This is a genomic window from Collinsella sp. AM23-17, assembly GCF_003470945.1.
Taxonomy (GTDB): Bacteria; Actinomycetota; Coriobacteriia; order Coriobacteriales; family Coriobacteriaceae; genus Collinsella; species Collinsella aerofaciens_O.
The window spans coordinates 57,350-172,692 of the sequence record NZ_QRHU01000002.1 but is presented as its reverse complement, the minus strand read 5'-3'; the positions used below and the strand labels follow the sequence as shown (position 1 = coordinate 172,692).

Here is a 115,343-nt window from a genome sequence, read left to right as displayed (position 1 = left end):
GCCCGCACGTTCATCAGCTTTGACGTGATTCGTCGCTGGCTCATCGCGAGCGGCTACGAGGTCACGTTCGCCCAGAACCTCACCGATGTCGATGACAAGATCATCAAGCGCGCCAACGAGCAGGGCCGCACGGCCGCCGAGGTCGCGACGGAGTTCTCCGACAAGTTCATCGGCGTCATGCGTGCCGCCAACGTGCTCGATCCCGATGTGCGCCCCCGCGCCACCAAGGAGATCGGCCCCATGATCGCTATGATCAAGACGCTTATCGAGCAGGGCCACGCTTACGCAGCCGATAACGGCGATGTGTACTTTGCCGTGCGCAGCGATCCCAACTATGGTCAGGTCTCGGGCCGCAACATCGACGACCTTATGGTTGGCGCGCGCATCGAGGAGAACGAGGACAAGAACGACCCGCTCGACTTTGCCCTGTGGAAGGCCGCTAAGCCCGGCGAACCCAGCTGGCCGAGCCCCTGGGGCGAAGGCCGTCCCGGTTGGCACACCGAGTGCGCCGCCATGGTGCATCGCTACCTGGGCACCCCGATCGACATCCACGGCGGCGGCTCCGACCTTGCCTTCCCGCATCACGAGAACGAGTGCGCCCAGGCCACCTGCGCCTGGCACCAGGGCTTCTCCAACACCTGGATGCACACGGGCATGCTGCTGGTAGACGGCGAGAAGATGTCCAAGTCGCTCGGCAACTTCTTTACGCTGGCCGAGGTCCTCGAGCAGCACTCCGCTGCTGCTCTGCGTCTGCTGATGCTGCAGACGAGCTATCGCTCGCCGCTCGACTTTTCTTGGGAGCGCCTGGAGGGTGCCGAGAACTCGCTTACGCGTATCGCCGGTACGGTCGAGAACCTGCGCTGGGCCGCGAACCATGCGGCGGCCGATGCCGATGAGGCAGCATCTGAGGCGTTTGCCGCCAAGGCCGCCGAGACCCGTGCCGCCTTTAAGGAGTGCATGGACGACGACTTTAACACTGCCGGTGCCATGGGTGCTGTCTTTGGCTTTGTGACCGAGTGCAACCAGTACCTGGAGCAGGCGGGCGATGCTGCCGACAAGGCCGCTGCGCTTGCTGCTGCCAATACGCTGGTCGAGCTGCTCGATACGTTTGGCGTCGAGCTCCCCGAGCCCAAGGTCGAGTTGCCGCTGGGCCTGCTGGGCGTTGCCGCCGGCCTGGTCGCCTACACGGGTGACGACGTGGACGAGGCCGCTGCCAAGATTCTCGAGGCCCGTGCCGAGGCCCGTGCCGCCAAGAACTGGGATCTGGCCGACGCCATCCGCGACCAGCTCAAGGACCTGGGCCTGACGATTGAAGATACGGCCGCGGGTACTCGTATTAAGAGTCTCTAGTATTTGTCGACCGTTCGAGGTGCGGCAGATTGCCTTGAAAGAGGAGGGCATAGACCTGGTGGTCATGCCCAACGATTGAAAGGCAAGGTGCCGTGGCTCGGACGGTCGATTCTTGTTCGTTATCTATTTAAGGAGGCCGTTTTATGGCCGACAATCGCAAACGTGCACCGCGTGGAGGCAAGCAGGCTGCTTCTGGCTCGCGTCCGATTCGCCGCAACGACCGCGCTGCCACTCCCAAGGGCCAGCGCGAGCGCTCCCAAGCCCAGGCTGCGCGTTCGCAGCGAGATCGCAACCGCGACAACGTTCAGGTTCCCAAGGGCGAGTTTATCGAAGGTCGTCGTGCTGCCGCCGAGGCACTGCGTACCGGCTTTCCCGTCAAGTGCGCGCTCATCGCCGAGGGCGGGGAGCGCGATGCCGCCTTGTCGCGCCTGGTCGACGACCTCAACGCCGCGGACGTCCGCATTAAGTATGTGCCGCGCACGCAGCTCGATGCGCTGTCGAGCCATGGCGCTCACCAGGGCATTGCGCTCGAGGTGGGCAATTTCCCCTATGCCGATGTCGCCGATATTCTCGATCGCGCGTGTGAAGGACCGGCGCTCGTCGTCGTGCTCGACCATGTGACCGACGATGGCAATTTTGGTGCGATCGTGCGCTCTGCCGAGGTCGTGGGCGCAGCGGGCGTCATCATTGCCAACAAGCGCGCCGCCGGTGTGACCGTGGGCAGCTACAAAACCTCCGCTGGTGCCGTCATACACCTGCCCATCGCGCAGGTTCCCAATATCGCCCGAGCGCTTGACGACCTCAAGGCCGCCGGCTTTTGGGTGGGCGGTGCTTCCGAGCACGCCGAGGGCAGCTGCTGGGATGCTCCCTTCGAGGGCCGCGTTGCGCTCGTCATGGGCTCCGAGGGCGACGGCATCTCGCGCCTGGTGCTCGAGAAATGCGACTTTTTGACCAAGCTTCCCCAGCGCGGCATGACCGAGAGTCTCAACGTGGCCCAGGCGACCACCGCGCTGTGCTTTGAGTGGCTGCGCCGCAATGCCGGCGAGCTCATGGGGGAGGAGTAGCGCATGTCCAAGAAGAACCGCGCCAAGTCCAAGGCCAAGCGCTTTGGCGAGGGCTCGGCCAAGCCGATTGTTTCGGCCGCGACCTATGGCGTGGGCGGCAATGCGTTTGCGCAGGCCATCGCCGACCCGGTCTCGACGGTGCACTCCAATAAGCCCGAGCTGCTGGTGGTCGACGGCTACAACGTGATTCACTGCACGCCGCGCTACGAAAAGCTCGTCTACGACCATTCCGACGATCCATATTCCAGCGACGTCCACGATATGGCTCGTACTGCGCTTATCAACGACGTCGCCGCCTTTGCCCAGGGCCGCTACGAGGCCGTGATCGTGTTCGACGGCGCGGGCAACATCTCCAACGAGCGCCCCAACCTACCGGCCCGCGGCGTGCGCATCGAGTTCTCGCCGACGGGCGTCTCTGCCGATACCGTGGTGCAGAAGCTCTGCATCGAGGCGCGTGAGGAAGGCCGCGCGTGCTCCGTGGTATCGAGTGACGGCACAATACAGGCCGTCGTCATGGGCAAGGGCGTCACGCGCATCTCGAGCCGTATGCTGGTGGACGAGATCAAACAGATCGACAACGACGTTCACGAGGCAGAGGAAGCTCCGCAGATCAAGATGACTCTGGGCAGTCGCCTGAGCCCCGATGCCCTGGCCAAGCTCAAGGCCCTTCGCGGGAGGTAGGGGAGCTGCCGGCGCGGCGCTGTCTCGCTAACTCCATTCAGCGATGTCGATCATTCTACGGAGGCGCCATGTAAGCGCCTCTTTTAGATATGGCAGCCTTGCCGTGAGCGCGTCGTTTCTGGACAGAATCTCGATTGCCTCGTCAACGAAGCCTTCGAGTTTGTCGCCGTCAAACCAGCTCATATCCTCAACAAGCAGCATTTGTTTCGCGGGGCTTGAATGAAACTGCGCGCTGGTAAAACTGTGCTCTCCTGCCTTAAGCTCCTCTAGAGAAACGTTGCACCAGAGCGATGAGCCCGAATCGAAGATGGGGGCAGGTCTGCAGGCTAGCGTGTTGACGTTTCGCACAAGGCCAAAGTTACGCCAATGACGGTCATAGTTGGCAATGATGTCATCGCATACAATCATGCGGTCAAGGGCGTCTTTTATATCTGTCGCTCCAAGCTCCTCGCAGTTTGCTACATACCGTTCGTAACCGGTTAGTCGCTCGTCTGCATTTGCATGCTGGTTTACATAGAACGCAGGGACATATTCTTCTTCGTCAGTTAAGAAGACATTGCATGTGCTCAAGGCAGAAGTACCCGCGCCTTCGAGCGAATAGGGTACGTAATCGCAAGTGTTTAGGATGCGACGGTGAAGTGCAGTCGCCACCATCTCGTTATAGGGTTCCTGGTTTAGATGCGCACCTGCCTTGTGGAGGATTCGACGGTCACCCTCGCATGTCCAGTACTTTTGAAGATTGCCGTCCGAGGTGTTGTCGGGCTTTGCGGCAGCCGCTTTTCCCTCTGGGGCGAAGGGCGCAATGCTGAGAGAGACGTCGTCAAAAGCATTATTGAAGAAATTGATATCTTCCCACGCGAGACCGGAGCCTTGGGGCCTAATCCAATACTGGTCGGATAAGGAGAGGCCAAGATTTCGCTGTACGAGTTCATCGGGAACATCGACTGCGGCTTCTGCAAGCAGGGAGGCTAGCCCAATGCGTGCGAGCGGGATACCGCGGCCGCGCCACCAGATGCGGAAGGAGTCGAGCGATATGGGGCTATTAGGGCCAAATACTCCAATAGGGGCGTGGGCACGATCGACGTCGGCGCCGATGTGGGTAAAGTCTTTTCGCGATGTGCTGTAGACCAGCTGGGCGACTTCGTGCGTGCGGTTCATGAGGGTGAATGCGATCTCGCTTTTACCGTGGCCGCGGCGGGGACGTCCCCCCGTTTTGGTCACGGAGCGGAGTCGCGTGTCTACGCTGTCTTTGTCGATAAGCCACACGCCAGAAGCTTTCCGGGCCTCAAGTGCTCCGTTTTTTATGAGCTCCTGCACCCTGCGCGGAGTGATGCCGAGCAGTTCGGCAGCTTCCTTGGTAGTAAGCATCGCGAAACCCTTCGTTAGAACGAACAGTTTTATCTATTCCATTGTAATTAAAACTATTCGTTTTGACGAATAGTTTTAAGATGTGGTCGGTCGAAGGGTCTGTTGCGCCTCGTCCGTAATTCCTTTATCCTTAACAGGCTTCGCGCGAAAGCGCCAAGTGTGCCAGTGTGGCGCAACGGTAGCGCAACTGATTTGTAATCAGTGGGTTGCAGGTTCGATTCCTGTCACTGGCTCCATGAGAGTTTCGGGCTCTGTTCCTTGTGGGACAGGGCCCGTTTCTATTTATGTTGACATGTCAGCGGGTTTGACTCCCACCAGGCTTCAGGTTTGTCTCGATCCGTAACACGAGTGGGCTGAAGACCCTCCTTATTGTTACAGATCGAGATGAAAACGGTGAAGCCCATGGTCTGCTTGATCGAGCGAGGATTTTCCACGCTCGATCGTGCCGTGGAAGCCCGATTGCAACCTATGTAATAGTGCAAGAGGGTCGTTATCGAAGTTCGTTCCAGCCAGCGTACTCTACTATGACAAAGTGTTCCCTCGGGAAATGTCACCGCTACATGCAAATTCACCGTCCGTCATATCTAAACTCAGCAAAACCGCAGGTCAAAGGTATATAGATACGCCCGGCACCGTGTATCTAGAGGTTTTCGTTGACAGCCCCCAAGGTTGCATCGTATTATCTTTTTCGTTCGCGGGGGCGGCGGTCCAAAAGACCAAAGGACCTGCGGATACTTGAACGATTGGGAGTTTGCCCGAGTGGTTAATGGGGACGGGCTGTAAACCCGTTGGCTCTGCCTACATAGGTTCGAATCCTATAGCTCCCACCCGTCAAGTGCCTGTATAGCTCAGTCGGTAGAGCACTTCGTTGGTAACGAAGAGGTCACCAGTTCAAGTCTGGTTGCAGGCTCCATCCGGCGGTGTAGCTCAGTTGGTTAGAGCACACGGTTCATACCCGTGGCGTCACTGGTTCGAATCCAGTCACCGCTACCATAGGTAACACGGTGGCTTCTCAATAGTATGTTGAGAGGCCACTATGGTATAAAGGCAAAGTCCCGTCCGGGGACGACCTGTTAAGAGGAGGGCTTTATGGCCAAAGAGAAGTTTGAGCGCACTAAGCCGCATGTTAACATCGGCACCATTGGTCACGTCGACCACGGCAAGACCACGCTGACCGCCGCCATCACCAAGGTTCTCTCCGAGACCGAGGGCTGCAAGGCTGACTTCACTGCGTTCGAGAACATCGACAAGGCTCCCGAGGAGCGCGAGCGCGGCATTACGATCTCCGTCTCCCACGTCGAGTACGAGACCGCTTCCCGTCACTACGCTCACGTTGACTGCCCGGGCCACGCTGACTACGTCAAGAACATGATCTCCGGCGCTGCTCAGATGGACGGCGCTATCCTGGTCATCGCTGCTACCGACGGCCCCATGGCTCAGACTCGCGAGCACATCCTGCTCGCCCGTCAGGTCGGCGTTCCCTACATCGTCGTCTTCCTGAACAAGTGCGACATGGTCGACGATGACGAGCTTATCGACCTCGTCGAGATGGAGACCCGTGAGCTCCTCTCCGAGTACGATTTCCCCGGCGACGACATCCCCGTCATCCGTGGTTCCGCTCTGGGCGCTCTCGAGGGCGACGCCAAGTGGATGGACGCTATCCGCGAGCTCATGAACGCCGTCGACGAGTACATCCCGACGCCTGCTCGTAACAACGACCTCCCGTTCCTGATGGCCGTTGAGGACGTTATGACCATCTCCGGCCGTGGTACCGTTGCTACCGGCCGTGTCGAGCGCGGTGAGCTCAAGCTCAACGAGCCCGTCGAGATCGTCGGCATCAAGGATACCCAGAACACCGTCGTTACCGGTATCGAGATGTTCCGTAAGTCCATGGACTTCTGCGAGGCTGGCGACAACGTCGGTCTGCTGCTCCGCGGCATCAAGCGCGAGGACATCGAGCGCGGCCAGGTTCTCTGCAAGCCCGGTTCGGTTACCCCGCACACCAAGTTCACCGGTGAGATCTACGTTCTGACCAAGGAGGAGGGCGGCCGTCATACCCCGTTCTTCGATGGTTATCGTCCTCAGTTCTACTTCCGTACCACCGACGTTACCGGTACGGTCAAGCTCCCCGAGGGCACCGAGATGGCTATGCCTGGTGACCACATCACCATCGAGGGCGACCTCATCCACCCGATCGCCATGGAGGAGGGCCTGCGCTTCGCTATCCGCGAGGGTGGCCACACCGTCGGTTCGGGCATCGTCTCCACGATCATTGAGTAAATTAGCTCTTTGATATAGCTGACTTAGAGAACCCGGCACTTATTTGGGTGCCGGGTTCTTTTCTGCAATGGATATTGAGCCGTTGCTGGTGTCGAGAGGATCGATAATGGTCCTGGATGCACCGTCGATTAGATCTCGATGGCTTCATTGATGTGTTCCAAATATGAATGGATCCACCGAGAACCAATTGACTCGAGGTTTTCATTGACAGCACTTACGTGGAGCTGATAAAGTAACAACTCGTGCCCGTACGGGGCGGAAATGAAAGGTTCAGGATACATGCGTACTCTAGTTACTCTTGCGTGCACTGAGTGCAAGCGCCGCAACTATACGACCACCAAGAACAAGTCGACCATGCCTGATCGTATGGAGATCAAGAAGTATTGCCCCTGGTGCCGTCACCACACGCTGCACAAAGAGACTCGCTAGTCTCTAGTCATATACGCCAGTAGTTCAATTGGTAGAGCATCGGTCTCCAAAACCGAGTGTTGAGGGTTCGAGTCCTTCCTGGCGTGCCAGTCATTATTCCGTAAGCTCCCACTTGGGGGCTTACGGTTTACTCATGTATAAGCGCATTGCGCGGAGGTAACCCAAATGGCCAACAAGAAGAACAAGAAGAAGGCACAGCAGCAGGCGCCTGCCAACAACGCTGCCGCCAACTCCAAGGTTGAGGCCAAGAAGGCCGTTGCCAAGAAGAGCGAGAAGGCTGTGAAGTCCAAGAAGAACGAGAAGCCTGGTTTCTTCGCCCGCACCAAGAAGTATTTCGCTTCGGTGAAGTCCGAGATGAAGCGTGTCACGTGGCCCGATAAGAAGGAGCTCGTGAACTACTCGGTCGTCGTTTGCGCTTCTCTGATCGTCGTCGGCGTCGTCATCGCTCTGCTCGATGCTGGCTTTGGCGAGGCTCTTGCTCTGTTCTCTGGATTGAGGGGCTAAACCATGTCTAAGCGTTGGTACGTCGTTCACACTTACTCTGGATACGAGAACCGCGTTAAGTCCGATCTCGAGCATCGCATCGAGACTATGGGCATGCAGGACCGTATCTTTGATATCGAGATTCCTATGGAGCGCGTCACCGAGATTAAAGAGGGTGGCAAGCGTGAGACCAAGGATTCCAAGATCTTCCCGGGTTATGTCCTGGTCCGCATGGAGATGGATGACGATGCTTGGACGTGCGTTCGTAACACGCCTGGCGTCACCGGTTTCCTGGGCGGCAACGGCAAGCCCGCTCCGCTTTCCCGCGACGAGTACAACAAGATGACTCGTCGTCCCGGTAAGGGCGATTCGCCCAAGCGCACCTCGGTTGATATTCAGGTCGGCACGTCCGTCCGCGTCACCGATGGCCCGCTTACCGACTTTGATGGCAAGGTCTCCGAGGTTAACACCGAGGCTGGCAAGCTCAAGGTCACGCTGATGATCTTTGGCCGCGAGACGCCGGTCGAGCTCGACTTTAACCAGGTCGCTGTCATCGCTTAAGTTTTCGTCCGTTCGCGCGAGCGTGCTTCTTCTGTGACTGCTCATCTCAGGAGTGCTTCTAACACGTGCGTGCTTACGATATAGCAAGTACTTCACACTCGTGATTCGAAAGGAATGACCATGGCTGAGAAGAAGGTTGCCAACGTCATTAAGCTCCAGATTCCTGCTGGTGCAGCTAACCCCGCTCCTCCCGTCGGCCCCGCCCTGGGCGCTGCTGGCGTGAACATCATGCAGTTCTGCCAGGCCTTTAACGCCGAGACGCAGGACAAGAAGGGCGACATCATCCCCGTTGAGATCTCTGTCTACGAGGACAAGTCCTTCTCCTTCATCACCAAGACCCCGCCGGCGGCTCACCTCATCAAGAAGGAGCTGAACCTCAAGTCTGGTTCCGCTAAGCCCCAGGCCGACAAGGTTGGTCAGCTCTCTCAGGAGCAGCTCACCAAGATCGCCGAGATCAAGATGCCGGACCTCAATGCCAACGACATTGACGCCGCCAAGAAGATCATCGCCGGTACCGCCCGTTCCATGGGCGTCACCATCGCTGAGTAGCGATTTCTTTAGGTAATGACGGGTGCTCCGACCGGGGCGCCCGTTATATGTGTGCAATAGGGCACACGATACGATGTGGGAGGGCTCACGCCCGTTTAACCACAGGAGGTAATGCACATGGCTAAGCATGGTAAGAGCTATAACGCCGCTGCCGAGAAGATCGACCGCGCCACGCTCTACACCCCCCTTCAGGCTGCCAAGCTCATCAAGGAGCTCGACACCGCCAAGTTCGACGAGACCGTCGAGGCCCACTTCCGTCTGGGCATCGATACTCGTAAGGCTGACCAGAACATCCGTGGTTCCATCTCCCTGCCCCACGGCACCGGCAAGACCGTTCGTGTTGCCGTCTTCGCCGAGGGCGAGAAGGCCCGCGAGGCTGAGGCTGCCGGCGCCGACATCATCGGTTCCGACGAGCTTGTCGCCCAGATTCAGAAGGGCGAGATCAACTTCGACGCCGCTATCGCTACGCCGAACATGATGGCCAAGGTTGGCCGCATCGGTAAGATCCTTGGTCCCCGTGGCCTCATGCCGAACCCCAAGCTCGGCACCGTGACCATGGACGTCGCCAAGATGGTCTCCGAGCTCAAGGCTGGCCGCGTTGAGTACCGCGCCGACCGCTACGGCATCTGCCACGTGCCCCTGGGCAAGAAGTCCTTCTCTGAGCAGCAGCTCGTCGAGAACTACGCTGCCCTGTACACCGAGATCCTGCGCGTCAAGCCCTCTTCTGCTAAGGGCAAGTACGTCAAGTCCATCTCCGTGTCTTCCACCATGGGCCCTGGCGTTAAGGTCGATCCCGCTATCCAGCGCGACTTCCTGGCTGAGTAACTAACAGTTACTGCCTGAGCAAAGCAAGCATTGCTAAAGAGACCCGGTTCTGCCTCGTGCAGGACCGGGTCTCTTGCTTTTGAGTCAACGAAACCACCACGAAGGGGACAGGCACTTGTGGTGGTTTTACTTGTGTTGTACTTTAGCGCGATGTAGTACTACCCGAGGCCGAAGGGAGCCCAACATGTTTAAGAACACGCAACAGCTCCTAGGCCTAGCGCTACTAGATTGGATAGCGCGCTAGGGTTGTAATCTCGCTATAACGATTTGTTGTACCCGGGTGCGCTATCGTCTGCCGCTTTCAGGCGTGATGAGCGACACGGGTATTTTTCTATCTCTAGGCCTTCTCTCTCTCCTGAAAGCCATCTGTCATAAAACGGTCAATCAGGAGGAACATATAAGCCGCAAAATCACAATCTTTGACGCCACCCTGTGCGACGGTGAGCAGTCGCCGGGCGCCAGCATGAATACCGAGGAAAAGCTCTTCATCGCCCGCCAGCTGGTGCGCATGAACGTGGACGTTATCGAGGCGGGCTTTCCCATCTCGAGTCCTGGTGACTTTCGCTCCGTACAGGAGATTGGCAAGATTGCGGGCGACCGATGCACGGTATGCGGCCTGACGCGCGCTGTCGACAGGGATATCGAAGTGGCTGCAGAGGCGCTCAAAACGGCCCAGAGGCCCCGTATCCATACAGGGCTGGGTGTGAGCACCAGTCACCTGCGCGACAAGCTCCATATGACTGAGGAAAGGGCAATTGAGTGAGCGATCCATGCCGTCAAACATGCTCGCAAGTTCGTTGACGATGTTGAGTTTTATGCCGAGGATGCCGGCCGCTCCGATCAGGAGTTTCTGGTGCGCATTATCGAGGCGGCCGTAAAGGCCGGTGCCACGGTCGTGAACATCCCCGATACGATGGGCTACAACATGCCGTGGGACTTTGGCGCCCGCATCCGTGACCTGCGCGGGCGCTGCGGGTGCGCAGGTCAGCGTGCGGTCGACGTGATGGAGTATCGCGAGTACGAGATTGAGCGCATTGCGCGCCAGGCATTTGAGGCGGCGCGCAAACGTCGCGGCAAGGTGACGAGCGTTGATAAGCGCAACGTGCTGGAGACGAGCCGCATGTGGCGCGAGATCGTGCATCGCGTGCAAGACGAGGAGTACTCCGACGTGGAGCTTGAGGACCTGCTCGTCGACAACGCCGCCATGCAGCTCATCAGTCGACCGGCAGACTTTGACGTCGTGGTGACGGAGAACATGTTCGGCGACATCCTGTCCGATGAGGCGGCTCAGATTACCGGATCGCTCGGTATGCTTGCCTCTGCCTCGCTGGATGATGGCGTATCGCTGTTTGGGCCGAGTGCTGGCAGCGCTCCTGACATCGCGGGGCTCGGCGTGGCCAATCCGCTGGCTCAAATCTTGTCGGTGGCGATGCTGCTGACCTACGCGCTCGACATGGGCGAGCAAGCCGCGTGGATCGAGAGCGCCGTGGCGCGCGTGCTCGACGAGGGCTGGCGCACCCGTGACATCGCCGATGTCAACACCCCGGCAGATAAGATCCTCGGCACCACGACGATGGGCGACAAGGTCGTCGCCGCGCTGTAGGCGATGCCGATTCAAGCTGTCAAATATCTCAATCTGTAACATCTAAGGGGCAAAATCGTTCCTACCTGTTACAGATTGAGATTTTCGGCTGAGCATCCGTGGTCTGTCTCGATCTGTAACAGCTAACCGATTATTTGGGCCCTACCTGTTACAGATTGAGACAAACCGTTGGGACAGGTCGGACGAGTCAGCAAAACCACCACAAAGGTGCCGGTCCCCTTCGTGGTGGTTTTTAGCGCAACGAGGTGTTCCCAGCCGACCATACGGGCGGCCTTGCGCTCACGCTGCTCGATGACAGCGCATCTTTAGACGCGAAGTGCGGAACCGGGTGCATATACGAGCCGCGTAGCGTTACGAATTCATGGGAATGACCGTATCGCCAATTTGTACGCTTGCAATCTTGTCTGTGTCACAAACTTGCGAGAACGGCCAGGTCTTGTGGACATCAGTGGTGCCGTTATCCAGTTTATTTGCGAAATAGCCGCTGTGGCTGGTTGCGTCCTCAACATGACCGTCTTTGAACGTCACGATGAGGGGTATGTTGCCAACGGCATCCATAGACTCCTCCATGTTTTGAGACATCTTGCCGCTGTTGTTGTCGTGTTCGATGGAACGATCTATGTTGTAGCGGACTGAAACGCCAACGCAGGATACGGTGGCCTCTTGAATCGTCGCCTTGGTGCCGTTAAAGTTGACCGATTTGGGCGCGGGAATCGTAACGGATGTATCTTCGTAATTCAGCTGGAACTTAAGATCCCATGGGCCCGTAAGTATTTTCTTATACTCGGGAAGCTCTTTGCCAGCACGTGGCACAACGAGAGAGTTGATATGCGTGCGGACGGTCCTGCCCATAAGGCCGGGTGATTCAACGCTGAACTGTGCAAAGTATTGAATGCTGGAGTCATTGGGGTTCTTGTCAATGAGCCATGATTGGCCTTGGCCGCCATGCTCGCCATCAACGTATACGTTTCCATCGACACTTCCGGCGATAGTTCCGTTCTCGCCCGGCTCGGAAAGCTTTTTCAGGGCAGCGGGATCGTCGAACGTAAGCGTATAGGCGATGGTAACCATATCCTTGTCGCCCATGATGGCGTCGGCGGTCACGGTGACTCCGTTGTTGGAGCAGCTAGCACCGACGGGCCGGCCAATACGGTCGATGATCTCGGTTTGAGAAGCAGGTCCGTCAAAGATGTCGGAAAGCATGTCAGAAGGAAGCGGCAGGACGCCTGTTGCCATAGCCGTGCCAGCGCCTCCAATGACGATAGCGAGGACTGCCGTTACAGCGGCAATGCGAGCGACTGTTCTTACGGGATGGCGGGCGATGCGCGGCTTGCGTCGCGTGCCATTAAAGTTGCTTTGAGCGGTCGCCGCATCGCTCGATGCGACGGACTGAGCAATCGAGTTTGCCATGTGCTGCTTCGCATTATCGGTAAACGAAATGTGCTCCAGGGCGTGGCGATAGTCATTCGAATTCGTAGTCATTGTGGTCTCCTTTCAAGGAAAGCCGAAGTGACGCACGTCCGCGGCTAAGGTGCTGGGCGGTTGCAGCTGGCGTCGCGTGAACGGCGTCTGCGATTTCCCTGATGCTCATGCCTGCGTAGTAGTGCAAAAAGATGGCGATGCGCTGTGCTTGAGGCAGGGCCGTGACAGCGGAAAGAATGGCGCAGTCGCGTTGCGCGAATTCTTGCTCGGTATGTGTTACGGGTGCGTAGAAATCGGGGAGCGAATCGAGGTCGACAACCGGGTGATTCGCGTGCGTACGGCCGATATCGCGACATGCGTTCAGTGCGACTCGGATCACCCAAGCACGTTCGTGTTCGAGCGAGTCGAACGGTTGAGTGCGTTGGAGAATCTTGATCAGCGTGTCCTGGCAGATGTCTTGAGCGTCGTCAGCGGATCCAAGGGCCGAATAGCACAATCGAAGGATGAGGTCGGAATACGTGTCGACCAAGCGCTTTGCTTCCCGCTCGATCTGATCGGCATCGCATCGGAGCGTGCTATTGCGGTTACGGCGTGCAGGCATAGTGTCACCTCCAATTGGTCGTGGTGGATATAGGGAAGGCGTCTCGCGAGGTCCCTCTACATACAACACGGTCGAGACTGCATAAGTTGACAAAAAAAGACGGCACGTGAGCGCCGTCCTTACAAAACAATGAGTGTTCTCGTTAATTACACAAGCACCGTGATGGACAGGTCGGACGAGTCAGCAAAACCACCATAAAGGTGCCTATCCCCTTCGTGGTGGTTGTTGGCAGTTACCAGGGGGTTCTGGCGGTTGAAGACTCGATTGCTTCGTGGCGTTTGAGCTCGCGGCGCATGGTTTGCGAGTTGAGCCAAGCGGCCTTCCAACCGCGCGTGGGGTAGCGCGCCTCGTCAATTTCGATCTTGGTATAGCCGCAGGCGTTGACAATCTTCGTTCCGCATGGGTGTTGGCGCTCGCGTTGAAAGTTGGGGCCGTAGCTTTGGTGCACATGCCCGTGAATCATATAGTCGGGACCCCAAGACTCAAGAGCCGCATTAAAGCACTCGAATCCTCGATGCGGCAGGTCGTCCAGGTCGCCCATGCCTGCGACGGGTGCATGGGTAAGTAGAATATCGCATCCGTCTACCAGTGCGATTTTTCGCGATAGCTTGCGCATGCGTTTTGCCATCTCGCGCTCGGTATACATGTTCGCGCCGTCGCGGTAGCGCATGGAACCGCCCAGACCCGCAATGCGAATACCTCGGTACACATATACGCTGTCCTCAACACAAATGCACCCGCCCGGTGCATGGCGCGCGTAGCGGTCGTCGTGGTTGCCACGAACGTACACAAGCGGTTTGTTGATGACAGTGACCAAAAACTCAAGATAGTCCGGATCCAGGTCGCCTGCGGATAGAATCAGGTCAACGTCCTCAAAGCGCTCCTTGCGAAAACATTCCCACAGGCAGCGCTCCTCTACATCGGCAATGGCTAGGATATTCATAGGGCACGGACCTCCGGCTCGTTATCGAGCTGCGGAATCGAGCCTATAACGTTGTCAGCCAGCCAGTTCATCTCGACAATTTGCGTACTCGGCAGGGGAGGGAAGCCCTCAATCTGAACCACGCCGTCCTGGCTGTGGAGCTCGCCGCCAAATGGATTGATGGAGCCTTCGACGATGCCATTGCGGAGGAGCTGAACAAGCTTGCGCGTCTGATAGGGCAGGCCCGGAGCGTAGCGAATGTCGATGACGCCCGAGCTCATGCCATACCAGTAGTTGACGGCGCGAACCTGGCTGTCGTCACTGGTCTCATCCCAGGTGCCATGCAGCAGGCTTCGCACGATAAGCTCGTAGTATCGGCCCCAGTTCCAGACCGGCATGGCGATGCCGACGACCTTGCCATCGACCAGGCGGTGGAGTCCGTAGGCCGTAGGGTCTACGAGCGACTTTGACATGTCAGCGCCGGTCATGACGCTCACGCCTTCGCGGCACATGGCCTCGGCAAGGCCTCCGGCGGGCACATCGCCCCAGGTCAGGATAATTTGCGCGCGGGGGTCGAGCAGCGAGGCGCCAATCGCAAAGGCGTTGATCTCGCTAAGCGCGCCCGAGGCGAAGACCGACGCGTGGTAGCCGATACGGTGGTTGTCCGCCATACTGGCGGCAAGGGCGCCCAGGAGGAACTTGGCCTCGTACATCTTGCCAAAGTACGAACGGACGCTTTGGTGGGGAAGGCCGATAGAGCAGTTAAGGAACCGCACCTGTGGATACTCAACGGCAGCTCTGAGCGCGTATTCCATCAGGCGGTGCGAGGTCGAGAAGATGACGTTAGCTCCATGTTTGACAGCCGTTTCCACGGCGGCGTAGAACACGTCCGGATTGTGACAGTCCTCGAACGCCTCGGTGCGCACGATACCGCCAAAATGCTCATCGAGATACTGACGCCCTTGGTCGTGCAGGCTGTCCCAGCTCGACGTCGCACAGGGGAACTCATGGATAAAGGCGATGCGCAGAGGGTTGGCCGCCGAGTAGACGGTCTTGCCCATAAAGAAGTTGAGCACGCCGGAGGTGGACTTGGCGGGCGCCTCTTCCTCATCGACACTCGGTGCCTCGACAAGATCGACCTTCTCCTCATCACTTTTGCCGGCAATGACCAACTCGCGCCAAATCTTGCACAGGCGGTTTACGACGATATCCGTCGGCGTGTCCAGCAAGCGGTCTTGGTTGTACACGTTGAGGTAAACGAGCATAGCGTCGGCGGGCGTAATGTCCAGATGGTCGCCGCCGGCGCGCAGGTAGGCGCGCTTAAAGAGCAGGAAGGTGTGGCGCAGGTAGTCGACCTTTTTCTGCGGCCATTTTTCGATAAGGTTCTGACCGAGCATCTTGGCGAGCGTCTCGTAGCTTCCCTCACGCGAGAACTCGATCTCGTATAGGGGGCAGACGCGCCAAAACGCGCAGAACTCGCCATAGAGGCGGCTTTCGACGGAATCCCATTTTCCGGGATAGAGGCGGGTGACCTTGGCCGAAACCGTCGGGGCGTCCAGGAATTTGAGGACACTGACGCGCTTGTTGCCCTCTTGGACGTAGAACCGATGCATGAACTCGGTGACGATGATGGGGTCGCGGTAGCCCTCGGAGATTTGGATATCGTAGAGGTTGGACCATTTGCGGGCGAATTCGGTATTCCAGGGGAGCAGCGGCATAAAGTTACACGAAAAGGCGGACTGGCGACCTTTGGTAACCGTGCCGACGACCATTTCGAGCGGAATGTCCCGCAGGCCGATGTTCTCGCGCTGCCCGCAGGGAAGCTGGGCGACCAAGCTGTCGAGGTCCGTAAGATATGGATGCTCGCTTTGGCTGATGGCGCGACGGCGTCCCTGTTCGCCGCGCTTGCGCGCTTGACGATAGGCCTCTTCCATGGTGTCTACTCCCTTAGTCGTTTAAACAACGATATGAACCATGGTACCACGATGCGAAACCACCACAAAGGTGCCTGTCCCCTTTGCGGTGGTTTTAGGCGATGATGGGGGCGATGGCGCGGATGCAGGCGTCGGCTGCCGTAAAGGTGGTGCTGTCGTCACTGACGATAAAGATGATCTTACCCTTAATGCCAAAGTCGCCGATCTCGCTAAAGAGCACGTAGGGTTCCTTGTCAAAGCCCGAGATGGGTGAAACGGCGACCTTGGTGGCACAGGCGAGCTCGTCTGCCAGCGCATCGAGCGAGTCCCACTTTGACGTGTCCTTCACCGCGACGGGAACGACAACGCGTCCAAAGGGCATGAGGTGCACGAGTGTGTTCTTGGAGATGTTGGAGTTGGGGACGATGATGGTCTGTCCGCAGGCGTCCTCGATGGTCGTGTGGCGCCAAGTGATGTCCTGGACCACGCCCGACACGCCGCCGACCTCGATATTGTCGCCGGGCTTGATGATGCCCATAAAGGTCACTTGCATGCCGCCGATAAGGTTTGATAGCGTGTCCTGAAAGCCGAGCGAGATGGCGATGCCGCCGACGCCAAGAGCGGCGACGAGCGCGTTTGCGTTAATGCCAAAGCAGTTGTCGAGGATAAAGCTGCCGCCGATCATCCAAATGACGGCACGCGCGATGTTGATGAAGATGCTCGATGCGGGAAGCGGGTTGTCGTCTCGGTTGAGTAGGTGGCGCAGGGTCTTGGATGCCACCTTGGCGGCGATGGCGGTGACTATTACCAAGATGACGGCCCAGATGATGTTGTGGACCCAGCGCTGCTCAAAGAAATGAAGAATCGGTTCAAACAATTCCATGTAGGGAAAACCTCCTAATGATCATTCAACCATGATACCCACCAAAAAGCCCGTCCGATCACATCGGACGGGCCGATAACTTGAGATGGGGTGGCCGCGGTGGCGTAAGCTGGGCCGCCGGCGAGCACGCCGGCAAGGAGTGCGGCGGTCAAGCAAGACGGGGAAGGAGTCTTCTCATGGCAGTTTCCTTAGTTCTTAACCAGTGGTTCCTGCTGACGCTGGATTATCGACATGATATGCGAAAACCGTCGCAAAGGTATCTGTTCCTTTGCGGCGGTTTTGACGTTTGCGCAGATAAAACCTGCCAAAATAAACCTGTCCCTTATTGGCAGGTTTTAGCTCAGCAGCATGCGGTCGTTGGCGAGCTCGCCGCCCGAGACCTCCTCGAACTTCTGCAGCAGGTCGGCGACGGTGAGCGACTTCTTCTCGTCGCCCGCCACGTCGTAGATAACGTGGCCCTCGTGCATCATGATCAGGCGATTGCCCAGACGGATGGCGTCATTCATGTTGTGCGTGACCATGAGCGTGGTCAGGTGGTTCTCGTCGACAATCTCCTCGGTCAGATTGAGCACCTTAGAGGCGGTCTTGGGGTCGAGTGCCGCGGTGTGCTCGTCGAGCAGCAGCAAGCGCGGCTTGGTGAGCGTGGCCATGAGCAGCGTGAGTGCCTGGCGCTGGCCACCCGAAAGCAGGCCGACCTTGGCGTTGAGGCGCGTGTCCAGGCCAAGGTCCAGACGCTTGAGCAGCTCAACGTACTCGTCCTTTTCGGCCTTGGTGACGCCCCACGAAAGACCTCGACGCTGGCCGCGGCGCTTGGCGAGGGCTAGATTCTCGGCGATCTGCATGTCGGCTGCAGTGCCGCGCATGGGGTCCTGGAACACACGGCCCAGGTACTTGGCGCGCTGCGACTCGCTCAGACGCGAGATGTCGGTGCCGTCGAGCTCAATAACACCCGAATCGAGCGGATACACGCCGGCGATCATATTGAGCAGCGTGGACTTGCCGGCGCCGTTGCCGCCAATCACGGTTACAAAGTCGCCATCGTTGAGGGTGAGGTCGACGCCGGTGAGCGCGCGCTTCTCGGTGACGGTGCCCTTGTTAAAGGTCTTCTTGACGTGCGAGAGCTTAAGCATCTGCCTCATCTCCCTTCGTGTAGGAGCTGCGGAGCTTATAGCGCTCCCAAACCACGGGCACGCACAGGGCCACGGCGACGATCACGGCAGAGAGTAGCTTCATGTCGTTGGCGTCCATGCCCAGCTGCAGCACGATGGCGCGGATAAGGAAGTACGCCACGGAGCCAAAGACGGCGGAGGCAAGACGGACGCTAAACTGCGTGAGACCGCCGGGCAGCAGGCGACCGAGCACCTCGCCGATGACGATGGCGGCAAGACCGATAACGATGGCGCCGGTGCCCATGCCAATGTCGGCATACTTCTGGCTCTGGCAGATGAGCGCACCCGAAAGGCCAATGAGGGCGTTGGAGAGCACGAGGGCGATCATTTTGGTGGTGTTGGTGTTAACGCCCAGGGCGCGGATCATGTACTCGTTGTTGCCGGTGGCACGCAGCGCCGAGCCGATCTCGGTGCCAAAGAACCAGTACAGGATGGCGACGATGGCCACGGCCAGCACAATGCCTAGGATAATGGCAACAGTGGACTGCGGCAGGCCCGTCATGTTGCTGACGGATGAGAAGATAGTGCCCTTGGCAAGGATGGGCGTGTTGGACTTGCCCATGATGCGCAGGTTGATGGACCACAGACTGATCTGCGTAAGGATTCCGGCGAGGATTGCGGGAATCTCAAAGACGGTGGTCAAGATGCCCGTGACGGCGCCCGCGATGGCGCCGGCGCACATGCCGGCCAGCACGGCGAGCAAGGGGTCGACGTTATTGTTGACGATGAGCACGGCGCAGACACAGCCGCCGAGGGCAAAGCTGCCGTCGCAGGTCATATCGGGGATGTCGAGCAGGCGGAACGTGATAAACACGCCAAGCACCATGATGCCCCAGAGGACGCCCTGCGAAACGGCGCCCTGCAATGCAATGAGCATGCTTCATACCTCCTAGGATAGGGTGGACACGTGATTTTCCATAATAGCGGTACCAATGCATAAAAGAGCGGCGGACAGACGTTTTGTTTTACCTGAAACAAGCAGGGCGAACGCCGGCCTTTAGCGTTCGCCCCAATGACTCAGATATTGAATAACGCAGCCGTGGCGCGCGTGCGGGCCCTAGACGCGTTATTCGTCCAGAGCGGAAAGGTCGATACCCAGAGCCTCGGCCATCTCGTCGTTCTTGACGACGACCAGGTCCTTGCTCGAGAGGTGCTTGATCGGCATATCCTCGGGCTTGGCCTCGCCCTTCAGGATCTTAACGGCCATCTCGCCCGCGGCGTAGCCCAGGTCCTTATAGTTGATGGAGAGGGTGAACAGGCCGCCGGCCATGCACATGCCTTCCTCGCCGGTCACGAAGGGGAGCTTGTTCTCCTTGCAAATCTGGCCGACCTGCGAAGCGCCCGCGGCGATGGTGTTGTCGGTGGGGGAGTAGAGTGCGTCGACCTTGCCCACGGCAGACTCGACGACGGACTGGATCTCGTTGGAGCTCGAGACGGTGAAGTCGGTGTGCTCCAGGCCCAGCTTGTCGAGCTCCTTCTTGGCGGCCTTGATCTGGACGTCGGAGTTGGACTCGGCGGTGCAGAAGAGCAGGCCGACCTTCTTTACGTCGGGCAAGACCTTCTGCATCATCTCGAGCTGCTCGGCGACCGGGGTAAGGTCGGAGGCGCCGGTGACGTTGGTGCCGGGCTTATCGTTGTCCTGAACCAGGCCGGAGGCGGCGTAGTCGGTGATGGCGCAGCCCACGATGGGGATATCGGCCGTGGCGCCGGCAGCTGCCTGTGCGGCGGGCGTGGCGATGGCATAGATCAGGTCGACGTTGTCGCCCACGAACTTGTCGGCGATGGACTTACACGTGGACTGGTCGTTCTGGGCGTTCTTCTGGTCGATCTTGACCTTAAGGCCGCTCTCCTTGATGGCCTTGACAAAGCCGTCGTTGGCGGCATCGAGTGCGGAGTGCTCGGTGAGTTGCAGAACGCCGATGGTGTAGTCGGAACCGGCGGCAGCAGAGCCGGAACCAGAGTTGCCGCCGCATCCGGCGAGCGGGGCGAGCGCGAGCAGACCGGCGGAGACCAGAAGGCTCCTGCGGCTGATGGTGATGTCCTTCATATCATTACCCCCAGTATAAAAATGGCTGGAAACACTGCACTGGGACAAAGTGCAAGTGGAACTATAGTAGCGCTGATGTCCATTTTTACAACAGCCTGGCGGGTTTTTTAATACAGAATCGGATGGGCGGTACGGGTAGTCGAATGGGCGGCGGAGGGTCTTATGCGGCGGAGGAGGCATCGTCCTCGTCCAGGGCGGCGAAGAGCTTCTTGCCGTCGAGGAGACGTGTGGTGACGTTTCTCATTCGGCCGATCTCTACGGTACGCAACGTGTCATCGGCGCCTCGCGCGTCATAGACCGTTCCCAGCAAATACGAGATGCCGTCTCGTTGCTTGATGGCAAAGGGCCGGAGTGTCATCCGTGCCACTTCGACCTCTCCGCGTGCCGTGACACTCGAAATATCAAAACTCACCGTGGTTCCGTGGTCGATGGCCTGCTCGATGAGCTCGCAGGCATCGATGCGCTTGACGGGCGTGCGTGTGGCCTTGGTGGATTTGCCGCCTGCGCTTGGAGCAGGCTCGGGTGCATCGAGGTAGCCGCGAACGTCGGCACTCGCCATGGCGACCAGGTGCTGCGCCATGCTTTTTCGAATGGCGATGGGCGTAGAGCGGTTGCGCATGACCATGCCGTGGAGTCGGATGATCTCTTCGTCGGTGAGCGGACGGGTCAAGAGCCGATACCCCACGCCGCGCTTGTACTCAATTTCGTATCCAGCATGGCGAAGTGCGGAGATGGCGGTGTAGATGCTGCGCCGCGCCGCCGAGATGGGCATGCGGGCGGGGTCGTCGGGATGGGCGAGGCGCCGGATCAACTCATCGGAAAGCATGGCCTTGTCCTCACCGGTGTGTTCGCTCAATAGTTGCAGGATGCGAACGGCGCGATAGGCTGCCATCGAGGCGGCGCCCCTCGTCGTGGTCTCGTAAGTTTCAACAGCGGTTTCGGTCATGGCGCCCACGTCCTTTCCGTTTTGGGTGGCGACGGTATGGAGCCTAGGACGCGGGGCTTTCCCAGGGGTGCAGGACGCCCTGGGCGGTCGGTAGCCGTCGGCAAGCGGCGGGTCGAGTTTTCAACAGCCCTGCCCAACTGACCAAAAACTTGCCAAAAGCTTGACGGATGCTGTTGAAAAAAGCGCCCCTCGGCTTGCCGAGAGGCGCTGGCGTGATGCGCTGGAACGCGTTTGGTGGCGCTGTGGCGATTAGAAGTCGGCGTTGCCCACGGTGCGCGGGTGCGGCAGGACGTCGCGGATGTTGCCCACGCCGGTCAGATACATGACCAAGCGCTCGAAGCCCAAGCCGTAGCCGGCGTGCTTGCAGGAACCGTAGCGGCGCAGGTCAAGGTAGTACTTGTACTGCTCGGGATTCATGCCCAGGTCCTTGATGCGGGCCTCGAGCAGATCCAGGCGCTCCTCGCGCTGGGAGCCGCCGATAATCTCGCCGATACCGGGAACCAGGCAGTCGGCGGCGGCGACGGTCTTGCCGTCCTCGTTCATGCGCATGTAGAACGCCTTGATCTCGGCCGGGTAGTCGGTTACGAAGGTCGGTCGCTTAAAGTGCTCCTCGGTCAGGAAACGCTCGTGCTCGGTCTGCAGGTCGATGCCCCAGCTGACGGGGTAATCAAACTGGTGGCCAGCAGCGACTGCCTGCTCCAGGATTTCGACAGCCTCGGTGTAGGTAACGCGGGCAAAGTCGGAGTTTGCCACATGGTCCAGGCGCTCGATCAGGCCCTTGTCCACAAACTTGTTGAGCATATTGAGCTCGTCGGGGCAGGTGGCCATAACGTCCTTAAGGACGTACTTGAGCATGGCCTCGGCGTTATCCATGTAGTCGTTCAGGTCGGCAAAGGCCATCTCGGGCTCGATCATCCAAAACTCGGCGGCGTGGCGCGTGGTGTTGGAGTTTTCGGCGCGGAAGGTGGGGCCAAAGGTGTACACGTCGCCAAAGGCCATGGCAAAGTTCTCGGCGTTGAGCTGGCCGGATACGGTAAGGCTCGCGTGCTTTCCAAAGAAGTCCTGGCTCCAGTCAACCTCGCCGGACTCGGTGAGGGGCGGATTTTTGGGGTCGAGCGTGGTCACGCGGAACATCTCGCCGGCGCCCTCGCAGTCACTCGTGGTGATGATGGGGGTGTTGACGTAGACAAAGCCCTGTTCCTGGAAGAAGCGGTGGATGGCGGCAGCCGCGACAGAGCGGATGCGGAACACGGCACGGAACAGGTTGGTGCGCGGGCGCAGGTGCTGATGGGTGCGCAGGAACTCGACGGTTGCGCGCTTCTTCTGCAGCGGGTAATCCGGGGCACTGACGCCCTCGACCTCGATGGAGGTGGCAGAAAGCTCGAAAGGCTGGGGCGCATCGGGGGTCAGCTTGACGGTGCCGGTGCAAATGAGTGCGGCCGAGACGTTTTGATGGGCGATCTCGTCGTAGTTGTCGAGTGCCTCGCGGTTCATGACGACCTGCAAGTCGCGGAAGCAGCTGCCGTCGTTGAGCGTGACAAAGCCAAAGTTCTTCATGTCGCGGATGGACTTGACCCAGCCGGCAACGGTGACGGTCTGGCCACCGAGCGTCTCGGCGTGCGTATAGAGCTGCGCGATTTTGGTGCGGTTCACGTATCCTCCCAGAGCGGTTGTACGGATTATTTCCAAACAGTTAACCATTCTAACCCGCGAGCGGGAGCGTAGCAAAACGGCGGTGCCGATGTATGGGCGCGACGTGGGCACCGCGCAAGCGCCGATTTTGCGGTGCCTAGTGCCCGCAGATGGCTTGGCGTATGAGGGCGGCGTAGGTGTCGATTCCCGCCTGGGTGAGGTGCGTGCCGTCGTCGACGAGGTATTCGCTGTGGCCCTCCGAGGCACCGTTCCAGTCGATGACGCCGGCGTTGTCGTTTTGGGCGCATACGTCGCGGATCGTCTGGTTATTGCGGTCCTGTAGCTCGAGCGGTACGCGCACGGTCACAAAGTAGATGGGCTTGCCGCCCACGGCATTAATCACGTCCTGTACCTGCTGGGGGTCGCGGATGAGGCCGTTGGTGCCAAGCGCACAGATGACCACACTCGGGTCGTAGTTGGCGCTGTCCTGCGCGTAGACACCCTGGAAGGTGTAGAACTGGCGGCTCACCACGCCGTCGATGTAGGCGTTGGGAAGCGCCGCCTGAATACCGGACTGTGCGCCCGCAGTGACCGAGTCGCCGATCATGAGCACGCGGGCATCGCAGGTCCCGGTCGCCTCGTCGTAGGTAAAGCTCTTCCAGTCGAGGTTCTTGGGGATCTTTTCGGCGATAGGCCCTTCTTTGGGTTTTTGCTGAGCGGCGTCGTTGGGCTGAGCGTCTTGGTTGGATGCGGACTCGGTGCTCTTGCCGCCGGCGCCGTTGTCCTTGGGCGAGGTTGCGTTTTGGGCAAGCTCGGGGCGGAGCTGCTCGGCGCGGGCGGTGGCGATGCCCGTCCAGTCGAGTGGTGCGAAGGCGAGTGCGAGGACGCATGCGGCGCCAAGCGCAGAAAGTGCCATGGCGGGCGAAGGGACGCGTGTCTTTGCCGTACTGTCCTGCTGGGCGGGCTTGCGGGAGCAAGGACGTTCGACGAGACGATAGAAGACCTCGGCAACCGCAAGGATCACCACAAGTTGTAGCGCCTGCTCCCACCAGGCGATGCGGGTGGTGCGGGTTGCGGGGTTCATAAGGATGAGCAGGGGGTAGTGCACCAGATAGACCGAGAACGAGCGCTGGCCCAGCCAGACGAGCGGCTTGACCGACAACAGACGACGCACGATACATTTCGTGTTTTGCACGCAGATAATAAGGAGTCCGGTGAGCAGGGCGAGTAGCAAAAAGCCACCGCGGTAGAGCAGGGGGTTCTCTCCGGTCAGCGTGAACGCGCCGACTATGATGGCAGCGAGCCACGCGAGGGAGACCACGTTAACTTTTGAGATACCCTTGCCGGCGCTAGGGGTAGGGATGTTGCCGCTCAGTATCTCACGCAGACGCGGAGCGGCGATGGCGGCCAGGGCTCCGCACAAAAGTTCGGCGGCGCGGGCGTCGGTTCCGTAGTAGACACGCGATGTGTCGGCGGCGGGGTCGAACATGAGGGCCATCGCCGCCGCCGATGCTAGCGTGAACGTGACCGTGACACCGATGGCGGTGTTGCGCGAGCGGGTCTTGCTGCAGAGCGCCATAAGGATGACCGGCCACACCAGATAGAACTGCATCTGGACGCCGCAGAACCACAGGTGCGTGAGCGGCGAGGGGAGTCCCGCGGCGGCAAAATACGAGACGTTGCGAAAGATATAGAACCAATTGCTCAAGAACAATGCTGACGGCAGAGCGTCCTGCTGCGCCTTGGGCAGCAGACTCGGGGCTACGATATAGGTGGCCACGGCGGTAAGCGCGATGGTTACAAGAATCGGTGGCATGAGGCGCGTGACGCGGCGGCAGATATAGCGCGGGTATGAGAACCCGTCGCGTGCCGTTGCTCGCATAATGCTTTTGGTGGCGAGATAGCCACTCAGTGTAAAGAAGAGTGTAACGCCCAAAAAACCGCCGTTCAGGCGGCTGGGGCGAAGGTGATATAGGACGACGCCGGCGATGGCGAGGGCGCGAAGCCCGTCGAGTGCGGCGATGCGTTGGCTGCGTTGGGGCACTGCGTGTGCGGTGCCCGTGGGTGTGTTTTGCATCGTTCTTTCCTCCAATGTCGACCTAGCAGTCTAGCGCTCTGCGCGGACAAGGGAAGGGGGTTCGTGCGGTTGAACAACATGTCACAGGGCGATGCTTCGCTACGCAAAAGCCGCACCTGCGTTGATGCTTAGCTGTCTAGGCAGAAACGTTTCAGAACCTCTACATAGGCAAAAACAACAACACAGATGCGGCAAAGATGCACAGGCGGTTGGCCCGTTATGTGATGACGGCGGTTTGCTACTTGGTCTTGGCTACCAGCAGCGGGTCGCCCAGCTTGACGAGCGGGTTGCCGCCGATAAGCGTACCGGACTCGCCGACATGGTCGATGCTCTTAAGACGATCGAGCTCGGAGACGATGACGGTCACGATGTCCTCGTGACCGGCGGCCTTGATGGCCTCGCGGTCGAAGCTGATGAGCGGCTGGCCCGCCTTGACCTCATCGCCCATCTCGACAAAGCGGGCAAAACCCTTGCCGTTCATTTCCACGGTGCCCAAGCCAACATGGATGAACACGCGAAGGCCGTCCTCGGTGATCATGCCGATGGAGTGGTTGGTGACGGTGGTGGCGCCGATGCGGCCGTTGGCGGGCGCATAGATGGTGCCGGTAATGGGCTCGATGCCGTAGCCCTGACCGAGCATACCCGAGGCGATGGTCTCGTCGGGAACCTCATCCAGGTTGACGAGCACGCCGTTGACAGGGGCGTAGATGACGCCTTCGCGGGTGGCGAAGCTTGCCGCGGGCGGAACGGATGCCTCGCCCGTCGAGGTGAAGGTGGACTTAAGCGAATCGAGCAGACCCATAGTTGCCTCCAACTTAAATAGGCGCATAGCGCGCGCTTGGTTTGCCGGAAACGTTTCATATGTGTTTCACGGCTTGGTCAACGCCCCTATTTTACGCTGCTCAACGATACCTCTGAACTGGGATTATGTGATATATCAGTTGAAGGGAAACTTATTGCTGGAGTGTTTCTGCGTCCTGCGCACAACTGGGGTACGCTTAGATGCGAAAAATGAGTGTGCATAATCTGCGCGGAGGGAGCACCTATGATTATTGAGAACCATGCGCTGTGGGGCGAGGAGCCGACCGAGGATTATCCGGCGACGTTTACGTATTTGGGTGCCGAGCCGCTGCCCGACAAGCCCAATGGCCGCCGCCCCGCGGTGATCATCTGCGGCGGAGGCGGGTTTACGCATATCGCTCCGCACGAGCAGGACCCGGTGGCGTTTGCGTTTTTGGACCGCGGCTACCAGGCCTTTGTGCTCAACTATGTGACGAGCGCCACGGGCGACGTGAGCTTTCCGCACCCGCAGGCGGACCTCGCCAAGATGGTCGCTACCGTGCGCGCCAACGCCGACGAGTGGCATGTCGATCCCAAGCGCGTGTGCATCGTGGGTTTCTCGGCGGGCGGCATGATCTGCGCCTCGTTGGCAACGCAGTGGAAGACCGGACCCTTCGCGGGCCTTGCCGGGGCTCGTCCGGAGGATATTCGTCCCGACGCCGTGGTGCTGGGCTATCCGTTGCTCGACCTTGCCTATGTGCGCGATATGCAGACGCGCGACCCGCGCATCGACCTGCGCGTGCCCAAGACGGGTGGCAAGACGGGGCGCGATTTGCTCAACGACTATCTGTCGATGGTGACGGGCGGCGAGGCGACCGATGGGCACCTGGCCGACATTTGCCCTACCACGCACGTTTCGCGCCAGATGCCCCCGACCTTTGTGTGGGGCGTTTCGGACGACAAGACGGCGCCGGTCGCGCAGGTCTACCCGTTTGCGCAGCGAATGGCCGAGGAGGGTGTTGCATGCGAGATGCACGTCTTTGACCAGGGCGGTCACGGCCTTTCGCTCGGCAACGCCAACACTGCGGTCGACAACGAGGACAAGCAGGTGGCAGTCCGTCCTTGGATCCGCCTAGCCTTCCGCTTCCTGGAGCGTCACGGTTTCTAGTTACGCGGTTTTACCAAACCGCGTAACAGCTCGACGCTGCAAGCCCGCCAGAGCGGCAATCTGCCTTTCAACTTCGGCGGCATGACCAGAAGGTCAATGCCGCCTCGTTTCAAGGCACCTTGCTCGCTCTGGCGGGCTTTCGCTGTCCGCGCCAAAGCATCGGCGTTGTCTTGGCTGCCAGAAGAATGATCCCTCGGGGACGGAGGAAAGCGGATTAGTTTGGGCGGTGCTGTCGCCAAGGTTTAAGACCGACGTCGTCCCTTGTTGCTTTCCTACCAGACGGTGAACTGGGCGTTTTCTGTGTTCCAATGGACATCGCGAACGTAGTCGCGCACGCCCGTCGCATCTCGTGCTTCGAACAACTCAAGAATATGAGCATGTTCGTTGTTGGCTTTATTGAGCAGTTCGCACGCCGTCTCCCGGTCGACAGTCTCGTAATCGCGCTTGATAAAGCAGCGCTCGAGTTGCGAAATCATGTCGCGCAGACGGTCGTTGCCGCAGCGGTTGAAGTACGTGAGGTGAAAGTCCCGCTGAATGTCGTCGTACTTTCGGATAAGACCGCCTTGGATCGCAAGGTCCATGGACCCAACCAAAAACTTCAGCTGCATGATGTCCTCGTCGGTTAGGAGAGGGCAGGCGAGGTATGCCGCCTGCCCGTCGAGAGGCCCCATAATCTCAAAGACTTCAACGGCGTTTTGCTGATCGAACCCTCGGACGCGGAATCCGCGGCGGGGGAGATTGTCCAGATAGCCGTCGCTTGCCAGCTGGATGAGCGCCTCGCGAACCGGCGTGCGCGACACGCCCATGGCATCGCAGATCGCCTGCTCGCTCACGCGGTCGCCGGCCGAAAGCTCGCCGGCGTCTATGCGACTCGAAATATAGTCGTATACATGATCCTTCAAGGGTCTTCGGAGCGTTTCCATGAGCTTATATTCCTCAACTGTATATTTTCAAAAATAAATACGTTTCGCCTCAATAGGCTAATTGAATTATAGAACGACCAGTTAAATCGCGCTACCAAACCAGAAGAAGCAATAATACGCTTACCGACAAATATCTACCGTTCAGGATTGTATACAATATACAAAACAGTAAAGACACCCTAAGATAAAGCCATCGGAAGGAAGGCGGACGCAAGGAAGTCCGCTCAGTACTATGAGATCCAAGGAGGATCATCATGACTAAGTTCAGCCACGTCATCATCCGTCGTCCCGGCAAGTCCCTGAGCAATGGCATCACGAGCGCTCCCGAGCTTGGCCAGCCCATCTACGAGCGCGCTATCGAGGAGCACTACGATTACGAGCATGCACTCGAGCAGTGTGGCGTTGACGTGTCGGTGCTGCCGGCGCTTGAGCAGTATCCCGACAGCTGCTTTGTCGAGGATCCGGCCGTTATCACTCGCTGCGGCGCCATCATTACCAACCCCGGCGCCGACAGTCGTAATGGCGAGAAGGACGAAATCGAGCCGGTCGTCCGTCGCTTCTTTGACGACGAGCATGTCAAGCACATCGTTTCCCCCGGCACGCTCGACGGCGGCGACGTCATGATGGTCGGCGACCACTTCTACGTCGGTCGCTCTGCTCGCACCAACGAAGAGGGTATCCGCCAGTTCTGCGAGATTCTCGAGGGCTGGGGCCTCGAGGGCTCCGAGGTGCCTCTGGAGGAGGTCCTGCACCTCAAGACGGGTGTCAACTACATCGAGGACAACAACATGCTCGTCTCCGGTGAGTTCATCGATAAGCCCGACTTTGCCCAGTACAACAAGATCGTCGTGCCCGAGGACGAGGCTTACGGCGCCAACTGCATCTGGGTCAACGGTACGGTCATCGTTGCCGAGGGCTATCCGACCGTGCTCAAGGCCGTGCAGGATCTGGGCTACAAGACGCTCGTTGTCGACACCTCCGAGTATCGCAAGGTCGACGGAGGCCTCTCCTGCCTGTCACTGCGCTTCTAATGCGGCCGCTTTACTAGCTTAATGATCGCTTGACCGATGGCCCGGCACCCGATTCGGGACGTCCGGGCCATCTTCATACGGTCGCTTGACTGAGGGGGTGCACATATATGGCCTCTAAAACTTGCAACGACGAGATAATCGACCCCAATGGTCTGGATCTCTTTCGTCTGACCATGATGGTCATCACTGCGAGCATTTGCGGCGGTATCTTCTCTCTTGCCGGCGATATGGCGGCGGGCGGAGCCAATACCGGCGCGGTTATCGTCTCGTGGGGAATTTGCTTTATTGGCGTCTTTGCGCTGATGATGGTGTTCAACGGTTTGTCTCAGGCTCGTCCCGACCTGACCGGCGGTATCTATGCATACGCCGCCGCCGGTTTTGGCGATTATGTTGGATTCAACTCCGCTTGGGGCTACTGGATCAGCGCATGCCTTTCCAACGTGAGCTTTGCACTCTTGCTGTTTAGCGCGCTTGGCTATTTCTTCCCTGCATTCGGCACGGGCAACAATCTGCTTTCCATCATCTGTGCCAGCGTGTTTCTGTGGTTCCTTACCGCTCTCGTGCTTCGTGGCGTTAAGGAAGCTGCGGGAATTAACACGATCGTCACCTTGGCGAAGTTGGTGCCGCTGGGACTCTTTGTGCTGAGCATTGTGCTCCTGGGTAAGTTCGACGTCGATATCTTTATGGACAACTTCTGGGGAGAACCGGCTGGCCCCGGCTTTGGCGAGCAGGTTGTCTCGACCATGATTGCCCTTGTCTGGGTCTTCACGGGCATCGAGGGCGCTGTCGTCATCTCGGGCCGTGCAAAGTATGTGCGCGATGTCGGTCGCTCGACGGCGCTTGGATTTGCAGCCGTGTTCACGCTGTATCTGATCATCTCGATGCTGTCGCTCGGCATTATGCCGCGTGAGGAAATGGCACAGCTCGCAACGCCCTCCATGGCGGGAATTCTCGAGTGCGCAATCGGTCCGGTAGGAGCTGCCATCGTAAACCTTGGCGTTATTCTCTCGCTGGTCGGCGCGATGCTGGGCTACGTCATCATTGCATCCGAGACGCCGTTTGAGGCGGCGCGTCAGGGCTCCTTCCCGCTGGCGTTTGCTAAGACGAACAAGCACGATGCCCCGGTGGTAACGGTTCTCGTGAGCTCCGGCATCACGCAACTCTTCTTAATTGTGTCGTATGTGGCGGCGAGCACCTACCAGTTCTTCTATAGCTGCGCGGTCAACACGATTCTGGTTCCGTATGTCTGCTCGGCTGCCTATTACATGGTGATCGGCTGGAAGAACGAGCATTTGGACGGGCCGCACGCGCCGAGTGTCGGCAAAGCACGCTTCTTTGGTACGCTCGGCTTTATCTACACGCTGTTCCTTGTGTGGTCGACGGGGCTCCAGGGCGTCATGATCACGACGATCCTTTTTGCCCCAGCCATTCCCGTCTATATTCTGGGCGAGCGCGGCCGCGGCAAGCAGGTGCTTCCGCATCTGCACGACAAGCTGATCGCAGCAGTGGTCATTGTCGTGGCAGTTATCTCGCTGTATCTGCACTTTGCCGGCATCGCGCCGATCGTCTAAGGCTACGGCGAGCTTCGTTGCTTGGTAGGCCGGCGGGCATCGCGTATCGATGCTGCTTGGCATTCCATAACTGATGTGGGTCTCTATTACGTGCCTTTGTGAGCGCCCACCAAGCCTGCGCAGGTGACGTTTGTTGCCAGCGCGGGCTTTTGCAGTTGCGGTGGAATAGTTCCTGTTTTACTGGTTAAAGCTTCAAACAGGAACTATTCCACCGCAACTTCGTTTTGATTCGCTGGGGGACGGAGGAAGCGACGATCCGGAATCCACCTGCACGGTCGTCGCTCCGCATCCCGTCCGTTGGCGCAAATGGTGTCAAAAGTAATCTGTCCCCCTTGCACGCTTGCTTCCCTTGCAGCAATCTGTTGATTGAACGTCATTGTGTGCTCGCGGTTTCTGGGCAAGCCGTCTCGCAGCAAAGTAGACTAGATGGCCATTTCAAAAAGCCTACTCAGAGGAGGAGCCATGCTCGAGGGTACGTATGTGGTTTCGGCCCAGACGCCGGTGGGGAGTAAACGCGGCGAGGTGACGTTTTCACATGGGGTGAACGGCGCGCTCAGGGCAGTACTAAACGTCAGAGGTCTCAATATCGCTCTCTCGAGTGCCCGCGCTGAGGGCGATTTCTTTGAACTCTCGGGTACTATCTCCCACGTCTTGATGGGCAAGGCGCCCTTTACATGCACGGGGTCAGTCGAGGGTGATCGACTCACTGCTACCGCGCGGTCGGGTTCCGTTTCGATCTCGCTGAGCGGTATGCGCAAAGAGCTTTCGGGGCGCATCGCATAAAGTTTGCGCAGGTAAACATCGGTATTTGACTTTATAAAATAGTTCAGAGCGCTATCATTTGTCGTTACGAGTTGGTTAGCCCCGGTAAACGGTTAACCGCGTCTAACGAAAGGATGAGCGCGTGAAGCTCGATACACTCGAGATTGGAAAGGACGCCGTTGTCGCATCGGTGACATCCGATGATCAGGCGCTCCGACAACATATTTTGGACATGGGACTCACGCCGGGCACCGAAGTCACCATGATGAAGTACGCTCCCATGGGCGACCCGCTCGAGATTCGCCTGCGTGGCTACGAGTTGACGCTGCGCAAGGACGATGCCGCACGCATTGAGCTCGTGGATGTGCACGACACCGATACCGGCCCGCGCGTTAACGCCGCAATCGGCACGACAGATCACCCGGCCCTGGGCGAGGGGACGTATTCGCCTCGTGCTGCCAAGACGGCCGTGCCCGAGGGCGCGCCGCTGCACTTTGCCCTCGCCGGCAACCAAAACTGCGGCAAGACCACGCTGTTCAACCAGCTTACGGGCTCCAACCAGCACGTCGGTAACTTTCCCGGCGTGACGGTCGACCGCAAGGACGGCACTATCCGTAACCACCCCGAGGCGAGCGTTACCGACCTGCCCGGCATTTACTCCCTGTCGCCGTACACGGGCGAGGAGATTGTGAGCCGCCAGTTTATCCTTGACGAGCATCCCGATGCCATCATCGATATCATCGACGCCACCAATATCGAGCGTAACCTGTACCTGACGCTGCAGCTTATGGAGCTCGACCGCCCCATGGTCATCGCGCTCAACATGATGGACGAGGTGACGGCCAACGGCGGCGCCGTGGACGTCAACCTGCTCGAGAGCCTGTTGGGCGTGCCTGTTGTCCCCATTAGCGCTGCCCGCAACGAGGGCATTGGCGAGTTGGTGGATCATGCCTTGCACGTGGCGCGGTTCCGCGAGCGCCCCGGTCGCCTGGACTTCTGCGCGCCCGATGGTCCAGACGGCGGCGCGCTGCATCGCTGCATTCACGGCATCGCCAACCTTATCGAGGACCATGCCGCGACGGCGCATATCCCGGTGCGTTTTGCGGCGACCAAGCTGGTTGAGGGCGACGAGCTGGTAACCGAGGCGCTTCACCTGGATCGCAACGAGCTCGACGCCATCGAGCACATCATTACCCAGATGGAGGGCGAGGCCGGCACCGACCGCCTGTCCGCGCTGGCCGATATGCGCTTTAGCTTTATCGGCGACGTGTGTGGGCGTTGCGTCGTCAAGCCGCACGAGAGCCGCGAGCACGTGCGCTCCGTTAAGATCGACCGCATCCTGACGGGTCGCTACACGGCCATTCCGGCGTTTCTGGTGATCATGGGCCTCGTCTTTTGGCTGACGTTTGGCGTGATCGGCGCGGCGTTGCAGGGACTCATGGAGGACGGCATCGCTGCCATCATCGCCTCGGCCGATGCGGGCCTCAAGGCGTTCGGAACCAACGACGTGGTGCGCTCGCTGGCTGTCGACGGCGTGCTTGCGGGCGTGGGCAGCGTACTGACCTTCCTGCCGATTATCGTCGTGCTCTTCTTGTTCCTCTCCATTCTGGAAGACTCGGGCTACATGGCGCGCGTGGCCTTTGTCATGGATAAGGTGCTGCGTCGCTTTGGCCTGTCGGGCCGCAGCTTCGTGCCCATGCTCGTCGGTTTTGGCTGCACCGTGCCGGCTATCATGTCGACGCGCACGCTGCCGTCCGAGCACGACCGCAAGATGACGGTCATGCTCACGCCGTTTATGAGTTGCTCGGCCAAGCTGCCGGTTTACGGCTTGCTGTGCGGAGCATTTTTCCCGCAGGCGACGGTCCCCGCCATGGTCTCGCTCTATCTGATCGGTATCGTGGTCGGCTGCATCGCGGCTTTGGTGCTCAACCGCACGGCATTTAAGGGCGACCCGGTGCCGTTTATCATGGAGCTCCCCAATTACCGCCTGCCGAGCGTCAAGACGACGGTGATGCTGGCATGGGATAAGGCCAAGGACTTTATTACCAAGGCCTTTACCATTATCTTTGCCGCTACGGTGGTCATCTGGTTCCTGCAGACGTTCGATATCCGCTTTAACGTGGTCGCCGACCAGTCGCAAAGCCTGCTTGCCGGTCTGGGTAGCATCATCGCGCCGGTGTTGGCCCCGCTCGGTTTTGGCGACTGGCGCGCCTCGACGGCACTCGTCACGGGACTTATTGCCAAGGAGAGCGTCATCTCGACGCTCACGGTGCTTTTGGGCGCAACCTCTCCCGCGGCACTGTCAGCCATGTTTTCGCCGTTTACCGCCTACGTGTTCTTGGTCTTTACGCTGCTGTACCCGCCTTGCGTGGCGTCCATCGGCGCCGTCAAGAGCGAGTTGGGCGCGCGCTATGCCGTGGCCGTATTCGCGTTTCAGGTGACGGTCGCCTGGATCGTGGCGTTTGTCGTGCATTCGGCGGGCATATTGCTGGGGTTGGCTTAGGGGCGCGTTGATGCTCCGCGCTTTTGGGCGAGCAACAATTCAATAAATATGAGCCAAAATACCGGTAATTGTCGGCCTGCGGGGACTGTCCTACGCTGCAGGTTGCCGTTCGCTGCCTATTTGCTGCCGTTTACGGATTCGTAAATACTTGCAATCGTCGGTCGATTTAACCGCATTACGCGATGCCGATGCGCATTTTGTGTGCCCCTTTCTACAATCACTTTGTGTCTATTGCCGAACATGTCTTCCGTTTCGCCTGTGTGGGGACGTGGGGTGCAATAGTCGTTTGTAGAGGCTCATTGAGGAGGGAATTGATGAAAGAAAAATTCCAATCGTTCGGAAAGGCAATGCTCGTTCCGATTACGCTCATTGCCATTTCCGGTCTCTTTTTGGGTATCGGTAGCGTTTTTACGACCGAACTGACCCTTGTGTCCCTTGGCGTTAATTGGGACTGGTATGCCGCTTCGCCGCTCTTTACGTTCTTCTCGGTATTTAAGGGTCTCGGCGAGGTAATCATTGGAAACCTCGGTGTTTTGTTTGCCGTCGGCTGCGCCTTCTCCTTGTCTCGCAAAGAGAAGGGCTGGGCTGCCTTTTCTGCCCTTGTCTGCTATCTCACCATGCTCAAGACGGTTGAGATTCTGCTTGGAGCAGCTGGCTTGGCTGCCGACAATACAACGGTGGAAGCTCTTCAGAAGGTCGGCCTTACGTCCATTCAGGCGAGTGAGCAGTCCGCACTCTACACTACCTCGCTCGGCTTTTTTGGCTACAGCTCTGGTGTCTTTGGCGGCATTATCGTGGGCTGCCTGGTCGCCTGGATCACCGGCCGTTTTTACAAGACCAAGCTTCCAACGGCGCTGGCGTTTTTTGCGGGCAGTCGAACGGTTCCCATTGTATCGCTGGTCGCCGGTGGCGTCCTGGGCGGCATCATGTACTTCGTTTGGCCCGTCATCGGTGGATGCTTCTCGGGTATTGCGACGTTCGTGAAAGGCTCCGGTCTGGTCGGTACGTTTGTCTATCGCTGGGTGCTCGAGAGCCTTGTGCCGTTTGGCTTGCATCCGCTGCTCGAGACGCCCATGTATTGGACTGAGCTTGGCGGCTCCATGGTCGTCGACGGAACGCGCGTGGTGGGCAATAGCGCTATTCAGCTTGCACAGCTCGCTTCTCCCAGTAGCGACAAGCTCTTGGTTAGGGCCTTCATGGCTGGCTATGGCATTAACGATTACGCGTTGTTCCCGGGCATCGCCCTTGCTATGTGGTCTTGTGCCAAGCCCCAGAACCGCAAGAAGGTTGCTGGTCTTTTAATCCCCACAGTGATTTCGACTGTTTTCTTTGGCGTTACGGAGCCTATTCTCTTTACGTTCCTGTTTGCCGCCCCCTGGCTCTACTTTGGCGTTTACGCTCCGCTTTCCGGACTGGGTGAAGTTCTCTCGGAGGCAATGGGCGTTTCGGTGTACCAGGGAAATATCAAGGACCTGATCCCATTCTTATTCCGCCCCGAGAAGCTTAATCTGCTTCCGTACCTTATTCTGCTCCCCGCCTTTTTCCTGGCAGCTTTCTTCCTCTTCCGGTTCTTTATTACTAAGTTCGATATCAAGACGCCCGGTCGAGACGATGGTGACGATATTGAGTTGATCAACAGCAGAGCCGAGTTCGAGGCAAAGGCCGCTGAGGCAAAGGGCGAGTCTGATAGCACTCCCGAGAAGGCAGTCCAGGGCCGTGCGACCAAGGACAGCGCGCTTGCTGTTGGCATTGTCGAAGCGCTTGGTGGAGCCGACAACATTGATGATCTTGACAACTGCATCTCACGTCTTCGCGTGATTGTCAAGGATGGTTCTAAGGTTGCAGACGACGAGGTGTTCACCAAGAATCTTGAAGCTATGGGCGTTATCCGCCTGAGCGACAAGGCAATCCAGGTCATTTACGGTCCTCGTGTCGGCGAAGTCGCTTCTGAGGTGCACGAAGTTCTCGGTGACGAGTAAAACGCGCAAGTGGCTTTCAATTGCATAGCGCAATTCCAGGGCTTGGCTTCCTATCGCATGATTTAGGGAGCCAAGCCTTCTTGTTTTAGATTGTCAAGGCAGATACTCAATAGTTCTTCGAATGCGAGAATACAACTTCCGGTAAAGCAGTTAGGCTTAACGTTCTTAAGATCCATTGGGTGATCGTCATGTATCGTAAAGATCGCGTCTGCCGTCTTGGCGAGCTCGCTGTCTTCGTTGCCGGTAAACGCGAGGGTCGTAATGCCCGCGTCGTGGCATGCCCTTGCGGTTTCCAGGATGGCTTCTGTCTGGCCCGATTTGGATATGAGCATCATGCAGCTGAGCGTATTTCGGTTGGATTCGACAAACTGATCGGTTTCTAGGAAGTCCTGTATGACGGCCAAAAAGCCAAGTCCAACGAGCTTGGTCGCCATGTACTGCGCAACGATGCGTGAGAAGCCCTCTCCGTTTACTCCGATCATTCTGTTGCGATGCAGTGCGGCGATGAATACGTCTACATCTCCGGTGTGGCATACGAAGTGGACGCTACTGTCTTTGAGTGATTGATTCATTTCGCGGGAGACATGCTGAAGGTGCTTGAGATCGTACATCATTTCGCGGTAGCCACGGTAGCCGAGCTTTTTCGAAAGCCTGATGACTGTCGTCATGCTGGTAAAGCATGCCATGGCGACGGGTTTTATGCCAATATCATCGAGGGTGTCGATATTGTTGAGCAGGTATTCGAGTACGCTTTGCTCGGTTTCGGATAGCTTTGCGGCTGAGTAGAGCTTGGAAATCTGCTTTTTATCAACCATCGGTGCTCCCTTCCCGCCGGACGTGTGTGGCCGCTTCCGTTGCGTAAATAATAACTCCTTGGGGAATTCCTTTCCCGCCTTGCAGCCGGGGCGGGAAGCGGCCCTCCATGCTGGATACAATATCCATACACAGGCGAACCATGCAATATTGAATGTGCTAATTGGGGGTTTCGATATGAAACTTACGGTCATAGGCGGCGGTGGCGTCCGCTCCATGTTTTTGGCAAAGAGCATAGCCCAGCAGGCGTCATCGCTTGGAATCGATGAACTTGTGTTTATGGACAATGATCCCGAGAAGCTGCGCATCTACGGTGGCCTTGCCGCCCATGTCTCGGGCATGCTTTGCCCCACGCTTAATTTTTCATTGACGGGCGATGCAGTCGAGGCCGTTAAGGACGCCGATTACGTGATCACGACGATTCGCGTCGGTGGGGACCATATGCGCGTTCGCGATGAGCGCATTGCTCTCTCACATGGGGTTCTTGGCCAAGAGACGACTGGCGCAGCCGGCGTGTCTTTTGCCATGCGCTCCGTCCCTGCGCTTGCTTCGTATTGCGAGTTAATCAAGAAGTACGCAAAGCCGGGCGTCAAGGTGTTTAACTTTACTAATCCCGCTGGCGTCGTATCTCAGGCCTTACGCGATATGGGCTACGATTTTACTTATGGCATTTGCGATGCCCCCTCGGGCATGTTGCATCAGTTTGCCGAGTATAAAGGCGTTGATCCCGCATCGGTTCAGGGCGAGTGCTATGGACTCAACCACCTCTCGTTCTTCCGCAATGTGACGGTTGACGGCGAGGACATCATGCCCGACTTGATCCACGACGACGGGGCATATGCTCATACGGATCTTAGGTTCTTCGAGAAGGATCTCGTTCTAAATCGCGGATGCGTGCCAAATGAGTACCTATACTATTTCTACTATCGCGAGCGCGCCGTTGCCAACGTTCTCTCTTCGCCCCAGACGCGCGGCGAACTAATCGAAGAAATTAATCGAGAAATGACGAGCGAGCTTGCATCTATCGATATTGAGAACGACTTCGAAAAGGGCCTCGCGTGCTTTGAGAAGTGGTACGGAATGCGCGAAAACAACTACATGGCGGCCGAGACAGGTATTCACCGCGACAAGCCGTGGACGTTTGACGTGTACGGCAAAGATGCTGGCGGATACGCAGGTGTTGCGCTCCGTTTCATGGATATTGCTCGCTCTGGCAAGACGCAGCAGATGATCCTGTGCACCCCCAACAATGGCGCCATCCCCGGCCTTCTCGATACAGATGTCATCGAGTCAACGTGCGATATCTCCACCGATGGCTGTGTACCGCATCGCGTCGAAGCCGATTCTGTGCCCGCGGGAAACCTCGAATTGATTCGTCGCGTCAAGTACTACGAGCGCACCGTGGCGCGTGGCATCGTTAACCGATCGAAGCGCGACATTGTCGAGAGCCTCGCGATGCACCCGCTCGTTAATTCGTACTCCTTGGCGAAAGACATCGCCGCGCAGTACTTTGAGCTTAACCGCGACTACATCGACGGCTGGACAGACTAGTCTGGACGTTAAAACTAGAAATCATGGATGGGCGGACCGGCGTTTATATTGGCGCTCGTTCGCCCTGCCTAGTAAGAAAACGGGTATAGAGTGAACTTGCGAGAGAACTTCAATGTCTTTCTGGAATCGGGCGATCGGGCGAAGGGATGCCGGAGTGACTGCACGATGGCGTTATATATCCCCTTGTTTGTTATGAGCGCGCTTCAAATTGGTGTATCAAACGTTGCAACTGAGCTCGCCTTTATCAATCCGTCCATTACGCTTATTTGCACTGTGGTCGCGGCCTTTTTAAACCTGCTTCTATCGAATGTGGCTTTTTCATTATTTGCCGTCGACCGGTCCAAAGAGACGGTGCAACCTGCTCGAACCCCTCCGGTTTATCTCTTGGCCTCGACGGTTCCCCTCCAGATTTCTGGGGCGCTGCTAATTTATTTGGTTCACTTGATTTTATCGGCAATTGTAGTCTTTGCCTCGCTTGCGAGCAGCCAGCTCGGGGTGTTGTGCTCGCTTGTGGTGGCAGTAATCGTGACGCTTCTTTCCGCGTCGTTCGTATTCGTGTTAATTGAAGATGCGGACGTGGAGCAGAGGGGACTACGAGGCATTCGGTTTGCACCACGCTACATCATGCGTTCGGTCACGGTGCTTCGTTCCTCCTGCAGGGAAATCGCGCGTCCCGCAACGCTGCTGGTGGCATGGAACCTGGTTGCAAGTTACGCTATCCAGGTTCTTGTTGGATGGGTAGTTTCGAGTGCGGCGCTGCCGTCGGCACTTTCAGTGACGGCGCTTGTACATGAGGGACTTTATTATGGGGCGTTTGCTTATATGCTGCTTTTGCTAGTTCATTGTGCGGTTGCGAGTTGGCTCGAAATTGACGTGCTCATGGGGGTGTCCTTGTGCGTATCCGAGCAGGCGCGATAGCCCGAAGATGAAGCCGCGTTTTCGACATTGAGTTTCTGCGTACCTTGCTTTCTAAGCAGAATTGGCGCGCCATCTGTTAACGATCGTTTTCCAAGAATTCTTTTGTTGCTCATTTTATAGACTTCTCATTGCTATAATCGCCCACCGCTCTAGATGATCGGAGAGGTTTTCCTATATGGCTCAAACAAAGCAAGGTGGTATCGCACTCAGTCAGTGGCTCCCGCTTATCGGGCTCGCCTGCTGCGCGTTCGTGTTCAACACGTCGGAGTTTATGCCCATCGGCCTTCTGACTGATATCGCCGCATCGTTCTCGCTCACCGAGGCCCAGGCAGGCATCATGATCTCGGTCTATGCTTGGGGCGTCATGCTGCTGTCGCTGCCACTCATGGTGTTTGCCTCGCGCTTTGAGTTCAAGTGGATGCTGCTCGGCGTGCTCGCCGTGTTTTCTCTGGGTCAGTTCCTGTCCGCTGTGGCACCGACATATCCCATCCTGGTCTGTGCGCGCCTGGTGGTCGCTTGCGCACATGCCGTGTTCTGGTCGGTCGCCTCGATTATGGCCTCGCGCCTGGTTGACGCCCGCCACGGGGCGCTCGCCATCAGCATGATCGCCACGGGCTCGTCTATCGCGCAGATTTTCGGCCTGCCCCTCGGTCGTGCCATCGGCCTGGCCGTGGGCTGGCGCATGACGTTTGCCGTGGTCGGGGTCTTCTCTGCCGCCGCGGTGGTGTACCAGGCAGCGGTGTTCCCGGCCATGCCGGCGGGTGAGCGCTTTACCGTTAAGCAGCTGCCCGAGCTGCTCAAGAACCCGTTCCTGATCGCGCTCTACGCGGTCACGGTCTTTATGGCGACCGGCTATTACGCAAGCTACAGCTATATCGAGCCCTTCCTGGCGCAGGTCGCGCACGTCGATGCGGGTGCCATCACCATGACGCTGACGGCGTTTGGCTGTTCTGGTCTGCTCGGAAGCTGGCTGTTTGGCCGCCTGTTCGATGGGCATCGCTTCCCGTTCTTGGCTATCACGCTCTCCGGCGTGCCGGTGGCTCTGCTGCTTATGGCCCCCGCAGCCTCGGCGCTCGTGTTGGTGCTTGCCGTCTGCGCACTATGGGGCTGCTGCGCCACGGCCTTTAACGTGGCGTTTCAGGCCGAGCTCATCAAGTACACGCCGGCGGACTCGTCGGCCGTCGCCATGTCGATCTTCTCGGGCCTGTTTAACCTTGGTATCGGCACGGGCACCGCGATCGGCGGAGCCGTGGTTTCGGGTCCCGGTATCGCTTGGATTGGCTTCGTGGGCGGGGCGATTACCGTCGTGGGCGTCATCCTCGCCATCACCGTACTGTTCCCGGCCATACGCCGTGCCAAACCCGTTGCCTAATCACGTCCTCTCATCAGTTGCGGTGGAATAGTTCCTGTTTAAGGCCTCTGAAGGCCCAAGCAGGAACTATTCCACCGCAACTTATTTTGGGGGAGAGGATACAAGCTGGGCATACAATGGATGTCGTTGTGTTGGGCTTACCGGGAGGTTGCTATGTGGGCATACGAGACGACGTTCTACCAGATCTATCCGCTGGGTTTTTGTGGAGCTCCGCGCGAGAACGTCGCGCCCGTTGCCGAGGACGAGCTCTCCCAAGCTGCCGGTACCGCGTCCAATCCCGATGCCCCCATCATGAAAATCGCCCAATGGGCCGATTACCTGCAGGAGCTCGGTATCGGTGCCGTGCTGATCAACCCTCCGCTTGAGTCCGATAGCCATGGCTACGACACGCGCAGCCTGCGCCATATCGACCGTCGCCTGGGTGGGGACGCCGACTTTGCCGCCGTATGCGACACGCTGCACGCCCATGGCATCCGCGTGGTGCTTGATGCCGTCTTCAACCACGTCGGTCGCGGCTTTTGGGCCTTCCGCGATGTGCAGGAGCGCAAGTGGGACTCGCCCTACAAGGACTGGTTCCATATTAGCTTTGACGGCGATTCCTGCTATGGCGACGGCTTTTGGTACGAGGGCTGGGAAGGCCATTTTGAGCTTGTGAAGCTCAACCTGCAAAATCCCGCTATGGTCGATTACCTGCTCGAGTCTGTGCGCCGTTGGGCCGACGTCTTTGGCGTCGACGGCCTGCGCCTGGACGTTGCCTATATGCTCGACCGCGACTTTATGCGCCGCCTGCACGCCTTTGCCCGTGAGCTCAAGCCCGACTTTGTGCTGATCGGCGAGACGCTCCACGGCGACTACAACCAGATCGTCAACGACGAGATGCTCGACTCCTGCACCAACTACGAGTGCTACAAGGGCCTGTACTCCAGCTTTAACTCGGTCAATATGTTCGAGATCGCCCATTCGCTGCACCGCCAGTTTGGCGGCGATCCGTGGTGCATCTACCGCGGCAAACATCTGCTGTCGTTTGTCGACAACCACGATGTACCGCGCCTGGCGAGCATCCTCACCGACAAGTCCTGTCTACGTCCTGCCTACGGCATGCTCTTTGGCATGCCAGGCATCCCGTGCGTCTACTATGGCAGCGAGTGGGGAATTGCTGGCGAAAAGGGCGGCCCCGATGGCGACTGGGCGCTGCGCCCTGCGCTCGATGAGCCTGCGCCCAACGAGCTGACGGCGTTCATCACGCGGCTTGCGCACCTTCGCTCGGCCGACGACGCGGCTGCCCGTGCTCTCAACTACGGTGCCTATCGCAACGTGGTGATCCAGAACAAGCAGCTGCTGTTCGAGCGCGCCTGTGACGGCGCGACGGTGCTCGTGGCGGTGAACGCCGTGGACGAGCCTTACACCTTTGGCGCCGGCGAGCTCAACGGCTCCTTTGTCGATTTGCTTGCCGACGATGCACCCACGGTCGAGCTGACGGGTACCCTTGAGCTTGCACCCTACGAGGTGCGTTATCTGTTGAGGGCCTAGGCCATGGCTGCTGCCGACGAGGGCTATCAACATATTGAGCATGGGTTTGAACCCGTGTTTGACGAGCGCTCGCGCGTTTTGGTGCTGGGGTCGTTTCCCTCGGTGCTCTCGCGTACCAATGCCTTTTATTACGGCAACCCTCAGAATCGCTTTTGGCGTGTGATGGCCACGTGCCTCGGTATGCCTGTGCCGCCCAACGAGGGCGATCCTTTGGCAAGCGGTGAGCCCGCGACGCTCGATGCCTCCATTGCCGCCAAGCGATCCATGCTGTTGAACGGTGGCGTGGCCCTGTGGGATGTGATTGAGAGCTGCGACATTAAGGGCTCGAGCGACGCGAGCATTCGCAACGTTGTGCCGGCACATATCGAGTGCATTACCGATGCCGCGCCGATCGAGGCCGTTGTCTGTAACGGCGGCACGGCAGGGCGACTCTACAAACGCTACTTGCAAGATCGGACGGGGCTGCCCGCCATCGTCCTGCCCTCGACAAGTCCTGCCAACGCGGCGTGGCGTTTGGAGCGGCTTGTCGAGCGTTGGAGTGAAGCCGTTGACTGGGCAGCTCATTAATTTAGATTATTGATTGAGTGTGGGCGCCGAGGTGTTTCAGAACGCCTCGCCAGACCGGCGCGGGCACGGCTGGCTCGGCGCAAACCATGCCGTCGGCGTCGACGTTGGCGGCATTGCCGCCGCCAAGTCGCTGTGCATGCTCGACGGAGCAGCCCATGCGCACAGCGCCCACAAGCTTATCCATCGCTTCCGAAAATGATCGGCGTAAGAGGCCCATGCGTGGGGAATGGCGAAGCGCTGCGATGCCGCTGCCGGCGCAGATGGCAACGCCGCCACACCACAATTGGTCATGGCGCTCGCATGCCTTGTGCAAGCGAACGGCGGTCCCACGCGCCTGCTCAGCGCCCTGTTGTGCGGCTCTAATCACGGCGTAGACACGCGTTCCCGTACTGCCAAAGCGCTCAAGCGCCTGCTCGATGGCTGTCAACGTCTCATCGTCAGCCATATCTTCAATGGCCAGCACGATGCCATCGGCAACGCTGCCGGCGTCATTTGCCTTCAAGTCGACTGGGAGGGGGAGTGTAGTGCCGGAAAGCTGTGCATAGGCGGCGATGGCATCCTGCAGGTCCCAAAGCAAAAACTCAAGATCGGCGCTATTGGGAATGCTGATATACGCAATGGTTTGCAGCGTTTTTGGTACATCGCCGCGCGCGGTCGTCTCCATGCCATCTCCTTTCCGGCTCGTTTCCGTTTAGGTTACACCGTCTGGAGGCGCTGGGCGCGCTATCCTAGTGCAACCCTTACGAAAGGAACGCCATGCGTCTGCCCATGAATACCTCGCTTGCCACGCTCAAGCCCTCCGGCATCCGTCGGATTAACGCACTCGCCGCTCAGCACCCGGGATGCATCGCGCTTGCGCTTGGCGAGCCCGATTTTCCCACGCCCGATGTGATTAGTGCCGAGGTGACCGCCGCACTGGACCGCGGTGACACGCACTATCCGCCCAACAACGGTCGCCCCGCCCTGCGCGAGGCACTGTCCGAATATATGGGTGACGCGGGTCTGGCGTTTTCCGCCGACGAGGTCATCCTGACCGACGGCGCGACCGAGGCCCTGTCGGCAACATTCATGGCTATGCTCAACCCCGGCGACGAGGTCATTATTCCCACGCCGGCCTTTGGCCTGTACGAGAGCATCGTTGTGGCCAATCACGCCAAAGCGGTCTTTTTGGATACGGAGCCTGCGCAATTTCAGATTGACGAGGATGCGCTTCGCGCCTGTGTGACCCCGGCGACCAAGGCCATCGTTATCTGCTCGCCCAACAATCCCACGGGCTGCATTCTCAACGCGGCATCGCTCGACGCCGTGGCGCGCGTAGCGGAGCAGTCGGGCATCTACGTGGTCTGCGACGACGTGTACAACCGTTTGGTCTATGTGGATGGTTACGAGCGTTTTGCCCAGCGACACCCGGAGCTGCGCGAGCAGACGGTGATCATCGAGAGCTTCTCCAAGCCCTGGGCCATGACCGGCTGGCGCCTGGGCTGGCTCGCAGCAGCGGCACCCGTCATCGCCGAGATCGCAAAAGCTCACCAATACCTAGTATCGAGCGCCGTCTCCTTCGAGATGGACGCCGCAGCTCGAGCCCTGACCGTCGACCCAACCCCCATGCTCAAAGTCTACCGAGCCCGCCGCGAACGCGTACTCGCAGCCTTAGACGCCATGGATCTCGACGTAGTGGAACCAGCCGGCGCCTTCTACGCCTTCCCCAGCATTAAACAGTACGGCCTAACCAGCGAAGACTTCTGCATTAAAGCCATCAAAGAGGCCAACGTTGCCCTAGTTCCCGGAAACTGCTTCGGAACCGAAGGCCACGTCCGCCTCAGCTACTGCGTAAGCGACGAAAACCTAGACAAAGGCCTAAAACGCCTGTCCACCTTCCTTTCAACTTTGTAGCCCAACGGGACCCAACCCATCAGCCCACCGACATAAGGGTTATGCGTGGGGCGCGCCGGCCAACGGACACGAGGATTCGCAGCAAAGGTAACGTAGCTCCGGTCGGGAGGGGCAGGGCGAGTTTTCCGTAGATTCCGCACGAGCCGAAGGCCACTTAATGTGGCCTTCGTGCGAGCTCAGGACTTGACCGAGCGGAAAACTCGCCCTGCCCCTCCCGACCGGAGCGTATGCAGGGTTTGTGTGCGAATCCTCGCGCCCGTTGACCGACACCGGGGTCCCCGCCATAATACTTTCGGTTCACGCACGAATCCGCTGCCAGAGACAGCCGGTGCAAACGGGCATCGCCCGCGAGCTTAATGGGACATCCCGCCAGCCGAGGCGGTCGAGTAGATATGTCTTCTCGCCCCCGTCGCTCATGCAGCGCGGGGGCTTTCTTTTTGGACATGCCCCCGTCACGTCCTTGTGGCGGACCGTGCCCGGAAAGAATTCGAGGAGGTGTAATTCATGCCCCAGCAGTACAAAATCGACAAGGTTGCAGAGATCGAGTCCCGTATCGCCGAGAACGCCGGTCTGTTCGTCGTCAACTACAACGGTCTGACGGTTAAGCAGGCTCAGGAGCTGCGTCATCAGCTTCGCGAGTGCGGCGCCGAGATGAAGGTCTACAAGAACAACCTGGTCAAGATCGCTCTCAAGAACCAGGAGCAGCCCGAGATCGACGAGATCCTCGCCGGCCCCGTCGCTTATGTGTTCTACGAGACCGAGCCGGTCGAGGCCGCTAAGGCCCTTAAGGACTTCTCCGCTAAGTCCAAGGGCGTCCTTGAGATCAAGGGCGGTATCTCCGACGGCAAGGCCGTTTCCGCTGATGATGTTAAGGCTATCGCCGAGCTGCCCACCAAGGATCAGCTTCTCGGCCAGATCGCCGGTCTCATCTCCGGTTTCGCTCGCGACATTGCTGTCTGCGTCAACGGCGTTTCCTCTGGTCTCGCTCGTTCGATCCAGCAGGTCTCCGAGCAGAAGGCAGCCTAGTCGCTGTTTTCACCCGCGGCGGCAACGCCGCACCCCTGGCGCATTCGCGCCGTGTTTTAACTGATCTCCGTGCATCCGCACGGAAACCGAAAGGACTTAGAAATGGCTAAGCTTACCACCGATGAGATCATCGATGCTCTTAAGGAAATGACCCTTCTCGAGGCTTCCGAGCTCGTCAAGGCTATCGAGGACACCTTCGGCGTTTCCGCCGCTGCTCCTGCTGCTGTTGTCGCCGCTCCCGCTGCTGGCGCTGCTGAGGCCGAGGAGAAGACCGAGTTTGACGTCGTGCTCGAGGGCTTCGGCGACAACAAGATCCAGGTCATCAAGGCCGTCCGTGAGCTCACCAACCTTGGCCTGAAGGAGGCCAAGGAGGTCGTCGAGGGCGCTCCCAAGGCTGTTCTCGAGGGTGCCAAGAAGGAGGACGCCGAGGCTGCCAAGGAGAAGCTCGAGGCTGCTGGCGCTGCTGTCACCCTCAAGTAATCAGGCTTTCTCGCCAGATTCCTTTGCAGACGGGGTTCGCATTGCGAGCCCCGTCTTTTTTATTTTTCGGTCCCTCGGCATCGGTTGCTCAAACTGCTATGTTCTGTGATTTGCGTCGTATCGGGTGCCCTGCCGTTGGGCAATAAAATTGCACCATTCGAGCAATAATTTGCGTTGACCTGCTGAAGAATTGTCTCTGCCTTGTAGCGACATATAGTTCCAGCGGTAAGATGCTTGGGTATCGCAATTTGGTCTGCGGCTGTGTGCCGCACGCATGGGGCGCTTTTGCGCCTGCGAAAGGATCTTTGAATAACATGAAGGCAATCATCCCCGCCGCCGGTCTTGGCACGCGTTTTCTGCCTGGCACCAAGTGCACGCCCAAAGAGATGCTGCCGGTGCTCGACAAGCCCGTCATTCAGTACGTCGTCGAGGAGGCGCTCGAGCCCGAGGAGGTCGACGATGCCATCATCGTTACTTCTCCCGGTAAGCCCGAGCTACTGAACTACTTCCAGCCTGATCGCTCGCTCGAGAACCTGCTGCGCGAGCGCGGCAAGAACGCCTATGCCGATGCTGTCGCCCACGCTGGCGGTATGCCGGTCGACTTCCGTTATCAGTACGAGCCCAAGGGCCTCGGCCATGCTATTCGCTCTGCTGCCGACGCCGTGGCAGGGGAGAACTTCCTGGTTCTTCTGGGCGACTACGTTGTGCCTAACCGCGATATCTGCGACAAGATGCTCGCCGTTTCCAAGGAGCACGGTGGCGCTTCGGTTATCGCCGTCGCTGCTTGCTCGCCCGAGGAAGTCAGCCGCTACGGCGTTATCGCCGGCGAGCGCGTCGGTTCGCTCGAGGGCGCCGAGGGCGTTGCCGATGCCGAGCCGGGCGCTGTCTGGCGCATCGGCGGTCTGGTCGAGAAGCCCGCTCCCGAGGCGGCTCCGTCCAACCTGTACATCGTCGGTCGCTACCTGCTGAGCCCGCTGGTCATGGACTTGCTGGCAGATCAGCAGGCCGGCAAGGGCGGCGAGATCCAGCTCACCGACGCCATGGCCCGTTCGCTCGACCGCGAGGCCATGTACGCCGTCGTCATCGACCCGCTGTCGGGCTACGACACCGGCACTCCCTCTGGTTGGATGGCCACTAACGCCCTCATGGCTGCAAACGACCCCCGCTTTGCCGATGCCTTCTGGGACGCCATCGACGAGCGCGGCGGATTGATGCGCAAGTAAGCCTTCGGGCACCGACATTTACGGGCGTGGACCTCGGTTCGCGCCCGTTTTTTATAAGAGCTGCGATTGCTAGCTCTCTGTTCACATAAAATATATGAACAGATGTTCGATACACATACATCTACCTGCGTGTTTTCTGTTGAAAAACTTTGCTACTCCAAAAACTCAATCGCGTCAAGGCTTTTCTTGCCCAACGGTCGGTACCTGATAAACTATTAGGTTGCGATAACTGGCGAAGCTATGCCTCGCCAACCCACCGAGCATTTCCGTGAAGGAGGAAAAACCTGGTGACCTACGCATACACTGCCACTGAGCGCAAGCGCGTCAGCTTCGGGAAAATCCCGGAGGCCATGGAGCTCCCCAACCTTATCTCTGTTCAAAGGGAATCCTTTGAGCGTTTTAAGGACGAGGGTCTTCGTGAGGCGTTCAAGGAATCCAGCCCCATCCAGAGCCAGAACCATGTTCTCGAGGTTACCTTCGGCGAGCATCAGTTCGGCGACCCCGCGCACACCGTCGAGGAGTGCCGCGAGAAGGACATGACGTATCAGGCCCCGCTTCTGACCGATGTTCGTCTCACCAACAAGGAGACCGGCGAGATCAAGGAGCAGCTCGTCTTTATGGGCGACTTCCCCATGATGACCGATCAGGGCACCTTCATCATCAACGGTACCGAGCGTATCGTCGTCTCGCAGCTCGTCCGCTCCCCGGGCGTGTACTACAGCTCCGAGATGGATTCGGGCAAGCAGATCTACAAGGCCCAGATCATCCCGTCCCGCGGTGCCTGGCTTGAGTTTGAGGTCGACAAGCGCGACCAGCTCATGGTCTCCATCGACCGTAAGCGCAAGCAGAGCGCCACGATGTTCCTGCGCGCCCTTGGCATTGCCGTCACCAACGACGACATCATCGAGCTGCTCGGCAACTCCGATGTGATTAAGCGCACCCTGGAGCGCGATACCGCCCTCACCCGCGAGGATGCCCTTATCGAGATCTACCGTCGCCTGCGCCCGGGCGAGCCTCCCACCGTGGACGCTTCCCGCAGCCTGCTCGAGGGCCTGCTCTTTAACCCGCAGCGCTACGATCTGGCCCGCGTCGGTCGTTACAAGGTCAACAAGAAGCTCAACCTCACCACCGAGGAAGAGGTCACGGTGCTCACCGACGAGGATATCGTCGCGACGCTGCGCTACCTGCTGTCCCTCGCTGCCGGCGAGCAGGGCTTCAAGGTCGACGACATCGACCACTTCGGCAACCGCCGCATCCGCACCGTCGGCGAGCTCGTCGCCAACCAGTTCCGTATCGGCATGAGCCGTATGGAGCGCGTCGTCCGTGAGCGCATGAGCTCCCAGGACATCGACGAGATCACCCCGCAGTCGCTCATCAACATCCGCCCGATCGTGGCCTCCATCAAGGAGTTCTTCGGTTCCTCGCAGCTCTCGCAGTTCATGGACCAGGCGAACCCCCTGACCGGTCTGACCCACAAGCGCCGTCTGTCCGCACTCGGCCCTGGCGGTCTTGCCGGCCACAAGTCCGGCTCCAGCCGCCGCACCAACGTGCCGACGGCCGTCCGCGACGTTCACAATTCGCACTACAGCCGCATGTGCCCGATCGAGACCCCCGAAGGCCCCAACATCGGCCTGATCGGCTCGCTCGCCCTCTATGCCCGCGTCAACGAGTATGGCTTCATCGAGGCCCCGTTCCGTCGTGTCGAAAACGGCGTTGCCACCGACCAGATCGACTGGATGACCGCTGACGAGGAAGAGAAGCACGTCATCGCGCCGGCCAACACGCCGCTCGATCCCAAGACCAACGAGTTCATCACGACCGATGCCGAGGGCAAGATCGTCCGTCCGCACACCGTGATCGCCCGTACCCGCGACTTCGACGGCTCCTTCGGCGCTCCCGCCGACGTGCCTGTCGAGGACGTCGACTACATGGACGTCTCGCCGCGCCAGATGCTCTCCGTCGCAGCCACGTTGATCCCGTTCCTTGAGCACGACGACGCCAAGCGTACGCTCATGGGCGCCAACATGCAGCGTCAGGCCGTGCCGCTGGTTCACCCTGCCGCTCCCTATGTCGGTACAGGCATGGAGCGTCGCGCCGCCCTGGACTCCGGCGAGGTCACCCTGGCCAAGAACGCCGGCGAGGTCATCTTTGCCGACGCCGCCAAGATCATTGTCAAGCATGCCGGCGGCATGGACGAGTATCACCTGGCCAAGTACCAGCGTTCCAACCAGTCCACCTGCATCAACCACCGTCCGCTCGTGCGCGTCGGTGACACCGTTGAGCAGGGCGAGCCCCTGGCTGACGGTCCTTCGACCGATCACGGCGAGCTCGCGCTGGGCCAGAACCTTACCGTGGCCTACATGCCGTGGGAAGGCTTTAACTACGAGGACGGTATCGTCGTGTCCGAGCGCCTGGTGGCCGAGGACCTGCTGACAACCATCAACATCACCCGTCACGAGATCGACGCCCGCGACACCAAGCTCGGCCCCGAGGAGATTACCCGCGAGATCCCGAACCTCTCCGAGGACATGCTTGCCAACCTCGACGAGGACGGCATCATCCGCATCGGCGCCGAGGTCGGCCCTGGCGACATCCTGGTCGGCAAGGTCACGCCTAAGGGCGAGAGCGCTCTGACCGCCGAGGAGCGCCTGCTGCGCGCCATCTTCGGTGCCAAGGCTCACGACGTTCGCGACACTTCCCTTAAGATGCCTCACGGCGCTTACGGCCGCGTTATCGACGTCGTCCGCTTTAGCCGCGAGAACGGCGACGACCTGGCCCCCGGCGTCAACGAGCAGGTGCGCGTCTACGTCGCCCAGCGTCGTAAGATTCAGCAGGGCGATAAGATCGCCGGTCGCCACGGCAACAAGGGTGTTATTTGTAACGTTCTGCCGGTCGAGGACATGCCCTACATGGCTGACGGTACCCCGATCGACGTTATCCTCAACCCGTTGGGCGTTCCTTCGCGTATGAACGTCGGCCAGCTGCTCGAGTGCCACCTTGGCTGGGCTGCTGCCTGCGGTTGGGATACCGAGCAGGCCGACTCCGACAAGTACGTCCCCGGTCCGTTCTTCACCGCCACGCCCGTCTTCGACGGCGCCAAGGAGGACGAGATCGCCGAGGTCATCCGTCGTGCCAACAAGAACATGCTCAACAAGGCCACCGCTGCCTTTGGCGATCACATGCGCCCCGAGTTCGTCACCCAGCTTGACGAGCGCGGCAAGACCCGTCTGTTCGACGGCCGCACCGGCGAGGAGTTCCGCGAGCCCATTACCGTGGGTACGTCCTACATCCTCAAGCTCGGCCACATGGTCGACGACAAGATCCACGCCCGTTCGACCGGCCCTTACAGCCTGGTTACCCAGCAGCCTCTGGGCGGCAAGGCCCAGTTCGGCGGCCAGCGCTTCGGCGAGATGGAAGTTTGGGCACTGTACGCATACGGTGCTTCCAACGTCCTGCAGGAGATCCTGACCGTCAAGTCCGACGATACCGTGGGCCGCGTCAAGACCTACGAGTCCATCGTCAAGGGCGAGAACGTCCCGGTTCCGGGTATCCCCGAGTCCTTCAAGGTTCTCGTCAAGGAGATTCGTTCGCTCGCACTGGACATCGAGCCCATGCACGATGCCGACGAGGACGCCTCCGCCCCCGTGACCGCCGAGGAGACCTCTGCTCTCGACGACCTGGCTGCGCTCGCCGGCGTTGACGCCGACGTCGAGGCCCAGGATGCCGAGACCGCCGAGGCACCCGAGGCTGTCGCCGCCACGACCACTGATAAGGAGTAGTTGACTGTGGCAGATTTCGAAGCTACTGATTTTGACTCGGTAAAGATCTCCCTTGCCTCCGCCGACCAGATCCGTTCCTGGTCGCACGGTGAGGTCAAGAAGCCGGAGACCATCAATTACCGTACCCTCAAGCCCGAGAAGGACGGCCTGTTCTGCGAGAAGATCTTCGGTCCCGCCAAGGACTGGGAGTGCTCCTGCGGCAAGTACAAGGGCATCCGCTTTAAGGGCATCGTCTGCGAGCGCTGCGGCGTCGAGGTCACCTCGGCCAAGGTGCGTCGCGACCGCATGGGCCACATCGAGCTCGCCGCTCCCGTGTCCCACATCTGGTACTTCAAGAGCCCCACGAGCTTCCCGATGAGCCGTATGCTCGACATCAAGTCCAAGGACCTCGAGAAGGTTCTGTACTTTGCCAGCTACATCATCACCGAGGTTGACTACGAGGCTCGCGAGGCCGACGCCGACGACCTGCGCGAGGAGCTCGCCGCCGATCTGGAAGAGATCGATGCCGAGTGCGCCCGCCAGATCGAGTCCCTCAAGGAGCAGGGCGACCCCGAGAACTTTGACGAGTTCTCCGACGAGGAGCCGCTGACCCCCGAGGAGATCGCCTCCGGCATCGTCGACATTGAGGAGGAGTGCAAGGACGAGAAGCAGCTCCGCACGGACGCCTTCAACGCCTTCATGAAGCTCACCGAGCGCGACCTCATCTCCGATGAGCCGCTGTTCCGCGAGATGACCCGTTACTACTCCATGTACTTCAAGGGTGGCATGGGTGCCGAGGCCGTCCGCGACCTGCTCGCTGCCATCGACCTCCCCTCCGAGGCCGAGAAGCTCAAGGCCATCATCGCCGACGAGGATTCCCAGAAGCAGAAGCGCGAGAAGGCCGTCAAGCGCCTTGAGGTCGTTGACGCCTTCCTGAAGGGTGGCAACAGCCCCGCGAACATGATCCTGGACGTCATCCCGGTCATTCCGCCCGATCTGCGCCCGATGGTCCAGCTCGACGGCGGCCGCTTCGCCGCGTCCGACCTCAACGACCTGTACCGTCGCGTGATCAACCGTAACAACCGACTCAAGCGCCTGCTCGACCTGGACGCCCCTGCGATCATCGTGAACAACGAGAAGCGCATGCTCCAGGAGTCCGTGGACGCCCTGTTCGACAACGGCCGTCGTGGTCGCCCGGTCTCTGGCCGTGGCGGTCGCCCGCTCAAGTCGCTCGCCGAGGCCCTCAAGGGCAAGCAGGGCCGTTTCCGTCAGAACCTGCTGGGTAAGCGTGTCGACTACTCCGGCCGTTCGGTTATCGTTACCGACCCCAAGCTGCTGCTGCACCAGTGCGGTCTGCCCAAGACCATGGCGCTGGAGCTCTTCAAGCCCTTCGTCATGAAGCGCCTGGTCGAGCTTGGCAAGGTCGAGAACATCAAGGGCGCCAAGCGCGCTATCGACCGCGGTGCCACCTTTGTGTGGGATATCCTCGAAGAGGTCATCGACGGCCGCGTCGTGCTGCTCAACCGCGCACCGACCCTGCACCGTCTGTCCATCCAGGCCTTTGAGCCGGTTCTGGTCGAGGGCAAGGCTATCCACCTGCACCCGCTGGTCTGCTCGCCCTTCAACGCCGACTTCGACGGCGACCAGATGTCTGTCCACGTGCCGCTGTCCAGCCAGGCTCAGGCCGAGGCCCGCGTGCTCATGCTCTCTGCGAACAACCTGCGCTCTCCGGCATCCGGCAAGCCGGTCAACATCCCCTCGCAGGACATGATCATCGGTGTGTACTACCTCACCCAGGTCCGCGACGGTCTGCCGGGCGAGAACCACGTGTTCGCCAGCTTCGACGACGCGCTGCACGCCTATGACTGCCGCTCCGAGGTCGACATGCAGGCCAAGATTCAGGTCCGCGTGTCCGCTGCCGACGCCAATGTCATCAACGAGGACGGCACCCGTATCTTCCGCGTCAAGAACGGCAAGAACGAGTTCGTCGACTACGACGTCACCGGCAACAAGACCGCGCGCTTCGAGACCTCCATCGGCCGCATCATCTTCAACCGCCAGTGCCTGCCCGAAGACTACGAGTTCATGAACTACAAGATGGTCAAGGGCGACGTGGCCAAGCTGGTTGCGGACTGCTGCGATCGCTATCCCGAGGCCAAGGTCGGCCCGATCCTCGACGCCATCAAGTACTCCGGCTTCCACTACGCTACCCGCGCTGGCCTCACCATCTCGGTGTGGGACGCTCTCATCCCTGCCGAGAAGCAGGAGCTGCTCGATCGCGCCCAGGCCAACGTCGACCAGATCAACGAGTACTTCGAGGAGGGCTTCATCAACGAGACGGAGCGCCACATCGAAGTCGTTAATGAGTGGACCGCTTGTACCGATAAGGTTGCAGCGCTCATGCTCGACTTGTTCGACGAGGAGAACCCGCTCTACATGATGGCCGACTCCGGCGCCCGTGGTTCTAAGACCCAGCTGCGTCAGCTCGGCGGCATGCGTGGCCTGATGGCAGACATGTCCGGCGAGACGATCGACCTTCCCATTAAGGCGAACTTCCGCGAGGGCCTGCTGCCGCTCGAGTACTTCATTTCGACCTACGGCGCCCGTAAGGGCCTGGTCGATACCGCATCCCACACCTCGGACTCTGGTTACCTGACCCGTCGTCTGGTCGACGTGGCCCAGGACGTCATCGTCCGCGAGGAGGACTGCGGTACGCACGAGGGCGTCACCTACAACCTCATCATCCCCGGCACCACCGACCTCAACACCGACCTCGTCGGCCGTTGCTTCATTGAGGACGTCGTGGCTCCCGATGGCACCGTGCTCTTTGAGCAGGACGGCTACATCGAGAAGGTCGCTGACATCCAGAAGATGGTCGATGCCGGCCTTAAGAAGGTCAAGCTTCGCGCGCTGCTCACCTGCCGCTCCAAGTACGGCGTGTGCCAGAAGTGCTACGGCTGGGATCTTTCCACCCGTCGTCCGGTCGCCATCGGTACCGCGGTCGGCATTATTGCCGCCCAGTCCATCGGCGAGCCCGGTACGCAGCTTACGATGCGTACCATTCACTCCGGCGGCGTCGCAGGCGTCGACGATATTACGCAGGGTCTGCCTACGGTCAGCCGTATGTTCGATATCGTCGGTAACGTCAACGAGAAGATTCTGGGTCGCGAGGCCGAGCTGGCTCCGTACTCCGGCCACCTCTCGATTAAGCCCGAGAAGTCCGAGTACGTGCTGACGCTCACCGATTCCGAGGATCACACCCGTGTCCTCGACGAGCGTCGCGTCCCCGCATCGGTGCGCTTCATGCCCGAGATCGAGGACGGCTGCGAGGTTCGCGCCGGCGACCAGATCACCAAGGGCTTCGTCAACTTCCGCAACCTGCGCAAGCTGACCGACATCGAGTCGACGATGCACACCTTCGTCGAGAGCGTTAAGGACGTCTACACCAGCCAGGGCGTCGACCTGAACGACAAGCACATCGAGGTGCTCGCGCGTCAGATGCTGCGTCGCGTTCAGATCACCAACCCCGGCGACTCCAAGTACCTGCTTGGTCAGTACGTCGACCGCTACGAGTTCGCCGACGAGGTCGAGCGCGTTGCCCGTCTGGGCGGTCAGGCTCCCGTGGCCGAGCCCGTCATCCTGGGTACGCTCAAGGTCGCGTCCAACATCGACTCCTGGCTGTCGAGCGCTTCGTTCATCCGTACCGCTGGCGTCCTTACCGAGGCTGCCATCGAGGGCAAGGTCGACCACCTGCTCGACCTTAAGTCCAACGTCATCGTCGGTAAGAAGATCCCGGCTGGTACCGGCCTCAAGCCGTACGCCAACGCCAAGCTGACGTATCGCACGGCCGACGGCTACGTGGACATCGACGGCCCGGCTTCGCCCAACGCCAAGTCGCTGCCCGAGTGGGCTCCTGTGGAGCTCAAGGACCTGGACGAGCAGCTCCCGCAGCAGCTCGACTGGGCCGGCTACGACGAGTTCGGTGGTGCTGACGGTTCGTTCACCCGCAACGGCCATACCATCTCCGCCGAGAAGGCTCGCCTGTACCTGTTCGACGACCTGGGCGTGTCGCAGCGTTGGACCAACAAGTTCAGCGAGGTCGGCATCGAGACGGTCGGCGACCTGGTCGGCAAGTCCGAGGAGGATCTGCTGCGCATCGATGGTATCGGTGCTAAGGCGATCGAGGAGCTCCGTGACGGCCTGGAGGCCCACGACCTGCTCTACATCCTCGAGAACAACGACGACGTTGCCGACGAGGAAGACCTCTCGCAGCTGCTGCAGATGGTCTTTAGCCCCGACGGTCCGGACGATATCCTGCTGGGTACCTCCGCTCCGACGCATCACGCCGACGCCGACGAGGAGCTCCTGGGCGCCCCGATCGACGACAAGAAGGCTCCCGCCAACGGCGCGATCAACGAGGACATGGCGTCCCTCGACGAGCTGCTCAACCAGCTCGTGGACACCGACGACGCCGAAGAGGCCAAGGACAACGACGAGGAATAATTTCCTAGTACGTTAACCGCCCTTCCAAAGACCCGCTTCCCAACAGGGGAGCGGGTCTTTTTTGGTGAGGAACGTTGCCCCGACGAGCACGTCGGATTCCCGGAACGGGCGGCCCGCTGTTAAAGTTTGTCGCGAGTTCCGCACGCAAAGGAAAGCACTTAATGTGCTTTCCGTCTTGTGCAGGACTGTAGAGCAGCAAACTTAAACAGCGGGCCGCCCGTTCCGGGAATCCGCCCCCGCGCACAGAAGGGGATTCCTTTTGCCAATAAGGGACAGGTTTATTTTGGTAGGTTTTTCCTGCTTGGATTTGAAACATTTCGTTCGGCCAAAGCGTATCTATGGTGAGGACCTCATCAAGAACCATCAGCGTCACCGGGAGGTGATTATGGAAGAACAAGCTTTTAGACAGGCGGTTGAAGACCACCGTGATGTCGTGTTTCGGATCGCCTTGACGTACCTGCGCGATCGCGCCGATGCCGACGATATTGCCCAAGATGTCTTTCTTAAGTTGCTTAAAAGCGATGGACACTTTGAAAGTTGGGAACATCTTCGCCGCTGGCTTATCCGGGTCACGATCAATGAATGCAAGTCTCTCTTTCGAAAACCGTGGAGGCGCGTGGAGGATATCGAGAATCTGACCGATTCGCTCTTGGCGGCGCAGGACGAGACTAAGGCCGTCCTGTCGGACGTCATGAGGCTTCCGGAACGATTCCGTATCCCCATCGTGCTCTATTACTATCTGGGCTTCTCGACTTCAGAGATTGCCGAGTTATTGCATGTGCCAGCCGCGACCGTTAGAACGCGTTTAGCTCGCGGTAGATCGAAGCTCAAATTCATCCTAGAGGAGGGCGGCCGTGAAATCCAATCAAATCAAGCAGGCCTTCGAGTCCATCCAAGCCGATAGCGATCTTGCCGACCGTGTTATTGATGCTGCTGCGGGTGAGCCGCTTCATCGAAAGGGCCACGCGAAGCCTCTCTATGTTGCCGTAATCGGATGCCTTGCCGGAGTGCTGGCGACCGGAGGGGTCGCCTATGCCGTCGTCAATTCCAGTTATTTTGCCTCTGCCTGGGGAAACCACGGCAACGGAGAGTCCATTACCTGGACTCAAGGTGGCTCGTCGGGGACTAAATATACCTACACTAGAGAGTTTGGTGACGGCATTGCGCCCCAAAGCTTGGAGGGTTCAGTACAGAAGGTCAATCTGTCCGTCGAGGGCAACGGCTATACACTCGACATTCATGATATGGCTATCGATAAAAACGGTTGCGGTGCCGTGACGTTTACGTTGTCCAATCCAAATGGTGTTAACTACTACAAGCCGGCAGCAGAGACTGGCGAACTTGTTCTCTATGGTGAAGAAGAACAAGGCATCGGCACGCCCAGCATGAACTTCGGCGAGGAATGGGCTGACACACGCTGCACCATTGATAAAGACACATCAAGCGACACGGTCATTAACGGCACAATGTACTTTGCCTCATGGAATCGCGATCGAGATTTAGGACATGCTGTCACCTGGAATATCAGCTGGACGGAGGGCGAAGGTGAGGATGCGAAGCATGTCGAGGCATCGACACCCGAGTTTAGCGTCGGAGCGTACGTCGATACAAAGGAGCTCCGCTCCGACGACTCGCCTCTTGAGATTAGCCCGTTTTCCATCCAGACGCACATCGATGATCTGGGCATTGACGCAGTCACGAAAAAGTTGACCGTTACCTACAAGGATGGATCGGAGCAGATTATCGAAGACGATGCTGCAGGCGCGTACAATTCCTATTTTTCGCTGACGCGCAATAGCGGGGAGAACATCTCGGTTCCGACAAAGCTGATCAATGTCAATCAAGTGGTCTCGGTAACCCTTGAGGGCATGAGGTACACATCAACAGGAGAGACCGAAACAGAAGTACCCTTTACCATCGTCTATTCGTAAGACTTGAGGCCGCTTCCCACTAGGGGAAGCGGCCATTTTTGCGTTACATGGACGGCTGGAATGGGCACTTGCGCACAGGCGGGGATTTCTTTTATGGAGGCTTTGCGGAAATATAGCTATTTTGGGATACGCCCGGCGGCGTGGTCTGTTGACGACACAGCTAACGGCACGTATCCTATCGAACTGCGTGTTTCGTAGGGGGATGCTGACCCCTCGATTCAAGCCGTTGCACTTTACAGAAAGCTGGAATCATTCGAGAAGGAGTACGCTTTGCCTACTATTAACCAGCTGGTTCGCCAGGGCCGTCGTTCCGTGCCCAAGAAGTCCAAGAACGCTGCTCTGCAGCACAACTCCCAGAAGCGCGGCGTGTGCACCCGCGTCTTCACCACGAGCCCCAAGAAGCCGAACTCGGCTCTTCGTAAGGTTGCCCGTGTTCGCCTTGTCAACGGCATCGAAGTTACTGCTTACATCCCGGGTGAGGGCCACAACCTGCAGGAGCACTCCATCGTGCTCGTCCGCGGCGGTCGTGTCCGTGACCTCCCTGGTGTCCGTTATCACGTCATCCGTGGCGCCTACGACGCTGCTCCGGTCCAGAACCGTCTGCAGGCCCGTTCCAAGTACGGTGCTAAGCGCCCCAAGGCCAAATAAGCCAGATAACGTTTTGATACTTTCGCCGTGTGCCGCCTAAGCGCCGCACGGTAGACACTTAAGGAGATTTCACATGCCGCGTCGTGCAGCAGCTAATCGTCGTGAGGTTCAGCCTGACGCCGTTTACAACAACCGCCTGGTGACTCAGCTCATCAACAAGGTCCTTCTTGACGGCAAGAAGGCCACCGCTGAGCGCATCGTTTACACCGCTTTCGAGATCGTTGCCGAGAAGTCCGAGGGTGGCGACGCTCTCGCTACCTTCAAGAAGGCTATGGACAACGTCAAGCCCACGCTCGAGGTTAAGCCCAAGCGTGTCGGTGGCGCTACCTATCAGGTCCCGATGGAGGTCAACTCCCGTCGTTCCACCGCTCTGGGTATCCGCTGGATCGTCAACTTCTCCCGCGCTCGCAAGGAGAAGACCATGGCCGAGCGTCTCGCCAACGAGATCCTCGACGCTTCCAACGGCCTGGGCGCTTCCGTCAAGAAGCGTGAGGACGTCTTCAAGATGGCCGAGGCCAACCGCGCGTTCTCTCACTATCGTTGGTAAGTTAAGGTAAGGAACTAACATGGCTAAGCCTAAGTACAAGCTTTCCGATACCCGTAACATCGGCATCATGGCTCACATCGATGCCGGTAAGACCACCACGACCGAGCGTATTCTTTACTACACCGGTAAGACCCACAAGATCGGTGAGGTCCATGAGGGCGCTGCCACCATGGACTGGATGGTTCAGGAGCAGGAGCGCGGCGTAACCATTACCTCCGCTGCTACCACGTGCTTCTGGAACAAGGACGGTAAGGACTACCGCATCCAGATCATCGACACCCCGGGCCACGTTGACTTCACCGCCGAGGTCGAGCGCTGCCTGCGCGTCCTCGATGGCGCTGTCGCCGTCTTCGACGCCGTTGCCGGCGTTCAGCCCCAGTCTGAGACCGTTTGGCGTCAGGCTTCTACCTTCAACGTCCCCCGCATCGCCTTCATCAACAAGTATGACCGCGTGGGCGCTGACTTCTTCAACGCTATCGAGACCATGAAGGATCGTCTCGACGCCAACGCCGTGGCCGCTCAGGTCCCGATGGGCGCCGAGGACAACTTCTGGGGCGTCATCGACCTGGTCACCATGACTGCATGGGACTTCAAGGCCGACGAGAAGGGTATGACCTACCCCGAGCCGATGGACGAGATCCCGGCTGAGTTTGCCGACATCGCTGCCACCAAGCGCGAGGAGCTCCTCGACGCTGCTGCCAGCTTTGACGACGAGCTCATGGAGAAGATCCTCATGGAGGAGGACTTCACCGTCGAGGAGCTCAAGGCTGCTCTGCGCAAGGGCGTTCTGGCCAACGAGCTCAACCTCGTCTTCGTGGGTTCCGCCTACAAGAACAAGGGCGTTCAGGAGCTGCTCGACGCTGTCGTCGACTACCTGCCCAGCCCGCTTGACGTCGAGGCCGTCACCGGTACCGATCCGGACACCGGCGAGGAGATTCAGCGTCATCCTTCCTTCGACGAGCCCTTCTCCGGCCTGGTCTTCAAGATCATGACCGACCCGTTCGTCGGTAAGCTCACCTACGTCCGCGTTTACTCCGGCCGCGCCGAGTCCGGCTCCTACGTTGTCAACGCTTCCAACGGTCAGCGCGAGCGCCTCGGCCGCATCCTCGAGATGAACGCCGCCGAGCGTATCGACCGTGACGACGCTGCCGCCGGCGACATCGTCGCTTGCGTCGGCTTCAAGAACTCCACCACCGGTGACACCCTGTGCGCCGAGGGCAAGGAGATCGTCCTCGAGAAGATCGAGTTCGCTAAGCCCGTTATTGACGTTGCCATCGAGCCCAAGACCAAGGCCGAGCAGGACAAGATGTCCCTGGCTCTGACCAAGCTCGCCGAGGAGGACCCGACCTTCCAGGTGTCCACCAACCACGAGACCGGCCAGACCATTATCGCCGGCATGGGCGAGCTGCACCTCGAGATCATCGTCGACCGTCTGCTCCGCGAGTTCAAGGTTGACGCTAACGTTGGTAAGCCCCAGGTTGCCTACCGCGAGACCGCTGGTCACGACGTCGAGAAGGCTGAGGGCAAGTTCGTCCGTCAGTCCGGTGGTCGCGGTCAGTACGGCCACGCCGTCATCAAGCTCGAGAAGATGGAGGAGGGCTTCGGCTACGAGTTCGTCAACGCTATCGTCGGCGGCGTCGTGCCCAAGGAGTACATCCCGTCCATCGACAAGGGCATCCAGGAGGCCCTGAACACCGGTGTTATCGCCGGCTTCCCGGTCCTCGACGTTAAGGTCACCCTTTTCGACGGTTCTTACCACGAGGTCGACTCCTCCGAGGCCGCCTTCAAGATCGCCGGTTCCATGGCTATCAAGGACGCCCTCAAGAAGTCCGATCCGCAGCTGCTCGAGCCGATCATGGCTGTCGAGGTCGAGACCCCCGAGCAGTACATGGGCGACGTTATGGGCAACCTCTCCGGTCGCCGCGGCAAGATCGAGGGCATGGAGGATCGCAAGAACAGCAAGCTCATCCGTGCCAAGGTGCCGCTGGGCGAGATGTTCGGTTACGCTACCGACCTTCGCTCCCAGACCCAGGGCCGTGCATCCTACACGATGCAGTTCGACTCTTATGAGCCCGCGCCCAAGTCCATCGTGGACGAGGTCATGAGCAAGAACGCCTAAGTTCGAGCTCCCTGTTACGTAATCCGCGAGAACATCTCTCGCACTCTTTGGAGGTTTAAGTTGGCTACCCAGAAGATCCGCATTCGCCTCAAGGGCTATGATCACGAGGTCGTCGATCAGTCCGCGAAGCTCATCGTCGAGACCGCTCAGAAGACCGGCGCTCGCGTTTCCGGTCCCGTCCCCTTGCCCACCGAGCGCAACCTGTACACGGTCATCCGCTCGCCGCACGTGAACAAGGATTCCCGTGAGCAGTTCGAGATGCGCACCCACAAGCGCCTCATCGACATCCTCGACCCCACCTCGGGCACCGTTGATTCGCTCATGCGTCTCGACCTTCCCGCTGGCGTCGACATCGACATCAAGCTCTAAGCGATATCGCTCATAGCTTAAAGGGCCCCGCTGCCGTTACGGTAGCGGGGCCCTTTTGTTTTGAATGGTGGTTTGGACTGTCGGACAATGCTGACGAGTAGGTGGCTGCGGCGCCCTATTCGCTCACGGGGCGCAGCGATGCCTCCTCAAAATGGAAGGATCGCAAGTCGTCTTCCGTTTCGATGCACGCGCGACCAAAGGCATCGACGGTTTTAAAGATGCCGCGTGCCAGCTCGTCTCCAGCGGGTGAGCGGGCGATAACGTGCTTCCCAATCCAATTGAGGTGAGCGATATATTCGTCGTGGACGGGCGCGATCGGACCGGCGTCTTTTTCTTTGGCGTTGAGGCGCTCTGCCCAGGCATCTACAGCGTCTATAACTGCGTGATAGACCTCATCGAGGAGCATGTCGACGGCAGGAACGTTCTCGTTAAGGTCCGAGAGGCCAATTGCCGCCAGGCCGCCATCGGGCACCTCTTGGGGCGCATAGTTCACATTGACGCCAATGCCGCATACGGCGAAAGGTTTGCCTTCGTTATCGCGTGCGGCCTCGACCAGAATGCCGCCGAGTTTGCGTTCACGCGCGACCAGGTCGTTGGGCCATTTGAGGCCAATTTCGTTTGCAAGACCCTGTTTTTCGAGCGCCTCGAGCACCGCTAGGCCGCTGACGGCGGCAAGACCAGAGTACTTCGCAGGATTAACGCATGGACGCAGGACAATCGAAAGCAATAGGTTGCCGGCGGTTGAATCCCACTTGTGGCCGCGCCGGCCGCGTCCTGCCGTCTGAGCCTGGGCGGCAAGTCCCGTGCCGTGCGGCGCTCCCTGTTTTCCTGCTTCGAGCAGGTCATCGTTAGTCGATCCGGTTACGTCGACTATCGTTAATTTGGCATCCATTATGGCTGCCACCTCCTTAATGAATAAGTGAATAACGCAATGGTCTCGAGAGATAGACACAATGTGAAGCCTTTGTCGCATTTGGACAATTTAATGTTAACACGTCAACAACGACAAAATTGCGCTATCCTCTCTTGGTCGATGTAAACACGTCAACAACTCAAAGGAGGTTAGTGATGGGTTTCACGATTCTTGGAACAGGCTCGGCGCTTCCTGAGCGCAGTGTTTCCAATGATGAGCTGTCCGAGTTCCTCGATACCTCGGATGAGTGGATTTTTACCCGCACAGGTATCAAGAGCCGCCACGTCTGCACCACCGAGTCACTTGACGACCTTGCCGTAGCGGCGAGCGAGCGGGCACTCCGGGTGTCCGGAATCGACGCGAGCCAGCTGGATCTGATCGTCTGCTCGACGACGACAGGTGATCACCTTGTTCCCGCTGAGGCGTGTGCCGTTGCTGAGCGACTAGGCGCGACGTGCCCTGCCTTCGATGTCTCGGCGGCTTGTGCCGGCTTCGTATTTGCGCTCGATGTCGCCGAGGGCTATATCGCCCGCGGTCGCGCCGAGCACGTGCTGGTCGTTGCCGCCGAGCAGATGACGCGCGCGCTCGATTGGACCGACCGTGCCACGTGCGTGCTCTTTGGCGATGGGGCAGGCGCCGCAGTGATTGGGGCTGGGGGAGACAACCCCCTTGCCGTTGAGCTTTCGACGGCGCCCGACGTCGAGACGTTGCGCGTTCCCGGTCTGGTCGGTACCTCGCCGTTTAAGGCCTCCGCAGATAGCGAGAGCGTGCTGTCCATGAATGGCCGCCGCGTGTTCAAGTTCGGCGTCAACGCCATCTGCGACACGGTCCATAAGCTTGCGAGCGATGCGGGCATTTCGGTCGAAGACATCGATCATTTTGTATTCCATCAGGCTAACGAACGAATCCTGAGTCAGGCGGTCAAGCGCCTCGGCGTGCCAGACGAGCTCATGGTTCGAACGCTGCGGGAGACCGGCAACATTTCGAGCGCCTGCATTCCCTTTGCGCTTGACCGACTGGCACGCACCGACGCACTGAATGTGGGCGACACCATCGCCTTGGTTGGATTTGGCGCCGGTCTGGATATAGGTGGCTATCTGCTTCGTTGGAAGTAGTCGCACATAGGAAATAAAAACGCCCTAGGGCACAACCAAAGGAGAACTACCATGGCAGATCAGAAGACCTTCGAGCGCGTTTGCGACGTTATCCGCGAGACCGCCGGCCTTGACGATGTCGAGATGAAGCCCGAGTCCACGCTCGAGGAGATTGGCCTCGACAGCCTGGGCACCGTCGAGATTCTCGTCGCCGTCGAGGACGAGTTTGGCATCCAGCTCGATACCGAGGAGAACCCTAAGACGGTCGGCGAGTTCGTCGATACGGTTGAGGCGGCATTGGAGAAGTAGAGATGCTCAAGACTCCTCTCTGCGAGCTGCTCGGCATCGAAAAGCCCGTGTTCCAGGGCGGCATGGCCTGGATTGCCGATGCCTCGCTGGCGTCCGCAGTGTCCGAGGCGGGCGGCCTAGGGATTATCGCGGCGATGAACGCCGATGCCAACTGGCTACGCGACCAGATTCACGAGCTGCGCGCCAAGACGGATAAGCCTTTTGGCGTCAACGTCATGCTCATGAGCCCGTTTGTCGACGAGGTCGCACAAGTGGTGATTGATGAGCGGGTGCCCGTTGTGGTGACCGGCGCCGGCAATCCCACCAAGTACATGAAGGCCTGGGGCGATGCGGGCATCAAGGTTATTCCCGTCGTGGCTTCGGTGGCTCTGGCTCGCCTCGTGGCGCGTCGCGGAGCCACTGCCGTGGTTGCCGAGGGCACCGAATCGGGCGGCCATATTGGCGAGACTTCGACGATGGCACTGGTGCCGCAGGTTGTCGATGCGGTCGATATTCCCGTGGTTGCGGCTGGCGGCATCGCCGATGGCCGCGGTGTGGCGGCCGCCTTTATGCTCGGCGCCGCCGGCGTGCAGGTGGGAACACGCTTTCTGGTCGCAAACGAGTGCACCGTATCGGAGCAGTACAAAGAGCTGGTGCTCAAGGCGGGCGACACGTCGACGCGTGCGACCGGTCGCTCGACGGGGCATCCGGTTCGCGCCCTCAAGAGCCCCTTCACTAACGCGTATGCCAAGAGCGAGGCGGCGGGCGCAAATGCCGAGGAACTCGAGGCCATGGGCACGGGCGCGCTTCGTAAAGCCGCAAAGGACGGTAATTACGAAGAGGGCTCGTATCTGTGCGGACAGATTGCTGGCATGGTCAACGAACGCCAGAGTGCACGCGAAATCGTCGACGATCTGGTCGATGGCGCCGAGCATGTCCTGAAGGGTGCGTCCGCATGGGTAGCGTAGCGTTTCTATTTGCCGGTCAGGGTGCCCAGCATCCCGCGATGGGCGTCGACCTGATCGAGACATCGCCGGCGGCTGCCGAGGTGTTCGCCATTGTCGACGAGGTGCGCCCGGGGACCAGTGAGCAGTGCCGAAGCGCCTCCAAGGAGGAACTCTCGCAGACCGAGAACACGCAGCCGTGCGTGTTCGTTCACGATCTGGCAGCGGCTGCCGCCCTGCGTGAGCGCGGCGTGGTACCTGCCGCCTGTGCGGGTTTTTCGCTTGGCGAGGTCGCCGCGCTCACCTTTGCGGGGGCGTTCGATACGCGAGCGGGCTTTGAGCTCGTGTGCGAGCGCGCGGCGCTGATGGCCGCGGCTGCCGAGCGCCATCCGGGCGGCATGCGCGCCGTCATCAAGCTCGATGCGGCGCAAGTCGAGAACCTGGCAAAACAGGCCGGCGAGGACTGCTGGCCGGTCAACTACAACAGTCCGCAGCAGACGGTTGTTGCCGGAGCGCCCGAGGCGCTGCAGGAGCTCGACGTCCTAGTAAAAGAGGCTGGCGGCCGCGCTATGAAAGTCGCGGTGTCGGGCGCATTCCATAGCCCCTATATGGCCGAGGCGACTGAGGGGCTGGCGACGTATATCCAAGCCGGCCACGCGCCGTCACCGCTGCTGATTCCGGTCATGGCAAACATGACGGCGGCGCCCTATCCGGCGGACCCGCGAGCGGCATCGGATGTCTTGGCCAATCAGGTGAGTCATGCCGTTCGTTGGGTCGACACGCTGCATACTCTGCAGAATCAGGGCATCGACACGTTTATTGAGGTCGGCCCTGGCAAAACGCTGTCGGGCCTGGTCAAGCGTACGCTGAGCGACGTTCGCGTGTATTCGTGCGAAACGGCCGAGCAGGTCGCAGCTATTGCCGACGAGCTCGCATAGTCCACAGGGCTGTAACCCGAAAGGAATGACATGGGCAACTTGAACAACGGCGCGCTCGAGCGCAACGACTCACGTCGCGTGGCACTGGTCACGGGCGGCTCGCGGGGTATCGGCCGCGCCTGCGCTGTCGGTCTGGCGGAGGACGGCTTTGATATCGCCGTCGTCTATGCCGGCAGCGTCGATGCGGCGCGCAAGACGTGCGAAGCCTGTGAGGCGGTTGGCGCCACGGCACGCGCATATCAATGCGACGTGGCCGATCCCGCTGCCGTCAACGCGTGCGTGGAAGCGGTCCTCAACGACTTTGGTTCCATTTGGGCGCTCGTCAACAACGCCGGCATCACCCGCGATGGCCTGCTCATGCGCATGGGCGATGACGCATTCGATCGCGTGCTCGATGTCAATCTCAAGGGAACATTCAATATGACGCGCGCGCTCACCAAGACCTTTATGCGCCAGCGCGGCGGTTGCGTCGTCAACATGAGCTCGGTCGTGGGCCTGATGGGCAATGCCGGGCAAGCCAACTACGCTGCTTCCAAGGCGGGCGTGATAGGGCTTACCAAGGCGGTGGCGCGCGAGCTTGCGCCTCGTGGCGTACGAGCGAACGCGGTCGCCCCCGGGTTTGTCGAGACAGATATGACGGCAAAGCTCTCGGAGAAGGTGCGTACGGCAACCGAGGAACAGATTCCCCTTAAGCGCATGGCACGTCCCGAGGAAGTGGCCGGCGTGGTGCGCTTTTTAGCGAGCGATGCGGCTGCTTACATTACGGGCGAGGTCGTGCGCGTCGACGGCGGAATGGCGATGTAGAAACCAGGGCCGAAGAACGGCTTGGATGAGGAGACCATGATGGAACAGAGAGTTGCAATCACCGGCATCGGTGCCGTATCGCCGCTCGGCAACACCGCGCTTGCCACCTGGGCGGCCATGTGCGCCGGGACCTGTGGCATCGGCCCGATCACGCACTTCGATACCGATGCGTTTACCGTCAAGGTGGCGGCCGAAGTCAAGGGCTTTGACGGCAACGAGTACTTTGGCAAGCGTGACGCCAAGCATCTGGACCCCTGCGTTCAGTTTGCGATGGCGGCTTCGGACGAGGCAATGCACGATGCGGGCTTTGATGTCGAAGGCGCCATCGATCGTGAGCGCCTGGGCGTCTACGTGGGCTCGGGCGTGGGCGGCATGACGACGCTCGTCGACAACGTCCACACGATCGCCGATCGTGGACCTCGCCGCGCATCGCCCTATATGATTGCGATGATGATCCCCAACATGGCTTCGGGCAATATCGCGATCCGCCACAAGGCAAAGGGACCGACCCTGCCAGTCGTGACTGCTTGCGCGACCTCGGCCCATGCGGTGGGCGAGGCGTTCCGCGCCATCAAGCACGGCTATGCCGACGCGATCCTCGCGGGCGGCGCCGAGGCGGCCATTATCCCCGATGCCGTTGCAGGCTTTACGTCCTGCCGCGCATTGACCACCAACCCCGATCCTGCGACGGCTTGCCGCCCGTTCGATGCAGACCGCGACGGCTTTGTGATGGGCGAGGGCGCTTGCGTGCTGGTACTCGAGAGCATGGAACATGCGCAGGCGCGCGGTGCGCACATTTATGCCGAGGTCGTGGGCTACGGCAACACCGATGATGCTTATCACATCACGAGTCCCGATCCCGAGGCCGCCGGCATTGCCCGCGCGATATCGCTGGCGGTGGCCGAGGGCGACGTCAAGCCTTCCGAGGGCCTCTACATCAATGCCCACGGCACCTCGACCAAGCTTAATGATTCGTCCGAGACGGCGGGCATTAAGCGAGCGCTCGGCGAGGACGCGGCGCGCGCCGCACATGTCTCGTCGACCAAGTCGATGACGGGGCACATGATCGGTGCCACGGGGGCCATCGAGGTCATGGCCTGCGCCATGGCACTCGAGCAGGGCGTGGTGCCGCCGACCATTAACTACCACACGCCCGATTCCGCCTGCGATCTTGATTACACGCCCAATCGCGCGGTTCGCGCCGACCTTACCTGGGCGCTTTCGACCAACCTGGGCTTTGGCGGGCACAACGCCGCCATCGCGCTGCGTAGATATACGAGGAGCTAGAGCATGGATTCCAAAAGACTTGCCGAGATAGCCGATGTGATGGAGGACCGCGGCCTCACGCGCGTACGCGTTGAGGAGCCCGATGGCACCGCGGTCGAACTCGAGCGCGCGAGTGTGGCGCAGCCGGTTGCCGTGCCCATGCCTATGCCGAGCGCCATGGCCGCTCAAGTTGCAGCTCCCACAGTCGCGCCTGCCGCACCGGAACCCGCCACGCAGACACCTGCCGCCGCGCCGGAGCCCAAGGGCACCGAGGTGACTGCTCCCATGGTGGGCGTCTTCTATGCTGCCCCTGCGCCGGGCGACGAGCCATTTGTGCGCGTGGGCTCCAAGGTCAAGGCCGGCGAGACCCTCTGCATCATCGAGGCCATGAAGGTTCTCAACGAGGTGACGGCCGAGGCAGACGGTGAGGTGCTCGAGATCTGCGTGGCCGACGGCGACCTCGTGGAGTTTGGCAGCTGCCTCATGAGGATCGGATAGGTGATATCCATGAACAAAGAAGAGCTCAAGAAGCTGTTACCGCATCGCGAGCCGATGCTTTTGCTCGACGAAGCCGAGCTGGTGGGCGACGAGGCCCACGGCAAGATCACGATTACAGGCGACGAGTACTTTTTGCAGGGACATTTTCCGGGAAACCCGGTCGTTCCCGGCGTGATTCAGTGCGAGATGCTCGCCCAGAACTGCTGCGTGCTGCTGATGGGCGATGAGGAGGCGCGCGGCGCGACGCCGTTCTACACGAGTCTGGACAAGGTGCGCTTTAAGCGTCCGGTGCGCCCGGGCGACACGGTGGATCTAGTGTGCTCCATCACGCGTGCGCGCGGGCCGTTCCGCTTTGCGACGGGTACTGCGAGCGTCAACGGTGAGGTTTGCTGCCGCGCCGATATGTCTTTTGCACTCATGCACGAAAGTTAAGGAAGGCTTCATGTTCGACAAAGTGCTCATCGCCAACCGCGGCGAAGTCGCGGTTCGTGTTATCCGCGCGTGCCGCGATATGGGCATCAAGACCGTCGCCGTTTATTCCACGGCCGATGCGGACGCGCTGCACGTGCAGCTTGCCGACGAGGCGTATTGCATCGGCGGCCCGCGTCTTGCCGAGAGCTACCTCAACGACGATGCCGTGCTCACCTGTGCCGTAAAGTCGGGGGCAAAGGCGATCCATCCCGGCTATGGCTTTTTCTCCGAGAAGGCGAGCTTCGTGCGCGACTGCGACAAGTACGGTCTGGCGTTTGTCGGTCCTTCGGCCGAGGTGATCGACAGCATGGGCGACAAGGACGCCGCACGCCGAACGGCTGCTGCCGCGGGCGTGCCCATCGTGCCGGGCTGCGATTTGCTCAAAAGCCCCGAGGAGGCGACGGCCGAGGCCGAGCGCATCGGCTGTCCCGTGCTCATCAAGGCGCGTGCCGGCGGTGGCGGTCGCGGTATTCGCAAGGTCGAGCGCGTGGAAGACGCGGCAAAGGCGTTCATCGAGGCGCGTGCCGAGGGCGAGGCCGTTTTTGGCGACGGCGAGTGCTACATGGAGAAGTTCGTCGCGCCGGCGCATCACGTTGAGGTACAGATTATGGCCGATAAGCAGGGCCATGTGTTTTCACTCGGCGAGCGCGAGTGCTCGGTGCAGCGCCGCAACCAAAAGCTGATCGAGGAGAGCCCCGCGCCGTGCCTCGACGGACGCGACGATATTCGTGCCCGTATGCACAAGGCGGCGCGCGACTTGGCTCGTGCCGTCGGTTATGAGGGCGCTGGCACCATCGAGTTTCTGTACTCGGACGACGGCAATTTCTACTTTATGGAAATGAACACGCGCTTGCAGGTGGAGCATTCGGTTACAGAGTTTGTAACCGATACCGACTTGGTCAAGTGGCAGCTGCGCGTGGCAGCCGGCCAGCCTCTGCCCTTTGAGCAGGAGGACATGCCGGTGCGCAACCACGCCATGGAGTGCCGCATCAATGCCGAAACGCCGGACTTTCTGCCGTCGTGCGGAACGGTCACCGCGTTGCGTGTGCCGGGTGGCCCGCGCGTGCGCTGGGATTCCGCCATGTTTACCGGTGCGAAAGTTCCGCCGTACTACGACTCCATGCTCGGCAAGCTCATCGTGTGTGCGCCCACGCGTGACGGCGCCATTCGCAAGATGCGCTCGGCCCTGGGCGAGCTCGTGATTGGGGGCGTGAGCGAAAACAGCGAGCTTCAGCTCGACGTGCTGGCAAACGACGAGTTCTTGTCGGGCATGTATCACACCGATCTGATGGGGCATCTCTATGCTGATGAATAGGAAAGCGAAGACGGTCAACGTCCTCGAGGGGCCGATGACCGAGTCATGCGCCGAGTTTCCCGCGCGCCACGTGTTTATCAAGTGCCCGGAGTGCCGCCGTGTGATCGATGAGGCACGCCTGCACGACAACCTCGAGGTGTGCCCCCGTTGCGGCAAGCACTTTCGCGTGAGTGGGCGCGACCGTATGCGCATGACGGTCGACGAGGGCACGTTTGAGGAATGGGATGCTAATCTGGCGTCGGAGGACTTCCTCTCGTTTCCCGGTTATGCCGACAAACTCAAGAGCGTGAGCGAGCGTTCGGGCGAGCGCGATGCCGTTGTGTGCGGCAGGGGCAAAATCTGCGGTTGCGATACCGCACTCTTCTTTATGGATGCCAACTTTATGATGGGCTCGATGGGCTCCGTGGTGGGCGAGAAGATCTGTCGCACATTTGAGCATGCGACCGAGCTGGGATTGCCAGTTGTCGGCTTTACCGTTTCGGGCGGTGCGCGCATGCAAGAGGGCGTGACATCGCTTATGCAGATGGCCAAGATTTCTGCGGCGGTTAGGCGCCACAGCGAGGCGGGCGGCCTGTATATCACGGTGCTCACCGACCCCACGACCGGCGGCGTAACCGCGAGCTTTGCCATGGAGGGCGACATTATCCTGGCCGAGCCCGATGCCCTGACGGCATTTGCCGGCCCGCGCGTGATCGAGCAGAACATGCACAAGCGCCTGCCCAAGGGATTTCAGCGCTCCGAGTTTTTGCTGGAGCACGGCTTTTGCGATGCCGTTGTTCTGCGTGGCGAGATTGCGCTCACGGTAGGCGAGCTGCTGGCGCTGCACGAAGGGCGCGCGCCCGGCCTAGGGGCTCCGCATGAGATCGTGCATATGGGTCGTCGCGGCAAAAAGCTGGGACACTTGTTTAAGCGCTCGGCGGCACCAAAAACCGCGCTCGAGATTGTCAAGCAGACCCGCTCGGCAGATCGCGCCACGGCAGGCGAGATGATCTCGCTGGGCCTGGATGGATTTGTGGAGCTGCACGGCGACCGTTACTTTGGTGACGACGCCGCCGTGGTGGGTGGCATTGGCTGGAAAGACGGACGTCCCGTGACGGTTATCGCTATCGAGCGCGGCACCACGACCAAAGAGCGCATGCGCCGCAACTTTGGCATGGCGCATCCCGAGGGCTACCGCAAAGCGCGTCGCCTTATTCGCCAGGCCGAAAAGTTTGGTCGACCGGTTCTGTGCCTGGTCGATACTTCGGGCGCGTTTTGCGGCATCGGTGCCGAGGAGCGCGGCCAGGGCGAGGCGATTGCCCAGAATCTCATGGAGATGAGCGGCCTTAAGACGCCGATTGTCTCGGTTGTGACAGGCGAGGGTGGCTCTGGTGGCGCGCTGGCGCTGTCCGTGGCCGACCGCATCCTGATGCTCTCGAGCTCGGCCTATTCGGTCGTGAGCCCCGAGGCCTGTGCGTCGATCCTGTGGAAGGATACCGAGCGCGCGAATGAGGCCGCCGAGGCGCTTAAGCTCACGGCCCCCGATCTGTTGGCGCTCGGCATTATCGATGGCATTGTTGACGATAGGGGCCTGTCGCATGAGGAGATCGCCGGTGCCGTCATGTCCTCGGCATTTGATGCCTTCGATACGCTTGGGCAGCTCGACGACGCGACCCTCACAAACCTCCGCTACGAAAAGTACCGCGCAATCGGTCAGTACCGCACGATGTGACAAAGGGACAGCCCGCATGTCACATTGGGAAAGGCGTTCCATGTCACAAGTTTCTAACACCTCGTTTACAACGACGGTTTCATCAAACGCCATGGCCGTGGTGGACTATCTGTCCAAAAGCATGATGTCGGCGCTGCCCTTTATTGTTTGCGCGGCGTTGTTCCGCACCGCCGCCGTCATTATGGGCGAAGGCATGCTGGGCCTGTGGTCTGCCGATTCCGAAATCTATCGCCTGTTCTACAGTTGGCTCTATAACGCCGGCTACTACTTTTTGCCCATTTATCTTGGTTGGGCGGCCGCCCGCCAGCTCGGTTGCTCGGAGCAGCTGGGCATGATGCTGGGCGGCGTATTGATTGCGCCCGATCTGCTTAAGCTCGTTGATGCCGCATCGACGACGGGGGCATCGATGACTTCCGTGTATGGTCTGTTTCCCGCGCCGGTCAACGATTACACGACGACTGTTATTCCGGTCCTTATCTCGGTGCCTGTGCTATGGCGAGTGGAGTGTTTCTTTTCGCGCATTATCCCTAAGGCCGTGGCGTTTTCGTTCGTTCCGCTTGCAACCATGCTCGTCATGGTTCCGGTTTCGCTGTGTATTACAGCGCCGGCGGGCAGCTATCTGGGCATGCTGTTGGGCCAGCTTATGTTTATGCTTGGCAATTCCGGTGGCATCGTGTCGCTGCTCACGCTCATGGGGCTTGCCGCGGGTTGGGAGTTTCTTAAGATCGCGGGCATCAGCAGCGTTGTCCTATCGCTTGCGTACGCGCAGTTTATGAGTGTGGGAACGGATTCGTGCATCCTGATTGCCGCGACGATGGCGACGTTCGCCGTTTGGGGCATGCCTTTTGGCGCGTCGCTTCGCGTTGCGGATAAGGACGAGAAGGCGCTCATGCTGGGCTATTCAATCTCGGGTGTTCTTGGCGGCGTAAGCGAGCCGGCGCTGTACGGTTGCGGCTTTAAATATGGCAGGTGCCTGACGTGCATGGCCATTGGCGGTGCCGTCGGAGGCCTTGTTGCGGCCGTGGGCCACGTTACGGCCTATACCATCGGCATGACGAATGTCCTCATGGTCATTGGCTTTGCCACGGGCGGCATCTCGAACCTGCTGTGGTGCTGTGCTGCCGGCGGTGTGGCATTTGCGGTGTCTGCGGCGCTGAGCTACTGCTTTGGCGTGGTGCCGGCGAAGGGGCAGACGACGGAGGACGGAGCCGATTCACCCGAAACAGTGGCGAGCGCTGCTGAAGTGAGCGCATAAACCTGTGCGACACAAGGACGATTCCTTTGTCATGTTCCAAGGCCGTGGCCCGTGCGGGTTGCGGCCTTTTTGTATCTGGAGGACAAAGTGGCTACACTACAATCCGTTTGAGCAATAGATATATAGGTAGTACCGTGGGGGCGGATGCAGATGGTCGAGTGGATTGTTAAGCGCGCGCAGGGCGACCGTGCGCGCGTGGGCACGTTGACGGGCGTGGTGTGTATTCTCGCCAATGTGGCACTATGTGCTGCGAAGGGCGCAATTGGTGTGGTTTCGGGATCGGTTTCGATCGTGGCGGATGCCATGAACAACCTGTCCGATGCTAGCTCGAACATCGTGAGCGTGTTGGGCTTTAAGCTGGCGAGCAAGCCGGCCGACCCCGAGCATCCTTACGGCCACGGTCGCTACGAGTATCTCTCGGGTCTGGTCGTGGCGGCACTCGTACTGCTGATCGGCCTTGAGCTTATCAAGTCCTCGGTTGAGCGCGTCATCCACCCCGAACCTGTCGAGTTCTCGCTTGCCCTGGTGGCAGTCCTTGCGCTTTCGATGGTCGTAAAGCTTTGGATGGCGGCCCTCAACCAAAAACTCGGCGATCGCATTGAGTCCGAGACGCTGCATGCGACCGCGCAGGATTCCAAGAACGATGTTCTAGCCACGGGCGCCGTGTTGGCGTGCGCGATTGTTTCGCAGGTGACGCATATCAATCTAGATGCATGGGTCGGCCTTGCCGTTGGCGCCTATATTGGCTGGAGCGGCTTTGAACTCATCCAGGATACGGTGAGCCCGCTTTTGGGCCAGGCGCCCGATCCTAAGCTGGTCAAGCACATTCGAGACAAAATCATGAGCTACCCCGGCGTTTTGGGCGTTCACGATTTGATGGTTCACGACTACGGCCCAGGCAGAAAGTTCGCAAGTGCCCACGCCGAGATGGCGGCTGAGGCCAGCCCGCTGGAAAGTCACGACACGCTCGACAACATTGAACAGGCATTTAGGAACGAAGACGGCATGATTGTCACGCTCCATTACGACCCCATCGTGACCGACGATCCAAAGGTGGCGAGCATGCGTCTGCGCGTCAACGCTATGGCTCAAGAGATTGATAGCCGCCTCTCGATCCACGACCTACGCTGTGTTCCGGGCCCCACGCACACCAACGTGATCTTTGACTGCGTGCGTCCCTCGGATCTGCAGATGAGTGCCGAAGACTTAAAGCACGCGCTGGCACAACGGGTCGAATCGGAATATCCCAAGTCGATTGCCAAGATCACGATCGACGAAGACTACGTAGGGCATACTCACGAGTAAGGCTGTGCCGGCAAAGCAGGTTATGCAGAAGGGGAGAGCATGAAGAAGCTGTATCTACTCCGCCACGGTCAGACGGAGTTCAACGTCAAAAAGCTGGTCCAGGGCCGCTGCGATTCTCCGTTGACCGATCTGGGCCGCAAGCAAGCGGGAATGGCAGCCGCATGGCTCAAAGCCCACGGCGTCGTCCCCGACAAAGTGGTCTCTTCGCCCTTAGGCCGAGCCATGGACACGGCAAGTCTCGTCGCAACCGAACTCCTCGGCCGGGATGCAGCAGTCGAGCCCTGCGAAGGCATCATCGAGCGCAGCTACGGCACCTTCGAAGAAGGCCCCCACGACGCCCTACCCACCGACGTCTGGGACCCCGGCGAGGACCTGATCCCATTTGGCGGAGAAGGAAGCCATGCCCTGCAGGAGCGCATGGTGGGCACCCTCACCAATCTCATGGGCGCCGAGGGCATCGAAACCCTCCTAGCAGTAAGCCACGGCAGCGCCAGCCGCCAATTCGTCAAGGCTGCAGCCCCAGAGGGCTTCGAGCTCCCAACAAAACTCCCCAACTGCGCCATCATGATCTTCGATTTCGATGGGGAAAAGCTACAAGCAGAAGGCGAGCCAATGCAATGTAAGTTCACCCTCCAGCAAATAGTGGACCCCCAACAAAGTAATTAGCTGAGCGAGCAGAGTTAAGCAGACATCAACGTGTCGTCTCCCGAGCACGGCGGAGGGCCGGAGAAATATATTAAGGTCATCGCGAGTTCCGCACGCAAAGGAGAGCACTTAATGTGCTCTCCGTCTTGCGCAGGACTGTAGAGCAGGGACCTTAATATATTTCTCCGGCCCTCCGCCGTGCTCGGGAGCCATCCATGCACTTTACCTGCGTAAACAATGTGAGTGAAATATGAATCTCGATGGATACGCCCGCAGCCGTGTATACTAAACAGCTGTGTGAAACCAGGGGAGTATTCTGGCTGGACAAAATGCCTGCTTAATAGGGTTGTCAGGTAGTCCGGGCGTAATACAAGACTGGGGAGCACGTCGTGTAAGTAGTGGTCCTCTAGGGGCGTACGCTCGGTGGTGTACGCATTGTCCCAAGACCACGCGAGAGTTGGGATCATATCTTGATCAGCATGATTCTCGGCCGCAAGATTGGCATGACCCAGGTTTGGGACGAGGACGACAACGTCGTTCCCGTCACGGTCATCCAGGCTGGCCCCTGCGCTGTCTCGCAGGTTAAAACTCAGGCAACCGACGGCTATGACGCCGTCCAGATCGGTTTCGGCGACATCAAGGCCAAGAACGTGAACAAGCCCATGGCTGGTCACTTCGCCAAGGCTGGCGTCGAGCCTGTCCGCTTCCTTCGTGAGGTCCGCGTCGAGAACGGCGAGGAGCACAAGGTCGGCGAGGTCGTCACCGTCGCTGATTTCGCTGATGTCGAGAAGGTCGACGTCATCGGTACCTCCAAGGGTAAGGGCTTCCAGGGTCGCATCAAGCGCTGGGGTCAGCGCCGCGGTCCTATGACGCATGGTTCTCACTTCCAGCGTCACCCCGGTTCTATCGGTCAGTGCGCCTATCCTGCGCGCGTCCTCAAGGGCGTCAAGATGGCCGGTCACATGGGTAACGAGCGCGTTACCGTCAAGAACCTTTCCGTTGTCCGCATCGATGCCGAGCAGAACCTCATCTTGGTCAAGGGCGCTGTCCCGGGTGCCAAGAATGGTCTCGTCGCCATCCGTATGGCCTAAGGGCCCAGCCCATTTAGCCCAGCGTCATACCAAGGAGAACACTTAAATGGCAAAGTTTGAAGTAAAGAACAGCGAGGGCAAGAAGGTCGCCGAGGCCGAGCTCGCCGCTGAGGTGTACGGCATCGAGCCGAACATCCACGTTATGCACCACATCGTCAAGTGCCAGATGGCCTCTTGGCGTCAGGGCACCCAGTCTGCTAAGGGTCGCTCTGAGGTTTCCGGTGGCGGCAAGAAGCCTTGGCGTCAGAAGGGCACCGGCCGTGCCCGCCAGGGTTCCATCCGTGCTGCCCAGTGGCGTCACGGTGGCGTTGTCTTCGCCCCCAAGCCCCGTTCCTACGCTAAGCGTATGAACAACAAGGAGGTCAAGCTGGCTATGCGCTCCGCGCTGTCCGCCAAGCTGGCCGATGGCGAGCTCGTGCTCGTCGACGACTACGGCTTCGAGAAGCCTTCCACCAAGGCTGCCGTCGCCATGCTCAAGGCTCTCGGCCTTGAGGGCAAGCGTCTGACCATCATCGTTCGCGATGAGGACGTCAACGCCTACCTGTCGTTCCGCAACATTCCCAAGACGTTCATCATCACTGCCGACGAGGCCAACACCTACGATCTCGTCAACAACAACGCTGTGCTGATGCCCGCCGACATCGCCGCTCACTTCGGGGAGGTGCTTGCATAAATGACCGCCCACGAGATCATCATCCGTCCGATCGTGTCCGAGCGTTCCTTCTCCGGCATGGAGCTGAACAAGTACACGTTCGAGGTCGCCAAGGATGCTAACAAGTATCAGATCAAGGACGCTGTCGAGGAGATCTTCGGCGTCAAGGTCGTTCGCGTGAACACCCTGACGGTCAAGCCCAAGACCAAGCGCGTGCGCTATGTCGCCGGCAAGACCCGTTCTTGGAAGAAGGCCATCGTCACGCTGGCCGAGGGCGACACCATCGAGGTCTTTGGCAACCAGGCCTAAGACTCGCTGCTGTTGAGTGAGCTCATGCCTCCCAAATAGGGGAGGCGAGAGCTCAAGGTTTCGGGCGTATAAAATGGACACGCCCGGAACCGTGTATACGTCCGGTGTCATCGCACCCGAGGCAGAACCTCGAATCCCTGTCTGCGATGGCTAACGGATTCCTATTGAAAGGGATTGTAATGGCTGTAAAGCACCTTAAGCCGACCTCCGCTGGTAGGCGTTGGCAGACGATCTCCGATTTCTCCGAGATCACCTGCACCAAGCCCGAGAAGTCTCTTCTCGAGCCCCTGCCCAAGAAGGCCGGTCGTAACAACAACGGCCGCATCACCACCCGCCACCAGGGCGGCGGCGTGAAGCGTCGTTACCGCGTGATCGACTTCAAGCGCAACAAGGACGGCGTGCCCGCCAAGGTTGCCACGATCGAGTACGATCCGAACCGTTCCGCTCGCATCGCTCTGCTGCACTACGCTGACGGTGAGAAGCGCTACATCCTGGCCCCCAAGGGCCTCGAGGTCGGTCAGACCATCATGTCCGGTTCTGACGCCGACATCAAGCCGGGCAACGCTCTGCCCCTCGCCGACATCCCCGTCGGTACGCTCATCCACGCCGTCGAGTTCCAGCCGGGCAAGGGCGCTGCTATCGCCCGTTCCGCCGGTAATTCCTGCCAGCTGATGGGTAAGGAGGGCAAGTACGCTATCGTCCGTATGCCTTCCTCCGAGATGCGCCGCATCCTCGTTACCTGCCGCGCCACCGTCGGTGAGGTCGGCAACGCCGATCACGCCAACATCGTCATCGGCAAGGCCGGCCGTAAGCGTCACATGAACGTGCGCCCGACCGTCCGCGGTACCGTCATGAACCCTGTCGACCACCCGCACGGCGGTGGCGAGGGCAAGAACCACACCTCTGGTCGTCCCTCTGTTACCCCCTGGGGTAAGCCGACGAAGGGCCTTCGTACGCGCAAGAAGAAGAAGGTCTCGAACCAGCACATCATTCGTCGCCGTAAGAAGTAATTTCGGATACCGAGTTTTAGGAGAAAGCACTTATGAGCAGAAGTCTCAAAAAGGGCCCGTTCGTGGAGACTCGCCTTCTCTCGCGTATCACCGCGATGAACGAGGCTGGCAAGAAGGACGTCGTGAAGACCTGGTCCCGCGCGTCCACCATCTTCCCCGAGATGGTTGGTCACACCATCGCCGTCCACGACGGCCGCAAGCATGTGCCCGTGTATGTTACCGAGTCCATGGTTGGTCACAAGCTCGGCGAGTTCGCGCCGACTCGTACGTTCCGTGGCCACAAGGCCAAATAGGGGGTTAACCGTAAATGGCAACTAAGTCTATTGAAACTGAGGCCACCGAGGTTCGCGCCGTCGCTAAGTACGTGCGTGTTTCCCCCAGCAAGGCCCGCCTGGTGGTCGATCTGATCCGCCGCAAGCCTGTCGCTCAGGCCTTCGACATCCTCCACTTCTGCGACCGCGCCGTCGCCGTGGATGTCGAGAAGGTTCTCCGTTCCGCCGTTGCGAACGCCGAGAACAACAACGGTCTGCGTGCCGACAACCTGGTTGTCGCCGCTGCCTATGTTGACGAGGGTCCGACGCTTAAGCGCATCCGTCCCCGCGCCAAGGGTTCCGCTTCTCGCATTCTGAAGCGTACTTCCCACATCACCGTCGTCGTTGCTCCTCGAAAGGAGGCGTAAAGCTGTATGGGTCAGAAAGTCTACCCCACCGGCTTCCGTCTTGGCATCACCGAGAACTGGCGCTCCCGCTGGTTCGCAGAGAAGGATTACGCTAAGACCCTCGGTAACGATCTCGAGATCCGCAAGTACCTCGAGAAGCGTCTTTCCCGCGCAGCTGTCTCCCGCGTCGAGATCGAGCGCGCTGGCGACAAGGTGAAGGTCATCATCCTCACCGCTCGCCCCGGCGTTGTCATCGGTAAGAAGGGTGCCGAAATCGATACCCTCCGCACCGAGCTCGAGAAGGTCGCTGGCGTCTCCAAGGGCCAGCTCTCCGTCGACGTTGTCGAGATCAAGCGCCCCGAGCTCGACGCCAACCTCGTTGCTCAGTCTATCGCCGAGCAGCTCGAGGGCCGCGTTGCCTTCCGTCGCGCTATGCGCAAGGCTGTCCAGTCCGCCCGCAAGGCCGGCGCTAAGGGCATCCGTATCCAGTGCTCCGGTCGTCTCGGCGGTGCCGAGATGGGCCGTCGTGAGTGGTACCGCGAGGGTCGCGTGCCTCTGCACACCCTCCGTGCCAAGATCGACTACGGCACGGCTGTCGCCAGCACCACCATGGGCGCTTGCGGCGTGAAGGTCTGGATCTACCTGGGCGAGAAGCTCCCGGGCCAGCCTGTTCCCAACCCTGCACTCGAGGGCTCTTCCCGTCCTCGTCGTCGTAACTCCGAGAGGAGGGGTCAGTAGTGCTTGCCCCTAAGCGTATTCTTCACCGCAAGGTGCAGCGTGGCTCCATGAAGGGCCAGGCCAAGGGTAATACCGAGCTGCATTTCGGCGAGTTTGGTATCCAGGCTCTCGAGGCCCATTGGATCACCAACCGTCAGATCGAGGCCGCTCGTATTGCCATGACCCGCTACATGAAGCGTGGCGGTCGTGTCTACATCACGATCTTCCCCGATAAGCCCATCACCAAGAAGCCTGCCGAGACTCGCATGGGTTCTGGTAAGGGTAACCCCGAGGAGTGGGTGGCCGTCGTCAAGCCCGGCCGCATCATGTTCGAGGTCAAGGGCGTGCCCGAGGAGGTCGCTCGCGAGGCTCTGCGTCTTGCACAGCACAAGCTTCCCATCAAGACCAAGATTGTTGCTGCCAAGAACGCTGAGCAGCGCATCGAGAAGGAGATGGCTGAGGAGGCCGCTCTCGAGGCCAAGTGGGCTGCTGAGGACGCCGCCGCCGCCAAGGAGGAGAACTAATGAAGCCCGCAGAGATTCGTGAGCTCTCGGACGCTCAGCTCGTTGAGAAGCTGAAGGAAATGCGCGCCGAGCTCTTTAACCTTCGTTTCCAGATGGCCACCAGCCAGCTGGACAACACCGCTCGCGTCAACACCGTGAAGAAGGACATCGCTCGCGTCCTCACGGAGCAGCGCGCCCGCGAGATCGCAGCGGAGAAGTCCGCTGTCGCCGAGTAGGACCTAAGGAGAGAACATGACTGATTCGCGTAACTCGCGTAAGGTCCGTACGGGTGTCGTTACCTCCGTCTCCGGTGCCAAGACCATTGTTGTCACCATCACCGAGCGCAAGCGTCACCCCAAGTACGGCAAGATGATGACCAGCTCCAAGAAGCTGCACGCTCACGACGAGGAGTGCACGGCTGGCGTGGGCGATACCGTCCGCGTTATGGAGACCCGTCCTATGTCCAAGATGAAGCGTTGGCGCCTCATCGAGGTCGTCGAGCGCGCTAAATAAGCAGTCGCTCTTACGACTTGTACGTTTCCGAAGATGTGCGTATGCCTGGCTTGCATACCACGGGCCGTATAAAGGCTGCGCACCTCTCTTCGGTTCTTAGTTCGGAGGAACATCTACCATGATTCAGATGCAAACCATGCTGAACGTCGCCGACAACTCCGGCGCTCGCAAGATTCGCTGCATCAAGGTGCTTGGCGGTTCCAAGCGTCGTTATGCAGGCATCGGCGATGTGTTCATCGGTGCTGTCCAGGAGGCTACCCCTGGCGCCAACGTCAAGAAGAAGGACGTTGTCCGTTGCGTCGTCGTTCGCACCGTTAAGGAGATCCGCCGCAAGGATGGCTCCTACATTCGCTTTGATGAGAACGCCTGCGTTGTCATCAACAACGATGGTTCGCCCGTCGGCACCCGTATCTTCGGGCCCGTCGCTCGCGAGCTTCGTGACAAGAAGTACATGAAGATCGTCTCGCTCGCTCCCGAGACCCTGTAGTTAGGGGAGATATATGTATATCAAGAAGGGCGATAAGGTCCAGGTTCTCTCTGGTAAGGATCGCGGCAAGCAGGGCGTTGTCCTGCGTGCTCTCCCCGCCGAGAACAAGGTCGTTGTCGAGGGCGTTTCGGTCGTCAAGAAGGCCGTCAAGCCCAACGCTGCCAACCAGCAGGGCGGCATCGTTTCGCAGGAGGCTCCCATCGACGCCTCCAACGTCAATCTCGTCTGCCCCGAGTGCGGTAAGGTTACCCGCGTCGGTCACGAGAAGGACGGCAAGAACAAGCTGCGCGTCTGCAAGAAGTGCGGCCACAAGTTCTAAGCTGCCCGCAACATCAAGTTGCTAGCAAAGGCCCGGATGCCACGGCACCCGGGCCTTTTTCTATCCCCACTCGATGGCTTCGGTTCTGCCGTCCCGTCATTCCGGTTGCATCCAGTTTTCGGTGCCGTCTCGAATCGAGTGCCGCCAGGTGATACCCTGTCGCGTTTCGTCGGCTTCGGGGACAAAAGTCGGGACAACTCCAAAAACTATTTTCGAACTCAGGGCTTTGAGTTTTTGTTTTTGTCCCAAAGGGCGCGGCGGGATGCCTTTGGAGGCTCGATAGCGCCGAAAACGCCCGTTTTGAAACTTAAATGCCTTTTCGCGTGCAAGCCGCCAGCTGCAATAGGAAGTGAATCAACGCAGGTGGCTTTCAAGCAGTTTGCAAAACTGCAGGTCACAGGTCTTCATTGCCAGTAGGAGAAATGAGTAGTCTCAGGTGGCTTGCCCATGAGTTGACGAACGGGATTTGAGATTACGCTGACGTCCGGAAACGCTTCGAGCACGGCGTTACGTTTTTGGGGTTTGGGCGTAGCCCCTGCACCCGCGAGCGCGGGCCTTAAGCCCGCCGAGAGGGTGACGCGTCGAAAACGAAGGGGAAAGAGAGAAGGGGCCGTCCCTATCATTCAGGTTGCGACCGAAGAAGACAAGGAGACCCCCTGAGCCTGAATGATGCCCCACAGACCGCGTCCGACCGAGCTCAAGCCGAGCTTTTCCTGACGTCCGCCTTCGCGAAGATGATGGCTGGATTGGCTATGGATTGGCAACACTTATTTGGACGATTCCGGGAGGGACGGCCCCGCCTCCCTGAACTCGACCGGCGACATGTAGCCCAGCGTCGAGTGGATCCTGAAGTTGTTGTACCAGTGCACGTAATCCAAGAGCTTGGCTCGGAGCTCGCGCGTCCCTCCTCGGTCCTTCGGAGTGGCCGACGATCTCCCCGTTGCAGAGGTCGACGAGCAGGCAGACGTAGTTCCACGACGCCCCGACGCGCACGCAGGCCAAGTCGCTGCATATATGGGTGCACGGCGCCCTGCCGCCGAAGCCGCGCGCGACGACGTTCGACACGTCGGCCTCGTTGACCGCCCCGGGGTGCACCTTGAACCTCTTCCTGCCGTATGCGCCGGCCAGGCCGTTCTCCCTCATGATGCGGCAGACGCGGCGCCGGCTGACGGTAACGCCCGACCTCCCGGGCGACGCCTTGATCTTGCGCGATCCGTTCCGGCCCTTGCTGGCGGCGTGCGCCGCCGCGGCCGCCGTCGCCCCCGACATTAAGGTCCTCAAGGGCCGCGTCGTCTCCGGCGACCAGTTCGTCTCGCCCGCGGAACAGAAGGAGCGAATCCTCGCGGCCTTCGGCGACCTGTGCTGCGAGATGGAGGGCTGCACCATCGCGCAGGCCTCCTATCTCAACGGCGTGCCCCTCGTCGTCGTGCGCGCCATCAGCGACAAGCCCTGCGCCGAGGGCCGGGTCGTCGACTACAACACTTTCGAGAAGAAGGCCGCCTGCGACTGCGCCCGCATCGCCGCGCGCATGGTTAAGCTTTAGGCCCTGCGCGCCGGGGCCCTTCTTTATGTTGGGATCCCGGCGCGCCGGGCCCTTTCCAAAGCGAAGTGTCGAGCCGAAGTGTTGAGCGTCGGCCCTGAATGTTCAATGGCCGTTGTTTTCTGCCCCTCAAGTGGTGGACTTTTCCTCGGAGCTGTTGATTCCCCCACGCGCCCCCTTCCGTTCTCTGTTCTCCCCTTATACTCCTTGTACGAGGAGGTAAGAAGTCATGGACAAGACCACACAGGACAGCTTGGCAAAGAAACCCGTCGACATGAGGGACAGGATTCTCGAGCATCTCGAGGCCCTCACCTCTGCCGTCTCGCTCGACGACCTTGCCCGTCTGTCCACCTCCGACATCGCCGAGACGCTCATCATCTCCAGGAGCCTGGCGAGCCAGTACCTCAACGACCTTGTTCGCGCCGGTCTTGTGGTTAAGGTGGCGGGCAGGCCTGTCCGTTATTTTCATCGCCGCGCGTTCCAGAAGCGTTTTCAGGTAAAGCTCTCTGCAAGCGAGTATGCCTCGCTCGCCGACCTCATCCAGGCGACGGGAATCGCCGATCACCGCGACTTCGCGCGTGCCGTGGGCTTCGACATGAGCCTCAGCTCCGTTGTCGAGCAGTGCAAGGCTGCGGTTCAGTACCCTCCGTTTGGCCTGCCCATCCTCTTGAGCGGCGGCGTGGGTGTCGGTAAGTCTTTCCTTTCTCGCCTTGTGTACGAGTACGGCAAGAACCAGGGCTTGCTGTCCCGCGACTCCTCCTATGTGCGCATCGACTGCGCCGGGGTCCCGGACGCCGCCTCGTTCAACGGGCTTCTTGACGAGTCGATCGCGAAAGCGCGCGGGGGTGTGGTCTTTGTCAACGGCATCGAGGCACTCTCTCCCTCTGCGATGGAGCACTGCCTTGCGACGGCCCTCGGGCTCGATGCCTCCCAGGATGCGCCGCGCGCTCGCCTCGTTCTTTCGACGACGCTTTCCGCCGATGACCTGAAGGTTTCCTCGGCCTACAGCAAAATGCCCATCTGTGCCCGCGTCCCCTCACTCAAGGAGCGGACCCCCGAGGAGCGCGAGGATCTCATCTTGAGCTTCCTGCGCAGCGAGGGGTGCCGAATCGGTTCTGATGTGAAGATCAGCCGCGGCGCATACCGTTGCCTCGTGAACGCGGACTTTTCCGATAACATCGCCGGCTTGCGCGCCTGCGTGACGAACTGCTGTGCCAAAGCGTTCCTCAATCGCGAGGGCGACTACGTCGTCGTTCGCCCGTATCTTCTTCCCAGCGGGCTCCTCTCCTCCGCGCAGATCGATCAACAGCCCGACGATGGCGTTCTGATCGACGCGTCTCTGGATGCCGCCGAGAGCACAGGGCCGGTCGAGCAGGCGCTCGATGCCCTGTGCTCCCTCGATGAGCGATTCTGCGCCGGGGAGCTCTCTGTCTCCGAGCTTGTCTCGCAAGCTGTCTCCGCTGTGCGCGGCGTTGAGGATCACTTGATCTTCGACCACGGCGTCGCCTCCTCGAGGTCGCGCGCCTTCGAGCGCGTCGTGGGCGCGGTCCTTGCCGACGCAGGCTCTTCTTATGGCATCGAGCTTTCGAGGAAGGTCGCTTTTCTACTGGCCCAGGAGATTTGCCTGCAGTTGTGGCCGGGTATCGGCCTGGCTAAGCGAAAGTCTGCCTGTGCGGAGCAAATCTCCCATCTCCTCGGTGCCGTGACCTCCGAATTGCCGTTTGCCTCGAGTGTCTCCGATCAGGTCGCCGCAGACGTGGAAGGGGCGCTGGGAATCTCGCTCGATCACTTCACGAAGACGCTTCTGACGCTGTGCGTCGCATCGGAGTCTCGCGATGCGAAGGCCCTTCGGACGCTCTGCGTCATCTTGTCCCACGGCTACTCAACGGCGACGAGCATCGCCGACGCGGCGAACCGTATGCTCGGCATGCATGTGTACGAGGCTGTCGACATGCCCTACGACCAGCAGCTGAAGGACATCGTCGGTCCGCTCCAGCGCCTCGTCGACCGCCATTCCTACTGCACCGGGGTCGTGTTCCTCGTCGACATGGGCTCCTTGGAGGAGGCCTATAAGGCCCTCGAGAACGTTACCGACTCCACTATCGGCGTGGTGAACAACGTCTCTACCGGTCTTGCGCTCGAGATCGGGGTCGGGCTGCTCGGCGGCAAGTCCATCGCCGAGGTTCTTGGCGATGCGACCGCCGCGTGCGTGACGCACTGCAAGGTGATCGAGCGCGTCAACCGTGAGGACGCCATCGTCTTCTGCTCCGAGTCCGGGGTCGACGCCGCGGAGAGGATACGCCAGCTCGTCTCGCAGAGCCTCCCGCGCACCATAGGCGCGCGCCTGCTCACGAGGCCCTTCAAGCAGCTCGTCGCGAACGGGTCGAACGACGCCGTTTTCTCCGAGCACCGCGTCTGCGCCGTCATCGGCACGGGAGACCCCGGGGTCGCCTCCGTCCCCTTCGTCGCCCTCGAGGACATCATGTCGACGGCGTCCGCCTCTAAGGTTGATGCCGTGTTCGGCAGGTGGCTTGACGCTTCCGAGCTCTCTTCTTTCCACGAGAAGCTGCTCTCGAACATGACGCTGCAGAACGTCATCCGCTCCATCACCATCCTCGACCCGGAGCGGCTATTCCATGAGATCGAGAGCGCCGTGCACGAGCTTCAGCGCAGGACAGGCGAGAAGATCGGCAGCAACGCCATCATTGGGCTCTACGTTCACCTCTGCTGTCTCGTCGAGCGCCTTGTTACCAGAAACCCCATTGAGACCTATGTTGGCCAGGACCGCTTCGAGGAGGAACGCGCCGATTTCATCGAGTCCTTCAGGCAGAGCTTCTCGAGCATCTCGACGCGCTATCGCGTAGAGGTTCCCGTAAGCGAGATCGCATATGTCTTCGACTACATAAGCGTGAGCGCCGCCCCGGCGCGAGAAGAGCGCCTCGGCTCCTCGGACCTCCTGCTCGACGAGTGACCTTCCCCACGCCGCCGCAAGCTGACCGCGCGCCCTCAATAATCCGATAACCCCTTGCCCGGCGCGAATCCGGATAGCGCCGAGGCAGTACCGAACGCAAAACTTCATTTGATAGGAGCAAACATGAGTGTTGTTATGGCACGAATCGACAATCGCCTGCTTCACGGCATCATCGTGACGCAGTGGGCCCCGGTGTCGGGCGCGACCCGAGTCATGGTCATCGACGACAAGGTCGCCGGCGACGAGGTCCTGAAGTCCACCATGAGGATGGCGCGCCCCGCGGGCATGGCCGTTTCGATCATCTCCGAGCAGACCGCGCTCAAGAACTTCGCCGCGGGCAAGTACGACCGCGAGAAGGTCTTCGTCATCGCCAAGGAGCCCGAGACGATGCTTCGCCTGGTCGAGTCGGGCGTCGAGCTCCCGTCGCTGGTCGTCGGCGGCTCGCTCGTCAAGGAGGACGGCATCCAGCTCACCCAGCGCGCCTACGCCTCCGCCGAGAACGTCCAGAGCTACAAGGCGCTCATCGCCCGTGGCGTCAAGGTGACGGCCCAGTTCGTGCCCGCCGACAAGCCCGTCTCCGTCGCAGACCTCATCTAAGGGGGAAATATGGTCAACTTCACTATCCTGCAGGTCGTCCTTTTGACCCTGCTGGCCTTCATCAAGCACGTGGACTACTACGGCATCCCGATGATCTTCGTCAATTACGCCGTTTTCTGGGGCCTCATCACCGGAGTCGTCATGGGCGACTGGAAGACCGGCCTTGTCATCGGCGGCACCATTCAGCTCATGCAGCTCGGCGTCGCGGGCTTCGGCGGCTCCTCCATTCCCGACTACGGCACGATGGCCATCATCGCCACCGCCTACGGCGTGACCCTGGGCTCCGACACGGGCCTCGCCATCGGCCTGCCGGTCGGCATGCTCGGCATCCAGCTCGACGTCGTCGCCAAGATCCTCAACGGCTTTGTCGTCGAGAAGTCCCAGAAGTTCTGCAACGAGGGTAAGTTCAATCAGATGAACGCCATCCTGTGGGTCTGCCCCGCGCTCTTCGGCCTGTGCGCCGCCCTGCCAGTCTTTGTCTCCGTGACGCTCGGCCAGCCCGCCGTCAACTGGCTCCTCGAGGTCATGCCCCAGTGGTTCCTCTCCGGCCTCACCCTCGCCGGCAAGATGCTCCCGGCCGTCGGTATCGCCATGCTGCTCCGCTACATGCCAACCGCCAAGTACTTCCAGTACCTGCTCGCCGGCTTCTTCCTCTCGGCCTTCCTGAACGTGCCCATCATCGGCGCCGCCATCGTCGGCGTTGCCCTCGCGATTGCGTTCTACCAGCGTGCCGAGAGGGACACCGAGCTCGCCGCCCACGCTTCCGCAGACGCCTTCATCGGAGAGGATGAGTAACCATGGAAAACGAGAACATCACCGCCGTCGCCGAGGGCAAGCCCTCCGGCTACAAGGTCACCAAGAAGGACCTGCGCAACGCGAACTGGCGCTGGCTCATGAGCGTGTGCACCTTCAACTACCAGACCCAGCAGGGCGCCTCAGTCGCCTACGCCCTCTCGCCGGTCCTGAGGAAGATCTACACGAACGACGAGGACTATAAGCAAGCGCTCAACAACCACTTCCGCTACTACAACACCCAGCCTTGGCTCGCCGCCATCATCCTTGGCGCCTGCGTGGCCATGGAGGAGCGCGACGGCCTAGCGGCGGCGGACGCCGTCCAAGACCTGAAGATCGGCACCATGGGACCGCTCGCCGGCGTTGGCGACTCCCTGCTCATGACCATGATCCCGACCATCATGGGCTCCATCGCCGCCTACATGGCCATCGAGGGCAACCCCGTGGGAGCCGGCATCTGGTTCGCGCTCATCCTGGCCATCTTCTGGGTCCGCATGCACGCCCTCGAGTTCGGCTACAAGCAGGGCGTGAAGCTCGTCACCGACTTCAGCGAGAAGCTTCCCAACCTCACTGCCGCCGCCTCCGTGCTCGGCCTCACCGTGGTCGGCTGCCTCATCGCCTCGGTCATCGGCGTCACCTGCCCGATTAGCTTCAGCTTCGGCGACGTCGCGATGGAGATTCAGCCGCTGCTCGACAAGATCCTGCCTGCCATGATCCCCGCCGCCATCACGGGAAGCGCGTATTACCTTCTTACCAAGAAGAACGCGAGCATGACGGCCCTCATCCTCGTGGTGATCGTCCTCGCGATGGTCGCCTCCGCCGCCGGCATCCTCGCCTAGCTTCGACCCAAGAGATTGGTGAATCAATGAGAAAGATAGTTGTGGCGAGCCATTCCCTTCTCGCCCAGGGCTTCAAGGACACCCTCGAGTTCCTTACGGGTAAGGGCGACGCCGTCAACGCCGTGTGCGCCTACGTGAACGACAACGGCGAGGGGCTCGACGCGGCGGTCGAGGCGGCTCTTTCGGGCACTGACGAGGTCGTCGTCCTCACCGACGCGTACGGCGGCAGCGTGAACCAGCGCTTTTCCCGCTTCGCCTCCGACCGGATCCACGTGATCGCGGGTGTCAACCTCCCGCTCGCCATGACGGTCGCGCTCGCGCGCCCCGACGAGAAACTCGACTTCGACGCCCTCGTCAACGAGGCGCGCCAGCAGATCATCTACGTGAACGGTGCCAGTTCCGCCGAGTGCGACGACGACGAATAGAGGAGGTCGACGATGAGAGAGTTCCTTAAGGACGTGTGGATGCACGGCGGTGAGGAAAGCCGCGCCATCACCCCCGAGAACATCACGGGCGAGAAGGGCCGCGCCGCCATGTCGGCCAGCCACCTCGGCGTCGGCCGCAAGGGCTCGTGCTGCGTGCCCCTTGAGTCCGGCGAGACCATCACGCTCGCGGACATCGAGGGCCCCGGCATCATCCGCCACATCTGGATGACCGTCCCCGACAAGACCGCCGCCGGCAGCTTCGTCATGCGTGACCTCGTGCTGCGCTTCTACTGGGACGACGAGGAGACCCCCTCGGTCGAGTGCCCTGTCGGCGACTTCTTCTGCAACGGCTTCGGTGAGCGCGCCATCGTCAACTCGATGCCCATCTGCGTGAACCCGACGGGCGGCATGAACTGCTACTTCGAGATGCCCTTCAGGAAGCACGCCAAGGTCACGCTTACGAGCGAGCACCCCGGGTTCATTAAGTACATCTTCTACACGTTCAACTACGCGCTCACCGACGTGCCGGACGACGCCATGTACTTCCACGCCCGCTTTAACCGCGAGCGCAGCACCCGCAGGGGCGTCGACTACACCGTGCTCGACGGCGTGCGCGGCAAGGGCTACTACGTCGGCACCTACATGGCCCTGTGCGCCCTGGAGCGCTATTGGTGGGGCGAGGGCGAGATGAAGTTCTTCCTCGACGGCGACGAGGAGTTCCCCACGGTCACCTCGACGGGAGCCGAGGACTACTTCGGCGGTGCCTGGGCCTTCCTCGACAGGCCGCCCCACGCGCTGCCCGAGGCGCAGTGCTTCAACACGCTGTTCGCCGGCTACCCGTACCGCTCGACGCGCGACGCCACGCGCGACCGCTTCAGCGCGGGCAAGCCGAACCCGAATCCGATGCTCGCGACTAACGACGACGCGCTGCCCAGGCACGGCCTCTACAGGTGGCACCTTCCCGACCCGATCTCGTTCAAGGAGGACCTGCGCGTGACGTTCCAGGACCTCGGCAACGACGACATCAAGCTCTACGAGCGCGAGGACGACATCTCCACCGTCGCCTACTGGTACCAAAGCGAGCCGCACGCCGTGCTCGCCCCGTTTGCCGCAAGGCAGGACCGCGTGCCCAGGTAGGGTCGCCTCGAAACAAGCCAACGTTATGGGCGCCCGCGGTTGACCATGACTGCGGGCGTCCCTTTGTAAGGAGGATCACATGAGCGAAAAGCAAATGAGGCTCGGCGCCCTCGAAGCCGGCGGGACCAAGATGGTCTGTGCCGTGGTGTCCGGCGACGGCGAGGTCCTCGACCGTATGGAGACCCCGACGCTTACGCCCGCCGAGACCGTCCCGCAGATGATCGAGTGGTTCACCGCCCGCGATGTGGACGCGTTGGGCATCGGCGCCTTCGGCCCGACCTGCGTCAACCCCAACGACGAGCGCTACGGCTCCATCCTCCAGACGCCCAAGCTCGCGTGGCGAGGCCATGGTCTTCGCGCCGCGTTCGCCGACGCCCTCGGGATTCCGGTGGCCTACGACACGGACGTGAACGTTGCCTGCCTCGGCGAAGTGGTCTTCGGCTGCTGCAAGGGGCTCGAGGACGCCGTCTACGTGACCATCGGCACCGGCGTGGGCGCGGGCGTCATGTGCGCGGGCAGACTCCTTCACGGCATGCTGCACCCCGAGGCCGGTCACATGCTGGTAAGGACCCGTCCCATCGAGGAGGGACGCTGCGTCTGCCCGAGCCACGCGAGCTGTCTCGAGGGGCTCGCCTCCGGCCCCGCCATCGCCGCGCGCTGGGGAAAGCCCGCGGCCGAGCTCGCGGATAACGATGAGGTGTGGGCGCTCGAGGGGGATTATCTGGGGCAGATGTGTGCGAACCTCGTGCTCATGTACTCGCCTCGCCGCATCGTCCTCGGCGGCGGCGTGATGCACCAGGAGCAGCTCTACGGCATCGTCCGCAAGAAGACCCTCGAATATCTGGGTGGCTACATCCAGACCGCCGAGCTTAAGGACATGGAGAGCTACATCTGCGCCCCGGGCTGCGGCGGCGACCAAGGAATCCTCGGCGCGGCCGAGCTGGCAAGAAGGGCGCTCGCGTAACTTGCGCTCTCTCCGCCATACAACGCGTTAAGAAAAGACGAGCGCTTCTTGCCAATTGAGCGGCAAGAAGCGCTCGTCTTTTGCATCTGTTTTTGGGGCAGGACGCCCCGCCTCCGCTAGAGTCCCTGGACCGCCACACCCACGAGGTTTGGACCGGTGTGGACAAGAAGCGCGGGGCTGATGTCGGAGCGGACGACCTCCACCGCGTTGGCCACGCGCTCGCACAGGGCCTGCTCCATGCGGTCGTAGAGGTCGGCGTGGGCCGAGGTGCGGCTCGCGGCAAAGCGCACCTCGGGGTGCTTCTCGACGATGGCGGCGATGAGCTTGACCTCGGTGCGATGCGGTACTTGCACAGCCATTTCGTGTACGCGAGGCTGTTGGCTTTCTGGGCCACAGCAATCACCTCCCCCTAGTATGATGACCTGAACAATCCTCATGCTAGGGGGAAGGTTTTTGTCGCGTAGCGGAAATTGGCCTCCACCCGCTGAGCGGGTGGCTTTCTATGCCGCGCGTGCCGCGCGGCACGGACTAAAGTCCATGAATAAAAACGAGGAAGGCCACGTCCGGCCTCCCTCGCAAAGAGTCTCTGATTGCTCCCACTCATTGGGGACAGACTTACATGAGTGATTGCACTCATTGGGGACAGACTTAAATGAGTGCTCTTGAAATGCCGGCGCCTGGGGACGTTCTTTTTCTGTCTGCAGTTTGGGACGTTCCTTTTCTGTCGGCAGTTTGGGACGGTCCTTAGAGCTGCAGCGCGCCATGAGCGACGAGGCGAAGCGGATCATCCTGTCTTTCGAGTTCTAAGCAGAATTCCCCGTCTCTGAGTAATGATTAGTGCGCATTTGTGCGTATTTGTGTGCGTAGGATTGCGTGGCTATGCGTGTATAAGCACCGTCTGCGGCTGTATTATGACCATTTGGCGGTTATATACGCAAAAGTACGCACATACGCGCTAATTTGTGCGAATATAGAGACGGCAGAAATGTTAGACGCTCCATGACCCAGGAGGCACATATGGCAGATTTCAAGCAGGCTCCACTCGACGCGGCGGCAGCCGCCAAAGCAGCGTTCGCTTCGGTCCAGGACAAGCCGTTCCCCGACGATATCTTTACGGCTCCCGAGCTCCGTTGGGCTGTGATCGGGTGCGGTGTTATCGCCAACCAGATGGCCCAGTCTCTCGCTCTTGCCGGCCGCAAGCTTGCGGGCGTTGCCAACCGCACACTGTCCAAGGCTCAGGCTTTTGCAGAGCAGTATGGCATTGAGAAGGTCTATGAAACGGTCGAGGACCTCTACACCGATCAGAACATCGACGCCGTCTACATCACCACCCCGCACAACACTCATATCACCTATCTGCGCGCTGCGCTGGCAGCTGGTAAGCACGTGCTCTGCGAGAAGGCCATTACCCTCAATTCCGCTGAACTCGATGAGGCCCGTGCCATTGCCGCCGAGCACAACGTGGTCCTTATGGACGCCACCACGGTGCTCCACATGCCTTTGTATCAGGAGCTGCGTCGTCGCATGGATGTCGGTGAGTTCGGCCGCATGAATCTCGCTCAGCTCAACTTTGGCAGCTACAAGGAGTACGGCGATCTGACCAATCGCTTCTACAACCGCAACCTTGCTGGCGGTGCCATGCTCGATATTGGCGTGTATGCCCTGTCCGTCATGCGTCTCTTTATGGCCAGCCAGCCCGCCGAGGTCGTGTCTCTAGGCAACACCTGCGAGACTGGCGTCGATGTTGCGGGCGGCATCGTCTGCCGTAATGCCGAACAGCAGCTGGGTGTGGTGAGCCTTACGCTCCACTCCAAGCAGCCCAAGCGCTCGATCATTAGCTTCGACAAGTGTTATATCGAGGTCAACGAGTATCCGCGTGCCGATCACGCGACCATCGTGTGGACTGCCGACGGCCACCGCGAGGAGGTCCACGCTGGCACCGAGGCCTACGCACTGTGCTACGAGATGGCCGATCTTGAGAAGGCCGTTGCCGGCGACGACTCCAAGCGCGAGCTGCTGGATTATGCTTCTGATGTTATGGAGCTTATGACCAAGCTTCGCGCCGACTGGGGAGTCGTGTACCCCGAGGAGGAGTAAGCGATGCTTGCGGAAGATAGGCTCAACGCGATTGTATCGATGGTGCAGCAGGCCGGCTCGGTTACCGTTCCGGAGCTTGCTGAGGCCCTGGGCGTGACGGCGTCTACCATTCGGCGCGATCTGCAGACGCTCGACCGAGCGCATCGCATCGCCAAGGTCCACGGTGGGGCGACGAGTCTTGAGCGCGCGCACGTGACGCGCGACCTAACGCTTAATGAGCGCAGCGACCTCCATAACGATGACAAGGAGCGTATCTGCGCCCGTGCGGCGGCGCTTGTGGAGCCTGAGAGCTTTGTATACATCGACTCGGGCTCGACGACGCTCAGGCTCATCGAGCATCTTCCCCACCTTGAAGATGTCACCTACGTGACCGATTCCGTGCTCCATGCTCAGCGCCTTGCTTTGCGGGGTATGCGTACCGTGGTGCTGGGCGGCGAGCTCAAACCCGAGACCGAGGCGCTCGTTGGCCCCGATGCCTTGGCAACCTTAGATCGCTACAACTTCAACTGTGGCTTTTGGGGCTCTAATGGCATCGCCGCCGAGCAGGGCTTCACGGCGCCCGATATCGAGGAGGCCCAAGTAAAGCGCATCTCGATGCGTCATACGGCCAAACGCTTCGTAATCTCGGACGCCAGCAAATTTGGCATGGTGGCGCCCGTCAAGTTCGCGGACTTTCGCGATGCAACGATCATCACCGCGGGCGAGGTGCCCGCCAAGTACCGGGCAATGGACAACGTCGTCACGGTCTAGCGGCGGGGCAAGGTCAAAACCATTTAGTTTTCTCAATAGAAAAGCGGCAACGTCCATCACGGACGTTGCCGCTTTCGTCGTCTACTGGTTCTGTCTAAGTCTGTAACAACTGGACCGTTAAAAGTGGGATAGGTGTTACAGATTGAGATGCTTCCGAACCGCGCCGTCCCTTTGTCTCAATCTGTAACATCTGGGATCGATTTTGCCGAGTTACTGTTACAGATTGAGATTTTCCCTTAAGGGGGATTCGAATGTCTCGATCTGTAACAGATAGACCGGAAAATGGGTTCTAACTGTTACAGATCGAGACGTTTTGGGACCGCGGCTGAGCCATTGCGGCAAAACCACCATAAAGGTGCTTGTCCCCTTTGTGGTGGTTTAGGGCTCCCAGGGGCAAGGGGCTTCGATGTGGATGTGCTCGCCGGTTACGGGATGCGTAAAGGACACGCTGTGGGCGTGGAGCATCAGGCCGCAGGGGCGCGGCGTTCCGTACAGGTCGTCGCCAACCAGGGGATGATGCTCGCTGGCCAGGTGCACGCGGATCTGGTGCTTGCGGCCGGTGAGCAGCTCGACATCGATATACGAGCGCGTAGGCAGGCCACGACGGCTCTTAAGACGCTTGAGTACCTTCACGCGCGTTTGAGACGGCTTGCCGCTGGCGCCGACGCGCATCTTTCGACTGTCGTGTCGGTCGCGGGCGATGGGTTTGTCGATGAGCTTTTCGTTCCAGTCGATCTTGCCCTCGGCGAGCGCCAGGTAGTGCTTTTCGAACGCGTGGTCGATGACCATCTGGTCAAAGGCGGGCTGCGTCTGCTTGTCGAGCGAGAACAGCACCACGCCGGTGGTGTCGCGGTCCAGGCGGTTGAGCGGCTGCATGTCGGTCGCGGCAAAGCCGTCGCCCATCGCCAGCAGCAGGTCGCTGGCGTAGTCGGTGAGCGTGCGCTCGCCGGTGCCGTCGCCGTGGACGATCATACCGGCAGGCTTGTCGATGGCCATGAGCCAGGCGTCGCAGTAGAGGACTTGAGGTTCTTCGTTCACGTGTATGCCTTTCGGTTAGCTGATTCCCACAAACATGCAGCCCGAGGTCGCCCCGCGCAGGCGGGCGGCGGGCTTACGGCCGGCCTGCGCGGCCTCGACGGCGCGACGGACGCGTGCGACGGCGCGGCCAATCTCATCTGCCTCGAGCAGGGTTCCGTCGACCATAAGGCGGCGCACGCCGGCATCGAGCAGCTGCGGAACCTGCGGCGTAAGGTCGATGGGGTAGGCGTCGTACAAGCGTGAGCGGCCGTGGATGTCGGTACGCACCGGCATGACCTTTCCGTCGATATTCTTGAGCGAGAGCTTGCGGGCACGCAGGCGGCAGTTGGCGCAATCGTGGATGCAGCCGTTGGCAACCTGCAGAATGCAATGCTCGCTTGTCATGACGCGCGGGCGGCCAAAGACGGTGATGCCCAGAGCCGCGGGCGCGGCGGCGCCGAGCGAGACAATCTCGTCGAGCGTGATCTCGGGCGAGAGCCAAAACGCGCCGGCTCCGCGTTCGGCGAGTGCCTCCATGCAGGGCGCATTGTGCACGGGCAGGCAGGATCGAATCTCGGCCGTGGCGCCAACCTGGGCGGCCAGGGCAAGCTCAGAGATGTTGCCAATAGCGACCGTGGCGCCGGCAACAACCCATGGGTCAACGCGGACGTGGTCAACGGCGCGGCAGACCTCATCGAGCACGGGTACGATGCCCTGCTCAAACGTATCGGCGGGGGAGAGCTTGGCCGCATCGAGCGCGTCGGTGGTCATGTAGATGCGCGTTGCACCATCCGCCCGCGCTGCCTCGGCGGCCTCGAGCGAGGTGACGGTGGCGCAGATCTGCGGCTCGTCGCGGTAGTGCTCGGGCGCGGGGCGGGAATCACTGGTGACAATCGCCGGCAGCTCGAGCGTTTTCGCGCGCTCCGCGTACGGCGCCAGAATGGCCTCTTCCAGCGCCTTGCAAGCGGCGGCGCGCACCTTATGTACGGCGGAGAAACCCATGCCACAGCCCTCATCGAGCGCCACCTCAAAGCTCGCAGCCTCAAAAGGAGAGGAACCCATGCGGCCCACATGCTCAACCATGTCCGCCGCCTCGACGGCGCGGGTCTTGGCGGCCTCGACGGTGAAGCCCGTGGCGGTGGCGGTGAGCGCGGGGTTGTCACAGCAGGTGAGCGTCACGGTAAACGGCTCGCCCAGGCGCGCCACGACGGACACATCAACAGCGCGGCGGCGCAGCACATCGCGCTTGAGCGCGGCGCCGGCGGCGTCGATGGCACGCTGACTGCGAATCACGCGGACGCGGCAGCCCTCGGGCATGCTGCGGGGCACGCGACATTCGATGATGTCGCCCGCGGCGGCATCATCGGTAGCGATAGTGGTTAGGAACTGGTCAAACTCGTTATCGTGGCGAAGCTCCAGCAGGTCGCCCGTGCCCACGGGCTCAAACAGCTCAATGCGGGCGATGGCGGCGCGGCGACGGCGGTCGTCGGGCTTGAGGCCGCGCACATCGCGGTTGGCCGGGCGGCTGCCCAGCACCGTGCCCACGATCTGGCCGCGGTTGTTGGAACGCTCATAGCTCATCATCTCGTCGCCCGAGGTGCCGTCCTGATAGGCGTGCGTAAAGTCGCGGTTAAAGCAGCGCTTGAGCTGGCGCTGGCGGGCGGCTTTCTCGTCCTTGGCAACGGTGGTTCCGGCCAGCATGTCATCAATCTGATGACGATACACGTCGACGATGGAATACACGTAATCGGGCGCCTTCATGCGGCCCTCGAGCTTGAGCGACGCGGCGCCGGCGTCATACAGGCGGCGAACAAGTTGTGAAGTGTTGGTGTCACGCGGGCACAGCGCGCGCTCGCGACCGGCAGGGGAGAGCGAGCGGCCGTTCTCGTCGATCAGCTCGTAGGGCAGGCGACAGGGTTGAGCGCACATGCCGCGGTTGGCCGAGCGGCCCGCCATGGCAAAGCTCGAAAGCAGACACAGGCCAGAGTAGCAAAAGCAGATGGCGCCATGGCTAAAGACCTCAAGGTCCACATCGGGCGCGGCATCGTGAATGGCGGCAATCTCGTCGATGGAAAGCTCGCGCGAGAGGGTCACGCGGTCGGCGCCTTGCTCGCGGCACCAAAGGGTTCCGCGGTCGTCGTGGATGTTCGCCTGGGTCGAGATATGCGTCTCGATGCCGGGCATGGTGCGCTTGACCTCAAAGAACAGGCCCCAGTCCTGGATGATGAAGGCGTCGGCGCCCAGCGTGGAGCAGCGATGGATGAGCTGCAGCACATCGCTCATCTCGGATTCCTTGATGATGATGTTGACCGTGACGTAGACGCGCGAGCCGGCCAGATGCGCGGCGCGGCAGGCCTGCTCAAAGGCCTCGTCGGTAAAGTTGGTGGCCTTGCGGCGTGCGTTGAAGCTGCCCATGCCGCAGTAGATGGCGTCTGCCCCGGCGGCGAGTGCGGCGGCAAAGGGCTCGGGCCCTCCGGCGGGCGCCAAAAGCTCGGGTCTGCGGTTGGTGGTTCGACTGGCGGTTGCGGTCATATCCTGCCTTTCAAAATGCTCAGATACTCAAAAGTATAGTGGTGCCGTCGCGGCAGGCGATGCCCGTGCTCTAAGCGGGATAAAGTCTTCAGCAGCTTGGACTGGCTGCTCCACATGAGAACCGTTCAGCGGTCCGGGGAAACCGTTGGGCGATAAATTATTCTCGCAACGTGATAATAATCTTGCATCGCGCGGAAACCTTGAGTACTATCCCAATCAAGCGCGGTGTTCAGACCGAACTGTGCCTCCCGGTGTGAACGCCGCGCTCCCGTTCCCTTTTACTTGTAAGGAGAAAAACATGAGCAAGACCGTCGTGTCTTCCGATAACGCACCCGCAGCCATCGGCCCGTATTCCCCCGGTATCCAGACTGGCAACATGGTGTTTCTGTCCGGCCAGCTGGGCATCGATCCCGCGACCGGCAAGCTGCCCGAGGGTGTCGAGGCCCAGGCCAAGCAGTCCCTCGCCAACGTCGAGGCTCTGCTGACCGCTGCCGGCGCCACGTTTGCCGATGTCGTCAAGACCACGGTCTACCTGGCCGACATCGCCGACTTTGCCGCCGTGAACGAGATTTACGCCTCCAAGTTCGAGGCTCCGTTCCCCGCGCGCAGCGCTTTCCAGGTTGCCGCCCTTCCGGCTGGCGGTCTGGTCGAGATCGAGGTTGTCGCCGCTCTCTAAGGTGTTGGTAACAACTAAACATGACATGCAAAAAGACCCTGCAGCGCGTGCGAGCTGCAGGGTCTTTTGTCAAGCGATGCGACAAAAATGATCCGTTTCCCTTCGTCCCCAAGGGATCACGTTTAGCCCTCCTTGCGGACTTTTTGCAGGTAGCGGTACACGCTGGGCTCCGAGATGCCCAACGCGGTGGCAGCGCAGGCCACGGCGCCCTTGAGCATGAACACCCCGTTGCCGTTGAGGTGGCGAATGACGTCCACGCGGTCGCTCTGACCAAGCGACGCTACATCCAGCCCGCGCGCGCTCAGCAACTCGGCAATGCTGCGGTCGATGAGCTCCTGGGTGGACTCCGAAAGGCTTTCGACCTCGATAGGGGCGGGCTCCGTGCGCGTCGGCGCTGCGTCGAAGCACGCCATGAGCTGCTGCGCCATGGCGTTAATGGAGCGTACGGTCGAGAGGTCGGTGTTGACGCAGAGCATACCGACGATCTCGTCATCCTCGCGGATAAAGTACGTCGCTGACTCCAGCGTCTTGCCACCGGCGCCGCGCCCCTCGTAGCCCGTAATAAACGGCAGGTCGCGATACTTGGCGTCGTGCATGATCTTGAGCGCCAGATCGGTGGCGGGACCGCCGACCTTGCGGCCGCTCACGATGCCGTTGCGAATATCGACGATGGCGTGGTCGGGATCCGAGAAATCGTGCAGGACGATCTCGCTGTTCTTACCGAGTATCTGCTCCAGGAAATCGACCATCGGCAAAAAGCGACGTACGGTCTCGTTCACGGGCAACTCCTTTGGGTGAAATCGGAAGGTTCATAACAATTTTTTCTCATGGTAACACGCTACTCTTCATCTCGTATATCCGCAGGTACATTGCGTAATACAGACGAACGGTAGGAATTTGGCGGTAAACGGTTGACCAAAAGAAAAGTTAGATGTTATTTTGACCAGACACTTTCCTGACCTGCGGAAATGCATTATCTCAGCTGAAGAATAGTCTGATAACAAAAAATTATTATTGAGAATGAGAATCATCTTTAATACGATATGCAACGAAGGCACAACCTCAACCCCGCACTGCGTCACAATAGAGCGTTAGATGCGAAACAACTATTTCGAGGATTGGTGGTCAAATGACCCAGGAGACGGTTACGAACGGCACTGAAGCCCTGTTCACTCGTGAAGGCATGCCTCCCGTTAAGGAAATGATCCCGTGTGCCCTTCAGCACGTACTGGCTTCGTTTGCCGGTATCATCACCCCGGCTGTCATCATGGCCGGCGTCTACGGCTTTAATAGCCAGCAGAGCACCGACATCATTCAGGTTGCGCTCATTCTTTCGGCAATCGACACGGCCCTTCAGGCCTTCGCTCCCTTCCGCCGCATCGGCGGCGGCCTGCCCATCGTCATGGGCGTCTCGTTCGCGTTCCTGCCGGCCCTGCAGGCCATGGGTGCCTCGGGCTTTAGCTTTGGTGCGCTGCTGGGCGGCGAGATTGTCGGCGGTGCCGTCGCGGTCCTCTTTGGTCTGGCCTACAGCAAGATTAAGTGGCTGTTCCCGCCCGTCGTGACCGGTACGGTCATCTTCTCCATCGGCGTTTCGCTGTATCCCACGGCCGTCAAGTACATGGCCGGCGGCATGGGCACGCCGCTGTGGGGCACCCCGCAGGCCTGGTGCGTCGCTCTTATCACCTTCGCAGTGGTCTTTGCGCTCGCCAACTTTGGCAAAGGCACGCTCAAGCTGGGCTCCGTGTTCTTTGGCATGATCGTTGGCATGATCGTCTCCATCCCCTTCGGCATGATCGACTTCTCCAGCGTCGCCACCGCTCAGGTCTTCGCCCTTCCCAAGCTCATGCCCTACGCGCTCGAGTTTGATCCCGAGGTCTGCATTACCCTCGCCGTCGTGTTCCCCATGGTTGCCATCCAGGTTATCGGTGACGTCTCCGCCGCCTGCCTGGGCTCCATCGACCGTATGCCCACCGAGCGCGAGCTCTCCGGCGCTATCGTGTCCCAGGGCCTCACTTCTATGGTCGGCGGCCTGCTGGGCGGTCTTCCCACCAGCGCCCTTGGCCAGAACGTGGGCATCATCTGCTCCAACAAGGTCGTCAACAAGTGGGTCTTTGTGATCATCGCGGCCGTCTTTGCCATTGCCGGTCTGTTCCCGCAGCTCTCTGCCGTCCTTTCCGCTATCCCGCAGCCCGTCATCGGCGGCGCGACCGTCGGCGTCTTTGGCACCATCACCATGAATGGCGTGCGCATGTTCACCCGCGAGGGCCTCACGCAGCGCACTACCACCATCGTCGGCACCTCCGTCGTCTTTGGCCTGGGTATCTGGATGGCCAGCGGTTGCCTTGCCGGCGAGGGTATGCCCGCCTGGGTGTCCACCGTCATCGGCTCCAATGCCGTAACCCCCACCGCAATCATGGCCATTGTCCTTAATCTGATCCTTCCGCAGACGCCGGTCGTGGCTCAGCACATCGATGCCGCCAAGGACGCTGCCGTGGATCTGGTCTTGCCCGAGAGCAAGAAGTAACCAATTCGGTGCTATTCGTCGGCGGACGTATCGCCTCGTCCGCCGACGCCATGCGGCGATAGGCCGCACTTCAAAGGGCTTGCCCCTTTGGTGAAGCGTTGACGGGAGAGGGCCCGTTTCCGGTGTAGGCCGGCGCTTCGCACTTCCGCTATGTCAGAGGTGTCAAACCCCGCCTCTGATGTTGAAGGGAGCATTCATGCTTCTGGTCGCTAACGGTTCTGTCTTTACCCGCAATTCTCAGACCCCGTTCATTCCCAACGGTGCGGTCGCCATTGACGGAGATACGATCGTCGAAGTAGGCCCCGAGCGCGAGCTCAAGGCCAAGTACCCGGATGCCGAGTACGTCGACGCGCAGGGCAACCTCATCATGCCCGGACTCATCAACTGCCACACCCACATCTACTCGGGTCTGGCCCGCGGCCTTGCCATTAAGGGCTGCAACCCCACCAACTTCCTGGAGAATCTTGAGCAGCAGTGGTGGAAGATCGATGACAACCTGACGCTCGACGGCACCAAGGCCAGCGCCTATGCCACGATTCTTGACTCCATCCGCGATGGCGTCACAACGATCTTCGATCACCACGCGAGCTTCTGCGAGATCCCAGGCAGCCTCTTTACCATTAAGGATGCAGCTCAGGAGCTGGGCATGCGTTCGTGCCTGTGCTACGAGGTCTCCGACCGCCGCGGTCAGGAAAAATGCGACCAGGCCATTGCCGAGAACGCCGAGTTTGCCCAGTGGGCCGCCAAGGAGCGTCGCGATAACGACAACCACATGATCGCCGCCATGTTTGGCGGTCACGCCACCTTTACGCTTTCGGACGAGACCATGGACAAGATGGCCGAGGCCAACAACGGTCTGACCGGCTTCCACATCCATGTGTGCGAGGGCATGAATGACGTGTGGGACTCCCGCCTCAACCGCGGTGGCATCAGCCCCGTCGAGCGCCTGCTGCAGCACAACCTGCTGGGTCCCGACACCATGCTCGGCCACTGCATCCACGTGACGCCTGCCGAGATGGATATCGTCAAGGAGTCCGGTACCTGGCTCGTCAACAACCCCGAATCCAATATGGGCAACGCCGTGGGCTGCGCCCCCGTGCTCGAGTTCTTCCGCCGCGGCATCCCCGTGTGCATGGGCACCGACGCCTACACTCACGATATGCTCGAGAGCCTCAAGGTCTTCCTGATCATTCAGCGCCACAACGCCGCCATGCCCAACGTGGGCTGGTGCGAGGCCATGACCATGCTGTTCGAGAACAACGCCAAGATGGCGAGCAAGTACTTCGACCGCAAGCTCGGTGTGCTCGAGGCCGGCGCTGCCGCCGACGTCATCGTTATGGACTACAAGCCCTTTACGCCGCTGAGCGAGGAGAACATCGACGGCCACATGCTCTTTGGCATGATGGGCAAAAACTGCCGCACCACCATCATCAACGGCCGCGTCCTGTACAAGGATCGCGAGTTCGTTGGCATTGATGAGGACAAGATCAACGCGTGGACCATGGCTGAGTCCAAGAAGCTCTGGAGCACGCTCAACGATCGCGCCTACTAATTCACAAGTAGTTTCGCGCGCGTCGGATGTTTCGCCGCATCCGACGCGCGTATAGGCGGCCTCCGCGGGGTCGCCGGCGCTGTGCTAGCGCTACACCGTATTTGCGCCCGCCGCGCGGTCTCGCCGGGCGTTACAGAGAGGAGCTCACTATGAGCGACATCATGAGGCCGATCCCGTTTTCGCAGCTGATGAACTGGATCATCGAGGAGCATAAGACCCAGGACGCCATCTTTGGCGTGCGCAAGATGGTCACGACCAACCAGGAGGGTGCGCTTCCCATTTTTGACGAGCGCATCGAGACTCCGTTTGGCCCGGCCGCCGGTCCCAATACGCAGCTGGCCCAGAACATCGTGGCATCCTATGTGGCTGGTTCCCGCTTCTTTGAGCTCAAGACCGTCCAGGTTATGGACGGCGAGGAGCTCTCCAAGTGTGTGAACAAGCCCTGCATCGTGGCGCAGGACGAGTGCTACAACTGCGAATGGTCGACCGAGCTCGAGGTTCCGCAGGCCTTTGCCGAGTACGTGAAGGCATGGTTCGCCTGCCACCTGATCGCTCGCGAGTACGGCCTGGGTAGCCCGGACGGCTTTGTCTTCAACATGTCCGTGGGCTATGACCTCGAGGGCATCAAGAGCCCCAAGGTCGACGCCTACATCGAGGGCATGAAGGACGCCAGCGGCTCCGACGTCTGGAACGAGTGCCGCGCATGGGCACTCGCCAACCTGGACAAGTTTGAGCATGTCGACGCTGCGTTTGTCGAGTCCATCCCGGCGCGCGTCTCCAACTCCATCACCGAGTCTACCCTGCACGGCTGCCCGCCTGCCGAGATCGAGCGCATCGCGACCTACCTCATCACCGAGAAGGGCCTTAACACCTACATCAAGTGTAACCCCACGCTGTTGGGCTATGAGTTTGCCCGCCAGCGCCTCAACGAGCTGGGCTTTGATTACATCGTCTTTGATGACACGCACTTCCGCGAGGATCTGCAGTGGGCCGATGCCGTGCCCATGTTCGAGCGCCTGATTGCCCTGTGCGCCGAGCGCGGTCTGGAGTTTGGCGTCAAGCTGACCAACACGTTCCCCGTCGACGTGACGAGGAACGAGCTGCCTTCCACCGAGATGTACATGTCCGGCCGTTCGCTGTTCTCACTGACCATCGAGGCCGCCCGCCGCATTACCGAGCAGTTCGATGGCAAGCTGCGCATCAGCTACTCCGGTGGTGCCACGGTCTACAACATCCGTGCCCTGTATGACGCCGGCATTTGGCCCGTCACCCTGGCGACCGACGTGCTCAAGCCCGGTGGCTACGAGCGCTTTAGCCAGATGGCCGGCGAGTTTACCGATCTGGACGGCAAGCCGTTCGCGGGCGTCTCTCTCGAGGCCGTGACCGCGATCCAGACCGACTCACTCACCAACCCGCTCTACAAGAAGCCGCTGCGCCCGCTGCCCGACCGCAAGGTCGCTGGCAAGAGCCCGCTTTCCGACTGCTTTACCACGCCGTGCCGTACGAGCTGCCCCATCCAGCAGGATATCCCTGCCTATCTGGCGGCTGTTGACGAGGGCCGCTACGAGGACGCGCTCAACATCATCATCGAGCGCAACGCCCTGCCGTTCATTACCGGTACCATCTGCCCGCATCCCTGCGGCCGTGCCTGCGAGCGTGCATTCTACGAGCCCGAGGGCGCCCAGATTCGCGCCAGCAAGCTCAAGGCCGCCCGCGAGGCCATGACCGCCGTGCTGCCCAAGCTGCGCGCCCAGGCCATTGCCAACGACGCCGAGCGCAACGTTGCCGTTATCGGCGGCGGCCCGGCCGGTCTGGCGACGGCGTTCTTCCTGACGCGCGCCGGCGTGCCCGTCACTATCTTCGAGGCCCGCGACTCTCTCGGCGGCGTGGTCCGTCACGTGATCCCCGAGTTCCGTATCGCGAGCGACGATATCTCCCACGATGCCGAGCTCTGTCTGGCCTTTGGCGCCAAGGTGCAGCTCAACGCCCGCGTGGAGTCCATTGACGAGCTCAAGGCCCAGGGCTTTACCGACGTAGTCGTGGCCACTGGTGCCTGGATGCCCGGCTCTGCGGGCCTGGGCGAGGGTGCCGAGCTCGACGTGCTGGAGTTCCTCGAGGCCGCCAAGAAGGGCGAGAAGCTCGAGCTGGGCGAGGACGTCGTGGTCATCGGCGCCGGCAACACCGCCATGGACGCGGCCCGCGTGGCCAAGCGCCTTGCTGGCGTGAAGAACGTGCGCCTGGTGTATCGCCGCACCAAGAAGCAGATGCCCGCCGACGAGGAAGAGCTCGATCTTGCTCTTGCCGACGGCGTTGAGTTCTGCGAGCTGCTGGCGCCCAAGGCGCTCAACGGCGCCGTGCTGACCTGCGACGTCATGGAACTTGGCGAGCCGGATGCAAGCGGCCGTCGCAGCCCCGTCGCCACGGGCGAGACCGTCGAGCTTTCCGCCACCACGGTGATCTGCGCCGTGGGCGAGGGCATCGATGCCAGCCTGTACGACGCCGCGGGCGTCGAGCACGACCGTCGCGGCCGCCTTGCCGCCACCTCCACCGGCGTCGAGGGCGTCTGGGCTGCCGGTGACTGCCGCCGCGGTCCCGCTACCGTGGTCGAGGCTATCGCCGACGCCGCCGAGGTCGCCCGTGCCATTGCCGGCGTGGACTTTAACAAGTACGCCGACTGCAACGAGCAGGCCGGCCGCGAGGACACCTGCTACGAGCGCAAGGGATCGCTGTGCCGCGACAAGCGCAACTGCACCAAGACCCGCTGCCTGGGCTGCGGCTCGGTGTGCGAGGTCTGCTGCGATGTGTGCCCCAACCGCGCCAACGTGGCAATTAAGGTGCCGGGCCTGGCCAAGCATCAGGTCGTCCACATCGACGGCATGTGCAACGAGTGCGGCAACTGCGCCGTGTTCTGCCCCTACCAGGAGGGTCGTCCCTACAAGGACAAGCTCACCCTGTTCTGGAGCGATCAGGACATGGAGAACTCCGAGAACGAGGGCTTCCTGGCAGTGGACGAGGACCACTTTAAGGTCCGCGTCGCCGGCACGGTCCGCACCGTCTCGGTCGATGCCGTCAACACCGGTCTGCCCGAGGCCGTCCGCCTGACCATCAAGGCCGTGCGCGACAGCTATCCGTATCTCCTTAAGAAATAGGCGAGTCTCTTATGGCCAAATCCATTCAACATAACGTGGCCTACGTTGCCTGCGGAAGCGGTTGCGCCTCCGCAGGCGGCGACGCCCGCTGCAGCGAAGGCTGCATTGGCTGTGGCGCCTGTGTCACGGCCTGTCCCCACGGCGCCATTGCACTGATTGATGGCATCGCCCGCGTGGACCGCTCCAAGTGCACGGGCTGTGGCCTGTGCGGCATGGCGTGCCCGCAGCGCGTGATTGCCTTTGTTCCCGGCTACCAGAACATCCTGGTGCGCTGCAACAACACCGATAAGGGCGCCATCGCCCGCAAGATTTGCGACACGAGCTGCATCGGTTGCGGCATGTGCGCCAAAAAATGCCCTGCCGGCGCTATCCGCATCGAGGACAACTGTGCCCACATCGACGGTGCGGACTGCCTGTCGTGCGGCATGTGCGCCGTCGTTTGCCCGCATGGCGCCATCCACGACCGCACCGGCATCGCCGCCGGCGTGTAGAAGGGAATCACCATGGCACAGGAATTCACTTTTACCGTTAACGGCGTCGAGCACACGACGACCCAAAACAAACCGCTGCTGCGCTACCTGCGCGACGACCTGCACATCCATTCCGCCAAGGACGGCTGCTCCGAGGGTGCTTGCGGCACCTGCACCATTCATGTGGACGGTGCGGCCGTCAAGGCCTGCGTGCTGACCACCGCCCTTGCCGCCGGCCGCAACATCGTGACTGTCGAGGGCCTGCCCGAGGACGTGCGCGAGGCCTTTGTGTACGCCTTTGGCGCCGTGGGCGCCGTGCAGTGCGGTTTTTGCATCCCCGGTATGGTCATGGCAGGCGCGGCGCTGATCGCCGAGGACCCCGAGCCCACCGAGGAGCAGATCAAGTACGCCATCCGCGGCAACGTCTGCCGCTGCACCGGCTACAAGAAGATTATTGAGGGCATTTCGCTGGCCGCTGCGGTGCTCCGCGGCGAAAAGCAGATCGACGAGGACCTGGAGCGCGGCGACGACTACGGCGTGGGCAAGCGCGCCTTCCGTATCGACGTGCGCAAGAAGGTGCTCGGCGAGGGCAAGTACCCCGATGACATCGACGAGCTCGATCAGCCGGGCCTGACCTATGCCAGCGCCGTGCGCTCCAAGTATCCGCGCGCCCGTGTGCTTTCCATCGACACCTCCAAGGCCGAGGTCCTGCCCGGTGTGGTGGGCATCCTGCGCGCCGAGGATGTGCCGGTCAACCAGGTCGGCCACCTTATCCAGGATTGGGACGTCATGATCGCCCAGGGCGATATCACCCGCTGCGTGGGCGATGCCATTGTGCTGGTGGTTGCCGAGGACGAGGCGACGCTCGAGAAGGCCAAGAAGCTCGTAAAGATCGATTACGAGCCGCTGGAGCCCGTGCGTAACATTGTCGAGGCCAGGGCTGCCGACGCCCCGCGCCTGCACGACAGTTTCTTTGCCTTTGGCAACACGGTGGAGCTCAAGGACAACGTGTGCCAGAGCCGTCACGTGACGCGCGGCGACGCCGCCAAGGCGCTGGCAGAGAGCGCGTTCACCGTGACGCAGCGCTTTACCACGCCCTTTACCGAGCATGCCTTCTTGGAGCCCGAGTGCGCCGTCGCCTTCCCGTACAAGAACGGCGTCAAGGTGCAGTCGACCGACCAGGGTGCCTACGATACGCGCAAAGAGTGCGCCCACATGTTTGGCTGGGATAGCGAACCCGAGCGTGTGGTCGTCGAGACCATGCTCGTGGGTGGCGGCTTTGGCGGTAAGGAGGACGTTTCGGTCCAGCACCTGGCCGCGCTTGCTGCCTATAAGCTCCAGCGTCCTGTGAAGTGCAAGCTCACGCGTGCCGAGTCGCTCGCGTTCCATCCCAAGCGCCATGCCATGGACGGCACCTTTACGCTGGGTTGCGACGCCGAAGGCAACTTTACCGGTCTGGACTGCGAGATCAACTTTGACACCGGCGCCTACGCGTCGCTGTGCGGCCCGGTGCTCGAGCGCGCCTGCACGCATGCCGTCGGCCCCTACAAGTACCAGAACACCGACATCCGCGGCTTTGGCTACTACACCAACAACCCGCCCGCCGGCGCGTACCGCGGCTTTGGCGTGTGCCAGTCCGAGTTTGCGCTCGAGAGCCTGATCGACCTGCTGGCCGAGAAGGTCGGTCTGGACCCGTGGGAGATTCGTTATAGAAACGCCATCGAGCCGGGCGAGGTTTTGCCCAACGGCCAGATTGCCGACTGCTCCACGGCGCTTAAGGAGACGCTGCTCGAGGTCAAAGATGCCTACTATGCGCATCCCGGACACGCCGGTATCGCCTGCGCCATGAAGAACGCCGGCGTGGGCGTGGGCCTGCCCGATGCCGGCCGCTGCAAGATTCGCGTCGAGAACGGCGTGGCCGTGGTCTATGCCGCCACGTCCGACATCGGCCAGGGCTGTAACACCGTCTTTTTGCAGGACGTTGCCGAGGCATGCGGTTTGCCGCTTCACTGCATTGCCAACGGCGAGTGCTCCACCGAGAACGCTCCCGACTCCGGCACCACGTCTGGCTCGCGTCAGACGGTCGTGACCGGCGAGGCCGTGCGCGGCGCCGCCTTCCTGCTGCGCGATGCCATGGTCGGCATCGAGGCCGGCAAGCCCGCGCCCGATGCTCCCGTGAGCGCGCATGGCGACGGCGTCAAGATCGAGTACGACGACGGCCGCGCCTACCAGCTGCGCACACAGGAACTCGTCGCCGGCCAGGGTATGCATCCTCAGGATCCCACGGCCGCCATCAAGGCGCTCGAGGGATGCGAGTTTGGCTACGTGTATCTGGAGCCGACCGACAAACTGGGCGCCGACGTCCCCAATCCCAAGAGCCACATCTGCTACGGCTTTGCCACGCACGTGGTCATTCTGGACGATGACGGCCGCGTGAGCGAGGTCTATGCCGCGCACGATTCCGGCAAGGTGGTCAACCCCATCTCGATCCAAGGTCAGATTGAAGGCGGCGTGCTCATGGGTATGGGCTATGCGCTCACCGAGGACTGGCCGCTTAAGGACTGCGTACCCCAGGCAAGGTACGGCACGCTCGGGCTGTTCCGTGCGCCCGAGATTCCGGATATCCACGCCATCTACGTGGAGAAGGACGAACTGCTGCCCGTGGCATACGGCGGCAAGGGCATCGGCGAGATCGCAACGATCCCCACGGCGCCCGCCGTGCAGAATGCCTACCGCGCGTTTGACGGCAAGCTGCGTCCAAATCTGCCCATGGTGGATACGCCGTACAGCCGCGCTCGTCACCGCGGGTAGGGTAGAACGCGGACGCCCATTGCTGACGGGCTGTTCGCGCTCAACATCAACTGTATATGCTGCGCCTTTGGCCCCAGCTCCATCGCGAGCCGGGGCCTTTTGTTTGGAGTGGAGGCAGCATCCCGGAATTGGCGCTCAGAACGGGATGCGCTTTCCGGTTGGAGCTTCAAACGGAAAGTGCATCCCGGAATCCGCGCCTGGAATGGGACACACTTTCCGGTTGTCGTTCACTTGGAAACTGCATCCCAGTTTGAGCGTTCATTCTGGGACACGCTTTCCGTTAGGCCTACCATCCGGAAAGTGCATCCCGTTTTGAGCGTCCAGACTGGGACGCGCTTTCCGCCAGCGTGGCTGCTGGGAAAGCATGTCCCAGATTGGCAAGATGCGACGCAGCGAGTCGCCGTTCAGCGGCCCCTACAGCTCCACGTCGTTAAGCCATGCTGGCAGAGCGGTCTGGCGGATGCCTGCCGTCTGCAGCTTTTTCGCGAGCATGCCTGCCGAACGGACTTCGATCATGGTAAAGCGGATGAGCGGATGGCCGTAGAGCGATAGGTGCGCCTCGCGCTGTCGTTCGGCAACGAGCGCCTCGGCGGTGGTGCGTCCGGCCAGCATGGTCTGGTCGGTATATTTGATGAGCCCGTCGAGCTCGCCCAGCGTGAGTTCCCGCGCCTGGCGCTCCCAGGCAAAGTCCGTTCGTATGGGCTTGGCCGAATCGAAGGGGTCCGTCAGCTCGTATTGAAGCCAGTCGGGCGCAAAGCCCGTCTCGATCATGACGGCTCGGGCGACCGATTCCCCGCCGCTCTCGGCGCGGGCGTCGGCATATCGAAGCGTTGTGAGGGCGGTGCGAATCGCGTGACCATTGCGGGCAGTCGCTCGTTGCTCAACGGCCTCCATCAGCTGTTCCGGCGCAAGGCCGAGCTTTGAGATCGCCGAATCGGCAATGGGCATGCCGTCGGCAAAACCAGTTTGCAGCAGGCAATCTGTGGCCGTTTGGATGGGCGGCGTTACCGATACGCCGGCTCTGCGTATTGCTCCGGCCGGCTCAATCTGGTGTCGCTGAATATGTGCGCCCGGACGAGCCGACGGCTTTGTCGAGCTGCAAACATGCACGACGTTCAGGTGTCGCCACGAGACCTCGAGCCCCAGCAGGCAAGCTGCCGAAAACGAGCAGAACGTCCAATCGGGATGGATGATCGCAAGGGCGCGGATAATCTCGCAATGGCGTTGCGCTCGGTTGAGTTCATCCCAGCGCGTTTTTCGCGCAAACAACCCCGGCATGGGCGAGACAACCGTGCCGCCGGTGCGCCGAAGGAGCGCTTTTCGGATCGCGGTGCTCGGGGGAATCAGACAGCGCCCCTCTTGTTCGGCTTGAGTGAGCAGTTGGTCGATGAGCTGGTCATTGCAATGGGTCATGAGCTACCGCCTCCTTTTTGGTAGCAAAAACGTATCAGCTGGAACTTGCCGCTCAGCTGACCAAAATCTAACCATGCAGGTAGATGACCTGCTTTTGGCGACATATTTCTTGTTTGAATCGGTGGGCGGTAATCGGCGACCGTGAACGGTGGCTGGATATGAAGTCTTGGTAAGTTTCGGGACGTGTACTTTTTCGAAAAACGGTAGTCTCTCCGCGGAAAGTGCATCCCAGAATTAAGCCTCGGAACGGGATGCATTTTCCAGTAGATGCTTCAGTGGAAAGTTCATCCCAGAATTCAGGCTCAGAACGGGACGCGCTTTCCGGATGGCATGCTTGGCGGAAACTACGACCCAGTATTTGGCTCCAGAACGGGATACATTTTCCGGAACGGTCCCCAAACGGAAACTGCGTCCCGGATTCGACGTTCAGAACGGGATGCCGTTTCCGGTTGAGGCCTCGAGCGGAAAGCGCATCCCATAATCCCCAATGGCACCGCAGCGCATTTCGTGTCCGCGCGGGCGTCTGCGCCGGTCGTCGAATGACGTTATAGCTGGCTATATTATAGGTAGCTATAACGTTCGACCCTCCGACAACCCTTGGCCTTTGGCGGGACATGAGTCGCGAAGACGCTGCGGTTTGCCATGGCATGATGGGCGGCATTCCCGCATATATCGAGAAATCCGATTCTGTCGCACCGCTCAAGGACAACATCAAACGTCTTTTTCTTACTCCTACGGGCTATCTCTTTGAGGAGCCGAGCAACCTGCTGTTGCAAGAGTGTCGCAATCCCGAGCAATATGATGCGACCGTGCAAGCAATTGCTCAGGGGCGCTCGAAGATCTCGGAGATTACGAGCTCTACGGGAATCCCCGCGAGCAACGTAAAGACGATGACGAGGGCGCTGCGCTGTTTGCGGAGTGCAAATGGCGCAATGAGCCCGTGGGCGAAGACGTGCTGCAAAAGCCCGTGCACCGAAGCGAACTCTTTAGACGGCAGCGAAAAAGCTATGCACTCTTCTCAAAACGTGGCTTTACGCAGGGATGTCGGGATGCCGCGGAGAGTAGGGGAGACGTCAAGCTGATCTCGTTTGCCGAGATGTGAGGGCGCAGCGGCGGTTGCCGAGGCCTCGTTACCGAAAATCCATTTGTTAAACCCAACGTCCGTGGCTAGAATAAGGTCGACGGCAGCCCAAGTGGTGGAAAGCTGGGCAGCGCCGTTGCTTGGTCAAGGGGTCAAAGCCTTAATTGTAGCGACTTGTTATGCTTCGAACGCCGCTTGAGTGCCTCGGAAAGCCCGACAAACGCTGTGAAAAGCGAGATCAAAGCAAGCAAGAGCTCTGTGAGCTCTGATGGGCCCGGGATGACCGCTGATTCAAGTCACCGGGCCTAAATTTTTCATGCATTTGAATAGAGCGGGCGACTCTCTTGGGGTCGTCTGCATGGCGTACGCCTGGCGCATAGCATTGCGTCCCGCTTTCATGTCCGCGCGGGCGCCTATCCTTACGGCAATGTAGCCGTTTATGTAGCAAGCGGCAGTTGGCGGAGAAAGGCCCTAACCGTGTCAGCTGAAAAGATGCCGGGTGTCTCGGCTATCGATACGACGAACTTTGCGCGCCAGATCGTGCTGGACTTTGAGTTTGCGCCGGTGCCAAAGCAGCGTCAGCGCCGTGGACTGTGCAATGAGATTATCGAGGCCGGCGCCGTCAAGCTCGATTACCACGGCAACGTTATGGGCGAGTTCTCGCAGTTTGTACAGACGGAATTTACCGAAGGCGTTGCGTTCCCCGTCCGCGAGCTCACAGGGATATCGGCCGTGGGCACCGCGATGGCCGATCCGCTCTACATGGTGATCAAAAGGCTCAGCGATTTGATCGGGCGCTACTCCGCCCAGGTGGTCTGTTGGAGCGGGGCGGATCGTCGACAGCTTTTGATCGAGTGCCAAGCAAAGCACGTCGATCTTTCCGCATTTCCTACGGACTGGGCCGACCTGCAGGCGTTTTACACCTCGATCATGGACATGAGCAGCCACGGGTGCGTCTCTTTGAGTGACGCAGCGACGTGGTTTGGCATCGAGTTCGACGAGTCGACAGGCCACGCCCACAGCGCCCTCGCCGATGCGCGCGTGACCGCCAAATTGCTCAAGCAGGTGATGGATGGGGACTATCACGTGAGTCCATGCGCCCAGGAGGTCCGCCAGCGATGGGGGATGGGCGAGCGAGCCCAGACGCGCCTCTCCAGCAAGTGCCCCGAACTGGGCGACCTGCTGCTAAAGCTGAAGGCGGAGGGGAGGTAGGTGGCTCATTTGGGGACAAACAGAAGGAATGGTTGCGCGAAGGATTCTAGGATCAGCAGCAGATGGCTGTGTTTGGGATCCTACTCAAGGACACGCCGACACCCGCTGAGACCAAGCAGGTCAAGAGCGTGGACATCGAGATGACTTCTACTATCGGAGAACGGCTTGCTAACATGATTCGCTGGATGGGCAGGCATAGACCCGTGACGCTGCGCGCGTTATCGTGCACAATGAGGCATACAGGCTGCCAGAGGCGAACTGTCCCGACGAGGTTCTTAGCAACTGCATCATCGAGATTATTGAGTACTTCTACGAGAGGGATTTGGCAGCGTAGAGCAATCTAATTTTACGCATTTGCAGGAGGAAGCCGGTATGGCAGACGAACTTGTTTTTAGTGGCGGCGAGATAGTTTACGCCATGCCTCAACTGCCCAAAGTTACATCTGTGCCGCTGAACGGTAGCGCCGTGCTGGTTGGTTTTAAGGACGCTCCCGATGGGGAGGAGATCCTCTTTGATTTTGACCCTCGGGCTGAAAAAGCTATGAAGCTCGACTATGAACTTGCGGCCGTTAGCGGGCTCCTCACGGGCGCGTTGAATATTCTTTGGCAGAAAGACTTCAACCTAGAGGGTGCCAAAGAGTGGGGCGACGAGAAGGTTGGTAAATTCGTTCTTACGATTGCCAGGTCTGCGGGTATGACAAAGGCGGATGCAACTCTAGAAGACGCTATTCGCTTTCTAGAGAAAGAGTTTCCTCTTGCCGCGGACAAGCTGACTGCCGAGTTTGGCGGCGGGCTCCAACATCATCTGCGGGATTTCTCGCACCACCCGAGCTTGGTTGGCCTTGCGTGTTCGATCCTCTCGCAATTCACGTGCAAAGGCTATGGTACCGATACGGCCGGCCGGTTTGTCGCCTTTGACCTGCCTGCCGCCGCCTTCGATCCCGACTGCCCTCTTGTAGGCAGGAACGTTCCAGAGAAGATCGCGTTTGGCACTCTGTTCTGGGCAATGCATCTCGTGAGCGACATGGCGGGGTCTAGTTCAAACCCCGGTAAGGGGACGGGCATTCCCGGCGTCGTGCTGTCCCTGCTAAAGGAGCTCTCCTCCCTGCCTGTTTTTCAAGACATGCAGATTGCCTATAAGGGCGAGGATATTCGCATTCAGCAATGGATCTCAAAGCTGTTTAACGGAACGGCGTTCAAAACCGAGGACGGCAAGCCCATTCGCTTCGACCTTCGGACGGAAGTCGGTCTTCTCGATCAGGCTTTAAGCCAGGTGCCAGCAGTCGTGGCCAACGAGGTTATCGTTCGTTGTCTCTACATGCTTTCAAGGCTCAAGGCCGAGCTAGAACGTTGCGAAGTGAGCAAGGTTTCCGGCTTGCGCAAGCTCAAGGCTTCGCATTTCATGCCCTACAACAGCAAGGCCCTCACTCGCATGGTCACGGTTTCGAGCACTTCGTTTGTTTTGGCGAATCTGGCGACGGCGGCGGTCAGGGCGGGTATCGAATGCGAGGGGAACAAGGTTGTTTTCGCCCAGAAGTTCTTCTTGCGAATAAACTACGTTGGGGTTGGACGCCTTGCGTTTGCCCTCCATGCCGACTGGGACTATATGGCGGAGGAAATGTCCGAGGCTTGGGCTGAGCGCGCCAGACGCCGCCAGGATATCTTCGATGGATTCCACTTTTATAGCCTAGATAGAGAAACGACGAGGATTGCCTTTTCGCTGAAGCTTGCCGCCATCAACTACGACTGCGGGAACGAGAAGAACGAAGTGCGCAAAGGGCAAAAGAGGAGCTGGGCTCGCGCGTGGCGGGATTCGGTCGCGGATGGCCCAGGCATAGATGCAGACAGCTACTTTTTGAGCGAGGAAGATGCGTACGGAGCCCTTGAGGCTATTTCGCGGCAGCGAGGCGGTAAGGTGCGCGCCCTGCTGGTTGCACAGGAGTTAGTTGAGTTTTGCCCCTATTCGCAGCTGGGAGATGAAGAGAAGAAGGAATACAAAGGTTTGAAGGAGAGTGGGTCTTGGGTTAAAGATGAATTTCCCAGGAGACAAGACGCGGTTGATCTGGACGCCATACGTTCCCTAGAGAAGCAATGCGGGGCGCATATCCGTGAGCTTTCAGGCACATTGCCAAAGGCCTTGGTGGGTGGCGCTATTGCCGTGGCGACGGCCCTGGGCACAGGAGGAGTGGCCGCGGCATTGGCTCCGGATATTGCTGTCGGTATCTTTGGAGGCTCGTTTGTCGGTCTTCACGGGGCTGCGCTTGTCAATGCGAGCCTTGCTGCAGCCGGCGGTGGGGCCTTGGCCGCCGGCGGCATGGGTATGGCCGGTGGCACTGCTTTGATTACGGGCGGCGGCGCCGCGCTTGGTCTATTGGGTTCCGGCGGCGTTGCCTTGGCGGCATCGATGGGGGAGAACTACGCGCAGTTCGTGCTCGTCGAATGTTCGAGGCTCCTTGCTTTTCTTGATGTGGCAACTGACCGCTGCCCGCATGAAGGGGCCATTTTGGTTCGGAAAGCGGCCGAGGCCGTGCAACGCAGCATCGCTGGTGTTGAGGAAGATGTAGAGAAGGAGAATGGAAAGGGGGACCGCAGGGATAGCAGGTTGCTTAAGCAGTTGAAGAGGGGTCTTGGGTATTTGACTTCAACCCTTAAGCGGATCGAGAAGATACAGAAGCACCTTGGTGCCGCCGGTGAGGGTGAGCCGCTCAACAGCTTGCCGGCATCGGGTGATGAATAGGTACACTGCATATTGATGCCCCGGGAATGGCCTCTGATATGAGTCGCCGGGGTTTATTTTGTTTGGGTATGTAAAATTACTGGTTGGGTCAATAAATCAGTGATTGGTGATACCACTTACCAGATTTGTTAAACTATTGGTTGGCCGAAAGCTCAAATCATGGCTTTCGGTTGTAAAATACATGGTTGGAATTCTATTTTTCGCAGAGAGGTCCAACCATGGCCGATAAGACCGCGTTCGACTACGTGAACGAGATATGGAGCATCGCGAACTACGTGCGTGATGTCATTCGCCCCGCCGACTACAACAAGCTCATCCTCCCATTCGCCGTGCTGAGGCGCTTCGAGTGCGCCCTCGAGCCGACGCGGGCGGCCGTGAGCAGACAGGCCGCCAAGGGGGTCTGGGACGACGACGACCCGAAGTACTGCGCCCTCTCCGGCCACTGCTTCTACAACGTCACGAGCTTCACACTCTCCAACCTCGGGGCGACGAAGACCTGCGACGCCCTCATGGCCTACATCAACGGCTTCTCCGCGAACGCCCGCGAGGTCCTGCAGCGCTTCGAGATGCGGCAGACCTGCGAGAAGCTCGACGAGAAGGGCATGCTCTACGAGGTGTGCACACGCTTCTCGGGCTTCGACCTCGGGCCCGAGACGGTCTCCGACCGCATGATGACCGACATCTACGAGCACCTCATCCAGCGATACGGCGAGGAGATCTCGCAGGACGCCGAGGACTTCATGACGCCCAAGGACGTCGCCCGCCTCGCAACCGCGCTGCTCTTCGCAAACGAGGACACGCTGCTCAACGCCGACAACGGCGACATCCGCACGCTCTACGACGGCAGCTGCGGCACCTGCGGCTTCATCTGCGACGCGCTCGACCAGCTCGACGAGTGGCACGACAAAGGGCACTTCAGCAGCCCAACCAAGATCGTCCCCTACGGCCAGGAGCTCGAGGACGCGACATGGGCCATGGGCAAGGCAGCCCTTATGCTGCGCAACATCGCCGGGGGCTCGGGAGACGTGCTCGACCAGATGACCGACCTGTCGGCCGGCATCATGCTCGGCGACACCCTCGACGACGACAGGTTCGAGGGACGCACCTTCAACTACCAGCTCACGAACCCGCCCTACGGCAAGGAGTGGAAGAAGGAGAAGGACGTCGTCCTCGAGGAGATGGGACGCGGCTTCGAGGGCAGGTTCGGCGCCGGCAAGCCCGACATTGACGACGGCAGCATGCTCTTCATGCAGAACGTCGCGGCGAAGATGGCGCCGCCCGAGGAAGGCGGCGGCAAGGCGGCCATCGTGCTCTCGGGTTCCCCGCTGTTCAACGGGGATGCCGGCAGCGGGCCATCGGGCATCCGCCGCTGGCTGTTCAGCGAGGACCTCGTTGACTGCATCGTGAAGCTGCCGACCGAGATCTTCTACCGCACGGGCATCGCAACCTACATCTGGGTGCTCAACAACCACAAGCCGGAGAACCGCAAGGGGTACGTGCAGCTCATCGACGCCTCGGAGGAGAAGACCGCCCTGCGCAAGAGCCAGGGGAACAAGCGCTACGAGGTCGGCGAGGACCAGGC

100 protein-coding genes, 5 tRNA genes and 3 pseudogenes (2 of these 108 running past the window's edge) are annotated in these 115,343 nt (G+C 60.2%); 84 read left to right on the top strand and 24 right to left on the bottom strand.

The genetic code is table 11. The features are described 5' to 3' along the window. From cysS to DW645_RS01610, 3 genes are all read left to right on the top strand, one after another. Window positions 1-1,350: the 3' portion of a cysteine--tRNA ligase gene (cysS, locus tag DW645_RS01620; protein ID WP_118225936.1), read on the top strand. The gene continues 117 nt to the left of window position 1, outside the view; the window shows 1,350 of its 1,467 coding nt (coding positions 118-1,467); its start codon lies off the left edge, out of view; it ends in the stop codon at window positions 1,348-1,350. Window positions 1,351-1,493: 143 nt separating this feature from the next. Then, the gene (rlmB, locus tag DW645_RS01615; RefSeq protein ID WP_118225934.1) at window positions 1,494-2,414 is read left to right on the top strand and encodes a 23S rRNA (guanosine(2251)-2'-O)-methyltransferase RlmB; all 921 of its coding nucleotides are present in this window, start codon (window positions 1,494-1,496) and stop codon (window positions 2,412-2,414) included. 3 nt (window positions 2,415-2,417) lie between these two features. Next, on the top strand, window positions 2,418-3,095 hold the full coding sequence (locus DW645_RS01610; protein ID WP_055309418.1) for an NYN domain-containing protein: 678 nt from the start codon (window positions 2,418-2,420) through the stop codon (window positions 3,093-3,095). 27 nt (window positions 3,096-3,122) lie between these two features. Here DW645_RS01610 and DW645_RS01605 read toward each other — a convergent pair whose 3' ends face one another. Continuing rightward, window positions 3,123-4,463: a DNA-binding protein gene (locus tag DW645_RS01605; RefSeq protein ID WP_118225932.1), complete on the bottom strand. Its 1,341-nt coding sequence runs from the start codon at window positions 4,461-4,463 to the stop codon at window positions 3,123-3,125. Between the two features lie 161 nt (window positions 4,464-4,624). Between DW645_RS01605 and DW645_RS01600 the strand changes: the two genes are divergently transcribed. From DW645_RS01600 to DW645_RS01545, 13 genes and pseudogenes are all read left to right on the top strand, one after another. Continuing rightward, a tRNA-Thr gene (locus tag DW645_RS01600) sits at window positions 4,625-4,699 on the top strand. 509 nt (window positions 4,700-5,208) lie between these two features. Then, window positions 5,209-5,290: transfer RNA gene (locus tag DW645_RS01595), tRNA-Tyr, on the top strand. Window positions 5,291-5,300: 10 nt separating this feature from the next. Continuing rightward, window positions 5,301-5,376: transfer RNA gene (locus DW645_RS01590), tRNA-Thr, on the top strand. Window positions 5,377-5,379: 3 nt separating this feature from the next. Continuing rightward, window positions 5,380-5,456 (top strand) — tRNA-Met (locus tag DW645_RS01585). A 96-nt stretch (window positions 5,457-5,552) separates the two neighbouring features. Further along, entirely contained in the window at window positions 5,553-6,743 is a 1,191-nt protein-coding gene (gene tuf, locus DW645_RS01580) for an elongation factor Tu (protein WP_089572520.1), read from the top strand. A 279-nt stretch (window positions 6,744-7,022) separates the two neighbouring features. Then, complete coding sequence (rpmG, locus tag DW645_RS01575; RefSeq protein WP_022093895.1) at window positions 7,023-7,172, top strand: 50S ribosomal protein L33; 150 nt, start codon at window positions 7,023-7,025, stop codon at window positions 7,170-7,172. Window positions 7,173-7,185: 13 nt separating this feature from the next. Further along, window positions 7,186-7,261, top strand: a tRNA-Trp gene (locus DW645_RS01570). Between the two features lie 76 nt (window positions 7,262-7,337). Continuing rightward, on the top strand, window positions 7,338-7,676 hold the full coding sequence (gene secE, locus DW645_RS01565; protein ID WP_118225930.1) for a preprotein translocase subunit SecE: 339 nt from the start codon (window positions 7,338-7,340) through the stop codon (window positions 7,674-7,676). Window positions 7,677-7,679: 3 nt separating this feature from the next. Beyond that, window positions 7,680-8,216 (top strand): transcription termination/antitermination protein NusG, encoded by a 537-nt coding sequence (gene nusG / locus DW645_RS01560; protein WP_006234984.1) that lies wholly within the window; start codon window positions 7,680-7,682, stop codon window positions 8,214-8,216. Window positions 8,217-8,336: 120 nt separating this feature from the next. After that, a complete protein-coding gene (gene rplK, locus DW645_RS01555) occupies window positions 8,337-8,765 on the top strand; it encodes a 50S ribosomal protein L11 (protein WP_022093893.1) in 429 nt (142 codons plus the stop codon). Window positions 8,766-8,882: 117 nt separating this feature from the next. Beyond that, window positions 8,883-9,590: a 50S ribosomal protein L1 gene (gene rplA, locus DW645_RS01550; RefSeq protein ID WP_089572518.1), complete on the top strand. Its 708-nt coding sequence runs from the start codon at window positions 8,883-8,885 to the stop codon at window positions 9,588-9,590. Between the two features lie 310 nt (window positions 9,591-9,900). Next, window positions 9,901-10,503: pseudogene (locus DW645_RS09995) on the top strand (hypothetical protein); the annotation flags it as partial. Continuing rightward, the gene (locus DW645_RS01545) at window positions 10,504-11,193 is read left to right on the top strand and encodes an isocitrate/isopropylmalate family dehydrogenase (RefSeq protein WP_118225948.1); all 690 of its coding nucleotides are present in this window, start codon (window positions 10,504-10,506) and stop codon (window positions 11,191-11,193) included. It begins immediately after the preceding pseudogene. A gap of 351 nt (window positions 11,194-11,544) precedes the next feature. On the opposite strand, the gene DW645_RS01540 is transcribed toward DW645_RS01545, so the two are convergent. The 12 genes from DW645_RS01540 to DW645_RS01485 form a co-directional block, all read right to left on the bottom strand. Continuing rightward, the gene (locus DW645_RS01540; RefSeq protein ID WP_117635373.1) at window positions 11,545-12,675 is read right to left on the bottom strand and encodes a DUF4179 domain-containing protein; all 1,131 of its coding nucleotides are present in this window, start codon (window positions 12,673-12,675) and stop codon (window positions 11,545-11,547) included. Continuing rightward, window positions 12,656-13,216: an RNA polymerase sigma factor gene (locus DW645_RS01535; protein WP_118225928.1), complete on the bottom strand. Its 561-nt coding sequence runs from the start codon at window positions 13,214-13,216 to the stop codon at window positions 12,656-12,658. Before DW645_RS01535 ends, DW645_RS01540 begins: the two co-directional genes overlap by 20 nt. A 232-nt stretch (window positions 13,217-13,448) precedes the next feature. Beyond that, complete coding sequence (locus DW645_RS01530; protein WP_117639531.1) at window positions 13,449-14,159, bottom strand: metallophosphoesterase; 711 nt, start codon at window positions 14,157-14,159, stop codon at window positions 13,449-13,451. Next, entirely contained in the window at window positions 14,156-16,072 is a 1,917-nt protein-coding gene (locus DW645_RS01525; RefSeq protein ID WP_118225926.1) for a BMP family ABC transporter substrate-binding protein, read from the bottom strand. Before DW645_RS01525 ends, DW645_RS01530 begins: the two co-directional genes overlap by 4 nt. A 94-nt stretch (window positions 16,073-16,166) precedes the next feature. Then, the gene (locus DW645_RS01520; RefSeq protein ID WP_117635370.1) at window positions 16,167-16,934 is read right to left on the bottom strand and encodes a mechanosensitive ion channel family protein; all 768 of its coding nucleotides are present in this window, start codon (window positions 16,932-16,934) and stop codon (window positions 16,167-16,169) included. Window positions 16,935-17,269: 335 nt separating this feature from the next. Then, window positions 17,270-18,064 carry an ABC transporter ATP-binding protein gene (locus DW645_RS01515; RefSeq protein ID WP_022093887.1) on the bottom strand — a complete coding sequence of 265 codons (795 nt, stop codon included), beginning with the start codon at window positions 18,062-18,064 and terminating at the stop codon, window positions 17,270-17,272. Further along, window positions 18,057-18,980, bottom strand: coding sequence for an ABC transporter permease (locus DW645_RS01510; protein ID WP_118225924.1), 924 nt, complete (start codon window positions 18,978-18,980; stop codon window positions 18,057-18,059). Before DW645_RS01510 ends, DW645_RS01515 begins: the two co-directional genes overlap by 8 nt. Before the next feature lie 189 nt (window positions 18,981-19,169). Next, on the bottom strand, window positions 19,170-20,150 hold the full coding sequence (locus DW645_RS01505; RefSeq protein WP_118225922.1) for an ABC transporter substrate-binding protein: 981 nt from the start codon (window positions 20,148-20,150) through the stop codon (window positions 19,170-19,172). A 160-nt stretch (window positions 20,151-20,310) separates the two neighbouring features. Continuing rightward, complete coding sequence (locus DW645_RS01500; RefSeq protein WP_118225920.1) at window positions 20,311-21,096, bottom strand: hypothetical protein; 786 nt, start codon at window positions 21,094-21,096, stop codon at window positions 20,311-20,313. Between the two features lie 249 nt (window positions 21,097-21,345). Next, window positions 21,346-22,749: an asparagine--tRNA ligase gene (gene asnS, locus DW645_RS01495; RefSeq protein WP_118225918.1), complete on the bottom strand. Its 1,404-nt coding sequence runs from the start codon at window positions 22,747-22,749 to the stop codon at window positions 21,346-21,348. Window positions 22,750-22,885: 136 nt separating this feature from the next. Beyond that, window positions 22,886-24,805 carry an acyltransferase family protein gene (locus tag DW645_RS01490; protein ID WP_118225916.1) on the bottom strand — a complete coding sequence of 640 codons (1,920 nt, stop codon included), beginning with the start codon at window positions 24,803-24,805 and terminating at the stop codon, window positions 22,886-22,888. Window positions 24,806-25,043: 238 nt separating this feature from the next. Next, window positions 25,044-25,607: a PTS glucose transporter subunit IIA gene (locus tag DW645_RS01485; RefSeq protein ID WP_233540684.1), complete on the bottom strand. Its 564-nt coding sequence runs from the start codon at window positions 25,605-25,607 to the stop codon at window positions 25,044-25,046. Between the two features lie 243 nt (window positions 25,608-25,850). Here DW645_RS01485 and DW645_RS01480 point away from each other — a divergent pair, with 243 nt between their 5' ends. Next, a complete protein-coding gene (locus DW645_RS01480) occupies window positions 25,851-26,753 on the top strand; it encodes an alpha/beta hydrolase (protein ID WP_118225912.1) in 903 nt (300 codons plus the stop codon). A 272-nt stretch (window positions 26,754-27,025) separates the two neighbouring features. Here the strand turns inward: DW645_RS01480 and DW645_RS01475 are convergent, their stop codons facing one another. Then, a complete protein-coding gene (locus DW645_RS01475; protein WP_233540683.1) occupies window positions 27,026-27,655 on the bottom strand; it encodes a GntR family transcriptional regulator in 630 nt (209 codons plus the stop codon). Window positions 27,656-27,930: 275 nt separating this feature from the next. Here DW645_RS01475 and DW645_RS01470 point away from each other — a divergent pair, with 275 nt between their 5' ends. From DW645_RS01470 to DW645_RS01450, 5 genes are all read left to right on the top strand, one after another. Beyond that, window positions 27,931-28,707 (top strand): dimethylarginine dimethylaminohydrolase family protein, encoded by a 777-nt coding sequence (locus tag DW645_RS01470; protein WP_117635364.1) that lies wholly within the window; start codon window positions 27,931-27,933, stop codon window positions 28,705-28,707. A 107-nt stretch (window positions 28,708-28,814) separates the two neighbouring features. After that, complete coding sequence (locus DW645_RS01465) at window positions 28,815-30,278, top strand: basic amino acid/polyamine antiporter (protein ID WP_118225908.1); 1,464 nt, start codon at window positions 28,815-28,817, stop codon at window positions 30,276-30,278. 462 nt (window positions 30,279-30,740) lie between these two features. Continuing rightward, window positions 30,741-31,061, top strand: a complete 321-nt coding sequence (locus DW645_RS01460) for a hypothetical protein (RefSeq protein ID WP_118225906.1) — start codon at window positions 30,741-30,743, stop codon at window positions 31,059-31,061. A gap of 121 nt (window positions 31,062-31,182) precedes the next feature. Then, the gene (gene feoB / locus DW645_RS01455) at window positions 31,183-33,543 is read left to right on the top strand and encodes a ferrous iron transport protein B (RefSeq protein WP_118225904.1); all 2,361 of its coding nucleotides are present in this window, start codon (window positions 31,183-31,185) and stop codon (window positions 33,541-33,543) included. A 314-nt stretch (window positions 33,544-33,857) separates the two neighbouring features. Then, a complete protein-coding gene (locus DW645_RS01450) occupies window positions 33,858-35,522 on the top strand; it encodes a PTS transporter subunit EIIC (protein WP_158551292.1) in 1,665 nt (554 codons plus the stop codon). Window positions 35,523-35,584: 62 nt separating this feature from the next. Here the strand turns inward: DW645_RS01450 and DW645_RS01445 are convergent, their stop codons facing one another. Next, window positions 35,585-36,337, bottom strand: a complete 753-nt coding sequence (locus DW645_RS01445; protein WP_158550125.1) for a MurR/RpiR family transcriptional regulator — start codon at window positions 36,335-36,337, stop codon at window positions 35,585-35,587. A gap of 175 nt (window positions 36,338-36,512) precedes the next feature. Here DW645_RS01445 and DW645_RS01440 point away from each other — a divergent pair, with 175 nt between their 5' ends. The 5 genes from DW645_RS01440 to DW645_RS01420 all read left to right on the top strand — a co-directional run bounded on the left by DW645_RS01440 (window position 36,513) and on the right by DW645_RS01420 (window position 42,273). Further along, window positions 36,513-37,886 (top strand): 6-phospho-beta-glucosidase, encoded by a 1,374-nt coding sequence (locus tag DW645_RS01440; protein WP_117583084.1) that lies wholly within the window; start codon window positions 36,513-36,515, stop codon window positions 37,884-37,886. 96 nt (window positions 37,887-37,982) lie between these two features. Further along, window positions 37,983-38,804, top strand: a complete 822-nt coding sequence (locus DW645_RS01435) for a hypothetical protein (protein ID WP_147356618.1) — start codon at window positions 37,983-37,985, stop codon at window positions 38,802-38,804. A 175-nt stretch (window positions 38,805-38,979) separates the two neighbouring features. Continuing rightward, window positions 38,980-40,176: an MFS transporter gene (locus DW645_RS01430; RefSeq protein ID WP_117637617.1), complete on the top strand. Its 1,197-nt coding sequence runs from the start codon at window positions 38,980-38,982 to the stop codon at window positions 40,174-40,176. Window positions 40,177-40,329: 153 nt separating this feature from the next. Further along, complete coding sequence (locus DW645_RS01425) at window positions 40,330-41,706, top strand: alpha-amylase family glycosyl hydrolase (RefSeq protein ID WP_118225900.1); 1,377 nt, start codon at window positions 40,330-40,332, stop codon at window positions 41,704-41,706. Between the two features lie 3 nt (window positions 41,707-41,709). After that, window positions 41,710-42,273 carry a uracil-DNA glycosylase family protein gene (locus tag DW645_RS01420; protein ID WP_118225898.1) on the top strand — a complete coding sequence of 188 codons (564 nt, stop codon included), beginning with the start codon at window positions 41,710-41,712 and terminating at the stop codon, window positions 42,271-42,273. Window position 42,274: 1 nt separating this feature from the next. Here the strand turns inward: DW645_RS01420 and DW645_RS01415 are convergent, their stop codons facing one another. Next, window positions 42,275-42,937 (bottom strand): hypothetical protein, encoded by a 663-nt coding sequence (locus DW645_RS01415; protein WP_118225897.1) that lies wholly within the window; start codon window positions 42,935-42,937, stop codon window positions 42,275-42,277. Between the two features lie 92 nt (window positions 42,938-43,029). Here DW645_RS01415 and DW645_RS01410 point away from each other — a divergent pair, with 92 nt between their 5' ends. The 12 genes from DW645_RS01410 to rpsJ all read left to right on the top strand — a co-directional run bounded on the left by DW645_RS01410 (window position 43,030) and on the right by rpsJ (window position 60,770). After that, on the top strand, window positions 43,030-44,166 hold the full coding sequence (locus tag DW645_RS01410; protein WP_118225895.1) for a pyridoxal phosphate-dependent aminotransferase: 1,137 nt from the start codon (window positions 43,030-43,032) through the stop codon (window positions 44,164-44,166). 504 nt (window positions 44,167-44,670) lie between these two features. Then, on the top strand, window positions 44,671-45,192 hold the full coding sequence (rplJ, locus tag DW645_RS01405) for a 50S ribosomal protein L10 (protein ID WP_055250258.1): 522 nt from the start codon (window positions 44,671-44,673) through the stop codon (window positions 45,190-45,192). 102 nt (window positions 45,193-45,294) lie between these two features. Beyond that, a complete protein-coding gene (rplL, locus tag DW645_RS01400; RefSeq protein ID WP_006235005.1) occupies window positions 45,295-45,672 on the top strand; it encodes a 50S ribosomal protein L7/L12 in 378 nt (125 codons plus the stop codon). 314 nt (window positions 45,673-45,986) lie between these two features. Continuing rightward, complete coding sequence (locus DW645_RS01395; protein WP_117786148.1) at window positions 45,987-46,895, top strand: UTP--glucose-1-phosphate uridylyltransferase; 909 nt, start codon at window positions 45,987-45,989, stop codon at window positions 46,893-46,895. Window positions 46,896-47,245: 350 nt separating this feature from the next. After that, window positions 47,246-50,674, top strand: a complete 3,429-nt coding sequence (locus tag DW645_RS01390; protein WP_229030360.1) for a DNA-directed RNA polymerase subunit beta — start codon at window positions 47,246-47,248, stop codon at window positions 50,672-50,674. A 6-nt stretch (window positions 50,675-50,680) separates the two neighbouring features. Further along, window positions 50,681-55,156 carry a DNA-directed RNA polymerase subunit beta' gene (locus DW645_RS01385; RefSeq protein WP_187361807.1) on the top strand — a complete coding sequence of 1,492 codons (4,476 nt, stop codon included), beginning with the start codon at window positions 50,681-50,683 and terminating at the stop codon, window positions 55,154-55,156. A 301-nt stretch (window positions 55,157-55,457) separates the two neighbouring features. After that, entirely contained in the window at window positions 55,458-56,060 is a 603-nt protein-coding gene (locus tag DW645_RS01380) for an RNA polymerase sigma factor (protein ID WP_233540682.1), read from the top strand. Continuing rightward, window positions 56,011-57,087: a DUF4179 domain-containing protein gene (locus tag DW645_RS01375; RefSeq protein WP_118225893.1), complete on the top strand. Its 1,077-nt coding sequence runs from the start codon at window positions 56,011-56,013 to the stop codon at window positions 57,085-57,087. The genes DW645_RS01380 and DW645_RS01375 overlap by 50 nt, the downstream gene beginning before the upstream one ends. Before the next feature lie 270 nt (window positions 57,088-57,357). After that, a complete protein-coding gene (gene rpsL, locus DW645_RS01370; RefSeq protein WP_118225891.1) occupies window positions 57,358-57,735 on the top strand; it encodes a 30S ribosomal protein S12 in 378 nt (125 codons plus the stop codon). Window positions 57,736-57,808: 73 nt separating this feature from the next. Then, on the top strand, window positions 57,809-58,282 hold the full coding sequence (gene rpsG / locus DW645_RS01365; protein ID WP_006235013.1) for a 30S ribosomal protein S7: 474 nt from the start codon (window positions 57,809-57,811) through the stop codon (window positions 58,280-58,282). Between the two features lie 19 nt (window positions 58,283-58,301). Next, window positions 58,302-60,401: an elongation factor G gene (gene fusA, locus DW645_RS01360; RefSeq protein ID WP_022094183.1), complete on the top strand. Its 2,100-nt coding sequence runs from the start codon at window positions 58,302-58,304 to the stop codon at window positions 60,399-60,401. A 60-nt stretch (window positions 60,402-60,461) separates the two neighbouring features. Further along, window positions 60,462-60,770 (top strand): 30S ribosomal protein S10, encoded by a 309-nt coding sequence (rpsJ, locus tag DW645_RS01355; RefSeq protein WP_022094184.1) that lies wholly within the window; start codon window positions 60,462-60,464, stop codon window positions 60,768-60,770. A 115-nt stretch (window positions 60,771-60,885) separates the two neighbouring features. Here the strand turns inward: rpsJ and DW645_RS01350 are convergent, their stop codons facing one another. Beyond that, a complete protein-coding gene (locus DW645_RS01350; RefSeq protein WP_158568652.1) occupies window positions 60,886-61,662 on the bottom strand; it encodes a biotin--[acetyl-CoA-carboxylase] ligase in 777 nt (258 codons plus the stop codon). 176 nt (window positions 61,663-61,838) lie between these two features. Here DW645_RS01350 and DW645_RS01345 point away from each other — a divergent pair, with 176 nt between their 5' ends. From DW645_RS01345 to rplX, 25 genes and pseudogenes are all read left to right on the top strand, one after another. Further along, entirely contained in the window at window positions 61,839-62,798 is a 960-nt protein-coding gene (locus tag DW645_RS01345) for a 3-oxoacyl-ACP synthase III family protein (RefSeq protein ID WP_117759498.1), read from the top strand. A gap of 51 nt (window positions 62,799-62,849) precedes the next feature. Then, entirely contained in the window at window positions 62,850-63,086 is a 237-nt protein-coding gene (locus tag DW645_RS01340; RefSeq protein WP_117583074.1) for an acyl carrier protein, read from the top strand. A gap of 2 nt (window positions 63,087-63,088) precedes the next feature. After that, window positions 63,089-64,033 (top strand): enoyl-[acyl-carrier-protein] reductase FabK, encoded by a 945-nt coding sequence (gene fabK / locus DW645_RS01335; protein ID WP_118225887.1) that lies wholly within the window; start codon window positions 63,089-63,091, stop codon window positions 64,031-64,033. Continuing rightward, complete coding sequence (locus DW645_RS01330) at window positions 64,021-64,947, top strand: ACP S-malonyltransferase (protein WP_118225885.1); 927 nt, start codon at window positions 64,021-64,023, stop codon at window positions 64,945-64,947. Before fabK ends, DW645_RS01330 begins: the two co-directional genes overlap by 13 nt. A gap of 30 nt (window positions 64,948-64,977) precedes the next feature. Continuing rightward, complete coding sequence (gene fabG / locus DW645_RS01325; RefSeq protein WP_089572490.1) at window positions 64,978-65,751, top strand: 3-oxoacyl-[acyl-carrier-protein] reductase; 774 nt, start codon at window positions 64,978-64,980, stop codon at window positions 65,749-65,751. Window positions 65,752-65,790: 39 nt separating this feature from the next. Then, window positions 65,791-67,038 carry a beta-ketoacyl-ACP synthase II gene (gene fabF / locus DW645_RS01320; protein ID WP_117629228.1) on the top strand — a complete coding sequence of 416 codons (1,248 nt, stop codon included), beginning with the start codon at window positions 65,791-65,793 and terminating at the stop codon, window positions 67,036-67,038. Between the two features lie 3 nt (window positions 67,039-67,041). Further along, entirely contained in the window at window positions 67,042-67,515 is a 474-nt protein-coding gene (gene accB, locus DW645_RS01315; RefSeq protein WP_117629227.1) for an acetyl-CoA carboxylase biotin carboxyl carrier protein, read from the top strand. Between the two features lie 9 nt (window positions 67,516-67,524). After that, entirely contained in the window at window positions 67,525-67,947 is a 423-nt protein-coding gene (fabZ, locus tag DW645_RS01310) for a 3-hydroxyacyl-ACP dehydratase FabZ (protein ID WP_099432064.1), read from the top strand. 10 nt (window positions 67,948-67,957) lie between these two features. Further along, on the top strand, window positions 67,958-69,301 hold the full coding sequence (locus DW645_RS01305; protein ID WP_118225883.1) for an acetyl/propionyl/methylcrotonyl-CoA carboxylase subunit alpha: 1,344 nt from the start codon (window positions 67,958-67,960) through the stop codon (window positions 69,299-69,301). Beyond that, window positions 69,288-71,012, top strand: coding sequence for an acetyl-CoA carboxylase, carboxyltransferase subunit beta (gene accD / locus DW645_RS01300; RefSeq protein ID WP_118225881.1), 1,725 nt, complete (start codon window positions 69,288-69,290; stop codon window positions 71,010-71,012). Before DW645_RS01305 ends, accD begins: the two co-directional genes overlap by 14 nt. Before the next feature lie 40 nt (window positions 71,013-71,052). Continuing rightward, the gene (locus DW645_RS01295; RefSeq protein WP_118225879.1) at window positions 71,053-72,267 is read left to right on the top strand and encodes a PTS fructose transporter subunit IIB; all 1,215 of its coding nucleotides are present in this window, start codon (window positions 71,053-71,055) and stop codon (window positions 72,265-72,267) included. A 150-nt stretch (window positions 72,268-72,417) separates the two neighbouring features. Then, window positions 72,418-73,572 (top strand): cation diffusion facilitator family transporter, encoded by a 1,155-nt coding sequence (locus tag DW645_RS01290; protein WP_233540681.1) that lies wholly within the window; start codon window positions 72,418-72,420, stop codon window positions 73,570-73,572. A 39-nt stretch (window positions 73,573-73,611) separates the two neighbouring features. Then, on the top strand, window positions 73,612-74,238 hold the full coding sequence (locus DW645_RS01285) for a histidine phosphatase family protein (RefSeq protein ID WP_118225875.1): 627 nt from the start codon (window positions 73,612-73,614) through the stop codon (window positions 74,236-74,238). Window positions 74,239-74,687: 449 nt separating this feature from the next. Then, on the top strand, window positions 74,688-75,308 hold the full coding sequence (gene rplC, locus DW645_RS01280) for a 50S ribosomal protein L3 (RefSeq protein ID WP_035137484.1): 621 nt from the start codon (window positions 74,688-74,690) through the stop codon (window positions 75,306-75,308). A 46-nt stretch (window positions 75,309-75,354) separates the two neighbouring features. Further along, window positions 75,355-75,981 carry a 50S ribosomal protein L4 gene (gene rplD, locus DW645_RS01275; protein WP_006235032.1) on the top strand — a complete coding sequence of 209 codons (627 nt, stop codon included), beginning with the start codon at window positions 75,355-75,357 and terminating at the stop codon, window positions 75,979-75,981. Continuing rightward, complete coding sequence (gene rplW, locus DW645_RS01270; RefSeq protein ID WP_022094197.1) at window positions 75,982-76,269, top strand: 50S ribosomal protein L23; 288 nt, start codon at window positions 75,982-75,984, stop codon at window positions 76,267-76,269. It abuts the gene before it with no gap. A gap of 179 nt (window positions 76,270-76,448) precedes the next feature. Next, window positions 76,449-77,279 (top strand): 50S ribosomal protein L2, encoded by an 831-nt coding sequence (gene rplB / locus DW645_RS01265; protein WP_055250219.1) that lies wholly within the window; start codon window positions 76,449-76,451, stop codon window positions 77,277-77,279. A gap of 32 nt (window positions 77,280-77,311) precedes the next feature. Continuing rightward, the gene (gene rpsS, locus DW645_RS01260; RefSeq protein WP_006235035.1) at window positions 77,312-77,572 is read left to right on the top strand and encodes a 30S ribosomal protein S19; all 261 of its coding nucleotides are present in this window, start codon (window positions 77,312-77,314) and stop codon (window positions 77,570-77,572) included. Between the two features lie 14 nt (window positions 77,573-77,586). After that, on the top strand, window positions 77,587-77,958 hold the full coding sequence (rplV, locus tag DW645_RS01255; RefSeq protein ID WP_006235036.1) for a 50S ribosomal protein L22: 372 nt from the start codon (window positions 77,587-77,589) through the stop codon (window positions 77,956-77,958). A gap of 6 nt (window positions 77,959-77,964) precedes the next feature. Continuing rightward, on the top strand, window positions 77,965-78,675 hold the full coding sequence (gene rpsC / locus DW645_RS01250) for a 30S ribosomal protein S3 (protein WP_006235037.1): 711 nt from the start codon (window positions 77,965-77,967) through the stop codon (window positions 78,673-78,675). Next, a pseudogene (gene rplP, locus DW645_RS01245) lies at window positions 78,675-79,070 on the top strand (50S ribosomal protein L16); the annotation flags it as partial. The gene rpsC and the pseudogene rplP, both read left to right, overlap by 1 nt. A 107-nt stretch (window positions 79,071-79,177) precedes the next feature. Further along, entirely contained in the window at window positions 79,178-79,393 is a 216-nt protein-coding gene (rpmC, locus tag DW645_RS01240) for a 50S ribosomal protein L29 (RefSeq protein ID WP_006235039.1), read from the top strand. A 16-nt stretch (window positions 79,394-79,409) separates the two neighbouring features. Then, window positions 79,410-79,670, top strand: coding sequence for a 30S ribosomal protein S17 (gene rpsQ, locus DW645_RS01235; protein WP_006235040.1), 261 nt, complete (start codon window positions 79,410-79,412; stop codon window positions 79,668-79,670). Window positions 79,671-79,788: 118 nt separating this feature from the next. Continuing rightward, window positions 79,789-80,157, top strand: coding sequence for a 50S ribosomal protein L14 (gene rplN, locus DW645_RS01230; RefSeq protein WP_006235041.1), 369 nt, complete (start codon window positions 79,789-79,791; stop codon window positions 80,155-80,157). Window positions 80,158-80,170: 13 nt separating this feature from the next. Continuing rightward, entirely contained in the window at window positions 80,171-80,476 is a 306-nt protein-coding gene (gene rplX, locus DW645_RS01225; protein WP_006235043.1) for a 50S ribosomal protein L24, read from the top strand. A 767-nt stretch (window positions 80,477-81,243) separates the two neighbouring features. Here the strand turns inward: rplX and DW645_RS10065 are convergent. Both DW645_RS10065 and DW645_RS10060 read right to left on the bottom strand, forming a co-directional pair. Next, complete coding sequence (locus DW645_RS10065; protein WP_231501554.1) at window positions 81,244-81,345, bottom strand: IS3 family transposase; 102 nt, start codon at window positions 81,343-81,345, stop codon at window positions 81,244-81,246. A gap of 292 nt (window positions 81,346-81,637) precedes the next feature. Next, window positions 81,638-81,745: pseudogene (locus tag DW645_RS10060) on the bottom strand (hypothetical protein); the annotation flags it as partial. Between DW645_RS10060 and DW645_RS01215 the strand changes: the two are divergent. The 8 genes from DW645_RS01215 to DW645_RS01180 all read left to right on the top strand — a co-directional run bounded on the left by DW645_RS01215 (window position 81,702) and on the right by DW645_RS01180 (window position 89,741). Beyond that, window positions 81,702-82,019 carry a hypothetical protein gene (locus DW645_RS01215; protein WP_158548906.1) on the top strand — a complete coding sequence of 106 codons (318 nt, stop codon included), beginning with the start codon at window positions 81,702-81,704 and terminating at the stop codon, window positions 82,017-82,019. The pseudogene DW645_RS10060 and the gene DW645_RS01215 sit on opposite strands and share 44 nt — an antisense overlap. 226 nt (window positions 82,020-82,245) lie before the next feature. Continuing rightward, complete coding sequence (locus tag DW645_RS01210) at window positions 82,246-84,987, top strand: PRD domain-containing protein (RefSeq protein ID WP_117736585.1); 2,742 nt, start codon at window positions 82,246-82,248, stop codon at window positions 84,985-84,987. A 123-nt stretch (window positions 84,988-85,110) separates the two neighbouring features. Next, window positions 85,111-85,584 carry a PTS sugar transporter subunit IIB gene (locus DW645_RS01205; protein ID WP_089572478.1) on the top strand — a complete coding sequence of 158 codons (474 nt, stop codon included), beginning with the start codon at window positions 85,111-85,113 and terminating at the stop codon, window positions 85,582-85,584. Between the two features lie 9 nt (window positions 85,585-85,593). Continuing rightward, window positions 85,594-86,379, top strand: coding sequence for a PTS sugar transporter subunit IIC (locus DW645_RS01200; protein WP_089572477.1), 786 nt, complete (start codon window positions 85,594-85,596; stop codon window positions 86,377-86,379). Window positions 86,380-86,381: 2 nt separating this feature from the next. Then, window positions 86,382-87,215 carry a PTS system mannose/fructose/sorbose family transporter subunit IID gene (locus DW645_RS01195; RefSeq protein ID WP_089572476.1) on the top strand — a complete coding sequence of 278 codons (834 nt, stop codon included), beginning with the start codon at window positions 86,382-86,384 and terminating at the stop codon, window positions 87,213-87,215. 26 nt (window positions 87,216-87,241) lie between these two features. Next, on the top strand, window positions 87,242-87,640 hold the full coding sequence (locus DW645_RS01190; protein WP_089572475.1) for a PTS sugar transporter subunit IIA: 399 nt from the start codon (window positions 87,242-87,244) through the stop codon (window positions 87,638-87,640). Window positions 87,641-87,652: 12 nt separating this feature from the next. Next, window positions 87,653-88,777, top strand: coding sequence for a glycoside hydrolase family 172 protein (locus DW645_RS01185; protein WP_172676343.1), 1,125 nt, complete (start codon window positions 87,653-87,655; stop codon window positions 88,775-88,777). A gap of 79 nt (window positions 88,778-88,856) precedes the next feature. Beyond that, the gene (locus DW645_RS01180; RefSeq protein ID WP_197032144.1) at window positions 88,857-89,741 is read left to right on the top strand and encodes an ROK family protein; all 885 of its coding nucleotides are present in this window, start codon (window positions 88,857-88,859) and stop codon (window positions 89,739-89,741) included. Between the two features lie 116 nt (window positions 89,742-89,857). Here DW645_RS01180 and DW645_RS01175 read toward each other — a convergent pair whose 3' ends face one another. Next, window positions 89,858-90,094 (bottom strand): hypothetical protein, encoded by a 237-nt coding sequence (locus tag DW645_RS01175; protein WP_117802951.1) that lies wholly within the window; start codon window positions 90,092-90,094, stop codon window positions 89,858-89,860. Between the two features lie 664 nt (window positions 90,095-90,758). Here DW645_RS01175 and DW645_RS01170 point away from each other — a divergent pair. Both DW645_RS01170 and DW645_RS01165 read left to right on the top strand, forming a co-directional pair. Continuing rightward, on the top strand, window positions 90,759-91,838 hold the full coding sequence (locus tag DW645_RS01170) for a Gfo/Idh/MocA family protein (RefSeq protein ID WP_118225873.1): 1,080 nt from the start codon (window positions 90,759-90,761) through the stop codon (window positions 91,836-91,838). Between the two features lie 3 nt (window positions 91,839-91,841). Then, window positions 91,842-92,588, top strand: a complete 747-nt coding sequence (locus tag DW645_RS01165; RefSeq protein WP_055250213.1) for a DeoR/GlpR family DNA-binding transcription regulator — start codon at window positions 91,842-91,844, stop codon at window positions 92,586-92,588. A gap of 378 nt (window positions 92,589-92,966) precedes the next feature. Here the strand turns inward: DW645_RS01165 and DW645_RS01160 are convergent, their stop codons facing one another. Both DW645_RS01160 and DW645_RS01155 read right to left on the bottom strand, forming a co-directional pair. Next, window positions 92,967-93,626: an RluA family pseudouridine synthase gene (locus tag DW645_RS01160; protein ID WP_233502584.1), complete on the bottom strand. Its 660-nt coding sequence runs from the start codon at window positions 93,624-93,626 to the stop codon at window positions 92,967-92,969. A 15-nt stretch (window positions 93,627-93,641) separates the two neighbouring features. Next, on the bottom strand, window positions 93,642-96,137 hold the full coding sequence (locus tag DW645_RS01155) for a U32 family peptidase (protein ID WP_118225872.1): 2,496 nt from the start codon (window positions 96,135-96,137) through the stop codon (window positions 93,642-93,644). A gap of 298 nt (window positions 96,138-96,435) precedes the next feature. Between DW645_RS01155 and DW645_RS01150 the strand changes: the two genes are divergently transcribed. Continuing rightward, window positions 96,436-96,813, top strand: coding sequence for a RidA family protein (locus tag DW645_RS01150; protein WP_089572469.1), 378 nt, complete (start codon window positions 96,436-96,438; stop codon window positions 96,811-96,813). Window positions 96,814-96,935: 122 nt separating this feature from the next. Here the strand turns inward: DW645_RS01150 and DW645_RS01145 are convergent, their stop codons facing one another. Continuing rightward, window positions 96,936-97,592, bottom strand: a complete 657-nt coding sequence (locus DW645_RS01145) for a transcriptional regulator (protein ID WP_233539068.1) — start codon at window positions 97,590-97,592, stop codon at window positions 96,936-96,938. 350 nt (window positions 97,593-97,942) lie between these two features. Between DW645_RS01145 and DW645_RS01140 the strand changes: the two genes are divergently transcribed. The 5 genes from DW645_RS01140 to xdh all read left to right on the top strand — a co-directional run bounded on the left by DW645_RS01140 (window position 97,943) and on the right by xdh (window position 107,319). Further along, a complete protein-coding gene (locus tag DW645_RS01140) occupies window positions 97,943-99,337 on the top strand; it encodes a uracil-xanthine permease family protein (protein ID WP_055285183.1) in 1,395 nt (464 codons plus the stop codon). Window positions 99,338-99,533: 196 nt separating this feature from the next. Continuing rightward, the gene (ssnA, locus tag DW645_RS01135) at window positions 99,534-100,889 is read left to right on the top strand and encodes a putative aminohydrolase SsnA (protein ID WP_117773422.1); all 1,356 of its coding nucleotides are present in this window, start codon (window positions 99,534-99,536) and stop codon (window positions 100,887-100,889) included. Between the two features lie 149 nt (window positions 100,890-101,038). Continuing rightward, window positions 101,039-104,038 (top strand): putative selenate reductase subunit YgfK, encoded by a 3,000-nt coding sequence (gene ygfK / locus DW645_RS01130; protein WP_117773420.1) that lies wholly within the window; start codon window positions 101,039-101,041, stop codon window positions 104,036-104,038. Between the two features lie 11 nt (window positions 104,039-104,049). Then, window positions 104,050-104,529 (top strand): 4Fe-4S binding protein, encoded by a 480-nt coding sequence (locus tag DW645_RS01125; protein WP_117773418.1) that lies wholly within the window; start codon window positions 104,050-104,052, stop codon window positions 104,527-104,529. Window positions 104,530-104,541: 12 nt separating this feature from the next. Continuing rightward, a complete protein-coding gene (xdh, locus tag DW645_RS01120; RefSeq protein WP_118225871.1) occupies window positions 104,542-107,319 on the top strand; it encodes a selenium-dependent xanthine dehydrogenase in 2,778 nt (925 codons plus the stop codon). Window positions 107,320-107,733: 414 nt separating this feature from the next. On the opposite strand, the gene DW645_RS01115 is transcribed toward xdh, so the two are convergent. After that, window positions 107,734-108,732: a hypothetical protein gene (locus DW645_RS01115; protein WP_118225870.1), complete on the bottom strand. Its 999-nt coding sequence runs from the start codon at window positions 108,730-108,732 to the stop codon at window positions 107,734-107,736. 614 nt (window positions 108,733-109,346) lie between these two features. On the opposite strand from DW645_RS01115, the gene DW645_RS09870 reads away from it, so the two are divergent. From DW645_RS09870 to DW645_RS01100, 4 genes are all read left to right on the top strand, one after another. Next, window positions 109,347-109,814 carry an ATP-binding protein gene (locus DW645_RS09870; RefSeq protein WP_147356617.1) on the top strand — a complete coding sequence of 156 codons (468 nt, stop codon included), beginning with the start codon at window positions 109,347-109,349 and terminating at the stop codon, window positions 109,812-109,814. A gap of 476 nt (window positions 109,815-110,290) precedes the next feature. Next, window positions 110,291-111,025, top strand: coding sequence for a 3'-5' exonuclease (locus DW645_RS01110; protein ID WP_118225869.1), 735 nt, complete (start codon window positions 110,291-110,293; stop codon window positions 111,023-111,025). 1,867 nt (window positions 111,026-112,892) lie between these two features. Beyond that, the gene (locus DW645_RS10210; protein WP_118225943.1) at window positions 112,893-112,970 is read left to right on the top strand and encodes a hypothetical protein; all 78 of its coding nucleotides are present in this window, start codon (window positions 112,893-112,895) and stop codon (window positions 112,968-112,970) included. Between the two features lie 1,009 nt (window positions 112,971-113,979). Then, on the top strand, window positions 113,980-115,343 hold the 5' portion of the coding sequence (locus tag DW645_RS01100) for a class I SAM-dependent DNA methyltransferase (protein ID WP_117655015.1). 712 nt of this gene lie beyond the right edge of the window; 1,364 of the gene's 2,076 nt are visible here — the first part of the coding sequence; its start codon is at window positions 113,980-113,982; its stop codon lies beyond the right edge, outside the window.

Bases quoted from the DNA above. Each gene is read 5' to 3' on its own strand.
- DW645_RS01340 (WP_117583074.1), top strand. From the start codon at position 62,850: ATGGCAGATCAGAAGACCTTCGAGCGCGTTTGCGACGTTATCCGCGAG.
- DW645_RS01530 (WP_117639531.1), bottom strand. From the start codon at position 14,159: ATGAATATCCTAGCCATTGCCGATGTAGAGGAGCGCTGCCTGTGGGAA.
- rplD (WP_006235032.1), top strand. From the start codon at position 75,355: ATGGCAAAGTTTGAAGTAAAGAACAGCGAGGGCAAGAAGGTCGCCGAG.
- rlmB (WP_118225934.1), top strand. From the start codon at position 1,494: ATGGCCGACAATCGCAAACGTGCACCGCGTGGAGGCAAGCAGGCTGCT.
- DW645_RS01480 (WP_118225912.1), top strand. From the start codon at position 25,851: ATGATTATTGAGAACCATGCGCTGTGGGGCGAGGAGCCGACCGAGGAT.
- rpmG (WP_022093895.1), top strand. From the start codon at position 7,023: ATGCGTACTCTAGTTACTCTTGCGTGCACTGAGTGCAAGCGCCGCAAC.
- DW645_RS01330 (WP_118225885.1), top strand. From the start codon at position 64,021: ATGGGTAGCGTAGCGTTTCTATTTGCCGGTCAGGGTGCCCAGCATCCC.
- fabK (WP_118225887.1), top strand. From the start codon at position 63,089: ATGCTCAAGACTCCTCTCTGCGAGCTGCTCGGCATCGAAAAGCCCGTG.
- DW645_RS01125 (WP_117773418.1), top strand. From the start codon at position 104,050: ATGGCCAAATCCATTCAACATAACGTGGCCTACGTTGCCTGCGGAAGC.
- rpsC (WP_006235037.1), top strand. From the start codon at position 77,965: ATGGGTCAGAAAGTCTACCCCACCGGCTTCCGTCTTGGCATCACCGAG.
- rplV (WP_006235036.1), top strand. From the start codon at position 77,587: ATGGCAACTAAGTCTATTGAAACTGAGGCCACCGAGGTTCGCGCCGTC.
- DW645_RS01460 (WP_118225906.1), top strand. From the start codon at position 30,741: ATGCTCGAGGGTACGTATGTGGTTTCGGCCCAGACGCCGGTGGGGAGT.
- rplK (WP_022093893.1), top strand. From the start codon at position 8,337: ATGGCTGAGAAGAAGGTTGCCAACGTCATTAAGCTCCAGATTCCTGCT.
- DW645_RS01490 (WP_118225916.1), bottom strand. From the start codon at position 24,805: ATGCAAAACACACCCACGGGCACCGCACACGCAGTGCCCCAACGCAGC.
- DW645_RS01140 (WP_055285183.1), top strand. From the start codon at position 97,943: ATGACCCAGGAGACGGTTACGAACGGCACTGAAGCCCTGTTCACTCGT.
- DW645_RS01450 (WP_158551292.1), top strand. From the start codon at position 33,858: ATGAAAGAAAAATTCCAATCGTTCGGAAAGGCAATGCTCGTTCCGATT.
- xdh (WP_118225871.1), top strand. From the start codon at position 104,542: ATGGCACAGGAATTCACTTTTACCGTTAACGGCGTCGAGCACACGACG.
- rplN (WP_006235041.1), top strand. From the start codon at position 79,789: ATGATTCAGATGCAAACCATGCTGAACGTCGCCGACAACTCCGGCGCT.
- rpsG (WP_006235013.1), top strand. From the start codon at position 57,809: ATGCCGCGTCGTGCAGCAGCTAATCGTCGTGAGGTTCAGCCTGACGCC.
- fabF (WP_117629228.1), top strand. From the start codon at position 65,791: ATGGAACAGAGAGTTGCAATCACCGGCATCGGTGCCGTATCGCCGCTC.
- DW645_RS01295 (WP_118225879.1), top strand. From the start codon at position 71,053: ATGTCACAAGTTTCTAACACCTCGTTTACAACGACGGTTTCATCAAAC.
- DW645_RS01115 (WP_118225870.1), bottom strand. From the start codon at position 108,732: ATGACCCATTGCAATGACCAGCTCATCGACCAACTGCTCACTCAAGCC.
- accD (WP_118225881.1), top strand. From the start codon at position 69,288: ATGCTGATGAATAGGAAAGCGAAGACGGTCAACGTCCTCGAGGGGCCG.
- DW645_RS01470 (WP_117635364.1), top strand. From the start codon at position 27,931: ATGACTAAGTTCAGCCACGTCATCATCCGTCGTCCCGGCAAGTCCCTG.
- DW645_RS01190 (WP_089572475.1), top strand. From the start codon at position 87,242: ATGAGAAAGATAGTTGTGGCGAGCCATTCCCTTCTCGCCCAGGGCTTC.
- DW645_RS01180 (WP_197032144.1), top strand. From the start codon at position 88,857: ATGAGCGAAAAGCAAATGAGGCTCGGCGCCCTCGAAGCCGGCGGGACC.
- DW645_RS01200 (WP_089572477.1), top strand. From the start codon at position 85,594: ATGGTCAACTTCACTATCCTGCAGGTCGTCCTTTTGACCCTGCTGGCC.
- DW645_RS01445 (WP_158550125.1), bottom strand. From the start codon at position 36,337: ATGGTTGATAAAAAGCAGATTTCCAAGCTCTACTCAGCCGCAAAGCTA.
- DW645_RS01210 (WP_117736585.1), top strand. From the start codon at position 82,246: ATGGACAAGACCACACAGGACAGCTTGGCAAAGAAACCCGTCGACATG.
- DW645_RS01155 (WP_118225872.1), bottom strand. From the start codon at position 96,137: ATGACCGCAACCGCCAGTCGAACCACCAACCGCAGACCCGAGCTTTTG.
- DW645_RS10210 (WP_118225943.1), top strand. From the start codon at position 112,893: ATGCGTACGGAGCCCTTGAGGCTATTTCGCGGCAGCGAGGCGGTAAGG.
- DW645_RS09870 (WP_147356617.1), top strand. From the start codon at position 109,347: ATGAGTCGCGAAGACGCTGCGGTTTGCCATGGCATGATGGGCGGCATT.
- rplL (WP_006235005.1), top strand. From the start codon at position 45,295: ATGGCTAAGCTTACCACCGATGAGATCATCGATGCTCTTAAGGAAATG.
- DW645_RS01500 (WP_118225920.1), bottom strand. From the start codon at position 21,096: ATGACCGAAACCGCTGTTGAAACTTACGAGACCACGACGAGGGGCGCC.
- DW645_RS01515 (WP_022093887.1), bottom strand. From the start codon at position 18,064: ATGCTTAAGCTCTCGCACGTCAAGAAGACCTTTAACAAGGGCACCGTC.
- DW645_RS01420 (WP_118225898.1), top strand. From the start codon at position 41,710: ATGGCTGCTGCCGACGAGGGCTATCAACATATTGAGCATGGGTTTGAA.
- DW645_RS01465 (WP_118225908.1), top strand. From the start codon at position 28,815: ATGGCCTCTAAAACTTGCAACGACGAGATAATCGACCCCAATGGTCTG.
- DW645_RS01410 (WP_118225895.1), top strand. From the start codon at position 43,030: ATGCGTCTGCCCATGAATACCTCGCTTGCCACGCTCAAGCCCTCCGGC.
- DW645_RS01165 (WP_055250213.1), top strand. From the start codon at position 91,842: ATGCTTGCGGAAGATAGGCTCAACGCGATTGTATCGATGGTGCAGCAG.
- DW645_RS01350 (WP_158568652.1), bottom strand. From the start codon at position 61,662: ATGGATGCCAAATTAACGATAGTCGACGTAACCGGATCGACTAACGAT.
- DW645_RS01170 (WP_118225873.1), top strand. From the start codon at position 90,759: ATGGCAGATTTCAAGCAGGCTCCACTCGACGCGGCGGCAGCCGCCAAA.
- DW645_RS01440 (WP_117583084.1), top strand. From the start codon at position 36,513: ATGAAACTTACGGTCATAGGCGGCGGTGGCGTCCGCTCCATGTTTTTG.
- rplA (WP_089572518.1), top strand. From the start codon at position 8,883: ATGGCTAAGCATGGTAAGAGCTATAACGCCGCTGCCGAGAAGATCGAC.
- DW645_RS01525 (WP_118225926.1), bottom strand. From the start codon at position 16,072: ATGGAAGAGGCCTATCGTCAAGCGCGCAAGCGCGGCGAACAGGGACGC.
- accB (WP_117629227.1), top strand. From the start codon at position 67,042: ATGGATTCCAAAAGACTTGCCGAGATAGCCGATGTGATGGAGGACCGC.
- rplJ (WP_055250258.1), top strand. From the start codon at position 44,671: ATGCCCCAGCAGTACAAAATCGACAAGGTTGCAGAGATCGAGTCCCGT.
- ssnA (WP_117773422.1), top strand. From the start codon at position 99,534: ATGCTTCTGGTCGCTAACGGTTCTGTCTTTACCCGCAATTCTCAGACC.
- DW645_RS01510 (WP_118225924.1), bottom strand. From the start codon at position 18,980: ATGCTCATTGCATTGCAGGGCGCCGTTTCGCAGGGCGTCCTCTGGGGC.
- DW645_RS01430 (WP_117637617.1), top strand. From the start codon at position 38,980: ATGGCTCAAACAAAGCAAGGTGGTATCGCACTCAGTCAGTGGCTCCCG.
- DW645_RS01285 (WP_118225875.1), top strand. From the start codon at position 73,612: ATGAAGAAGCTGTATCTACTCCGCCACGGTCAGACGGAGTTCAACGTC.
- rplW (WP_022094197.1), top strand. From the start codon at position 75,982: ATGACCGCCCACGAGATCATCATCCGTCCGATCGTGTCCGAGCGTTCC.
- rpsQ (WP_006235040.1), top strand. From the start codon at position 79,410: ATGACTGATTCGCGTAACTCGCGTAAGGTCCGTACGGGTGTCGTTACC.
- DW645_RS01485 (WP_233540684.1), bottom strand. From the start codon at position 25,607: ATGGGTCTGCTCGATTCGCTTAAGTCCACCTTCACCTCGACGGGCGAG.
- DW645_RS01535 (WP_118225928.1), bottom strand. From the start codon at position 13,216: ATGCCTGCACGCCGTAACCGCAATAGCACGCTCCGATGCGATGCCGAT.
- DW645_RS01545 (WP_118225948.1), top strand. From the start codon at position 10,504: ATGGGCTACAACATGCCGTGGGACTTTGGCGCCCGCATCCGTGACCTG.
- DW645_RS01185 (WP_172676343.1), top strand. From the start codon at position 87,653: ATGAGAGAGTTCCTTAAGGACGTGTGGATGCACGGCGGTGAGGAAAGC.
- rplB (WP_055250219.1), top strand. From the start codon at position 76,449: ATGGCTGTAAAGCACCTTAAGCCGACCTCCGCTGGTAGGCGTTGGCAG.
- fabZ (WP_099432064.1), top strand. From the start codon at position 67,525: ATGAACAAAGAAGAGCTCAAGAAGCTGTTACCGCATCGCGAGCCGATG.
- DW645_RS01610 (WP_055309418.1), top strand. From the start codon at position 2,418: ATGTCCAAGAAGAACCGCGCCAAGTCCAAGGCCAAGCGCTTTGGCGAG.
- secE (WP_118225930.1), top strand. From the start codon at position 7,338: ATGGCCAACAAGAAGAACAAGAAGAAGGCACAGCAGCAGGCGCCTGCC.
- tuf (WP_089572520.1), top strand. From the start codon at position 5,553: ATGGCCAAAGAGAAGTTTGAGCGCACTAAGCCGCATGTTAACATCGGC.
- ygfK (WP_117773420.1), top strand. From the start codon at position 101,039: ATGAGCGACATCATGAGGCCGATCCCGTTTTCGCAGCTGATGAACTGG.
- rpsS (WP_006235035.1), top strand. From the start codon at position 77,312: ATGAGCAGAAGTCTCAAAAAGGGCCCGTTCGTGGAGACTCGCCTTCTC.
- fusA (WP_022094183.1), top strand. From the start codon at position 58,302: ATGGCTAAGCCTAAGTACAAGCTTTCCGATACCCGTAACATCGGCATC.
- DW645_RS01195 (WP_089572476.1), top strand. From the start codon at position 86,382: ATGGAAAACGAGAACATCACCGCCGTCGCCGAGGGCAAGCCCTCCGGC.
- DW645_RS01395 (WP_117786148.1), top strand. From the start codon at position 45,987: ATGAAGGCAATCATCCCCGCCGCCGGTCTTGGCACGCGTTTTCTGCCT.
- DW645_RS01540 (WP_117635373.1), bottom strand. From the start codon at position 12,675: ATGACTACGAATTCGAATGACTATCGCCACGCCCTGGAGCACATTTCG.
- nusG (WP_006234984.1), top strand. From the start codon at position 7,680: ATGTCTAAGCGTTGGTACGTCGTTCACACTTACTCTGGATACGAGAAC.
- DW645_RS01520 (WP_117635370.1), bottom strand. From the start codon at position 16,934: ATGGAATTGTTTGAACCGATTCTTCATTTCTTTGAGCAGCGCTGGGTC.
- rplX (WP_006235043.1), top strand. From the start codon at position 80,171: ATGTATATCAAGAAGGGCGATAAGGTCCAGGTTCTCTCTGGTAAGGAT.
- DW645_RS01150 (WP_089572469.1), top strand. From the start codon at position 96,436: ATGAGCAAGACCGTCGTGTCTTCCGATAACGCACCCGCAGCCATCGGC.
- DW645_RS01290 (WP_233540681.1), top strand. From the start codon at position 72,418: ATGGTCGAGTGGATTGTTAAGCGCGCGCAGGGCGACCGTGCGCGCGTG.
- DW645_RS01605 (WP_118225932.1), bottom strand. From the start codon at position 4,463: ATGCTTACTACCAAGGAAGCTGCCGAACTGCTCGGCATCACTCCGCGC.
- rpmC (WP_006235039.1), top strand. From the start codon at position 79,178: ATGAAGCCCGCAGAGATTCGTGAGCTCTCGGACGCTCAGCTCGTTGAG.
- DW645_RS01505 (WP_118225922.1), bottom strand. From the start codon at position 20,150: ATGAAGGACATCACCATCAGCCGCAGGAGCCTTCTGGTCTCCGCCGGT.
- DW645_RS01305 (WP_118225883.1), top strand. From the start codon at position 67,958: ATGTTCGACAAAGTGCTCATCGCCAACCGCGGCGAAGTCGCGGTTCGT.
- DW645_RS01425 (WP_118225900.1), top strand. From the start codon at position 40,330: ATGTGGGCATACGAGACGACGTTCTACCAGATCTATCCGCTGGGTTTT.
- DW645_RS01390 (WP_229030360.1), top strand. From the start codon at position 47,246: ATGGAGCTCCCCAACCTTATCTCTGTTCAAAGGGAATCCTTTGAGCGT.
- fabG (WP_089572490.1), top strand. From the start codon at position 64,978: ATGGGCAACTTGAACAACGGCGCGCTCGAGCGCAACGACTCACGTCGC.
- DW645_RS01205 (WP_089572478.1), top strand. From the start codon at position 85,111: ATGAGTGTTGTTATGGCACGAATCGACAATCGCCTGCTTCACGGCATC.
- DW645_RS01345 (WP_117759498.1), top strand. From the start codon at position 61,839: ATGGGTTTCACGATTCTTGGAACAGGCTCGGCGCTTCCTGAGCGCAGT.
- DW645_RS01415 (WP_118225897.1), bottom strand. From the start codon at position 42,937: ATGGAGACGACCGCGCGCGGCGATGTACCAAAAACGCTGCAAACCATT.